General features: G+C 70.7%; 86 protein-coding genes, 1 tRNA gene and 3 pseudogenes. 49 read left to right on the forward strand and 41 right to left on the reverse strand.

Annotated elements, in window-relative coordinates; genetic code table 11:
- Together ABZ208_RS27060 and ABZ208_RS27065 are read right to left on the reverse strand one after the other, a co-directional pair.
- A pseudogene (locus ABZ208_RS27060) lies at positions 1-761 on the reverse strand (Fe-S oxidoreductase); the annotation flags it as partial.
- A gap of 128 nt (positions 762-889) precedes the next feature.
- Positions 890-1,426 (reverse strand): sugar transferase, encoded by a 537-nt coding sequence (locus tag ABZ208_RS27065; protein ID WP_356912065.1) that lies wholly within the window; start codon positions 1,424-1,426, stop codon positions 890-892.
- Positions 1,427-1,647: 221 nt separating this feature from the next.
- Between ABZ208_RS27065 and dnaK the strand changes: the two genes are divergently transcribed.
- The 5 genes from dnaK (at position 1,648) to ABZ208_RS27090 (ending at position 7,334) form a co-directional block, all read left to right on the forward strand.
- Positions 1,648-3,501, forward strand: a complete 1,854-nt coding sequence (gene dnaK, locus ABZ208_RS27070) for a molecular chaperone DnaK (protein WP_356912067.1) — start codon at positions 1,648-1,650, stop codon at positions 3,499-3,501.
- Positions 3,498-4,139 carry a nucleotide exchange factor GrpE gene (gene grpE / locus ABZ208_RS27075; RefSeq protein WP_328398482.1) on the forward strand — a complete coding sequence of 214 codons (642 nt, stop codon included), beginning with the start codon at positions 3,498-3,500 and terminating at the stop codon, positions 4,137-4,139. The genes dnaK and grpE overlap by 4 nt, the downstream gene beginning before the upstream one ends.
- 45 nt (positions 4,140-4,184) lie before the next feature.
- Positions 4,185-5,366, forward strand: a complete 1,182-nt coding sequence (gene dnaJ / locus ABZ208_RS27080) for a molecular chaperone DnaJ (protein ID WP_328398481.1) — start codon at positions 4,185-4,187, stop codon at positions 5,364-5,366.
- Position 5,367: 1 nt separating this feature from the next.
- Positions 5,368-5,820 carry a helix-turn-helix domain-containing protein gene (locus tag ABZ208_RS27085; RefSeq protein ID WP_328398479.1) on the forward strand — a complete coding sequence of 151 codons (453 nt, stop codon included), beginning with the start codon at positions 5,368-5,370 and terminating at the stop codon, positions 5,818-5,820.
- 509 nt (positions 5,821-6,329) lie between these two features.
- Positions 6,330-7,334: a LuxR C-terminal-related transcriptional regulator gene (locus tag ABZ208_RS27090; RefSeq protein WP_356912068.1), complete on the forward strand. Its 1,005-nt coding sequence runs from the start codon at positions 6,330-6,332 to the stop codon at positions 7,332-7,334.
- On the opposite strand, the gene ABZ208_RS27095 is transcribed toward ABZ208_RS27090, so the two are convergent.
- Positions 7,335-8,345, reverse strand: coding sequence for a helix-turn-helix transcriptional regulator (locus tag ABZ208_RS27095; RefSeq protein ID WP_328398475.1), 1,011 nt, complete (start codon positions 8,343-8,345; stop codon positions 7,335-7,337). It lies immediately after the preceding gene.
- Between the two features lie 314 nt (positions 8,346-8,659).
- Between ABZ208_RS27095 and ABZ208_RS27100 the strand changes: the two genes are divergently transcribed.
- Positions 8,660-8,977: a (2Fe-2S)-binding protein gene (locus tag ABZ208_RS27100; protein WP_053557087.1), complete on the forward strand. Its 318-nt coding sequence runs from the start codon at positions 8,660-8,662 to the stop codon at positions 8,975-8,977.
- 100 nt (positions 8,978-9,077) lie between these two features.
- Here ABZ208_RS27100 and ABZ208_RS27105 read toward each other — a convergent pair whose 3' ends face one another.
- Entirely contained in the window at positions 9,078-9,491 is a 414-nt protein-coding gene (locus ABZ208_RS27105; RefSeq protein ID WP_356912069.1) for a pyridoxamine 5'-phosphate oxidase family protein, read from the reverse strand.
- Between the two features lie 122 nt (positions 9,492-9,613).
- On the opposite strand from ABZ208_RS27105, the gene clpB reads away from it, so the two are divergent.
- Together clpB and ABZ208_RS27115 are read left to right on the forward strand one after the other, a co-directional pair.
- The gene (gene clpB, locus ABZ208_RS27110) at positions 9,614-12,235 is read left to right on the forward strand and encodes an ATP-dependent chaperone ClpB (RefSeq protein WP_356912070.1); all 2,622 of its coding nucleotides are present in this window, start codon (positions 9,614-9,616) and stop codon (positions 12,233-12,235) included.
- A 108-nt stretch (positions 12,236-12,343) separates the two neighbouring features.
- Positions 12,344-12,889 (forward strand): YbjN domain-containing protein, encoded by a 546-nt coding sequence (locus ABZ208_RS27115; RefSeq protein ID WP_356912071.1) that lies wholly within the window; start codon positions 12,344-12,346, stop codon positions 12,887-12,889.
- Positions 12,890-12,955: 66 nt separating this feature from the next.
- Here ABZ208_RS27115 and ABZ208_RS27120 read toward each other — a convergent pair whose 3' ends face one another.
- Positions 12,956-14,167 (reverse strand): pyridoxal phosphate-dependent aminotransferase, encoded by a 1,212-nt coding sequence (locus ABZ208_RS27120; RefSeq protein WP_356912072.1) that lies wholly within the window; start codon positions 14,165-14,167, stop codon positions 12,956-12,958.
- A 181-nt stretch (positions 14,168-14,348) separates the two neighbouring features.
- On the opposite strand from ABZ208_RS27120, the gene ABZ208_RS27125 reads away from it, so the two are divergent.
- The 9 genes from ABZ208_RS27125 to ABZ208_RS27165 all read left to right on the forward strand — a co-directional run bounded on the left by ABZ208_RS27125 (position 14,349) and on the right by ABZ208_RS27165 (position 23,675).
- Complete coding sequence (locus tag ABZ208_RS27125) at positions 14,349-14,612, forward strand: hypothetical protein (protein WP_356912073.1); 264 nt, start codon at positions 14,349-14,351, stop codon at positions 14,610-14,612.
- A 346-nt stretch (positions 14,613-14,958) separates the two neighbouring features.
- Complete coding sequence (locus tag ABZ208_RS27130) at positions 14,959-15,507, forward strand: DUF2617 family protein (protein ID WP_356912075.1); 549 nt, start codon at positions 14,959-14,961, stop codon at positions 15,505-15,507.
- Between the two features lie 53 nt (positions 15,508-15,560).
- On the forward strand, positions 15,561-17,207 hold the full coding sequence (locus tag ABZ208_RS27135; protein ID WP_356912076.1) for a polyamine aminopropyltransferase: 1,647 nt from the start codon (positions 15,561-15,563) through the stop codon (positions 17,205-17,207).
- Positions 17,208-17,259: 52 nt separating this feature from the next.
- Complete coding sequence (locus ABZ208_RS27140) at positions 17,260-18,234, forward strand: SRPBCC domain-containing protein (RefSeq protein WP_356912077.1); 975 nt, start codon at positions 17,260-17,262, stop codon at positions 18,232-18,234.
- Positions 18,235-18,257: 23 nt separating this feature from the next.
- Complete coding sequence (locus ABZ208_RS27145; RefSeq protein WP_356912078.1) at positions 18,258-19,061, forward strand: aldose 1-epimerase; 804 nt, start codon at positions 18,258-18,260, stop codon at positions 19,059-19,061.
- 10 nt (positions 19,062-19,071) lie between these two features.
- On the forward strand, positions 19,072-19,611 hold the full coding sequence (gene pyrE / locus ABZ208_RS27150; protein WP_328398452.1) for an orotate phosphoribosyltransferase: 540 nt from the start codon (positions 19,072-19,074) through the stop codon (positions 19,609-19,611).
- Positions 19,612-19,832: 221 nt separating this feature from the next.
- Positions 19,833-20,855: a class II fructose-bisphosphate aldolase gene (gene fbaA / locus ABZ208_RS27155; protein WP_356912079.1), complete on the forward strand. Its 1,023-nt coding sequence runs from the start codon at positions 19,833-19,835 to the stop codon at positions 20,853-20,855.
- A gap of 162 nt (positions 20,856-21,017) precedes the next feature.
- A complete protein-coding gene (locus ABZ208_RS27160) occupies positions 21,018-22,172 on the forward strand; it encodes a MalY/PatB family protein (protein ID WP_356912141.1) in 1,155 nt (384 codons plus the stop codon).
- Positions 22,173-22,199: 27 nt separating this feature from the next.
- On the forward strand, positions 22,200-23,675 hold the full coding sequence (locus tag ABZ208_RS27165) for an MFS transporter (RefSeq protein ID WP_356912081.1): 1,476 nt from the start codon (positions 22,200-22,202) through the stop codon (positions 23,673-23,675).
- A gap of 167 nt (positions 23,676-23,842) precedes the next feature.
- On the opposite strand, the gene ABZ208_RS27170 is transcribed toward ABZ208_RS27165, so the two are convergent.
- The gene (locus ABZ208_RS27170) at positions 23,843-24,262 is read right to left on the reverse strand and encodes a DUF3151 domain-containing protein (RefSeq protein WP_356912082.1); all 420 of its coding nucleotides are present in this window, start codon (positions 24,260-24,262) and stop codon (positions 23,843-23,845) included.
- A gap of 97 nt (positions 24,263-24,359) precedes the next feature.
- Here ABZ208_RS27170 and ABZ208_RS27175 point away from each other — a divergent pair, with 97 nt between their 5' ends.
- The 9 genes from ABZ208_RS27175 (at position 24,360) to ABZ208_RS27215 (ending at position 33,978) form a co-directional block, all read left to right on the forward strand.
- Positions 24,360-25,301, forward strand: a complete 942-nt coding sequence (locus ABZ208_RS27175; RefSeq protein ID WP_356912083.1) for a DUF3152 domain-containing protein — start codon at positions 24,360-24,362, stop codon at positions 25,299-25,301.
- A gap of 85 nt (positions 25,302-25,386) precedes the next feature.
- Positions 25,387-26,208 carry a tryptophan 2,3-dioxygenase family protein gene (locus ABZ208_RS27180; RefSeq protein WP_328398442.1) on the forward strand — a complete coding sequence of 274 codons (822 nt, stop codon included), beginning with the start codon at positions 25,387-25,389 and terminating at the stop codon, positions 26,206-26,208.
- Positions 26,201-27,397: a kynureninase gene (kynU, locus tag ABZ208_RS27185; protein ID WP_356912084.1), complete on the forward strand. Its 1,197-nt coding sequence runs from the start codon at positions 26,201-26,203 to the stop codon at positions 27,395-27,397. Before ABZ208_RS27180 ends, kynU begins: the two co-directional genes overlap by 8 nt.
- A 505-nt stretch (positions 27,398-27,902) precedes the next feature.
- The gene (locus tag ABZ208_RS27190; RefSeq protein ID WP_356912085.1) at positions 27,903-28,772 is read left to right on the forward strand and encodes an alpha/beta hydrolase; all 870 of its coding nucleotides are present in this window, start codon (positions 27,903-27,905) and stop codon (positions 28,770-28,772) included.
- 61 nt (positions 28,773-28,833) lie between these two features.
- Positions 28,834-29,655, forward strand: a complete 822-nt coding sequence (locus ABZ208_RS27195) for an NAD(P)H-binding protein (protein ID WP_356912086.1) — start codon at positions 28,834-28,836, stop codon at positions 29,653-29,655.
- Positions 29,656-29,805: 150 nt separating this feature from the next.
- Positions 29,806-31,104 (forward strand): histidine kinase, encoded by a 1,299-nt coding sequence (locus ABZ208_RS27200; protein WP_356912087.1) that lies wholly within the window; start codon positions 29,806-29,808, stop codon positions 31,102-31,104.
- Positions 31,101-31,760 (forward strand): response regulator transcription factor, encoded by a 660-nt coding sequence (locus ABZ208_RS27205; protein ID WP_356912088.1) that lies wholly within the window; start codon positions 31,101-31,103, stop codon positions 31,758-31,760. Before ABZ208_RS27200 ends, ABZ208_RS27205 begins: the two co-directional genes overlap by 4 nt.
- A gap of 33 nt (positions 31,761-31,793) precedes the next feature.
- The gene (locus ABZ208_RS27210) at positions 31,794-32,999 is read left to right on the forward strand and encodes a cytochrome P450 (protein WP_356912089.1); all 1,206 of its coding nucleotides are present in this window, start codon (positions 31,794-31,796) and stop codon (positions 32,997-32,999) included.
- 202 nt (positions 33,000-33,201) lie between these two features.
- Positions 33,202-33,978 (forward strand): hypothetical protein, encoded by a 777-nt coding sequence (locus ABZ208_RS27215; RefSeq protein WP_356912090.1) that lies wholly within the window; start codon positions 33,202-33,204, stop codon positions 33,976-33,978.
- Between the two features lie 74 nt (positions 33,979-34,052).
- On the opposite strand, the gene ABZ208_RS27220 is transcribed toward ABZ208_RS27215, so the two are convergent.
- Positions 34,053-35,690, reverse strand: a complete 1,638-nt coding sequence (locus ABZ208_RS27220; protein ID WP_356912091.1) for an ABC transporter permease — start codon at positions 35,688-35,690, stop codon at positions 34,053-34,055.
- Positions 35,687-36,586, reverse strand: coding sequence for an ABC transporter ATP-binding protein (locus tag ABZ208_RS27225; RefSeq protein ID WP_356912092.1), 900 nt, complete (start codon positions 36,584-36,586; stop codon positions 35,687-35,689). The genes ABZ208_RS27220 and ABZ208_RS27225 overlap by 4 nt, the downstream gene beginning before the upstream one ends.
- A gap of 112 nt (positions 36,587-36,698) precedes the next feature.
- Here ABZ208_RS27225 and ABZ208_RS27230 point away from each other — a divergent pair, with 112 nt between their 5' ends.
- Positions 36,699-37,175, forward strand: coding sequence for a helix-turn-helix domain-containing protein (locus tag ABZ208_RS27230; protein WP_356912142.1), 477 nt, complete (start codon positions 36,699-36,701; stop codon positions 37,173-37,175).
- Positions 37,176-37,464: 289 nt separating this feature from the next.
- Here the strand turns inward: ABZ208_RS27230 and ABZ208_RS27235 are convergent, their stop codons facing one another.
- A complete protein-coding gene (locus ABZ208_RS27235) occupies positions 37,465-38,274 on the reverse strand; it encodes a diacylglycerol kinase (protein WP_356912093.1) in 810 nt (269 codons plus the stop codon).
- A 153-nt stretch (positions 38,275-38,427) separates the two neighbouring features.
- Between ABZ208_RS27235 and ABZ208_RS27240 the strand changes: the two genes are divergently transcribed.
- On the forward strand, positions 38,428-39,711 hold the full coding sequence (locus ABZ208_RS27240; protein ID WP_328398425.1) for an adenylosuccinate synthase: 1,284 nt from the start codon (positions 38,428-38,430) through the stop codon (positions 39,709-39,711).
- A 121-nt stretch (positions 39,712-39,832) separates the two neighbouring features.
- On the opposite strand, the gene ABZ208_RS27245 is transcribed toward ABZ208_RS27240, so the two are convergent.
- Positions 39,833-40,669: a hypothetical protein gene (locus ABZ208_RS27245; RefSeq protein ID WP_356912094.1), complete on the reverse strand. Its 837-nt coding sequence runs from the start codon at positions 40,667-40,669 to the stop codon at positions 39,833-39,835.
- A gap of 85 nt (positions 40,670-40,754) precedes the next feature.
- On the opposite strand from ABZ208_RS27245, the gene ABZ208_RS27250 reads away from it, so the two are divergent.
- Positions 40,755-42,491, forward strand: a complete 1,737-nt coding sequence (locus tag ABZ208_RS27250; protein WP_356912095.1) for a protein kinase — start codon at positions 40,755-40,757, stop codon at positions 42,489-42,491.
- 12 nt (positions 42,492-42,503) lie between these two features.
- On the opposite strand, the gene ABZ208_RS27255 is transcribed toward ABZ208_RS27250, so the two are convergent.
- Both ABZ208_RS27255 and ABZ208_RS27260 read right to left on the reverse strand, forming a co-directional pair.
- Entirely contained in the window at positions 42,504-42,746 is a 243-nt protein-coding gene (locus ABZ208_RS27255; protein WP_356912096.1) for a DUF397 domain-containing protein, read from the reverse strand.
- Positions 42,743-43,579: a helix-turn-helix transcriptional regulator gene (locus ABZ208_RS27260; protein ID WP_356912097.1), complete on the reverse strand. Its 837-nt coding sequence runs from the start codon at positions 43,577-43,579 to the stop codon at positions 42,743-42,745. Before ABZ208_RS27260 ends, ABZ208_RS27255 begins: the two co-directional genes overlap by 4 nt.
- A 156-nt stretch (positions 43,580-43,735) precedes the next feature.
- Here ABZ208_RS27260 and ABZ208_RS27265 point away from each other — a divergent pair, with 156 nt between their 5' ends.
- Positions 43,736-44,143, forward strand: coding sequence for a hypothetical protein (locus ABZ208_RS27265; protein ID WP_356912098.1), 408 nt, complete (start codon positions 43,736-43,738; stop codon positions 44,141-44,143).
- A gap of 18 nt (positions 44,144-44,161) precedes the next feature.
- Here ABZ208_RS27265 and ABZ208_RS27270 read toward each other — a convergent pair whose 3' ends face one another.
- Positions 44,162-46,042 (reverse strand): serine/threonine-protein kinase, encoded by a 1,881-nt coding sequence (locus ABZ208_RS27270; protein ID WP_356912099.1) that lies wholly within the window; start codon positions 46,040-46,042, stop codon positions 44,162-44,164.
- 194 nt (positions 46,043-46,236) lie between these two features.
- On the opposite strand from ABZ208_RS27270, the gene ABZ208_RS27275 reads away from it, so the two are divergent.
- Entirely contained in the window at positions 46,237-47,604 is a 1,368-nt protein-coding gene (locus tag ABZ208_RS27275) for a S1 family peptidase (protein ID WP_356912100.1), read from the forward strand.
- A gap of 7 nt (positions 47,605-47,611) precedes the next feature.
- Here the strand turns inward: ABZ208_RS27275 and ABZ208_RS27280 are convergent, their stop codons facing one another.
- From ABZ208_RS27280 to ABZ208_RS27290, 3 genes are all read right to left on the reverse strand, one after another.
- Complete coding sequence (locus ABZ208_RS27280; RefSeq protein ID WP_356912101.1) at positions 47,612-49,288, reverse strand: serine/threonine-protein kinase; 1,677 nt, start codon at positions 49,286-49,288, stop codon at positions 47,612-47,614.
- Between the two features lie 261 nt (positions 49,289-49,549).
- Positions 49,550-50,041, reverse strand: a complete 492-nt coding sequence (locus ABZ208_RS27285; RefSeq protein ID WP_356912102.1) for a MarR family transcriptional regulator — start codon at positions 50,039-50,041, stop codon at positions 49,550-49,552.
- Positions 50,038-50,631 (reverse strand): type 1 glutamine amidotransferase family protein, encoded by a 594-nt coding sequence (locus ABZ208_RS27290; protein WP_356912103.1) that lies wholly within the window; start codon positions 50,629-50,631, stop codon positions 50,038-50,040. The genes ABZ208_RS27285 and ABZ208_RS27290 overlap by 4 nt, the downstream gene beginning before the upstream one ends.
- Before the next feature lie 175 nt (positions 50,632-50,806).
- Between ABZ208_RS27290 and ABZ208_RS27295 the strand changes: the two genes are divergently transcribed.
- Positions 50,807-52,174: an aspartate aminotransferase family protein gene (locus ABZ208_RS27295; RefSeq protein WP_356912104.1), complete on the forward strand. Its 1,368-nt coding sequence runs from the start codon at positions 50,807-50,809 to the stop codon at positions 52,172-52,174.
- 246 nt (positions 52,175-52,420) lie between these two features.
- Here the strand turns inward: ABZ208_RS27295 and ABZ208_RS27300 are convergent, their stop codons facing one another.
- Both ABZ208_RS27300 and ABZ208_RS27305 read right to left on the reverse strand, forming a co-directional pair.
- Positions 52,421-53,335 (reverse strand): hypothetical protein, encoded by a 915-nt coding sequence (locus ABZ208_RS27300; RefSeq protein ID WP_356912105.1) that lies wholly within the window; start codon positions 53,333-53,335, stop codon positions 52,421-52,423.
- Positions 53,336-53,729: 394 nt separating this feature from the next.
- Entirely contained in the window at positions 53,730-54,194 is a 465-nt protein-coding gene (locus ABZ208_RS27305; protein ID WP_356912106.1) for a hypothetical protein, read from the reverse strand.
- A gap of 105 nt (positions 54,195-54,299) precedes the next feature.
- On the opposite strand from ABZ208_RS27305, the gene ABZ208_RS27310 reads away from it, so the two are divergent.
- The 4 genes from ABZ208_RS27310 (at position 54,300) to ABZ208_RS27325 (ending at position 59,316) form a co-directional block, all read left to right on the forward strand.
- Positions 54,300-54,977 (forward strand): GntR family transcriptional regulator, encoded by a 678-nt coding sequence (locus ABZ208_RS27310; RefSeq protein ID WP_356912107.1) that lies wholly within the window; start codon positions 54,300-54,302, stop codon positions 54,975-54,977.
- 9 nt (positions 54,978-54,986) lie between these two features.
- A complete protein-coding gene (locus ABZ208_RS27315; protein WP_356912108.1) occupies positions 54,987-57,476 on the forward strand; it encodes a dolichyl-phosphate beta-glucosyltransferase in 2,490 nt (829 codons plus the stop codon).
- A gap of 98 nt (positions 57,477-57,574) precedes the next feature.
- On the forward strand, positions 57,575-58,225 hold the full coding sequence (locus ABZ208_RS27320) for a hypothetical protein (protein WP_328398393.1): 651 nt from the start codon (positions 57,575-57,577) through the stop codon (positions 58,223-58,225).
- Between the two features lie 140 nt (positions 58,226-58,365).
- A complete protein-coding gene (locus tag ABZ208_RS27325) occupies positions 58,366-59,316 on the forward strand; it encodes a class I SAM-dependent methyltransferase (protein ID WP_356912109.1) in 951 nt (316 codons plus the stop codon).
- Between the two features lie 343 nt (positions 59,317-59,659).
- On the opposite strand, the gene ABZ208_RS27330 is transcribed toward ABZ208_RS27325, so the two are convergent.
- Positions 59,660-60,406, reverse strand: a complete 747-nt coding sequence (locus ABZ208_RS27330) for an SLATT domain-containing protein (RefSeq protein ID WP_356912110.1) — start codon at positions 60,404-60,406, stop codon at positions 59,660-59,662.
- Positions 60,407-60,699: 293 nt separating this feature from the next.
- Here ABZ208_RS27330 and ABZ208_RS27335 point away from each other — a divergent pair, with 293 nt between their 5' ends.
- The 3 genes from ABZ208_RS27335 (at position 60,700) to ABZ208_RS27345 (ending at position 62,369) form a co-directional block, all read left to right on the forward strand.
- Positions 60,700-61,035 carry a YbaB/EbfC family nucleoid-associated protein gene (locus ABZ208_RS27335; RefSeq protein ID WP_356912143.1) on the forward strand — a complete coding sequence of 112 codons (336 nt, stop codon included), beginning with the start codon at positions 60,700-60,702 and terminating at the stop codon, positions 61,033-61,035.
- A gap of 82 nt (positions 61,036-61,117) precedes the next feature.
- On the forward strand, positions 61,118-61,717 hold the full coding sequence (recR, locus tag ABZ208_RS27340) for a recombination mediator RecR (RefSeq protein WP_328398385.1): 600 nt from the start codon (positions 61,118-61,120) through the stop codon (positions 61,715-61,717).
- The gene (locus ABZ208_RS27345; protein ID WP_356912111.1) at positions 61,710-62,369 is read left to right on the forward strand and encodes a DUF5063 domain-containing protein; all 660 of its coding nucleotides are present in this window, start codon (positions 61,710-61,712) and stop codon (positions 62,367-62,369) included. Before recR ends, ABZ208_RS27345 begins: the two co-directional genes overlap by 8 nt.
- 98 nt (positions 62,370-62,467) lie before the next feature.
- On the opposite strand, the gene ABZ208_RS27350 is transcribed toward ABZ208_RS27345, so the two are convergent.
- Positions 62,468-62,662 carry a hypothetical protein gene (locus ABZ208_RS27350; RefSeq protein ID WP_356912112.1) on the reverse strand — a complete coding sequence of 65 codons (195 nt, stop codon included), beginning with the start codon at positions 62,660-62,662 and terminating at the stop codon, positions 62,468-62,470.
- Between the two features lie 432 nt (positions 62,663-63,094).
- On the opposite strand from ABZ208_RS27350, the gene ABZ208_RS27355 reads away from it, so the two are divergent.
- From ABZ208_RS27355 to ABZ208_RS27375, 5 genes are all read left to right on the forward strand, one after another.
- Positions 63,095-63,550, forward strand: coding sequence for a hypothetical protein (locus ABZ208_RS27355; RefSeq protein WP_356912113.1), 456 nt, complete (start codon positions 63,095-63,097; stop codon positions 63,548-63,550).
- 214 nt (positions 63,551-63,764) lie between these two features.
- On the forward strand, positions 63,765-65,036 hold the full coding sequence (locus tag ABZ208_RS27360) for an aspartate kinase (RefSeq protein ID WP_356912114.1): 1,272 nt from the start codon (positions 63,765-63,767) through the stop codon (positions 65,034-65,036).
- The gene (locus ABZ208_RS27365) at positions 65,033-66,097 is read left to right on the forward strand and encodes an aspartate-semialdehyde dehydrogenase (protein WP_356912115.1); all 1,065 of its coding nucleotides are present in this window, start codon (positions 65,033-65,035) and stop codon (positions 66,095-66,097) included. The genes ABZ208_RS27360 and ABZ208_RS27365 overlap by 4 nt, the downstream gene beginning before the upstream one ends.
- A 300-nt stretch (positions 66,098-66,397) precedes the next feature.
- Positions 66,398-67,060 carry a SigE family RNA polymerase sigma factor gene (locus ABZ208_RS27370; protein WP_356912116.1) on the forward strand — a complete coding sequence of 221 codons (663 nt, stop codon included), beginning with the start codon at positions 66,398-66,400 and terminating at the stop codon, positions 67,058-67,060.
- A complete protein-coding gene (locus ABZ208_RS27375; protein WP_356912117.1) occupies positions 67,057-68,244 on the forward strand; it encodes a hypothetical protein in 1,188 nt (395 codons plus the stop codon). Before ABZ208_RS27370 ends, ABZ208_RS27375 begins: the two co-directional genes overlap by 4 nt.
- Positions 68,245-68,368: 124 nt before the next feature.
- Here the strand turns inward: ABZ208_RS27375 and ABZ208_RS27380 are convergent, their stop codons facing one another.
- Together ABZ208_RS27380 and ABZ208_RS27385 are read right to left on the reverse strand one after the other, a co-directional pair.
- Positions 68,369-69,127: an SURF1 family protein gene (locus tag ABZ208_RS27380; RefSeq protein ID WP_356912118.1), complete on the reverse strand. Its 759-nt coding sequence runs from the start codon at positions 69,125-69,127 to the stop codon at positions 68,369-68,371.
- A 164-nt stretch (positions 69,128-69,291) separates the two neighbouring features.
- Positions 69,292-71,118, reverse strand: coding sequence for a prolyl oligopeptidase family serine peptidase (locus tag ABZ208_RS27385; protein WP_356912119.1), 1,827 nt, complete (start codon positions 71,116-71,118; stop codon positions 69,292-69,294).
- Between the two features lie 105 nt (positions 71,119-71,223).
- On the opposite strand from ABZ208_RS27385, the gene ABZ208_RS27390 reads away from it, so the two are divergent.
- Positions 71,224-71,598 carry a nuclear transport factor 2 family protein gene (locus tag ABZ208_RS27390; protein ID WP_356912120.1) on the forward strand — a complete coding sequence of 125 codons (375 nt, stop codon included), beginning with the start codon at positions 71,224-71,226 and terminating at the stop codon, positions 71,596-71,598.
- Between the two features lie 698 nt (positions 71,599-72,296).
- Here the strand turns inward: ABZ208_RS27390 and ABZ208_RS27395 are convergent.
- From ABZ208_RS27395 to ABZ208_RS27410, 4 genes are all read right to left on the reverse strand, one after another.
- A complete protein-coding gene (locus ABZ208_RS27395; protein ID WP_356912121.1) occupies positions 72,297-73,019 on the reverse strand; it encodes a 4'-phosphopantetheinyl transferase superfamily protein in 723 nt (240 codons plus the stop codon).
- A 72-nt stretch (positions 73,020-73,091) separates the two neighbouring features.
- A complete protein-coding gene (locus ABZ208_RS27400; protein ID WP_356912122.1) occupies positions 73,092-73,667 on the reverse strand; it encodes a TerD family protein in 576 nt (191 codons plus the stop codon).
- Between the two features lie 99 nt (positions 73,668-73,766).
- On the reverse strand, positions 73,767-74,276 hold the full coding sequence (locus ABZ208_RS27405; protein WP_356912123.1) for a potassium channel family protein: 510 nt from the start codon (positions 74,274-74,276) through the stop codon (positions 73,767-73,769).
- Between the two features lie 157 nt (positions 74,277-74,433).
- Positions 74,434-75,783 carry a chloride channel protein gene (locus tag ABZ208_RS27410; protein ID WP_356912124.1) on the reverse strand — a complete coding sequence of 450 codons (1,350 nt, stop codon included), beginning with the start codon at positions 75,781-75,783 and terminating at the stop codon, positions 74,434-74,436.
- A 193-nt stretch (positions 75,784-75,976) separates the two neighbouring features.
- On the opposite strand from ABZ208_RS27410, the gene ABZ208_RS27415 reads away from it, so the two are divergent.
- The gene (locus tag ABZ208_RS27415; protein ID WP_356912125.1) at positions 75,977-76,450 is read left to right on the forward strand and encodes a hypothetical protein; all 474 of its coding nucleotides are present in this window, start codon (positions 75,977-75,979) and stop codon (positions 76,448-76,450) included.
- A gap of 17 nt (positions 76,451-76,467) precedes the next feature.
- On the opposite strand, the gene ABZ208_RS27420 is transcribed toward ABZ208_RS27415, so the two are convergent.
- The 4 genes from ABZ208_RS27420 to argG form a co-directional block, all read right to left on the reverse strand.
- Positions 76,468-76,914 (reverse strand): SRPBCC family protein, encoded by a 447-nt coding sequence (locus ABZ208_RS27420; protein WP_356912126.1) that lies wholly within the window; start codon positions 76,912-76,914, stop codon positions 76,468-76,470.
- A gap of 119 nt (positions 76,915-77,033) precedes the next feature.
- The gene (locus tag ABZ208_RS27425) at positions 77,034-78,344 is read right to left on the reverse strand and encodes a SpoIIE family protein phosphatase (protein WP_356912127.1); all 1,311 of its coding nucleotides are present in this window, start codon (positions 78,342-78,344) and stop codon (positions 77,034-77,036) included.
- 352 nt (positions 78,345-78,696) lie between these two features.
- On the reverse strand, positions 78,697-79,038 hold the full coding sequence (locus ABZ208_RS27430; RefSeq protein WP_356912128.1) for a hypothetical protein: 342 nt from the start codon (positions 79,036-79,038) through the stop codon (positions 78,697-78,699).
- Between the two features lie 334 nt (positions 79,039-79,372).
- A complete protein-coding gene (gene argG, locus ABZ208_RS27435) occupies positions 79,373-80,821 on the reverse strand; it encodes an argininosuccinate synthase (protein WP_356912129.1) in 1,449 nt (482 codons plus the stop codon).
- A gap of 503 nt (positions 80,822-81,324) precedes the next feature.
- Between argG and ABZ208_RS27440 the strand changes: the two genes are divergently transcribed.
- Together ABZ208_RS27440 and ABZ208_RS27445 are read left to right on the forward strand one after the other, a co-directional pair.
- Positions 81,325-82,593, forward strand: coding sequence for a SpoIIE family protein phosphatase (locus ABZ208_RS27440; RefSeq protein WP_356912130.1), 1,269 nt, complete (start codon positions 81,325-81,327; stop codon positions 82,591-82,593).
- 597 nt (positions 82,594-83,190) lie between these two features.
- Positions 83,191-83,388: pseudogene (locus ABZ208_RS27445) on the forward strand (site-specific integrase); the annotation flags it as partial.
- On the opposite strand, the gene ABZ208_RS27450 reads toward ABZ208_RS27445, so the two are convergent.
- From ABZ208_RS27450 to ABZ208_RS27500, 11 genes and pseudogenes are all read right to left on the reverse strand, one after another.
- Entirely contained in the window at positions 83,349-83,741 is a 393-nt protein-coding gene (locus ABZ208_RS27450) for an Imm7 family immunity protein (RefSeq protein ID WP_356912131.1), read from the reverse strand. The pseudogene ABZ208_RS27445 and the gene ABZ208_RS27450 sit on opposite strands and share 40 nt — an antisense overlap.
- 290 nt (positions 83,742-84,031) lie before the next feature.
- Positions 84,032-84,421: pseudogene (locus ABZ208_RS27455) on the reverse strand (transposase); the annotation flags it as partial.
- Between the two features lie 105 nt (positions 84,422-84,526).
- Positions 84,527-84,600, reverse strand: a tRNA-Pro gene (locus tag ABZ208_RS27460).
- A gap of 96 nt (positions 84,601-84,696) precedes the next feature.
- Positions 84,697-85,635: a metallophosphoesterase gene (locus tag ABZ208_RS27465; RefSeq protein WP_356912132.1), complete on the reverse strand. Its 939-nt coding sequence runs from the start codon at positions 85,633-85,635 to the stop codon at positions 84,697-84,699.
- Between the two features lie 21 nt (positions 85,636-85,656).
- Entirely contained in the window at positions 85,657-86,925 is a 1,269-nt protein-coding gene (locus tag ABZ208_RS27470) for a glycosyltransferase 87 family protein (protein ID WP_356912133.1), read from the reverse strand.
- Positions 86,922-88,580, reverse strand: coding sequence for a polyprenol phosphomannose-dependent alpha 1,6 mannosyltransferase MptB (mptB, locus tag ABZ208_RS27475; RefSeq protein WP_356912134.1), 1,659 nt, complete (start codon positions 88,578-88,580; stop codon positions 86,922-86,924). The genes ABZ208_RS27470 and mptB overlap by 4 nt, the downstream gene beginning before the upstream one ends.
- Positions 88,581-89,090: 510 nt before the next feature.
- Positions 89,091-90,197 (reverse strand): ABC transporter ATP-binding protein, encoded by a 1,107-nt coding sequence (locus tag ABZ208_RS27480; RefSeq protein WP_356912135.1) that lies wholly within the window; start codon positions 90,195-90,197, stop codon positions 89,091-89,093.
- Between the two features lies 1 nt (position 90,198).
- On the reverse strand, positions 90,199-91,725 hold the full coding sequence (locus ABZ208_RS27485) for an iron ABC transporter permease (protein ID WP_356912136.1): 1,527 nt from the start codon (positions 91,723-91,725) through the stop codon (positions 90,199-90,201).
- Positions 91,726-91,766: 41 nt separating this feature from the next.
- Complete coding sequence (locus ABZ208_RS27490) at positions 91,767-92,837, reverse strand: iron ABC transporter substrate-binding protein (RefSeq protein ID WP_356912137.1); 1,071 nt, start codon at positions 92,835-92,837, stop codon at positions 91,767-91,769.
- A 279-nt stretch (positions 92,838-93,116) separates the two neighbouring features.
- Complete coding sequence (gene bfr / locus ABZ208_RS27495; RefSeq protein WP_356912138.1) at positions 93,117-93,596, reverse strand: bacterioferritin; 480 nt, start codon at positions 93,594-93,596, stop codon at positions 93,117-93,119.
- Positions 93,597-93,712: 116 nt separating this feature from the next.
- Complete coding sequence (locus ABZ208_RS27500) at positions 93,713-95,248, reverse strand: recombinase family protein (RefSeq protein WP_356912139.1); 1,536 nt, start codon at positions 95,246-95,248, stop codon at positions 93,713-93,715.
- A 22-nt stretch (positions 95,249-95,270) separates the two neighbouring features.
- Between ABZ208_RS27500 and ABZ208_RS27505 the strand changes: the two genes are divergently transcribed.
- A complete protein-coding gene (locus tag ABZ208_RS27505) occupies positions 95,271-95,735 on the forward strand; it encodes a GatB/YqeY domain-containing protein (RefSeq protein WP_356912140.1) in 465 nt (154 codons plus the stop codon).
- The last annotated feature ends 168 nt before the right edge of the window (positions 95,736-95,903 follow it).

Raw genomic sequence — 95,903 nt, forward strand, 5'->3', positions numbered from 1 at the left:
TCCGCGTTGCGCTTGAACCAGATGTTCGGGAAGCCGAGGAAGCGGTGCCAGGCCACACCCATGTTCGTGTTCAGCGAGACCGTGATCATCCAGATCAGCGACGTACCGATCTTGATCATCGCGGTGAAGTAGATGAGGTTCTGGAGCGTGGAGACGCTCAGTCCCTTGAAGGCCAGCACCAGCGGGTACGAGACGAAGTACGCCGGCTCGTAGTGGTCCACGTGGTGGATCGCGCCCTCGAGGCCCCGCAGCGCCAGGATCGCGAGACCGATGGTGAGGATGACGTACTCGACGAAGTACGCCTGCCAGGCCTTGGAGCCCGCGAAGCGCGACTTGCGGCCCGCACGGGACGGCAGGTTCAGCAGCCGGATCGCGATCAGGATGACGATGCCGACCACGGTCATCAGACCGATGAACTCGATGTACATCTCGAACGGCAGGAAGCCGCCCAGGACGGGCAGGGTCCAGTCCGCCTGGAAGAGCTGGCCGTATGCCTGGGCCAGCGTCGGGGGCAGCGTCAGGAAGCCGATCGCGACGAACCAGTGGGCGAAGCCGACGATGCCCCAGCGGTTCATACGGGTATGGCCGAGGAACTCCTTGACCAGAGTGACCGTGCGGGCCTTGGGGTCGTCGGTGCGGCTGCCCGCAGGCACGGGCTGACCGAGCTTGACGAACCGGTAGATCTGCGCGACGGCTCGGGCGATGAGCGCAACGCCGACCACGGTCAGGACCAGCGACACGATGATCGCGGCGAGCTGCATTTGGGGGCTCCTCGGGCCTGCGAGGGTGGGAAAACCGCGTCTACTAAGCGGTAACTTATTCAGTCCGTTGCTGAGACTACCCACTTGTCGTGCCGCACTGCAGATGGGCGGGCGGTGATCTGTGTCGCTCAGGCAACCCTCACCGCGGGGCGTCCGGCGACCGCGGCGGGAACCGTCCGCGCCAGGATCCACAAGTCGAGTCCCAGCCAATGTTGCTCAACATAATGCAGGTCGAGCACGCTCATTTCCTCCCAGGGCAGCTCGGAGCGCCCGCTGATCTGCCACAGGCCGGTGATCCCGGGGCGCAGTGCCTGCCGGGCCCGGTCGGCCCCGAAAGCGGGTGCCGTGCTGCCGGGGGCGGCCGGCGGCAGTGGCGGCGGGCCGACGAGGGACATCTCGCCGCGCACCACATTGATCAGCTGGGGGAGCGTGTCCAGGAGGCGGCGGCGCAGCAGCCGTCCGACCGGGGTGAGGGACTCGGCGCGGGTCGTGCGGAAGGTGAGCATCGTGAACGTCCGACCGCCGAGGCCGGTGCGCTCCCGGCGGGTCAGGACCGGGCCCGGCGAGGTCAGTGCGACGGCCGCGGCGACAGCCAGCAGGACGGGGGACAGGAGCAGCAGGAGGAACAGGCTGCCCGTCAGATCGACGGCTCGCTTTGCCGACATGGGGCGCGCCCTTCGTTACGAATGACACTTCTTGACCGAATTATCCCCCTATGACTCTCGCAGATGTATGCCACACGCACCGCAGCGCCACGCGTGCGGAGCGCAACATGCCTGTAAGGGCCGGATAAAAGTTGAGTGGCCCCGACTCAGGTCTGTTGACGGGGTCGGCGCTGTCGTGCATCCTTGAGCCAGTTCCACTCAAGTCAGCTGGAGGAATTGAAATGGCACGTGCGGTCGGCATCGACCTGGGCACGACTAACTCCGTCGTCAGCGTTCTGGAGGGCGGCGAGCCCACCGTCATCACCAACGCCGAGGGTGCCAGGACCACGCCGTCCGTCGTCGCCTTCGCGAAGAACGGTGAGGTGCTGGTCGGCGAGGTCGCGAAGCGCCAGGCGGTCACCAACGTCGACAGGACCATCCGGTCGGTCAAGCGTCACATGGGCACCGACTGGAAGATCGAGCTCGACGGGAAGCACTTCAACCCGCAGCAGATGAGCGCGTTCATCCTGCAGAAGCTCAAGCGCGACGCCGAGTCGTACCTGGGTGAGAAGGTCACCGACGCGGTGATCACCGTCCCCGCGTACTTCAACGACTCCGAGCGTCAGGCGACCAAGGAAGCCGGTGAGATCGCGGGCCTCAACGTCCTGCGTATCGTCAACGAGCCCACCGCCGCTGCCCTGGCCTACGGCCTGGACAAGGACGACCAGACCATCCTCGTCTTCGACCTCGGTGGCGGCACCTTCGACGTGTCGCTGCTGGAGATCGGTGACGGCGTCGTCGAGGTCAAGGCCACCAACGGTGACAACCACCTCGGTGGTGACGACTGGGACCAGCGCGTCGTCGACTACCTGGTGAAGCAGTTCGCGGGCGGGCACGGCGTCGACCTGTCCAAGGACAAGATGGCTCTCCAGCGTCTTCGCGAGGCCGCGGAGAAGGCGAAGATCGAGCTGTCGTCCTCGACCGAGACGACGATCAACCTGCCGTACATCACGGCCTCCGCCGAGGGCCCGCTGCACCTGGACGAGAAGCTCACTCGCGCCCAGTTCCAGCAGCTGACCGCGGACCTGCTCGAGCGCTGCAAGCACCCGTTCCACAACGTCATCAAGGACGCCGGCATCGCGCTGTCCGAGATCGACCACGTGGTGCTGGTCGGTGGCTCCACCCGTATGCCCGCCGTCGCCGAGCTCGTCAGGGAGCTGACCGGCGGCAAGGACGCCAACAAGGGTGTGAACCCGGACGAGGTCGTCGCCATCGGCGCCGCGCTGCAGGCAGGTGTGCTCAAGGGTGAGGTCAAGGACGTCCTGCTCCTCGACGTGACCCCGCTGTCCCTCGGTATCGAGACCAAGGGCGGCATCATGACCAAGCTCATCGAGCGCAACACCACGATCCCGACCAAGCGGTCCGAGATCTTCACGACGGCCGAGGACAACCAGCCGTCCGTGCAGATCCAGGTCTACCAGGGCGAGCGAGAGATCGCGGCGTACAACAAGAAGCTCGGGATGTTCGAGCTGACCGGTCTGCCGCCGGCCCCGCGCGGGGTCCCGCAGATCGAGGTCGCCTTCGACATCGACGCCAACGGCATCATGCACGTGACCGCGAAGGACCTGGGCACGGGCAAGGAGCAGAAGATGACCGTCACCGGCGGCTCCTCGCTGCCGAAGGACGAGGTCGACCGGATGCGCCAGGAGGCCGAGCAGTACGCGGACGAGGACCACCGCCGCCGCGAGGCCGCCGAGACCCGCAACCAGGGCGAGCAGCTCGTCTACCAGACCGAGAAGTTCCTCAAGGACAACGAGGACAAGGTCCCGGGCGATGTGAAGACCGAGGTCGAGACCGCCGTCGGCGAGCTGAAGGAGAAGCTCAAGGGCGAGGACACGGCCGAGATCCGCACCGCCACCGAGAAGGTCGCCGCGGTCAGCCAGAAGCTCGGCCAGGCGCTGTACGCGAACGCCGCGCCCGAGGGCGCCGCCGCGGGCGCGGGCGCCGGTGCCGGCGAGCAGGCCAAGGCGGACGACGACGTCGTCGACGCCGAGATCGTGGACGACGAGAAGGACGCAAAGGGTGGTGCCGCGTGACGGAGGAGACCCCGGGCTTCGACGAGAATCCCGACGTCCCCTCCGGCGCCACCTCTGACGACGCCGCCGAGTCCGCCGAGTCCTCCCAGAAGGAGGGCCCGGCGGCCCCGGCAGGGGACGCAGCAAAGATCGCCGGTCTGACGGCTCAGCTGGACCAGGTCCGCACCGCGCTCAACGAGCGCACTGCCGACCTCCAGCGGCTCCAGGCCGAGTACCAGAACTACCGCCGGCGCGTGGAGCGCGACAGGATCACGGTCAAGGAGATCGCCACGGCGACGCTCCTGACCGAGCTGCTGCCCGTGCTCGACGACATCGGCCGTGCCCGGGACCACGGGGAGCTGGTGGGCGGCTTCAAGTCGGTGGCAGAGTCTCTCGAGACGGCCGCCGCCAAGATGGGCCTGCAGCAGTTCGGCAAGGAGGGCGAGCCCTTCGACCCGACCATCCACGAGGCCCTGATGCACTCGTATGCGCCGGACGTCGCCGAGACGACGTGCGTCGCGGTGCTTCAGCCGGGGTACCGCATCGGCGAGCGCACGATCCGCCCCGCGCGGGTCGCGGTGGCCGAGCCCCAGCCGGGCGCGGCCCCCAAGGAGGAGAAGGCGAACGACGAGGAGAGCGGTGGCCCGGACGAGGGCTGAGCTTGAGTTCTCCGAGGCAGTGACCGTCGGGAAGGAGGGACGTCGATGAGCACGAAGGACTTCGTCGAGAAGGACTACTACAAGGTTCTCGGCGTCCCCAAGGACGCCACCGAGGCCGAGATCAAGAAGGCGTACCGGAAACTCGCCCGCGAGAACCATCCGGACGCCAACAAGGGCGACGTCAAGGCGGAGGAGCGCTTCAAGGAGATCTCCGAGGCCAACGACATCCTCGGCGACCCCAAGCGGCGCAAGGAGTACGACGACGCCCGTGCCCTGTTCGGCAACGGAGGCTTCCGGCCCGGTCCCGGCGCCGCCGGCGGCACCTTCAACTTCGACCTGGGCGACCTCTTCGGAGGCGCCCAGGGCGGGGCGCAGGGTGGCGCGGGCGGCTTCGGCGGCGGTCTCGGGGACGTGTTCGGCGGCCTGTTCAACCGGGGCGCCGGTCCGGGTACGCGGACGCAGCCGCGCCGCGGGCAGGACATCGAGTCCGAGGTGACGCTCAGCTTCACCGAGGCGGTCGACGGGGCCACGGTCCCGCTGCGGATGTCCAGCCAGGCCCCCTGCAAAGCCTGTTCGGGCACCGGCGACAAGAACGGCACGCCCCGGGTGTGCCCGACCTGCGTCGGCACCGGTCAGGTCTCGCGCGGTGGCAGCGGGTCCTTCTCGCTGACCGATCCGTGCGTGGACTGCAAGGGCCGCGGGCTGATCGCCCAGGACCCCTGCGAGGTCTGCAAGGGCAGCGGGCGCGCCCGCTCCTCGCGCACCATGCAGGTGCGGATCCCTGCGGGGGTCTCCGACGGGCAGCGCATCCGGCTGCGCGGCAAGGGGACTCCGGGCGAGCGCGGCGGACCGGCCGGCGACCTGTATGTCGTCGTCCATGTCGACGCCCACCCGGTCTTCGGCCGCAAGGGCGACAATCTCACCGTCACCGTGCCCGTCACCTATGTGGAGGCGACACTCGGCGGCGAGGTGAAGGTCCCCACCCTCGGCGGGCCGCCGGTCACGCTGAAGCTGCCGGCCGGCACGCCCAACGGGCGCACGATGCGCGCCCGTGGCAAGGGTGCGGTGCGCAAGGACGGCACCCGCGGCGACCTGCTGGTCACGGTCGAGGTGACGGTGCCGACCGAGCTCAGCGACAAGGCGAAGGAAGCGCTGCAGGCCTTCCGCGACGCCACCGCGGACGAGGACCCGCGTGCCGAGCTGTTCCAGGCAGCGAAGGGAGCTTGAGATGGATGGCCGATCCGGACGCGGTCGCAACCCCTACGAGCTGACGGACGAGTCGCCGGTGTACGTCATCTCGGTGGCGGCACAGCTGTCGGGACTCCATCCGCAGACCCTGCGCCAGTACGACCGGCTGGGTCTGGTCTCCCCGGACCGCACGGCCGGCCGGGGCCGGCGCTACTCGGCCCGCGACATCGAACTGCTGCGCACGGTGCAGCAGTTGTCGCAGGACGAGGGCATCAACCTCGCCGGGATCAAGCGCATCATCGAACTGGAGAACCAGGTCGCGGCGCTCCAGCAGCGCGTCGCCGAACTGTCGGCGGCCGTGGACGGCGCGGCGGTGGCGATGCAGCAGCGCGAGGCGCAGGTGCACGCCTCGTACCGGCGCGATCTGGTGCCGTACCAGGACGTGCAGCAGACCAGCGCGCTGGTGGTGTGGCGGCCGAAGCGCCCCGAATGAGCGGTGAGTTGTAAGGCGACGGGCCGGGAGAGCGGATGCTCTCCCGGCCCGTCGCCGTAGTGTCCTCCCCGCACTCGGGGGGAGAGCTCGTCGTCGGTGTACGCCCGAATCGTTCCCCGCGGCACTGCCAGGACCGCGGGGAACGACCCGCGGGTGTATGAGCGCCGTTCGCGATCTTGGGGAAGACGCCGTCGGCCGCGTCCTGGCCACGCGGCCGGCGTACCCGCGAGCGGCAGCCGGATCAGGGCGCCGCGGGCCCCGGCGCCGTCAGTGCGCCGTGGTCCGCCGTGTGCGTCCCTGAGGAAGACTCTTGCGCACTCATCGCGGCTTGGGCACCGTCAGCTTGTGGAACCGCAACTTGCTGAGGGGACCGGCCGCGGCGCCGTCTCCCTCTGCGGGATGTGTCATGTCCTCTATGATCGCGGCAGCCTTCGCCCCCGTTCAGGACCCCGTCGGCCCAACGTCCTTTCCGATGGGGATGTTTGAGGGCACATCGAGGAGTGGGAGCGATGACCTACGCGCCCGAGGCGCATCCGCACGGGGCCGAGCGGCTCTGCGACGACGGGGACCGGGTGTACGCCCACGCCCTGCAGAAGGGCCGCATCACGCGCCAGGAGGCCGAAGAGGCATGGTGCCTGGTCGAGTTGGCGCTGCTCCATCCCGACCCGGTGGACATGCAGTGGCTGCTGCCGACCCCTCCGCGCGTGGCCATGTCCCGGTTGCTGCACGGCATCCAGGAGGACTTCGCCGCGACGCACGACCGCGTGACGGCACTGGCCGCGACGTTCGAGCGCTTCGCGGGGCTCGACGTGCGGACCGGGGTGAGCGACGAGGGGCTGCGGGTGCTGGACGGGCACACCCGTATCGAGGCGGCCATCGACGAGGCGACCGCCGCGTGCGGAACGCGGATGTGGGCTGTGCAGCCCGACGGGATCCGGCGCGAGAAGATCCTGCTCAAGGCCTTGCCCCTGGCACAGGAAATGGCGCGGAAGCAGGTGCAGATGCGCACGCTGTACACCCATGTCGCCCGGCACGGCCCGGCCCTGGCCGCCTACCTGGACAAGCTGGGAGGTGCCGTGGAGGTGCGCACGCTCGACGAATGCATCGAGCGGCTGCTCCTGTTCGACGACGCCGTCGCGTTCATCCCGGTCACCGCGGACCGCTCCGTCGCGCTGGAGGTGCGGCATCCGGCCCTGATCAACTATCTCGCCATCGTCTTCGACCGCCTGTGGCGGCTGGCCGTTCCCTTCGCCGAGCCCGTCCCGGCGCTCGGCGGCGGCGAGGGCATCACCCACCGGGAACGCGTCATCGCCGCCCTGCTGGCCGAAGGGCACACGGACGCGGTCATTGCGCAGCGGCTCGGTCTGAATGTGCGTACGTGCCGCTATCACATCGCCAAGCTCGCCGCGGCCCTCGGCAGCAGCAGCCGCGCCCAGCTGGGCGTGCGCATAGCCCAGGCCGGGATGCTCGACTTCCCGGAACCGCTGCGGGCCGACGGCGAGAGTCGGCCATGATCAGTTGCCGTCGGTGTCCGTCACCAGCCCCGGGTCCTGCCGCAGGATCCCGGACTGGGCGATGAGATAGCCGAGTTGGGCGCGACTGCCGCTGCCGAGCGCCGCCGCCAGCTTGGCGATGTGGGCACGGCAGGTCCGTACGTTCATGCCGAGCCTGCGCGCTATGGCCTCGTCCACGTACCCCTCGATCAGGAGCTTGGCGATCGAGCGCTGGACGCCCGAAATGCCGTCGGGAGTCGGGTCGTAGGGGACTTCCTCGGTCAGCGGGACGGCGCGCCGCCACAGCTGCTCGAAGACCTTGATGAGGTATTCCACCAGGCCCGGGTGGCGGAGCTCCAGAGCCACGCGCCGGTCGTCGCGGGCGGGGATGAACGCCACCGTGCGGTCGAAGACGATCAGGCGCTCGATCAGCTCCTCGAGGGTGCGTATCTCCACCTTGCCGGCGGATATCCGCTCGACGTACGCGAGGGTTCCCTGGCTGTGCCTGACCGTGTGCTGGTAGAGCGTGCGGATGCTCACGCCCCGGTCGATCAGCGGGCGGTCCCGCTCCAGGGCCTGCGTGAGCACATGGGCGCTGCGGCCACCGCCGGGCTGGATCGTCAGCATCTCCGTCTGGCACTCCGCCGTGGCGAGGTTGAGCGCCGCGTTGATCCGGTCGAAGCCCTCCAGCACCGTGATCGCGTGGGTGCTCGCCGGGTTCTGGGCACTGATGGCCATGAACGGCTCGAAAGCATCGGTCAGTTCGATGGACACACGCCGACGGTCCAGGATCTCGCGCTCAATGGGGTGCAGTCTTTGCGCCAGGGCGACGGACGGCGGAACCGGGCGAAGCCAGTTGGCATCGTCCGGATCCGGGTGCAACAGCGCGAACTCGAGGAGACAGGGCGCGGCTTCCGCATCAATCCGGGCGATCCGGCCGGTGCTCAGTGCGCTGACATAGAGTCGCGATCCTTCGGGACACAGCTCGGTGACCGCATGGGGATGTGTCAGTTTTGTGTCGACATGCGGCAATTCTCCACCCCCCAGGGTCTTGTACGTGCAGGAACATGATGCATCGTCCCTGTGGCATTGACATGCCTGAATGAGCCATCGTCTGTGGTGCGGGGGAGAAGAAACCATCAAGTGAGGACGAAGCCGACTATGCGCGTGAGAATGCTTCGCTCGGTGCTTGCCACTGTCTTCTCTGCGACCGTGGCGTTCGGCGCCCTGAGCGGTATGGGCCTCGGCCTGGCCGACTTCCCACCGGACAGTGGCTGGGACAGCGTGCAGGCGATGGCTCCGCCGGCAGACAGTGGGTGGGACACCGCTCCTGCGAGGGCGACGTCGTGACCGTTCCCCCGGACGACCGGGTCTTCCGGCGTGAGATGGCGACGGCCTACCGATCGGGGTGGCATTTCATCGACCTCGTCACGGCAATCCCCCACCGTGGCGACTCGTTGATGGTCACCTTGTTCGGAGAGCCCATCGTCGTGGCGCGCGAGGAGGACGAGGATGTCCGCGCCTATCGATGCCTTCGTCGCCCGCGGGGTGCTCCGCAGCCCGTCCGCTGCGCCATCCGGTACGGAATGATTTTTGTCAATCTCGACCAGCGCGACCACCAGCTGGCCGAGCCCGACACCACCGCCACCCCCCGCAGTGCCTGAGCGGTTCCCCCGTCGTTTCAAATCGCTCAGGTGCTTCCCCCACACAACGGCGCCATCGTGGACCTGAAACACGATGGCGCCGTTGTGCTGCCCGCGTCCGTCAGGCGCGGCCCATCGCCCGGGTCAGGGCGATCTCGATGACCACCCGGTCAGGGTTGGGCGCCGGCGTGCGCCCGTAGCGCTCCGCGTAGCGGCTCACCGCGTCCGCGACGACCTCCGCCTCGGTGCGGATCCGCGCCACGCCCTCCAGCGTCGCCCAGCGGCCCTTGTCCACCTGGCAGAGGGCGACGCGTGCCCCCTCGGGTCCGGCGGCCAGGATGTTGGCGACCTTGCGGCTGTGCTTGTTGGTGATCACCCGGGCCATCCCGTTCGTACCCCCTTCCGGGTCGTACGTCACGCCCACCGCGACCACATGGGGACTGCCGTCCGCGCGCGGGGTCGTCAGAGTGGACATGTGGTACTCGCGCCAGAAGGCGAGATAGGACGCGTCGGGGTTGCGCGGATCGATGGCCATGGGCGGAACCTACCTTCGGGTTCTGTCCGTCAACACCATGAGTGGAATAGACTCAACTTTATGCACGCTGAATGAGTCAGTGTTGAGGGAAGAGTCCCACCCGCAAGGAGGAGAGAGCACACGTGGACGCCGAGCTGACCAACAAGAGCCGTGATGCGATCAACGCCGCCACCAGCCGGGCCGTGTCGGACGGGCACGCCGATCTGACCCCGGCGCATCTGCTGCTCGCGCTGCTCGAGGGCCGGGACAACGAGAACATCACCGACCTGCTGGCCGCCGTCGACGCCGACCAGGCCGCCGTACGGTCGGGGGCCGAGCGGCTGCTCGGCGCGCTGCCCAGCGTCACGGGGTCCACCGTCGCCCCGCCCCAGCCGAACCGTGACATGCTCGCCGTCATCGCCGATGCCGACCGGCGCGCCAAGGAGCTGGGTGACGACTACCTCTCCACCGAGCACCTGCTGATCTCCGTCGCGGCCAAGGGCGGACCGGCCGGTGAGGTGCTGGGCGGGCAGGGTGCCACGGCGAAGAAGCTGCTGGACGCGTTCGAGAAGGCAAGGGGAGGACGCCGGGTGACCACACCCGACCCCGAGGGTCAGTACAAGGCGCTGGAGAAGTTCGGCACGGATTTCACGGCAGCGGCCCGCGAGGGCAGGCTCGACCCGGTCATCGGCCGGGACCACGAGATCCGCCGGGTCGTCCAGGTGCTGTCGAGGCGTACGAAGAACAACCCGGTGCTCATCGGCGAGCCCGGCGTCGGCAAGACCGCCGTCGTCGAGGGGCTCGCCCAGCGGATCGTGAAGGGCGACGTGCCCGAGTCGCTGCGCAACAAGCGCCTCGTCTCGCTCGACCTCGGCGCCATGGTGGCCGGGGCCAAGTACCGCGGTGAGTTCGAGGAGCGCCTCAAGACCGTCCTGTCCGAGATCAAGGACAGCGACGGCCAGATCATCACCTTCATCGACGAGCTGCACACCGTCGTCGGTGCGGGCGCGGGCGGCGACTCGGCGATGGACGCCGGCAACATGCTCAAGCCGATGCTCGCCCGCGGCGAGCTGAGGATGGTCGGCGCGACCACCCTCGACGAGTACCGCGAGCGGATCGAGAAGGACGCCGCCCTGGAGCGGCGCTTCCAGCAGGTGCTGGTCGCCGAGCCGACGGTCGAGGACACCATCGCGATCCTGCGCGGGCTCAAGGGCCGCTACGAGGCCCACCACAAGGTGCAGATCAACGACTCGGCGCTGGTCGCCGCCGCTACCCTGTCCGACCGGTACATCACCTCGCGCTTCCTGCCCGACAAGGCCATCGACCTGGTCGACGAGGCCGCGTCCCGGCTCCGGATGGAGATCGACTCGTCCCCCGTGGAGATCGACGAGCTCCAGCGTGCCGTCGACCGTCTGCGGATGGAGGAGCTGGCGCTCAACAACGAGTCCGATCCCGCATCCCGGCAGCGCCTGGAGAAGCTGCGCCGCGACCTCGCCGACCGGGAGGAGGAGCTGCGGGGGCTCACCGCCCGCTGGGAGAAGGAGAAGCAGTCCCTCAACCGCGTCGGTGAGCTCAAGGAGCAGCTCGACGAGCTGCGCGGCCGGGCCGAGCGCGCCCAGCGCGACGGAGACTTCGACACCGCCTCCAAGCTGCTGTACGGGGAGATCCCGGGCCTGGAGCGTGAGCTGGAGGCGGCCGCCGAGGCCGAGGCCGAGCACGAGGCCGCGAAGGACACCATGGTCAAGGAGGAGGTCGGCCCCGACGACATCGCGGACGTGGTCGGCTCCTGGACCGGCATCCCGGCCGGGCGCCTGCTGGAGGGCGAGACACAGAAGCTGCTGCGCATGGAGCAGGAGCTGGGCAAGCGCCTGATCGGCCAGAGCGAGGCCGTGCAGGCGGTGTCGGACGCGGTCCGCCGGACGCGGGCCGGGATCTCCGACCCGGACCGGCCGACCGGCTCGTTCCTCTTCCTCGGCCCGACCGGCGTCGGCAAGACCGAGCTGGCGAAGGCGCTCGCCGACTTCCTCTTCGACGACGAGCGGGCGATGGTCCGCATCGACATGAGCGAGTACAGCGAGAAGCACTCCGTCGCCCGGCTGGTCGGCGCGCCGCCCGGCTACGTCGGTTACGAGGAGGGCGGCCAGCTCACCGAGGCCGTGCGCCGGCGCCCGTACAGCGTCGTCCTTCTCGACGAGGTGGAGAAGGCGCACCCCGAGGTTTTCGACATCCTGCTGCAGGTGCTGGACGACGGAAGGCTCACCGACGGACAGGGCCGGACGGTGGATTTCCGCAACACCATCCTGATCCTGACCTCGAACCTGGGCAGCCAGTTCCTGAGTGGCCCGGCCGCGCCCGCGACCAGCGACGAGGAGAAGAAGCGGCAGGTCCTGGAGGTGGTCCGGGCGTCCTTCAAGCCCGAGTTCCTCAACCGCCTCGACGATCTGGTGGTCTTCTCGGCCCTCACGCGCGAGGAGCTGGCGCACATCGCCCGGCTCCAGATCGACCGGCTCGCGAAGCGCCTGGCCGAACGCAGGCTCACCCTGGACGTCACCCCGGCGGCGCTGGAGTGGCTGGCCGACGAGGGCAACGACCCCGCCTACGGCGCGCGGCCGCTGCGCCGTCTGATCCAGACGGCGATCGGCGACCGGCTCGCGAAGGAGATCCTGGCCGGCGAGATCACCGACGGTGACACGGTGCGGGTGGACCGTTTCGAGGACGGCCTGATCGTCGGCCCCTCGACGGCGCCGGCCGGCAAGACCCTGTGAACCGTGGGTGACCCGGAGTAAGCCGAGAGCGGACCTGCCGAGTGGGGGTTGCCAGCCCCCGCCCGGCATGGGGGAGGATGTTGGAAACCGCTCGAAGGGAAATACACGGTGAGCATCGACCCGTCCTCGATTCCGAATTTCGGGGGCAAGCCCCAGCCTCAGGCCGCAGGACCGGCGGGCCCCGTCGTTCCCGACCAGGATCTTGTCAAGCAGCTTCTCGAGCAGATGGAGCTGAAGTACGTCGTCGACGACGAGGGTGACCTCGCGGCGCCGTGGGAGGACTTCCGCACGTACTTCATGTTCCGCGGTGAGGACGAGCAGCAGGTCTTCTCGGTGCGCACGTTCTACGACCGTCCGCACGCGATCGAGGAGCGGCCGAAGGTTCTCGACGCGATCGACGACTGGAACCGCCGCACTCTGTGGCCCAAGGTCTACACCCACACCCACGAGGAGGAGGGCACCCCGCCCAGCCTGCGCCTCATCGGCGAGGCCCAGATGCTGATCGGCACCGGCGTCAGCCTGGAGCACTTCGTGTCGTCGACGGTCAGCTGGGTGCGTGCGGCGATCGAGTTCGACCGCTGGCTCGTGGAGCAGCTCGGCCTGGAGCCTGCCGAGGCCACGTCCGACGACGAGAAGCCGGCCGACGACGCCTGACGCGTCTGCCGCACAGCGCCCGGCGGGGGCGGTGGTCCATGGTGGCCACCGCCCCCGCCGGTGTCGTCAGGGGGCCAGGGACTTCAGGCGGGTGACCGCGTCCTGCAGCACCTCGACGCGCTTGCAGAACGCGAACCGTACGAAGGGCGAGCCCTGCTCCCGGTGGTCGTAGAAGACCGCGTTCGGGATCGCGACGACGCCGCACCGTTCGGGCAGCGCCCGGCAGAAGGCGAAGCCGTCGTCCTCGCCCAGCGGGCGGATGTCGGTGGTGACGAAGTACGTGCCCGCCGGGCGGTGCACGCCGAAGCCCGCCGCCGCCAGCCCCTCGCTGAGCAGATCCCGCTTGGTCCGCAGATCGTCCCGGAGCGCGTCGAAGTACTCCGTGGGCAGTGCCAGCGCCTCCGCGACCGCGTACTGGAAGGGCCCCGCCGAGACATACGTCAGGAACTGCTTGGCCGAGCGGACCGCCGAGGCGAGCTCCGGCGCCGCGGTCACCCAGCCGACCTTCCAGCCGGTGAACGAGAACGTCTTGCCGGCCGACGAGATGGTGACCGTGCGCTCGCGCATCCCGGGGAACGAGGCGAGCGGCACATGCTCGCCGTCGAAGACGAGGTGCTCGTACACCTCGTCCGTGACCACCAGCAGATCGCGCTCGACGGCGAGCTCGGCGATCGCGGCGAGCTCCGCCGGGGTCAGGACGGTGCCGGTCGGGTTGTGGGGCGTGTTGAGCAGGATCAGCCGCGTCCGGTCGCCGACCGCGTCCCGCAGCTCGTCGAGGTCCAGGCGGAAGTGCCGGTCTGCGGCTGTGCCGTGGGACTCTTCCCCGGGCCGCAGCGTCACCGGCACGCGTACGCCGCCCGCCATCGCGATGCACGCCGCGTACGAGTCGTAGTACGGCTCCAGAGCGATCACCTCGTCACCCGGCTCGACCAGGGCGAGCAGCGCGGCCGCGATCGCCTCGGTCGCACCGGCGGTGACCAGGACCTCGGTGTCGGGGTCGTACGCCAGGCCGTAGCGGCTGTGCTGGTGGGCGGCGACAGCGGTGCGCAGCTCGGGGACGCCGGGGCCGGGCGGGTACTGGTTGCCCCGGCCGTCGCGCAGGGCCCGCACCGCCGCCTCCCTGACTGCTTCGGGGCCGTCCGTGTCGGGGAACCCCTGGCCCAGATTGATCGACCCGGTCCGTACGGCGAGCGCCGACATCTCGGCGAAGATCGTCGTGCCGAATTCCGCGAGCCTGCGGTTGAGCAGCGGTCGAGATGCCGAAGCGCGTCCTGTCATGGGCGTCATCCTGGGCCGAACCTCTGGAGTTCCTCAAGTCTGCTTTGGGCCGACGGGGCCGAGGGCATCCCCCTCTCACGCAAGAAGCGCACACGCAGGAAGCCCGCAGGAACAGGCAAGAAGCGGTCACGCGACGTCGCGGGGGGCTCGCTTCGGGGGAACGAGAAGGACGGTGTGAGTGATGTCGGTCTTCATCAGCATTGTGGTCGTCGGTCTGGTGCTCGTCGTGGCCGTCTCGGTGGCCGCTGCGCGGAGCGGCGGCCGCAAGAAGGTCAGCACGAGCAAGCGCCGCCGCAGCGCCGCCGCGGGCGGCGGCGGCAGCTGGTGGGTGGGGGACGGGGGGTCCGGCGCCGGGTCGTCCTGCAGCAGCTCCTCCTCGTCCTGCGGGGGCGGTTCGTCCTCCTCCTGCGGCGGCGGCGGAGGAGGCTGTGGCGGAGGCAGCTGACACGGGGCAGCTGGTCCGCGGCAAGTGAAGGTGCCCGGTGGGTTAACTCCCGCCGGGCACCTTTCTGTTGGCGTCTTCCTGATTGTCGCGTCGCTGCGTAACCCGTTCTCCGTTGAACAGTTGAACCTTTGGGTCCCTGAGGGGATGGAAACCATGCCAGATTGGGTAAAAACGCTGTGGGCGCCGCGCACTTCATGATTCCCTCGCTCTCGGAACCTGTTGGATCCATCCAGCCCTCGGACCTCATGTGGACCCGAGCAGGCCACCCCCCACCTTCTGCGCTCTGTTTCTGGAGTGCCCTGGTCCACGTGCCCACCTGCCGAAGTGTGTTTTGCGGAGCCGACCCATGCTCACGACCCTGAAAACCGCCTATACGGACACCCGAGCCGAAGACCTCGCCTGGGCACTGGGGCGGGAGCCGTTGCCCGCCCTGGCCGTTCTCGATCTTGAACTGGCCGGAGCCAAAGTGCAGTTGAGACTTCTCGGCGCCTCCCACCAGGTGCTGCTCGAGGAGGATCGGGGGACCTGTTCGGAGACCGTCGCCTGTATCCCCGGCAGCAGCACCCCGCTGCCTCTCGGTGTCGCCAAGCGACTCGGCGACTGGGAGTACGAGTTCGCCGCGCGCGTCGAGACCCTCTCGCGAGGGTCGTTCGCCGGGCGCGCGCAGGAGCTGCTGGCCCTGGTCACCGACCATCCGAACGGCCTCGCGGGCACGTTTCCCGGCTCGCCGCACGCGTTCACCGCGATGCTCGCCCAGCGCTGTGAGGGCCAGGTGCGGTGGCGCACCTGGCACGCGTATCCGCAGGAGGGCCGGCTGGTGGTGACCCGTACCTGCGTAGGCGCGCCGGCGCACGGTGCGCGCCCGGAGCACCGCCCACGGCCTGCCGCGCTGTAGTTACCTCGTGTGGGTGACGATCGGCGTGCGGAGCGTGACGTAGCGTTACGCGGATGATCGAACGGCAGCGGACGTCCTCGCGGGTGGTGTCGCGAACGCCGACGCGAACACCGACGCGGGCGCCGTCGCGGGCAGTTCCGCCCCAGGGCGGGGCGGAACTGCCCGTGCGCCCCGACGCCGGCCGCTGTCTGGTGCTGGCGGCCGTGTTCGTCTGTGCCGCCTGCGGTCTGGTGTACGAACTCGAACTGGTAGCACTCGCCTCGTACTTGATCGGCGACTCGGTCACCCAGGCGTCCGTCGTGCTCTCCGTGATGGTCTTCGCGATGGGCATCGGCTCACTCCTCGCCAAACGGCTGCGCTGCCGGGCTGCCGTCGGCTTCGGTGTGCTCGAGGCGGCGCTCGCGCTGATCGGCGGCTGTTCGGCGATGGTGCTGTACGCGGCCTTCGCCTGGCTGGGCGAGTCCCGCTCGGTGCTGGTGGCGTTCTCGCTGGCCATCGGGGTGCTGATCGGTGCGGAGATACCGCTGCTGATGTCGCTGATCCAGCGCATCTCGCGCAGGGACGCGGAGGGCACGGTCGCCGATCTGTTCGCCGCCGACTATGTGGGCGCGCTCGTCGGCGGGCTCGCGTTCCCGTTCCTGCTGCTGCCCTGGCTCGGCCAGCTCACCGGCGCGCTGCTGACCGGGGCCGTCAACGCGGTGGCGGGCGGCGCGGTCGTGCTGTGGCTGTTCCGCCGCGATCTGACCGTGCGCGCCAGGGCGTTGCTGCTGGCCGCCAATGTCGCGGTGCTCGCGGTGCTGGCGCTGGCGACCGTGCTGTGCGGCGACTTCGAGCAGGCGGCGCGCCGGGCGATGTACGGCGACCAGGTGCGCGCGGCGGTGCACACCGATGTGCAGGAGATCGTTCTCGCGGGCGGCAGACCGGGGCCGCCGGATCTGTATCTGAACGGGCAGCTCAAGGTCAGTGGCCGCGACGAGCACCGCTACCACGAGGCGCTCGTCCATCCTGCGATGCGAGGGCCGCACACACGGGTGCTGATCCTGGGTGGGGGAGACGGCCTCGCCGCGCGCGAGGCGCTGCGCCATCCGGGCGTCCGGTCGGTGACCGTGGTCGAACTGGATCCGGGCGTCGCCCGCCTCGCCCGTACGGATCCGGGGCTCGCCGGGCTCAACGCCCATGCCCTGGAAGACCCGCGGGTACGGGTGGTCCATGCGGATGCCTTCAGCTGGCTGCGTGGCGCGGGCTTCGGGGCGTACGACGTGATCGTCTCCGATCTGCCCGCCCCGGCCTTCACCGCCAGTTCCAAGCTGTACTCGCTGGAGTTCTACGGGCTCACCCGGGGCGCGCTCGCGGACGGCGGACGGCTGGTGGTGCATGCCGGGCCGGTCCTGACCCGGGCGCATACGTACTGGACGGTCGAGGCGACCCTCCGTGCGGCGGGGCTGCACCCACGCGGCTACCGCGCCGAGGCGGGTGCGGGGCCGGCGCGGTTGCGGCGAGCCGGAGCGGCGCCGCGTGACTGGGGCTTTCTGATCGCTGCCGAGGGCCGTGCTCCACGGCTCGGTCTCGACGCCGGCGGGCCCCGGCTGCGGGCGCTCACCACCGGTGCGCTGGCCGAGGGCGCGCGGGAGACGGAGGCCACGCGGCCGCCGGGTGCGCTGCCGCCGTCGACGCTGGTCCACCCGCGATACGGACACTGAGCCGCACCCGAAAGGCAGACGTGGCGCGCCGGGCTGAGTAGGCTCGGCTTCCATGGAGCATGAGGTGTTCGTTCCGGTTCCGGCAGAGACACTCCGACAGCTGCTGCGGGACCCCGCGCGGGTCGCCCGCTGCGTCCCGGGGCTCCAGCAGGACGCGGACGCGTCCGCGGGCCCGCTCTCGGGCCGGCTCAAGGTACGCGCCGGCGGGCACACCATCACCTACCGCGGCGCGCTGCACCTCACGGAGCAGGACGGGGTCTTCGCGGTCGAGGGCAAGGGCACAGAGGTGCGTGGCGGCGGCTCGGTGAAGGTGACGCTGGCGATCCGCCCGGAGCCGACCGACGGCGGGACGACCCTGGGCTTCACGGGAACGTCCCACGCGGAGGGCCGCCTGGCCGACCTTTCCCCGGACACGGCGACATCGGCGGCGCACCGTCTGCTGGACCGTTTCGCCGCGGCCATGGCCGCGGCGGTGGCGACCACGGACACGGGAACGGCCGGGGCCGGGCAGGCCGGACCCGAGGCTGCCGCGCACGACGCCACGGATACGGGGGCCGCCTCCGAGGCGGGCGCTGCGGATACGACGTCCGGTGGCGACTCCGACGCTGACACACCGTCCGGTGCCGCACCGGATGAGGCCGTCGCCGCCGACTCGGCTGTCACCGGGTCAGGCGATGACGCCGACACCTCAGTCTTCGACACGCCTGTCCCGCCGCCCTCGCTCGGGCCGGATGCCGAGGACGAGTTCGACGACGTCGACGACCTCGACGAGGTGGATGACGTGGACGAGTTGACGGCTGCCGCCGCGCCCGAGGAGCCGGCCGCCGAGGCCGCCCATGCCCGGCGGACCATGATCGGGCGCAGTGCGGAAGAGGTCGACCACGCCCCGCCCCGCGGGCGTTACGCGCCGGCCCCCGCGCCCGAGGCCGGTACGGCCGGTGTGACGCTGCGCTGGCTCGCACCCGCCGCCGCGCTGGCGGTCGCGTCCGCCGTCGTCATCGGCCGGGTGCTGCGCCGACGCCAGTAGCCGTCCGCGGCTACTGTCATGGTGTGAGTAGCAGCGATGAAAGCGTCCGGCTGGCCGCCGGAGACGTCGAGTTGACCGTGCGTCCGGAGAACGGCTGCCGTATCGCCGGCCTTGAGATCGGCGGCACCGAGGTGCTGCGCCAGGGGGCGAAGTACGGCTCGTTCCCGATGGTCCCCTGGTGCGGACGGGTACGGGACGGGCTGTTCTACAACGGGGCGGTGCGCCATCACCTGCCGCTCAACTCCCCGCCGCACGCCATCCACGGGACCGGCCGCGACTCCGTCTGGCGTACCGCCGTGGCGGGCAAGAGCGAGGCGGCCTTCGTCTACGACCTCGCCGACCCCTGGCCGTACTCCGGACGGGTCACGCACACCTTCGCGCTCACCGAGGAATCGCTGACGCTCGCCATGGGCATCGAGACGTACGAGACGTCCTTCCCCGCGCAGGCGGGCTGGCACCCGTGGTTCCGGCGCAACCTCGGCGGCGGGCGCGACGAGGATGTGCGGATCGACTTCACGCCCGAGTGGCAGGAGGAGCGCGGTGCGGACCATATGCCCACCGGACAGCGCATCGCGCCGCTCCCCGGCCCCTGGGACGACTGCTTCGGCATGCCCGGCGGTGTCAAGGTCACCCTCACCTGGCCCGGCCGGCTGGAGCTGACCGTCACGAGTGCGGCCGAGTGGGTCGTGGTCTACGACGAGCAGGACGAGGCGGTCTGCGTGGAGCCCCAGTCCGGTCCGCCGGACGGCCTCAACACGCACCCGCGGCTGGTCACTCCCATCGACCCCCTGGAGATGACGACAACCTGGACCTGGCGGCGCATCTAAGCTGGCGACCATGACTGACGTACGCGCTGAGCTGCTCGAGCAGATCAAGGACAAGGCCGTGGTGCACGGCAAGGTGACCCTCTCCTCGGGTCTTGAGGCCGACTGGTACATCGACCTGCGCCGGATCACGCTGGACGGCCAGGCCGCGCCGATGGTCGGCCAGGTGATGCTCGACGCCACCGCGGAATTGGACTACGACTGCGTGGGCGGTCTGACGCTGGGCGCCGACCCGGTCGCGACGTCGATGCTGCACGCGTCGGCGGCCCGCGGGAAGCGGCTCGACGCGTTCGTCGTCCGCAAGGCCGGCAAGGCGCACGGGATGCAGCGCCGTATCGAGGGCACGGATGTGAAGGGCCGCCGCTGCCTGGTCGTCGAGGACGTCTCGACGACGGGAGGCTCCCCGCTGACCGCCGTCGAGGCGGTCCGGGAAGCCGGCGGCGAGGTCGTCGCGGTCGCCGTGATCGTGGAGCGGGGTGCCGCCCCCAGGATCGCGGAGGCGGGCCTGCCGTACGTCAACGCGTACTCGCTGGACGAGCTCGGCCTCGCCTGAGTGACGGGGATCTACTGACCCGGAATCAGTGATTCCAGGTCTGACCTGCGGTGATGTCGAGGGGCGCACTGTTTCACGTGAAACGGGACGCCCCTCGCGCATGATCGCAAGACGGGCATGGTGGACCCTGGCCAGGAGTCTGGAAAGATAGGCCGCGACGATGACGTCGCCCCCAGGTCAGGGCCAGCACCACATACCCGCACATCACAAGGAGCGGACACATGCCCATCGCGACTCCCGAGGTCTACAACGAGATGCTCGACCGGGCGAAGGCAGGCAAGTTCGCCTACCCGGCCATCAACGTGACCTCGTCCCAGACCCTGCACGCTGCACTGCGTGGCTTCGCGGAGGCCGAGAGCGACGGCATCATCCAGATTTCCACCGGCGGCGCCGAATTCCTGGGTGGCCAGTACAGCAAGGACATGGTCACCGGCGCTGTCGCCCTGGCCGAGTTCGCGCACATCGTCGCTGCGAAGTACGACATCACCGTCGCGCTGCACACGGACCACTGCCCGAAGGACAAGCTGGACGGCTATGTGCGTCCGCTGCTCGCCGTCTCCGCAGAGCGCGTGGCCAAGGGCCAGGACCCGCTGTTCCAGTCCCACATGTGGGACGGCTCGGCCGAGACCCTCGCCGACAACCTGGCCATCGGCCAGGAGCTGCTGGCGCAGGCTGTCGCCGCCAAGATCATCCTCGAGGTCGAGATCACCCCGACCGGTGGCGAGGAGGACGGTGTGACGCACGAGATCAACGACGAGCTGTACACCACCGTCGAGGACGCGCTGCGCACCGCCGAGGCGCTCGGCCTGGGCGAGAAGGGCCGCTACCTGCTGGCCGCCTCCTTCGGCAACGTCCACGGCGTCTACAAGCCGGGCAACGTCGTGCTGCGCCCCGAGCTGCTGAAGGACCTGCAGGCCGGTGTCGCCGCCAAGTACGGCAAGGCCGAGCCGTTCGACTTCGTCTTCCACGGCGGCTCCGGCTCGACGGCCGAGGAGATCGCCACCGCGCTGGAGAACGGCGTCGTGAAGATGAACCTCGACACCGACACCCAGTACGCCTTCACCCGCCCCGTCGCGGACCACATGTTCAAGAACTACGACGGTGTCCTGAAGGTCGACGGCGAGGTCGGCTCCAAGAAGACCTACGACCCGCGCAGCTGGGGCAAGCTGGCCGAGGCCGGCATGGCCACGCGCGTGACCGAGGCCTGTGCCGCCCTCCGCTCCACCGGCACCAAGATCAAGTAAGCGGCCGCTGTATCAAGCAGCCGCTGTACCCGGGCCCGGCACCCCTTCGCGGGGGCGCCGGGCCCGCGGTGTGCCCGGACCCTGGGGAGACTCGACGTGAGCAGTGACGACGTGAGCGGTGACGACGTGAGCGGTGGCGGCATGAGCGGTGGCGGCATGAGCATGGGCGACGTGAGCTACGACTTCGATGCCGTCGTCGACCGGCGCGGTACGTGGTGCATCCAGTGGGACGGGGTGGCCGACCGCTTCGGTGTCGACGGGCTCCTGCCGTTCACCATCTCCGACATGGACTTCACCTCCCCGCCCGAGGTGCTCGACGCCCTTCAGCGCCGGGTCGCGCACGGGGTCTTCGGCTATACAGACTGGCAGCACGAGGACTTCCTCTCCGCGATCCGTCACTGGTTCGAGACCCGGTACGGCACCGAGATAGACACCGACCTGGTCGTGTACGGGCCCTCCGTGCTGAACCAGCTCTCCCAGCTGCTGCGGATGTGGTCCGTGCCCGGTGACGGCGTGGTCGTCCACACCCCCACGTACGACGGCTTCATCAAGGCGATAGGCGGCCTGGGCCGGGAGCTGCGCGGGGTGCCGGCCGGTGACATGGCGGAGCTGGAGCGACAACTCGCCCGCCCCGACAGCAAGGTCCTGGTCCTGTGCTCGCCCCACAACCCCACAGGCAGGGTGTGGACACATGCGGAACTGACGTCGATGGCCGAACTGGCCGCGCGCCATGAGGTCGCGGTGGTCAGCGACGAGATCCACGCCGACTTCACCCACGGCGGGCGGCCGCATCTGCCGTGGGCCCGGTACGGCAGCGGGCGCTGGGCGCTGATCACCTCGGCCACCAAGTCCTTCAACTTCCCGGCGCTCAGCGGCTCGTACGGCGTGGTCGGCGACCGCGACGACCACGCCGAGTTCCTGCGGCGGATGCGGACCGGGGAGGGACTCGCCTCGCCGGCCGTGCTGTCGCTGACCGCCCACATCGCCGCGTACCGGCAGGGCGGGGCCTGGCTGGACCAGCTCAACGCCTATGTGGCGGGCAATCTGCAGATGCTCGCCGACCGGCTCGCCGCGGCGTTCCCCCAGCTCGGCTGGCAGCCGCCGCAGGCCGGGTATCTCGCCTGGATCGACCTGCGGCCGCTCGGAATCGACGACACGGCGCTCCAGCGGGAGCTGATCGAACGCCAGAAGGTCGCGATCATGCCGGGCACGACGTACGGCAGCCCGGGATGCGTCCGCCTCAATGTCGGCTGTCCGCGCAGCAAGGCCGAGCGCGGTGCGGACGCCCTGATCCGGGCCCTCGGCCGACTCGTGTGAGCCGCACGCTGCTGGGATGATCCCGGTATGGACACCAGCCCGGACCGCGTGGGAAGCATCCGGCTCCCGACGGCCACCGGTCGCTGGGTGGTCCTGACGACGGTGCTCGGATCGAGCATGGCGATGCTGGACTCCACCGTCGTCAACGTCGCTCTGCCGCGTATCGGCGAGGACCTGGACACCGACATGGCGGGCCTCCAGTGGACCGTCAACGCCTACATGCTCACGCTGGCCTCGCTGATCCTGCTCGGCGGGGCGCTCGGCGACCGCTACGGGCGGCGGAAGATCTTCGTGCTGGGCGTCATCTGGTTCGCGGTCGGATCGCTGCTGTGCGGACTGGCGCCGAACGCCTGGATCCTGGTGGTCGCCCGCGCCGTCCAGGGCGTCGGCGGCGCGCTGCTCACCCCCGGGTCGCTGGCGCTGATCCAGGCGAGCTTCCACCCCGATGACCGGGCCCGTGCGGTCGGTCTGTGGTCGGGGTTCGGCGGCGTCGGCGCGGCGGTCGGCCCCTTCGTGGGCGGCTGGCTGGTCGACGGACCCGGCTGGCGCTGGGTGTTCCTGCTCAATGTGCCGCTGGCCGCGCTGTGCGTGCCGGTCGCGATGCGGCATGTTCCGGAGTCGCGTGACCCCAAGGCCACCGGCCGCTTCGACGTGCTGGGGGCGGTGCTCGGTGCGGCCGCGCTGGGCCTGGTGACATACGCGCTGATCGCGGCGGCGTGGTGGGCGGGGGCCGTGGGCGTCCTCGTGGGGGCCGCGTTCGTCGCGGTCGAGCGGCGGCGGCCGGAAGCGATGCTGCCGCTGTCGATGTTCGCGTCACGCACGTTCACCGCGGTGAACGTGGTGACGCTGTGCGTGTACGCCGCCTTCGCCGGGTTCTTCTTCCTGGCCGCCCTGCAGCTCCAGGTGGTCTCGGGCTACTCCGCGCTCGGCGCGGGCGTCGCGCTGCTGCCGGTCACCGTGCTGATGCTGCTGCTGTCGGCGAAGTCCGGGGAACTGGGGGAGCGGATCGGCCCGCGTATCCCGCTCACGGTCGGTCCGCTGCTGTGCGCGGCCGGGATGCTGCTGATGCTGCGGGTCGGCGAGAACGCGTCGTTCCTGACGGAGGTCCTGCCCGCACTGCTGGTCCTGGGTCTGGGCATGGTGACCCTGGTCGCCCCGCTGACCGCGACCGTGCTGGCGTCGGTGGACGTCGGGCGGGCGGGGATCGCGAGCGGTATCAACAACGCGGCGGCCCGTGCGGCCGGTCTGCTCGCCGTTGCGGCGCTGCCCCTGCTGGCGGGGATGGGCCCGGAGGCGTACCGCTCGGCGGAGGAGTTCGGGGCGACGTTCCGGCGGGCCATGCCGATGTGCGCGGGGATCCTGGTGCTGGGGGCGCTGATCGCTGTGCTGACGGTGCGCACCCCGAAGGACAAGGCGGCGCACTGCCACCCGCAGTGCAAGGTCAACTGCGGCGTGGTGTCCCCGCCCCTGGAGGCCTCGGGCGGCGACCAGGCCCGTGCCTGAGCGGCGACCAGGCCCGTGCCTGACGAGGGTGCGCCCGTCCGCTGCCGCGCCTCGGTGTGGGGGCGGTCGCCGACCTCTGCCACGGGCGTGCGGCGTCGTACGCCGGGACGCGACCGCGCCGGTGGCCGCGGACACCACTGCCGCCACCGGCGCCGGGTCGCGGCCCGCTAACGCATCAGTTCGTTGTACGCCTCTTCGCTGCTGTCCTTCAGGAACTGGCTGCAGCGCTCCGCCTCGTCCGTTTCCTTGATCGACTCCGCTGCGCGGGCCAGGGCCGCCAGGCATCGCAGGAAGCCGCGGTTGGGCTGGTGGCTCCAGGGGATGGGGCCGTGGCCCTTCCAGCCGGCGCGCCGGAGCTGGTCGAGGCCCCGGTGGTAACCGGTCCGCGCGTACGCGTACGACTCGACCACGCGGCCCGCCTCGAAGGCATCGTCGGCGAGCATCGCCCAGGCGAGCGAGAAGGTGGGGAAGTCGGCGACGACCTGCGCCGGGTCCGCCGACTGCTCTCCCAGCCGCCGGTACGGCTCCTCCTGGTCCGGCAGATAGGTCGGATCGGGGCCGCCCAGCAGGTTCTTTTGAGTGCTCATACGTGCAGTCTGCCACTCCTCGGCGATCACCCTCCGGCGCACGAACAGGCCCGGTACGATCGCACGTACTGACGAATTCACGGGGGAGAGACCTGTCTTGGGCAAGCGAGCCGCACCCCGCCGCGGCGGCAGCCGGAGCCGTGCACGCCGCGGTTCGTCCCGCCGCCGCCGTTCCGTCGCCCCGCTACTGACCCTCGGCGCGTGCCTGGCCGCCCTGTCCGTCGGCGGCGGCGCCGCCCTCGCGCACTGGCACGGCGAACGGTCCGCCGCCGTGGAGGCGAAGCCGGCCGAACCCGTCGAGGAGCCCACAGCCTCGCAGCCGAGGACGCCCGATGCCTCGCCCGAGGCCCCTGCCGAGCCGGCCCCGCCCCGTCCCTCCGCTCCCTCCCGTGTGACGCCGCCCGCCGCCTCCCCGTCCGCCGAGCCGTCCGCGTCCCCGTCGTCGTCCCCGTCGCCGAGTGCGTCGTCCGCGAGCGTGCCTGTCTCCGGCGCCGGGACCTTCGCCGTCGCGCGGTCCTCCGGTGCGCCGGCCGGCTCGGGCCTGCCGCGCCGCTACCAGGTGGAGGTCGAGGACGGCACGGGCGTCCAGGCGGAGCAGGCGGCCGCGGAGATCGAGAAGATACTCGCCCACCCGCGCGGCTGGGCGGCCCACGGCCACGGCCGATTCCAGCTGGTGTCGGAGAACGCCGACTTCGTGATCAGAATCGCCACGCCCACCACCGCGGACAAGCTCTGTCTCGAGCAGGGATTCGACACGGGCGGTGAGCTGAACTGCGAGACCGCCGACGGCGTCGTGGTCAATCTGCGGCGCTGGATGCTGGGCTCGCCGACGTTCGACGGGGCGCCCGCCGAGTACCGGCACCTGATCATCAACCATGAGGTCGGGCACGAGATCGGCAACCGGCAGCACATGGGCTGCCCCGGTGACGGGAAGCCCGCGCCGGTGATGATGCAGCAGATCAAGGGCCTGGACGGCTGTGTTTCCAATGCCTGGCCGTACGACGAGAAGGGGACCTATCTCACCGGACCACCGGTGTGAGTCTCTGCTTATGATGCCGGTGGGGACCGGGGCCCACACCGGACAGGAAGGGGCGGACCGCTACCCGGATGTCGAGGAGACAGCAATGTCACATGACTCCGCCCCGAATCTGGATTTCGCGGGCACCACGCCGTACGAGGACTACGTCCAGGCGGACGTGCTCACCCATCTCCAGCATCCGCGCTCGGACGACCCGGGCGAGATGGTCTTCCTGGTCACCACCCAGGTCATGGAGCTGTGGTTCACCGTCATCGTCCACGAGTGGGAGACCGCTGCCGCGGCGCTGCGTGAGGACCGGCTGCCGGTCGCCATGGAGGCGCTGAAGCGGTCGGGATGGGAGCTCGAGGCGCTGAACGCCTCCTGGAAGCCCCTCGCCCAGCTGACCCCCGCGCAGTTCAACGCCTACCGCGCCGCACTCGGCGAGGGATCGGGCTTCCAGTCGGCGATGTACCGCCGTATGGAGTTCCTGCTCGGTGAGAAGTCGGCGTCGATGCTGGTGCCGCACCGCGGCGCGCCGCGGGTGTACGCGGAGCTGGAGAAGGCGCTGCACGAGCCGAGCCTGTACGACGAGGTGCTGCGGCTGCTGGCACGCCGCGGTCTGGCCGTGCCGGACGAGGTGCTGCGGCGCGACCTGTCGCAGAAGTACGAGCCGTCGGAAGAGATCGAGAAGGTCTGGGCCGAGGTGTACGGCGGCGCGGACCAGGACACCGACCTGGTGCGGCTCGGTGAGGCACTGACGGACGTCGGCGAGCTGGTGTGGCGCTGGCGCAACGATCACCTGGTGGCGACCCGGCGGGCGATGGGCTCGAAGGTCGGCACGGGTGGCTCCGCCGGGGTTTCCTGGCTGGAGAAGCGTGCCGCCAAGAACGTGTTCCCCGAGCTGTGGACGGCGCGCAGCCATGTCTGAGTACCTGGCCCAGCGGGCCGCGGCGCTGGACGCCGCAGACGAACTGGCCGGTGCGCGCAAGCTGTTCGCGCTCGATGACGCTGTCTACCTTGACGGCAACTCCCTCGGCGCGCTGCCCGCGCACGTCCCGGACCGGGTCGCCGACGTGGTGCGGCGCCAGTGGGGCGAGCTGCGGATCCGCTCGTGGGACGAGAGCGGCTGGTGGACGGCGCCCGAGCGGATCGGCGACCGGATCGCCTCTCTCGTGGGGGCGGCGCCGGGGCAGATCGTGGTCGGCGACTCCACGAGCGTCAACGTCTTCAAGGCGGTTGTGGGCGCGGTGCGGCTGCAGGACGACCCGGCGTGTACGGATGTCCTGGTGGACGCCACCACCTTCCCGACCGACGGATACATAGCCGGGTCGGCGGCCCGGATGACCGGCAGGCGGATCGTCCCGGTGGACCCGGCGGACCTTGTGTCGGTGATCGGACCGAGCACCGCGGCGGTGCTGCTCAACCATGTGGACTACCGCTCCGGCCGGCTGCACGACCTGCCGGCCCTGACGGCGGCGATCCACGACGCGGGCGCGCTCGCGGTCTGGGACCTGTGCCACAGCGCGGGCGCGCTGCCGGTGGGCCTGGACGAGCACGGCGTGGACCTGGCGGTCGGCTGTACGTACAAGTACCTGAACGGCGGTCCGGGTTCGCCGGCGTACATCTATGTGGCCGAGCGCCATCAGGCCGCGTTCGACTCGCCGCTGCCGGGGTGGAACTCGCACACGGACCCGTTCGCGATGACCCCCGGCTTCGAGCCGGCGGACGGCGCGGTCCGGGGCCGGGTCGGCACCCCCGACATCCTCTCGATGCTGGCGCTCGAAGCGTCGCTGGACGTCTGGGACGGGGTCTCGGTCGACGCCGTGCGGGCCAAGAGCCTGGCGCTGACGGACTTCTTCCTGGAGTGCGTCGAGGCGTATGTCCCCCAGGGCCGGGTGACCTGCCTGACGCCGGGCAAGCACGCGGAGCGCGGCAGTCAGATCGCGCTGCGCTGCGAGGACGCGCCGCGGGTGATGCGGGAGTTGATCACCCGCGGCGTGATCGGCGACCTGCGCCGCCCTGATGTCCTGCGCTTCGGCTTCACGCCGCTGTACGTGGGCTTCGCGGACGTGGAGCGCGCGGCGCGCGTCCTGTCGGAGGTCTTGGCCGAGGCGTAGCGCCCATGGGGCGGGGGGCCCGCTGTCTGCGCGCGGCATGCATGTGCTCGCGGCAGTCAGCGGGTCCACCCGTCGGACGGTGGGTGCGTCGGCGCGGTGCGTCGCCAGGGGCGCAAGTCCATGGCCCCGCCGGCAGCGGGGAGTCGCCGCCTGCGCCCGGCGACGGGTGCCTGGGCGCCGGGCCGCAGTGGGCGGACGCCGTGCCGCCGACGGCGGCCCGTCGGGCCCGGCCACCGGTCGGTGCGTGAGGCCGTCACCGGCGAGCGGCAGTGTGCCGTCGGCCGGCGTGGTTCCGCGTCCGCGCGTCCTGCCGGAGGTCCCGGCCGAGGCGTGGCGCCCATGGGACGGGCAGCTCGCCGCCTGCGCGCTGCGCATGTTCAGCGGTCCACCGGTCGGACGGCGGTGCGCCGCACGCGCCGGTGGGCAGTACGCCCCCGGTGCCGGGCGCTGGTAGCTTCCCGCTGATCACGTCGTACATCCACACCGCGGGAAGTTGGAGCAGCCCATGCCGGACCCCGTCGCCCGTGACGCCGCCGAGGAAGAGTCGGCCTTCTCGCATCCCGCCGTCGCGCCGGACGTGTCCGTCGCGTACGGGGAGCACCCGGACCACGTCGTCGACTTCTACGCGCCCCGGGGCGGGGAGGACGGTGCCCCGCTGGTCGTCGTGATGCACGGCGGGGCGTGGCGGGCGCCGTACGACCGGCAGCATGTCACTCCGTTCGCGGACTACCTGGCCCGGCGCGGGCTCGCCGTCGCCAGTGTCGAGTACCGGCGAGGGCGGGAGATCCCGCAGCAGGGCGGCGCCGGGCCGGTCGCCGGGCGGTGGCCCGACACGTTCGACGATGTCGCCGTCGCCATGGACGCGCTGCCGGACCTGGTGCGCGAGGCGCTGCCGCAGGCCGATCCGCGGCGGATCGTCGTCACCGGGCACTCGGCCGGCGGGCACCTCGCGCTGTGGGCCGCCGCCCGCCATGTGCTGCCGGCGGGCTCCCGGTGGCGGCTGCCCGCGCCGCCCGCCCTGCGCGGCGTGGTCGCGCTGGCGCCGATCGCCGACTTCGCGCGGGCCGTCGAACTCGATGTGTGCGGCGGCGCCGTATCCCAACTCCTCGGTGGTGAGGACGAGTTCGAGGCTCGCAGCGCGCACGCAGACCCGGCCGTCCTGCTGCCCACCGGAATCGCGACTGTCATCGTCCAGGGCCGGGAGGACATCGTGGTGCCGGCCGGCGTGGCCGAGGCATTCGTCGACGCGGCGGCGAAGGCCGGCGAGACCGTCGGGCTGACCCTTCTCGAGGAGGTCGGGCACTTCCCGCTGATCGACCCGGCGGCCGACGCATGTGCCGTCGTGGCGGAGGAGATCGCCCAACTCGCTTGGTGAGCAAGGAAAAAGCTGGGGCTTGCGGACAGAAGCTGACCGCAAGCCCTTCTACCTTCTTCCCATGACGAATCTCGTGACCGGAGCAACCGGAACCGTTGGCCGCCAGGTAGTCGCGGAGCTGCTCCGCCGTGGACACGCTGTCCGTGCCCTGACCCGTGACCCCGCGAAGGCGGACTTCCCCGCCGGGGTCGAGGTCGTCCAGGGCGACCTCACCGAACCCGGGACGCTCGCCGCCGCGCTCGAGGGCGTCACGGGTCTGCATCTGATCACCTTCGGCGGGCCGTACTTCGCCCCGCTGGAGACCGGCCCGCGCATCCTGGAGCTGGCCCGTGAGGCCGGCGTACGCCGGATCACCGTGCTGCACGGCGGCGGCCCGAGCCTGCTGGAGGACGCGGTCCGGGCGAGCACTGTGGCCTGGACCGTGCTCATGCCCGTCGAGTTCATGGCCAACGCCCTCGAGTGGGCCGAGGACATCCGCGACACGGGCGAGGTGCGCGAACCGTTCGTCGACCGGCTCAGCGCCATGGTCCACGAGGCGGACATCGGCGCGGTCGCGGCGGTGGCCCTCACCGAGGACGGGCACGCGGGCCAGGAGTACGTGATCACCGGTCCGCAGGTGCTGACCCTGAAGGACAAGACCGAGGCGCTCGCGGCCGCCCGGGGCGGTGAGATCCGGCTCGTCGAGCTCAGCGAGGAGCAGGCGGTCGGGAAGTGGCGGGCCGGGGGCCTGCAGGAGGACGTGATCGGCTTCCTGCTGGAGGCGTACGGCAACACCCCGCTCGTCGGCCGCACCGTCGCCGGCACCGTCGAGAAGGTCACCGGACGGCCGGCGCGGACCTTCGCCGAGTGGGCCCAGGAGCACGCGGGCGCCTTCCGCGCCTGAGGCCGGGTCCGCGGGGAGTGTCCGGGTGTGAGACACCCCGGCAATCCCCGTACGACCTGCAGGTACGCGCGGTAGTACTCAGGACGGATGCCGCAGGATCCGTATCGCTGATGACGACCGGACCCGCGGTCGCCGCTTACCTTTCTCTACGTGACCGAGAAGACCCGCAGCCCTGAGTACCGCCTGGCCCAGGGAGCGCTCAGCGGCCTCCGCCAGGACCTCTTCCACAACGCCTTCGCCTACCGGCCGCTGCCGCCCCTGCGGCCGGACGGGCCGCTGGTCCGCCGGCTGCCCGGCAAACGGATACGCCGGGCCGCGGTGTGGCTGCCACACGCCGTGGTCCTCTTCCTGGCCTTCATCACGCTGATGCTCGCCTCCGCCTCCACGGGCACCGGGCTGGACTTCCTGGTCGTAGGTTTCGCCCCGGCGGTGGCCGTCGGCATGACGCTGGTCAGGCCCGTCGGAGCCTGGTGGGTGTCGATGGCGCCCACGCCGTTCGTGGCGGTACTGGGCAGCTGGGGCGACTGGCCGTGGGCGCCCTCGGGCTTCCTGGGGCACCTCACCGTGATGACCGTGGTCGCGCTGCGGACCCGGCCGCGCACGGCGGCCTGGATGTGGGTGATCACCGCTGCGTACTCGGTGTTCGCCGATACGGCGATCTCCCGCGGATACGGCTCCAACGCCCCGGGGATGCTCTTCACCTCCGCCTTCGTCCTGCTGATCGTGAGCATGTTCCTCACCCGCCGCGAGGCGCGGCAGGAGGTCGCGGCCGAGAAGACCGTCACGGCCGTCGAGCGCGACCGCCGCACGCTGCTGGAGGAGCGCACCACCATCGCCCGTGAGCTGCACGACGTGGTCGCGCACCACATGTCGGTCGTCGCGATCCAGGCCGAGGCCGCCCCGTACCGGGTGGAGAACCCCCCGGAGGAGCTGGAGAAGGCGTTCGCCACGATTCGCGAGAACGCGGTGGCTGCGCTGACCGAGCTGCGCCGCATCCTCGGTGTCGTACGGGCGGAGGACTACGAGGCGCCGGACGCCCCGCAGCCGGTCCTCGCCGATCTCGACAACCTGCTGGGCAATGTCCGGGAGGCGGGCCTGGAGACGGAGAAGACGATCACGGGCGCCGTGCGCGCGCTGCCGCAGGGCGTCGAGCTGTCGGCGTACCGGATCATCCAGGAGGCGCTGAGCAACGCGCTGCGGCACGCACCCGGCGCGACGGCGAAGGTCGAGATCTCGTACGTGCTCGGCGGTCTGGGCCTGCGGATCGTGAACACCGAGCCGCAGGGCCTGGTCAAGCCCTCCCCGGGGGCCGGCCACGGCATCACGGGCATGCGGGAGCGGGTGTCCATGCTGAGCGGCGAGATGACCGCCGAGCCCACCGAGGAGGGCGGTTACGAGGTCACCGCCTTCATCCCCGTCGCCCAGACCGTCGCCGAGGAGGCGTCATGACCATCCGTGTCCTTATCGTCGACGACCAGATGATGGTCCGCGAGGGCTTCTCCGTCCTGCTGAACGCGATGCCCGACATCGAGGTCATCGGAGAGGCGGTGAACGGACGCGAGGCTGTCACCAAGACCGCGGAGCTCGCGCCGGACGTGGTGCTGATGGACATCCGGATGCCGGAGCTGAACGGCATCGAGGCCACCCGGGAGATCCTCGCCGCGCCCGGCGAATCGAAGGTGCTGGTGCTCACCACCTTCGACCTCGACGAGTACGTGTACCAGGCGCTGCGCGCCGGGGCGTCCGGCTTCCTGCTGAAGGACGCGTCCGCCCGGCAGCTCGCGGACGGGGTGCGGGTGGTGGCGGCGGGCGAGGCACTGCTCGCCCCGACGGTCACGCGCCGGCTGATCACCGAGTTCTCGAAGCTCTCCGAGACCCCGCGCCCGGCGGCCCTGACCCAGGTCGGCGATCTGACCGAGCGTGAGACGGAGGTCCTGGTCCTGATCGCCCAGGGTCTGTCGAACGCGGAGATCGCCTCGCATCTGGTGGTCGCCGAGTCGACGATCAAGACGCATGTGAGCCGGGTCCTGGTGAAACTGGGCCTGCGGGACAGGACGCAGGCGGCTGTGTTCGCGTACGAGGCGAGGCTGGTCACGCCGGGCTGACGTGCGGGGGCCCCGAGGCGCTAGCGTCGGGGCATGGCAGAGACGTTCGATCCCTGGTCGCCCTCCTTCGTCGCCGACCCCTACCCCGCCTACGCCGAACTGCGCGCCCGCGGCCGGGTGCACTGGTTCGAACCGACGCGGCAGTGGCTGGTTCCGCGCCACGCGGACGTCTCCGCGCTGCTGCGGGACCGGCGGCTCGGCCGCACGTATCTGCACCGCTTCACGCACGAGGAGTTCGGGCGTACGCCGCCGCCCGCGGCGCACGAGCCGTTCCACACGCTCAACGATCACGGGATGCTGGACCTGGAGCCCCCGGACCACACCCGTATCCGGCGCCTGGTCTCGAAGGCGTTCACGCCGCGCACGGTCGAGCGGCTGCGCCCGTATGTCCACTCGCTCGCCTCCGAGCTGGTGAGCGCGCTGGTCGCGGAGGGCGGCGGCGACCTGCTGACCGCGGTCGCCGAGCCACTGCCGGTCGCCGTCATCGCGGAGATGCTCGGAATCCCGGAGTCCGACCGCGGGCAGCTGCGGCCCTGGTCGGCGGACATCTGCGGAATGTACGAGCTGAACCCCTCGCAGGAGACGGCGTCAGCGGCCGTCCGGGCGTCCGTCGAATTCTCCTCCTACCTGCGGGAGTTGATAGCGGCCCGCCGCAAGGATCCGGGTGAGGACCTGATCTCGGGTCTGATCGCCGCGTATGACGCGGGTGACCGGCTCAGCGAGCAGGAGATGATCTCGACCTGTGTCCTCCTCCTGAACGCGGGCCACGAGGCGACGGTGAACACCACGGTCAACGGCTGGTGGGCGCTGTTCCGCCACCCGGACCAGCTTGCGGCCCTGCGCGCCGACCGCTCGCTGTTGTCCACAGCTGTGGAGGAGCTGATGCGCTACGACACCCCGCTCCAGCTCTTCGAGCGCTGGGTCCTCGACGACGTGGAGATCGACGGCACCACGATCCCGCGCGGCTCCGAGGTCGCCCTCCTCTTCGGTTCGGCCAATCGTGACGCGGACGTCTTCGCCCACCCCGACACCCTCGACCTGTCCCGCGAGGACAACCCTCATATCTCCTTCAGCGCGGGCATCCACTACTGCATCGGCGCTCCCCTCGCCCGCATCGAACTCGCGTCGTCCCTGGCGGCGCTGCTGGACCAGGCCCCGGCCCTGCGCCTCGCGGCGGAGCCCGAGCGCAGTGCGAACTTCGTGATCCGCGGTCTGAAGCAGCTGCTCGTCGAGGTCTGAGCCCGGCGGGATCCGGCCTGATCCCGCGACAGGGCCGTAGTCCACCCCGGTCATGGTCTCCGGCCGTTCGTGGGACTCGAGGGCTGCCCCGGTTGCGCTGTCGACCACCTTGGGCACCCATGCTCGCGCCGGGCCCGACCCGGAGGAGCAACAGCGACGGCGGAGCCGTACCGCTCCGCCCCGCGCGGACAGGAGACACAGCATGCTCAAGATGGCAGCGACTCGGACGGTGTGGCGCCGGTGGGTGCCGGCCGTGACCGTGGCGGTCGCAGTGGGATCGGCCGGAGTGGTCGCGGCCACGCCGGCCGCGGCCCAGACCCTCGTGAACTGCACCAGCCAGAACCTGCAGACCGCCATCGACAACGCCGCTCCCGGGGCGACACTCATGATCCGTGGAACCTGCTACGGCAACTTCAGGGTCGGCAAGAGCCTCAGCCTGGTCGGGGTCGGCGGGGCGGTACTCGACGGCAACCACGAGGGCACTGTCCTGACCGTCCGCGGCAGCCGGAACGTCCAGGTGGACGTCGCCCGCCTGGGCATCGCCCACGGCTTCGACGTCGACGGAGGAGGCCTGCTGAACGTCGGCGCCACGGTGACGCTGAGCAACTCCACGGTGCGCGACAACACCGCCACCCGGTTCGGCGGCGGCATCGCCAGCAGCGGCAAGCTGATGCTGATCAACTCCAAGGTGCAGGCCAACACCGCACGGGCGGGCGGCGGCATCGCCAACGCCGGCTCATTGGAGCTGAGCCTGTCCAAGCTGCGCGGCAACACCGGCCTGCGGGCCGGCGGCGGGCTGCTGAACCTCGCCGGCGGCACGGCGCGGCTGAGCGCCTCGACGGTGATGCTGAACAGCGCGCAGGCCGGCATGAGCGGCGGGATCCACAACGTCGGCGGGCCCGTGGTCATGGTCCACTCCGTGGTCACCGGCAACTCGCCGAACAACTGCAGCTCGGTCATCCCGGGCTGCCGGGGCTGACGCGACGAAGCCCGGCGCCGGGCGGACGGCCCGTCAGGTCGTCCGCCCGGCGTCGCGCGTCCGGGGGGACACGGTCAGGTGGTCATGTCCCGGCGCCGCAGGCCCACCAGGCCCGCCACCACCAGCACCACCGCGAGCGCCGTCAGCGTCAGTACGGGGGTCCACGCCATCTCCGGGCCCGGAAGCTTCGGCAGATGGGCGAAGGGGGACAGGTTCAGCACGGACTGCGGCAGGTTCAGCGCCGGTCCGATCCAGCCCAGTGCCAGCGACAGGCCCGCCCCGCCCCACGCCGCCACCGCCGCCTTCGGGAACGCCCCGTACAGCAGGACCGCGAGTCCGCCCAGCGTCCACACCGCAGGCAGCTGCACCAGGCAGGCGCCCAGGATCGGGCCGAGGTCCTGGCCGTACGCGAGCGACAGGCCGAGCCCGGCGACCGTCATGATCAGCACGGCGCCGCCGAAGGCGATGAGCAGATGCCCCGACGCCCAGCGCAGCCGCCCGACCGCGCCCGCGAGGACGGGCTCCGCGCGCTGCGAGGTCTCCTCGCTGTGCAGTCGCAGTACGGAGGCGACGACATACAGCGCGGCGATCATGCCGAACATCCCGGCCATCGTGGCGAGGAAGGCGTCGGTCAGTGCCGACTGTCCGCCCATGCGCTCGAAGATCTCCCTGGCCCGCTCGTTGTCGCCGACCAGGTCCGCCGCGCCCTCGACCATGCCGCCGAAGACGACTCCCGCGAGCAGGAAGCCCAGCGTCCAGCCGAGCACGCTGCCGCGCTGCAGCCGCCGGGCCAGCGCGCCCGCGCCGGCGAGCTTCCCCTCGGCCGGGCCGGGCCTGGCGGGCAGGAAGCTCATGCCCATGTCGCGCCGCCCCGTGAGCTCGTACGCGATCACCGCCTGGACCGTCACGGCGGCGGCGACCAGCAGCAGCACCCACCAGCGTTCGGCGGCGAACGCGCGGACGTTCTCGGCCCAGCCGACGGGCGAGAGCCATGTCAGCACCGACGAGCCTCCTCCCAGGCCTCCGGCCCGGGAGGTGCCCCCCGCGTCACCCGCCGCCCGCAGGACGAACGCGAACCCGAGGACCGCCGCCGTCACGCCCTTCGCGAGCCGCGCGCTCTCGGTGATCTGTGCGACGCTCGCGGCCATGGTCGCGAAGACCATGCCCGTACCGCCGACGGCGAGCCCGAGCGCGAGCGCACCGCCCGCGCCCTGGCCGGCCAGACCGGCCGTGATCACGAGTGCGACCGCGGCGTTGGCGACGAGCGCGGTGAGCAGTGCGGCGGTCAGTGGCGCGCGCCGTCCCACCACGGCCGAGGACAACAGCTCCTGACGGCCCGTCTCCTCTTCCTCCCGGGTGTGCCGGACGACGACGACCAGGCTCATCACGGCCGCGAGGACCGCGGCGAAGGCGCCGAACCGCCAGGCGACCAGTCCGCCGACCGAGTCGCCGAACACCGGCCCGTACAGGGAGCGCATCGAGCTGTTGGCGGACATCGAGCGGGCGACATCGGCCCGCTCGGCCTGCGTCGCGTACAGGGTCTCCAGCGAGCCGACGCCGCTGACGACCATGCCGCCGATGACCAGGACCCAGACGGGCATCATGATGCGGTCACGGCGCAGGGCGAGCCTCAGCAGCGTGCCCGTTCCCGCCAGTTGGCGGCTGCGGCGGGCGACCGCGGTGATCCGGGGCGCGTCGGCGACGGCGGTCATCGCGACATCGCCTCTTCAGGTGCGTAGTGGCGGAGGAAGAGCTCCTCCAGGGTGGGCGGCGTGCTGGTGAGGGACCGGACGCCCGACCCGGTGAGCGAGCGCAGGACGGCGTCGAGCTTGTCGGTGTCGACCTGGAGCCTTACGCGGTGGCCCTGCACGTCGACGTCGTGCACACCGGGCAGCTGGGCAAGTCCATCGGGCGGGGAGGCCAGTTCGGCACTCACGCTCGTACGCGTCAGATGACGCAGCTCGGCGAGCGAGCCGGACTCGACGGTCCGTCCCTTGCGGATGATGCTGACCCGGTCGCAGAGCGCCTCGACCTCGCTCAGCACATGGCTGGACAGCAGGACGGTCCGGCCGCGGCTGCGCTCCTCGGTCACGCAGTCCTGGAAGACCTCCTCCATCAGCGGGTCGAGGCCGGAAGTCGGCTCGTCCAGGATCAGCAGGTCCACGTCCGAGGAGAAGGCGGCGACGAGGGCGACCTTCTGGCGGTTGCCCTTGGAGTACGTACGCCCCTTCTTGGTGGGGTCGAGCTCGAACCGCTCGATCAGCTCCGCGCGCCGGGCCTTGTCGAGGCCCCCGCGCAGGCGCCCGTACAGGTCGATGACCTCGCCGCCCGAGAGGTTGCGCCACAGGGTGACATCGCCCGGGACGTATGCGATCCGGCGGTGCAGGTCGACGGCGTCGTGCCAGGGGTCCTTGCCGAGCACCTGCGCCGCTCCCGAGTCGGCACGCAGCAGGCCGAGCAGGACCCGGATGGTGGTGGACTTCCCGGCGCCGTTGGGGCCGAGGAAGCCGTGGACCTCGCCGGCCTCGACGGCGAGGTCCAGACCGTCCAGCGCGTGCGTGCGCCCGAACGACTTGTGCAGCCCGGAGACGCTGATTGCCTTCGTCATGTTTCAGAACGTACGCTGTTTTCACAAAATTGTGAAGTTAAGGAATCATATAAACTCGACCCCGGTCGTGAACAGGGGAGATGATCCGACAGTGACTGAACAGACCGCAGCGATGCCGGACGAAAGCGTGGTCTCCGCCTTCGTCGAGCGCTTCGCCGCTCAGCTGGTCGAGGCAGGCATGACCAGGATGCCGTCCCGGGTCTTCGCGGCCATCCTGGCGTCCGACGCCGGGGTCATGACCTCGGCCGAACTCGGCGCACAGCTGAAGGTCAGCCCGGCCGCGGTCTCCGGGGCGATCCGCTATCTCTCCCAGGTCGGCATGGTCACGCGGGAACGTGAGCCGGGCTCACGGCGCGACCGCTACCGCGTCCACAGCAACCAGTGGTACGAGGCCCTCACCAATCGCGACCAGGTCCTCAAGCGCTGGGAGGCGACCTTCCGGGAGGGGATGGCCCGGCTCGGCCCCCGGACGGCGGCGGGCCGCAGGCTCGGCGAGACGCTGGAGTTCTTCGAGTTCATCGAGAAGGAGCTCGCCCAGATGATGGAGCGCTGGCGGGAGCACCGCGAGCGCATCTACGGCGCGGGCTGACGCGTCCAGGCGGCTGCGGCGCAGGCCGCGGGTCCGCAGGTCCGCAACGGCCCCATGCAGCGCGTCGGGGGCCTCGTCGCGGGGGCTGCGGGTGGCGTGACCGCCGGTGCGGCCTGACCCGGGGTCGGCGACGGCCCCTGGGTCCGCAGGACAGCAACGGCCCCAAGGGCGTGCACGACGACGGCCGCGGGTCGGTGGGAAGCGCGGCCCCGTGACCGGGCTCGGCAACGGCCGCAGGGAGTACGGCCCCACGGCCGGGGACGCCACCGGCCCCGGGCGCCCCGCGCCCTCACGCCGCCGGCAGCGTCAGCCCCCACGCCCCCTGCCGCATCGTCCAGGTCCGGGTCCGGACCGGACCCGTGATCAGGGCGTCCGCGCGGTAGCGGAAGTCCGCGCCGGAGACCGTGACCGTCAGGGCCCGGGCGCGCAGCGGTACGGACCCGGCGTCGTGCTGGACGGTCACCTCGGCCCGGCCGCCGGCCGTCCGGACCGTCACGCCCTCCACCGGCTGGTCCAGATCGGTCAGCAGCACCCCGTCGGCCTCCACGCGCAGCCGGTGCCGACGGGGAGGGGGCGCGGGCGGGGCGGGCCGGACCAGGGTGCGGACCAGCGAGCGGCAGGTGGTCCACACCGACGCGCCGTGCCCGTCGGCGGCGTCCCGCGCCGGATCCCGCACCGCGGGAATGGTGAGATCGCCCAGCACCACGCCGTCGCTCTCGTCGACCAGCAGATCCAGCCGCCGTACGGCCCCGTCCAGCACCGCCCTCGCCGCCGCGACAGCGCCTGCGGGCACGCCCAGCGAGTGCGCGAGCTGCACGGACGCGCCCACCGGGATCAGTGCCAGCGCGTCGTCGCCGAGGCGGCGGTCCCGGTGAAGCAGGGTCACGGCCCGCAGCAGCGCCCGGTCGTCACCCACCACGACAGGCCGGCGCGGCCCCCTGCGGGCGAGTGCCCGGGCGAACTCTTCGTGGCTCTGGGGGAGACAAATTTTCGCCTCCGACCCGCCGCACAGCACATCCTTCGCAATTCGCACGGACTCGCCGTCAGTTCGGCGGGCGACCGGGTCGATGACCACCAGCAGCTGGTCGTGATCCGACACCTCGGTCCTTCCTCGGGTAGCATCTTTGTGCAAGAGCCCCTTGCGCTATTGCGCCAGGGGCTTCGTCTATTCCGGGGCAACCGGTCCGAAGACTCAGGCACGGCTCAGGCCCCCTGACCTTGGTCTTGCCCCGCCCGGAAGGGGTGTACGCCTGTGCCCGCACTTGTGCTGCTCGGTGCTCAGTGGGGTGACGAAGGCAAGGGAAAGGCCACCGACCTCCTCGGTGGATCCGTTGATTATGTGGTGCGCTATCAGGGTGGCAACAACGCCGGCCACACGGTTGTCGTCGGTGACCAGAAGTATGCGCTGCATCTCCTCCCTTCCGGAATCCTCTCGCCGGGGTGCACCCCGGTCATCGGCAACGGTGTCGTCGTGGATCCGGCGGTTCTGCTCTCCGAGCTGAGCGGGCTGAACGACCGCGGTGTCGACACGTCCAAGCTCCTGATCAGCGGAAACGCCCATCTGATCACCCCGTACAACGTCACTCTCGACAAGGTGACGGAACGGTTCCTTGGTAAGCGCAAGATCGGCACGACCGGCCGTGGCATCGGACCGACCTACGCGGACAAGATCAACCGCGTCGGCATCCGCGTCCAGGACCTGTACGACGAGTCGATCCTGACCCAGAAGGTCGAGGCGGCGCTGGAGGCGAAGAACCAGCTCCTCGCCAAGGTCTTCAACCGCCGGGCGATCGAGGCGGACAAGATCGTCGAGGAGATGCTCCAGTACGCGGAGCAGATCAAGCCGTACGTCGCCGACACCACGCTGATCCTGAACAACGCCATCGACGAGGGCAAGGTCGTCCTCTTCGAGGGTGGCCAGGGCACGCTGCTCGACGTCGACCACGGCACCTATCCCTTCGTCACCTCCTCCAACCCGACCGCGGGCGGCGCCTGCACGGGCGCGGGCGTGGGACCGACGAAGATCAGCCGGGTCATCGGCATCCTCAAGGCGTACACGACCCGCGTCGGCGCGGGCCCGTTCCCGACCGAGCTGTTCGACGAGGACGGCGAGGCGCTGCGCCGCATCGGCCACGAGCGCGGTGTCACCACCGGCCGCGACCGCCGCTGCGGCTGGTTCGACGCGGTCATCGCGCGCTACGCGACCCGGGTCAACGGCCTGACCGACTTCTTCCTCACCAAGCTGGACGTGCTGACCGGCTGGGAGCAGATCCCGGTCTGCGTCGCGTACGAGATCGACGGCAAGCGGGTCGAGGAACTTCCGTACTCCCAGACCGACTTCCACCACGCGAAGCCGATCTACGAGTACCTGCCGGGCTGGTCCGAGGACATCACCAAGGCGAAGACCTTCGACGACCTGCCGAAGAACGCGCAGGACTACGTGAAGGCGCTGGAGGAGATGTCGGGCGCCCCGATCTCGGCGATCGGCGTCGGCCCCGGCCGGACCGAGACGATCGAGATCAACTCGTTCCTGTAGTACGGCTGGTACGGCTCACCGGCAGGGGCGCCCCGGATGGTGCGGGGCGCCCCTGCCGTCTGCCCTCAAGCGAGGCGGGTGCCGCGGCCGGTCTGTTCGGGTCCTGCCCGGAGGAATCCGGTCAGGGGTGCTCGAAGGCCTGGAGTACGCCGCCGACGGCGAAGCACAGGGCTCCGGTGAGCGTTCCCCAGTCGGCCACCGCCGCACTCACCAGGTTGCCGGTGCCCGGCACGGTGAAGTCCGCCAGCGCCGCCACCATGAAGAGCGCGGATCCCAGCTGGTTGACCGCGACGATCCACCAGCCGAGGTCGTGCACGCGCAGGCTCGCCAGCCCATGGCTCACCTCGGCCAGGGCCAGCTGCCCGGAGATCAGGAACAGCACGCAGCCGATGACGTCGGGTGCCCAGACCAGCCGGTTGGTCTGCCGGGAGGTCAGCCCTTCCAGGAACGAGTCGAGCAGGTTGATGCCGAACACGAGCGTCCCGGCGAACAGCAGGAACGTGCCGAGCCAGTCGATCCGCATCGGTTCGTAGCTCCACCACCGCCACGGGACGGGCTCCAGTGTGTCGGAACCGCTGCGCCGGCGAGGAGCGTTGACGGACTGGAGCAGGGAGGCGTAGCCGCCGGTGTTGAAGAACAGTCCTCCCGCGAAGTAGATCGACACGCCTGCCGTCGGGCTGCTCGACGTGAGTGCGTACGCGGCGCCGAGCGCGAACAGCGAGCCGCCGAGCGTGAACGCCACGGCGGCTATGGTGTTGAGCCTGCCCAGTCGTTTCAGGGACTGAGTGTCCGCCGGATGCCGTACGGCTTTCGCGTCCTCGCCGGCCCGTACGGTGAGCGCACCGAGTTTGCGCACCGCGCGCGACTCCCAGATCGCGATGTCACCCTCGGCGTTGCGCCAGGTCAGCTTGGTGGTGAACGGCCCTGCGCCTTCGGCGAGCTCCTCGGTGCGACCCACGCGCGCCAGCGTAGAGCGCTCCGGGCGGCAGATGAGGGAGGACCTGCTCGGGGCCGTGTCACCGGCGCCTCGTAGGCTCCCGCCCATGAGCGACGGGGAATCCGGCAGACGGGTCATCGACGGGCGCTTCGAGCTGGAGGCGCGGCTCGGCGGCGGCGGTATGGGCATGGTGTGGCGAGCACGCGATCTGGTGCTGGACCGGGCCGTGGCCCTCAAGGAGGTGCGGCCGCCCGATCCCGGGCTCGCCGAGTACGACCCGGAGGCCGCGGCGATGCTGCGGGCCCGCGTGCTGCGGGAGGCGCGGGCGCTCGCCCGGGTCGACCACCCCAACGTCGTGACCATCCACCACGTGGTGGACGGCGGCGAGTACACCTACCCGTGGCTCGTCATGGAGCTGGTGACCGGCGGATCGCTCCAGGACCGGCTGGACAAGGGGCCGATGGCGCCCGCCGAGGCCGCCAGGGTCGGGCGGGACGTGCTGGCCGCGCTGCGGGCCGCGCACGACGTCGGCATCCAGCACCGTGACGTGAAGCCCGCCAACGTCCTGATGCGCCCCGACGGGCGCCCCGTCCTCACCGACTTCGGTATCGCCGCGATCCGGGAGTCGACCGCACTGACCGCGACCGGGTCGATCATCGGTACGCCCGACTACATGGCCCCCGAGCGCATCTCCGGCCACGACGGCGGGCCTGACGCGGACGTGTGGTCGCTGGCGATGATGCTGTACGTCGCGGTCGAAGGGCACCATCCGCTGCGCAGGGGGACGACCCTGGCGACCCTGGCCGCCGTCCTCAGCGAGGAGCTTCCCCCGCCCCGCCAGGCGGGGCCCCTCGCCGGGGTCCTGGCCGCCGTGCTCACCAAGGACCCGGCCGCGCGGCCGGACCCGGAGACGGTCGACCGGATGCTCGCGGATGCGGCACAGGGCAGGGACAGCGCCCCGGGCCCCGCCGGCGCCACCACGTCGTACCGGCTGACGCCCCCTCCCGGACCGGCGACCGCGCCGTCCGCACCGGCCGGGTTCGGCCCGCCGACGGGCTTCGGGCCGCCGATGGGCTTCGGTCCGGCGACTCCGCACGATGCCGTGCCGGGCCCTATAGGGTCGCCGACCCCCTACCCGGCAGGCCCCACCCGGCAGACGCCGCCGTCCGGACCTGCGCGGCGCCGCATCGCGATCGCGTCGTCGGTGGTCGGGACCGTGCTCGCCGGCGTCCTGGTGTGGACCCTGCTGCCGGACGGCGGTGAGAAGGACCGCGACACCGCGTCGAACGCGCCGAGCTCGTCGTCGTCGACCGGGACGAAGGATCCGACGCAGAAGGCGCCCACGGCCACCCGGTCGGCGTCGGCACCGGCGTCGCAGGCCGACGCGAAGACCGATCTGCAGACCCCGGACGGCATCCGGACGGCGGTGAAGGAGATCAAGGCGGCGACGGGCACGAACCGCGCGTGTGCGTTCACCGTCTACGAGGACTACGTGTCCGCGGAGATCATGGTCAAGGGCAGCGACAAGAAGTACGACAGCTACACCTACCGCCCGGGCCAGGGTGTGGAGAAGGGCATCATCAGCAGCTCGATCATCGGCGGCGATCGCCCGTTCAGCCTGGACGACTTCGACTGGGACGTCGTCCCCGCCCTGCTGAAGCGGGCCGACAAGGACCTGAACGTGAAGAAGCCGACCATGCGCTACATCCTGGTCAATCCCGCCGACGACACCTTCGGTGATCCGCTGAACCTGGCCGTCTATCTCACCGACGACTACGTCACCGGCTACCTGCAGGCAGACCTCAAGGGCAAGGTGACCCAGGTCATGCCGGCCGAGAACTGACCGGCCCGTCGGCTACGCCTGGGCGGCGTGACCGACGAAGACGGCCCAGGCCTCGGGGGCCACGGTGAAGACCGGGCCGTCGGGGACCTTGGAGTCCCGGATGTGGATGGTGTGGGGGCAGGCGGCGACCTCGATGCACTCGCCGCCGCTGGCGTCGCTGTACGAGGACGCGCGCCAGTCGAAGGCAACCTCGATGCAGTCGCCGCCACTGGGGTTGCTGTAGCTCGACTTGAACCACCGGAGGGTGCTGGTCATTGCTGGTCTCCTGCCAACCGCTCGATGAGGCCCAGCGATTCACGAGGACCCAGGGCCTGTGCCCGGATCTTCGCATACCGCTGTGCATAGGTGCTCACCTTTCCCGGGTCGTTGATCAGCAGGCACTCCTCCTGCGGTTCCAGGTAGACCAGGTGGTCGTGCTCCGGCGTCTCGATCAAATTCATCTCGCCATATGCGCCCGCGTACTCACCGCTCAAGCCCGCATCCAACGGCAGCACCTGCAACGTCACGTTACGCCGCCTCCCGCACTCCGCCAGATACCGCATCTGGCCACGCATGATCTCCTCGCTCCCGATCGTCCGGCGCAGCACCGACTCCTCCAGCACCACCTCGATCAGCGCCACCGGCTCCCGCTCGAACAGCGCCCGGCGCGCCATCCGCGCCTCCACCAGCTCCTCCACCCGGTGCTCGGGCAACGGAGGGTAGCCACCGCCGATCAGCGCCCGCGCGTACTCCTCCGTCTGGAAGAGGCCGTGCACGACCAGCGTGGCGTACAAGTGCAGCCCCAGCGCCTTCTGTTCCAGCAGCGCGTAGTTCTTGAACTGGGCCGGGTACTTGTCCAGCCGTACGTACTCCCGCGCCTGCTCGAACAGGCCAAGCCCGTCCCCGAGGGCCGCCTCCAGCTGCACCAGCATCGCGTCGCTCGCCGGCTGCGCACACGTCTCCATCGCGCTCACCGCCGACGCCGTGAAGCCGATCCGGTCGCCTAACTGCTCTTGTGTCCAGCCCTTCCTGGCCCGCATCCGGCGTGCCATGTCGGCCACCAGCCGCGTCGTCGGACCCGCCGACTCCTTGTTCTCGGAACGCGCCATTTCCGATCACCTCCCGACTCGACCGGACTCAACCGATCACAACCCGTCCCTGCCGAACTCGACCCGGAACTAATGGCGTTGCCGCAGGTCAACCCCTGTGTGACGGCACGCCGTGCGCCATGGAAAACGCTAAGGGGGGATCGCCAGACTGGACGGGTGGATACACAAAGTCGCGAGGCGAACCTCGACTGGATTCCTGATTCCGGATTCCGACTCCGAAAGGCCGGAGTGCAATTCGACGCCGTGAGGGTCACGGGTGACGACGGCCATCGACTCGTCGACCTGATGGACCACATGACCGGCGGCGAGCCCGGCCCGGTCGTCGTCGATGTGAGCGGCCGCCGCTGTGCGTACTTCCTGCTCCCGCCGGGCAGCACCACCCGCCGTTCCTGGCCGCGCGGTGCGCTCTGCTACAACTTGGCCAACGGGTGCGAGAGTTACGTGCCGGTCCCGGCGCTTGCCGGGCGCACCTGGCCGCTGCTGTGGCGCTTCCCACCCGTCATGGCCGACCGCTTCGTCCATCCGGTCCTGCTGCGCAGCGCCGTGATCACGCTGCTCGGCTGAGTCCCCTGGACGCGGTGGTCACTGGCGGTAGTACTCCCCGGGTTCGCCGTCCGCGCTCATCCCGTACACGAGCAGCCGCTCCTTGCCCTCGAAGCGGTCGACGCGCAGATACTGCGATGTCGGACTGTCCACGCACTCGGAGTCCGAGGCCGCCTCGTCCGGGGTGGAGGGCCCCGCGACGAGGTAGGTGCCGACGCCCGCCAGCACGGCCGTGCCCGCACAGTGGAACGAGCCGCCGGTCGGTTCTCCGGTCTCCTCGTCCGTCCGCGGGTTCGTGTTGTCGAACCGTACGAGCGGCGCGCCGACAGGGCCCTGCGTGATCGTCACGCGGCGGTCGAACAGCTCGGCCTGCCCGGGTCCCCATTCGGGACCCGACTCGTCCTCCTGCCACACGCCGACGAACCTCGCCGGCACGACATCGGGACCGCTCTTCGACTTGCGGAAGGTCGACGTCACCGTTCCGGACCGCCACTCCAGCACGTCGGGGGAGCGGACCGTGAGCGTCTGGTGCGCGGCCGGGGTGCACTGCTTCTCGGGCACGCTCACCGTGACGTCGCTCTCGCCGAAGACGATCCGGTCGCTGTCCGCGGAGACGAGCACGGACCGGCCCATGCACAGGCGTTCGCCGGTGACCATCACGTACACCGCGGCCTTCTCACCGGCCTTGCCCTGCGTGATCTCGATGCGTCCGGTCGCGTACGGCGCCTGGGCGGTGCCCTCGAGCACCCCTTCCCACGCGCCGAGGAACGACCCGGGCACGATCCCGGCCGCTGCGGTGGACGCCTTGGCCGAACCGCTGCCACCGGAGGAGGACGGGGTACGCGCCGCGTTGTTGCTGCCGTCGTCGCGCTTGGCGCCGTCCGGCCAGAGTGCGGCCGCGGCAACGCCTCCCGCGGCGAGTACGGCCATCGCCACGGCCGAGGCCACCACTGCCGTACGCCGTCGGCGGCGCGGAGCCGGTGCGCCGGGTTCATCGGCCGGCGTGGGGTCGTCCCGGCCCGGTACGGGCGTGTCCGCGTCCAGCAGCTGTGCCGCGCTGCGACCGAGCCCGGCCAGCACCCCCGCGGGCAGCCAGGTGTCCCCGGTCCCCGGGTCCGTCGCGGCGAGCACGGAGGCGGACGGGCGGCGCTGCGGGTCCTTGTCGAGGCAGGCCCGGACGAGCGGGCCGAGCTCGGGCGGCAGGCCGGTGAGGTCCGGCTCGTCGTGCGCGATACGGAACATCATGGCGTGCGCGCCGCTGTCCACGGACCCGAACGGAGCCGTCCCGGTCGCCGCGTACGCCAGCACCGCGCCCAGGCAGAAGATGTCCGACGCGGGCGTCACCCTCTCGCCCCGCACCTGCTCGGGCGACATGAAACCGGGCGATCCGACGACCGCGCCCGTGCCGGTCAGCCCACCGTCGGTGACGGTGTCCACGGCGCGTGCGATGCCGAAGTCGATGATCCGCGGCCCGTCCACGGTGAGCAGGATGTTGGACGGTTTGAGGTCCCGGTGGACCAGGCCCGCGGAGTGGATGTGCGTGAGTGCGTCGGCGAGCCGGTGCGCGAGCGCCTGCACGGTGACGGGCGGCAGCGGCCCGAACTCCTCGCCGACCACGGTCCGCAGCGACGGCCCCGGCACATAGGTGATGGCCACCCAGGGGGCATCGGCCGAGGTGTCGGACGCGATCACGGGAGCGGTCCCGGCCCCGCCGACCCGCTCCAAGGAGGCCACCTCGCGCGCGAACCGGCGCCGGAACTCGTCCTGTTCGGCGAGCTGTGCGTGTACGAGTTTCACCGCGACGGTACGCCCGCCCTCGGACCGTGCGAGATACACCCGGCCCATGCCGCCTGAGCCGAGCCGGCCGATGAGGCGGAACGGGCCGATGCGGGAAGGGTCTTCGGGAGTAAGCGCATCCACTCGGTGATCCTCGCACGATCCCCTTGTCGTGTGCGCGACGTTGAGGGCCGGGGCCGTGATCGTGTCCGGGCCGTCCGGTGAGTCCGGTAGGAGCGGACTCCGGACCCTCGCGCGGGATCCTCGCTTCCGGGTGAACACGGCGGCCCGGCGGCACGTATAGACGTAGGACCAGTCGGACGACCTTGGGGCCGCAGATGAGGCACGCACGGCGCAACCTCCAGCGGCTCGCGCGGCTGGCGGCCATCGGCGGACTCGTCTCGGGCGGGCTGATGGTCTCCAGTGCCGTGGCGAGCGAACCGTCCCCGGGGGCGGGCGCCACGGCCGAGGCGGCGAAGGTCGTCTCGCGGCTCGGGACGTCGCGTACCGCGGGCAACTGGATCGGGGCCGACGGCCGGCCGGTCGTCGCGGTGATCGACGAGGACGCGGCGGCGGAGGTGCGGGAGGCCGGTGCGAAGCCCAAGGTCGTGCGCTACAGCATGGACCGGCTCCGCTCGGCGACCGAGGCCCTCGGCGAGGCGCCGAAGGTCACCGGGACCGCCTGGCATGTCGACTACGCGACCAACCGGGTCGTGGTGCAGGCCGACAGCACCGTCTCCGCCGCGGACTGGTCGAGCCTGACCGGCCTTGCCGAACGGATCGGCGGCTCCGTCCAGATGGAGCGCACCGCGGGCACCTTCACCACCAGGGTGAACGGGGCCTCCCCGATCTTCGCGGGCAACAGCCGCTGCTCGGCGGGGTTCAATGTGACCGACGGACAGCAGTCGTTCATCCTGACGGCCGGACACTGCGGCCCCGTCGGCACCACCTGGTTCGTCGACCGCCAGGGCGACGCCGGACCGCTCGGCACGACCACCGTCTCCAGCTTCCCGGGCAACGACTTCTCCCTCGTACGGTACGAGGGCGGCGAGCCCTTCGGCGGAGCCCAGCCGGACGTCGTGGAGATCGGCGAGGGCCGTGGCGTACGGATCACCGCCGCCGCCGATCCCGTGGTCGGGCAGCGGGTCTTCCGCAGCGGCAGCACGTCGGGCTTCCGCTCGGGGGAGGTGACCGCGCTGAATGCGACGGTCAACTACCCCGAGGGCACGGTCACGGGCCTGATCCAGACCACGGTCTGTGCCGAGCCCGGGGACAGCGGGGGCCCGCTCTTCGCCCAGGGCCTGGCGCTGGGCGTGACCTCCGGAGGCAACGGGGACTGCACGAGCGGGGGCGTCACGTACTTCGAGCCGGCGACCAAGGCGCTGGCCGACCTCGGGGTGAGCCTGGCGGGCAGTGCCTCGGCCGCTCAGGACGGCGCCGGGGCGGGTGCGCAGGCGCCGGTGCCGCCGCCGGCCGCCGCCGAAGCCGGTGCGCCGGGAGCGGCCGGTACGCCCGCGTCGCCGGGCGGTGAGAGCGGATCGGTCACCGTGGAGTCGATCGCCGCCGGCCTCGGGCCCTTGGGCGCCCTCGGTCCAGGGATCGGGGTCATGGTCGCGAGCCTGATCCTCCTGGTGGCCAGCCGCTGGATCCAGTCGGCGCAGGGGCGCAGGAACTACCGCGACCACTACTCCCAGTTGTGGGCCTGAGGCAGGGTCAGCCGGTCTTCCTGTAGGTGAGCGGTTCGCCGCCCGAGCCGACCAGTTCGCGGACGATCGTCGTGCCGTCGGGCATGGCCAGACGGCTCCACTGGCCCGGCGAACAGCTCACCGGGTCGCCGAACGTGACCTGGGTCGGGCCCAGTTCGAGGGGCGGGCCCGAGGCGCGGAGGGTGGCGGACCAGCGGCACTCGTAATTGGGGCCGGAGCCGCTCAAGGTCATCACCTGTTCGCCCGTCGAGCCCTGCGTGATCGTCATGCTGCGGGTGTTGGTGCCGTCGGCCGTGTCGAACGTGGCCTCCCAGCTGCCGAGGTACGCGGCCGGCACCGTGCCCGAGGCTGCGGAGGGGGACGACGAGGGCGAGGGCGAGGGGCCGTCCGTGGCCGGGGTTCCGGACGGGGTGGCGCTCTTGGCGGTGGCGGTCGGCTCGGGGCCGGCCTTGGTGCCGTGGTCGTCCTTGGACATGAACGCGTACACCGCGGTGCCCGCGCCGACCGCGACCACCAGGGCGACGGCTGTCAGCGCGAGCGTGCCGCCGCGCGAACTGCTGGGCAGCGGCGGGGGAGCGGGGGCCGGGAGAGGGGTGAGGGCGGGTGTCGCGTACTGCGGGTACGGCTGTTGCGGGTAGCCGTACGCGGGCTGCGGCGCCGGGGCGGGGGCAGGCAGGGGCGGCGGCGGAGGTGACGGCATCGGCGTCGGGGGTGTCGAGGGCGCCGTGATCGTCGGCTGGTGCGGAGGCGCGGGTGTCGGTGCGGGCGCGGGGAGCGGTGTCCGTGGCTGCTCGTACTCCAGCAACTGCACAGCATGGCGGCCCAGTTGGGCTGTCAGTGCCCCTGGCAGCCACGGCTCGGTGTCCGCATCGTCCGTCGTACGCTCCAGGATCTGCGGCAGTGACGGCCGGGCCCCGGGATCCTTGTGGAGGCAGTCCCGCACCAGCTCGCGCAGGCCCTCGGGCAGCCCGTCCAGGTCCGGTTCCTCCTGCGCGATACGGAACAGCTGCGCATGCACACCGCTCTCCGCCGCGCCGAACGGCAGCCGCCCGGTCGCCGCGTACGCGAGGACCGACCCGAGGCAGAAGATGTCGCAGGCGGGGGTGACCCGGTCGCCGCGCACCTGCTCCGGGGACATGAAGCCGGGGGAGCCGACGAGTGCGCCGGTGCGGGTGAGGCCGCCGTCGGTGACCGTCTCCAGGGCGCGGGCTATGCCGAAGTCGATGACGCGGGGACCGTCGATGGTGACCAGGACGTTGGACGGCTTGAGGTCGCGGTGGATGAGTCCGGCCGCATGGATGTCGGTGAGCGCGTATGCGAGGCCGGAGGCCAGGAAGCGGACCGAGCGCTCGGGCAGCGGGCCGTGCGGTCCGGAGACGACGGTGTGCAGCGCGGGCCCCGCGACATATCCCGTGGCGACCCAGGGGACGGGCGCCTCGGTGTCCGCGTCCAGCACGGGTGCGGTCCACTCCCCGCCGACGCGCAGGGCGGAGCGCACCTCGAGGCGGAAGCGGCTGCGGAACTCCTCCTGCTGGGCCAGTTCCTGCCGTACGAGCTTCACGGCGACGGTCCGGCCGCGGTCCGAGCGGGCGAGATACACCTGTCCCATGCCGCCCGCGCCGAGCCGGGCCAGGAGCCGGTAGTCGCCGATGTGCTGCGGATCCCCAGCTGACAGCTGCTCCATCGCCGTGCGGTCCTCCCCCGTACCCGATGTTCGACGGACCGAGGATAGTGCCACCCGCAGGGGTCATATAGGTCAGGATCCGACCTGTTCGCCGCCTGCGGTCGGTCTCATCGACGTGACCCCGTGAGCGAGGAGACTGTCATGACGGTCAAGCCGGTTCCCGAGGGCTGTACGAGTGTCACGCCGTGGATCATCGGTCGAGGACACGGCAGGCGTCATCGACTGTCTGAAGGCCGCGTTCGGGGCAGTGGGCCGGCCTGGTCAGGCGGTGTCGGTCTCCGTGGGCCCGCCGAGCCCTTCCGCCTCGATCGCCGCCATCGCCTGCGAGAGCTGCTCCAGCGCATGTGCCGTCTCGGCGAACTCCTCGGGGCCCAGGGCCTCCAGCAGCCGGTGCGCCAGCCGCGCATGCCCCGGATCGATCTTCTGGATCGCTTCCCGGCCGAGTTCGGTGGCGTGCAGCAGCTTGGCGCGGCGGTGGGCCGGGTTGGGGCCGTACTCGGCCAGTCCCTGCTCGGCCAGCACATCGGCGACGCGCTGCACGCTCTGGCGGGTGATGCCCATCGCGCGGGCGATCCCGGCGACGGACTGCGGCTCGCGCACCACCGCTCCGAGCACCTGCCAGCGCGCCGCCGTCAGTCCGGCTTCACGGGCCAGGCCGTCCGACACGGTGAGGAACTGGCCGTTCAGGCGGAAGACGCCGAGCGCCGTGCGCGTCAGCAGCTCCTGGGGATGATGCGGGTCTCGCGTGTTCATGCCGAGAGGATCTCGTACGCCGACGCGTCCGAGTCGTGGAACAGCCGGTACCAGGCGTCCAGCTTCTCGCCGTCGTACACGCCGAGCCTGGCGAAGACCTCGCGGGCGAACGCGACGGGTTCGGTCGGGCCGGCGGTGATCAGATCGCCGTCGGTGACGGCGTCCGCGTCGCGGTAGTGCTCGCCGCCCTTGTAGCCGGTGGCGTCGAGGTAGAACGAAACGGCGCTGGTGTGGGCGCGGTCGTCGAGCAGGCCCTCACGGGCGATCCCGGCCGTCGCACCGCAGATCGCGGCGACCGGCACGTCCGCATCGAGGAAGGCGCGTGCCTTGGCCGCGAAGGGCGCGAGGTCGTCCCCGGTGTCCCACAGGTGCGCGCCGGTGAGGATCAGCATCCGGCTGTCGGCCGGGTCGAGCTCGTCGAGTGCCAGATCGGGCTGGATGCGCAGGCCCCCCATGGTGGTCACCGGCTCGGTGGTGGGGCCGACGGTCCGCACGGTGAAGCCGTTCTGGGTGAGGTGGGCGGTGATGTGGCCCGTCTCCCAGTCGGCGAAGGTGTCGTACACGGCGAGATGAACGGTGGTGCTGGTCATGGAGCCCTCCGGACGTGTGCGGTGTTCCGATGACAGAAGACTGTCATAACGACAGTATGTTGTCAAATGACCGGGTGGGTGTCTCCACCCGCACGACACATCGCCGATGAAAGAGGCAGAGGCCATACAAAGTGGCCATGTCGGTCTCCATCCGCGCGTCCTTACCCTGGCGCGCATGACCCCTCAGCCCCTCACCTCCCCCGATCCGCAGGCCGGCGCCGCCGTCAAGGCCGCCGACCGCGCGCATGTCTTCCACTCGTGGTCCGCCCAGGGCCTGATCGACCCGCTCGCCGTCGCCGGTGCCGAGGGGGCGTACTTCTGGGACTACGACGGGAACCGCTACCTCGACTTCACCAGCGGACTCGTCTACACGAACATCGGCTATCAGCACCCGAAGGTCGTCGCCGCGATCCAGGAGCAGGCCGGAAAGCTCGCCACCTTCGCGCCCGCTTTCGCCGTCGAGTCCCGCTCCGAGGCCGCACGCCTCATCGCCGAGCGCACCCCCGGCGACCTGGACAAGATCTTCTTCACCAACGGCGGCGCCGAGGCGATCGAGAACGCCGTCCGGATGGCCCGGCTGCACACGGGCCGCCCCAAGGTGCTCTCGGCCTACCGCTCGTACCACGGCGGCACCGCCACCGCGATCAACGTCACCGGCGACCCGCGCCGCTGGGCCAACGACAACGGCACCGCGGGTGTCGTGCACTTCTGGGCGCCGTTCCTGTACCGCTCGCCGTTCTACTCCGAGACCGAGGAGCAGGAGTGCGCCCGCGCGCTGACGCACCTCGAGGACACCATCGCCTTCGAGGGGCCGCAGACCATCGCGGCGATCGTCCTGGAGACGATCCCGGGCACGGCCGGCATCATGACGCCGCCGCCGGGCTATCTCGCGGGCGTCCGCGAGATCTGTGACCGGTACGGCATCGTCTTCGTGCTCGACGAGGTCATGTCGGGCTTCGGCCGTACGGGCAAGTGGTTCGCCGCCGAGCACTTCGACGTCACCCCGGACCTCATGACCTTCGCCAAGGGCGTCAACTCCGGTTATGTGCCGCTCGGTGGTGTCGCGATCTCCGCCGAGATCGCCGCGACCTTCGACAAGCGCCCCTACCCGGGCGGACTGACCTACTCCGGCCACCCGCTGGCCTGCGCGGCCGCGGTCGCCACCATCCAGGTGATGGAGGAGGAGAAGGTCGTCGAGAACGCGGCCCACCTGGGCGAGACGGTGCTCGGCCCGGGCCTGCGTGAACTCGCGGAGCGCCACCCGTCGGTGGGCGAGGTGCGCGGCACGGGCGTGTTCTGGGCGCTGGACCTGGTCCGCGACCGCGAGACGCGTGAGCCGCTGGTGCCGTACAACGCGTCGGGTGAGGCGGCGGCGCCGATGGCGGCCTTCGCGGCGGCCTGCAAGAAGAACGGCCTGTGGCCGTTCGTGAACATGAACCGCACGCATGCGGTCCCGGCGTGCAACGTGACGGAGGCGGAGGCCAAGGAGGGCCTGGCGGTCCTCGACGCGGCGCTCTCGGTCGCGGACGAGTACGTGGCGTAATCGGGAGCACTGCCCTGTCTGATCGGGGGGCACTGCGCTCAGGGGCTCGCGCCTCGGTCGCAGGGAGCGGGCGTGCCCGTCGGGGATCTCCCCGTACCTCGCGCCACGTCCTGCGGGCGCGAAGGTGCCGGGCCTTCGGGGTCGTCCGGGGTGCGGGGCGGACCGGACGCACGTGTGCCGTGCCCGGAGACCGGGCACGGCACACGGCCGCGCATCGGACGCTTCAGCGACCGCTCATCGGATGCCTCAGCGACCGCTCATCGGCGGCAGGAACGGCATCCCACTGAGGGTGCTGTTCTTCGGGGCGCCGCGGAGGGCCTTCTCGCTCTTGAACCGGTCCACCGCGAGCGCCGCCGGTTCGGTGAGCTCGACCCAGTCCTCGTCCCAGACGAACTGCTGCCCCTCGACGTCGCCGTGCGTCTCCCACACCTCACCGTCGGTGGTGAGCACCTTGGCGAAGGCCGAGTTGCCCTGGGCGGTGATGGACGCGGCACACGGGTTGGCCGGGAAGTTGTCGTTGGGCGGTCCGTCGCTGATGTTCTGCCAGACGTACGGTCCTTCCGCCTCGAAGTCGAGGCCGTCGCCGTCCTCATCGAGGTCCGGGACCCCGTTGCCGTTCGTGTCCGTGTTGCCCTCGTGGAGCCGTTGGCCGACGAAGTACTGCCCGCCGGTGAGCACCACGCTGAACTCTTCGGAGTTGCTGGGGGCGTAGCTGTCGATGTCGGAGCACGGTCCGGTGTCACCGGTGGGTCCGGTCGGTCCGGTGGGTCCGGTGGGTCCGGTGTCGCCGGTGTCGCCGCCCGGTCCGGTGGGTCCGGTGGGTCCGGTGTCGCCGGTGTCGCCGGTGTCACCCTTGGGTCCGGTGGGTCCGGTCGGTCCGGTGGGGCCCTTCTTGGCGGGCTTGGCGGGCTTGCACTTGTCTCCACCGCTCTCCACCACCAGGTGGCCTTGGCGGTCGTACCACCTGTCACACCTGTCGTCCTTCGGCGTGGGTGCCACAGTCACCGCGGCCGCCGTCCGCTGGGTCGGCGCTGCCGCCGTCGCAGGGTTGCTGAGGCCCACCATCACGAAGGCCAGCGACGCGAGCGCACCGCCGGTGAGCACTTTGCCCCGCTGGGGGAGCGGACCGAGGCCGGACCCGTTCCTTCTGTCAGGACTCATGGTGTGTCCTACTTTCTCTGTGTGTGCTGTGCGAACTGGTCACTCGAGGTAGATCCCGGGCCGAAGCCGTTCCGGGCCTACCTCCGGCATGATCCGTTCGCGTTCGCAAGCAGTACGGGAGGCGCGCACGGTGATCAACACATCGGCGGAGCGCGATCGGTCCGATGGGGCTAAGCAGCGGCGCGCCGCCCCGGCACAATGCCGTGTCTGTCGGCGCGCTCGGTCGCGGTTCGACCTACCGTGAACAGCATTCGGCGTTCAGGCCTGTTCGGAGCAGCCGGCCGTCAGGCTGCGTGACCGCGCGTGAGCCATTCCCGGCCGTGCGGGCAACAGAGGGTGTGCACGCTCCCCGACTCAGCGGAGCCGATGTGACGCGACCGTCGGCCGGCCAGGCTCACACCCCCCGTTCCACCTCCAGGAACCGCTTCTTGCGCGGCCCCCGGTACAGCAGTGCCTCCCACCCCAGCCGCCCCAACGCCTCGGCGCACGCCGTCAGTTCTGCGTCCTCCGAGTGGGCTGCCCCGCTGCCCGCCGGTCCCAGCCAGTCCACGTGCACCGTGTGGGGGCGCTCGCCTGCCCGGACCCGGTAGCCCGTCGCCGTACGGCGCTCGTCCGCATCCACGCCCGAGGGCGCAAAGCCCGACGCCTCCAGCGCCAGGGCCACCGCGCGGACCATCCGGTGCAGTTCCCACGCGGCCGGGACGGCGGCCGGGTCCGCCGCGTCCGTGTTGGTCAGGCGGCGGATCTGCAGCATGCCCTCGAACGCCGTGCGCACCTCCGCCGCCCGCACCTCCGCGGCCCGCCCCGTCCCGGCGGGCGCCGGTCCGTCGCCGGTGGCCGGCTCGAACCCGTCCGTCACTCCGGCCTCAGCTCCTCGTGCCGCCGCTGGTGAACGTATGCCCCGCACCCCGTGGCGCGGCCCTGGCCTATCGTGTCCGGGACCCGGAAAAAGGAGAAGGCCACCATGCCCGGCAACGGCGGCAGTACCTCTGTCACCCGCAGCACACTGCGACAGCAGATCGCGGACGCGCTGCGGGACGAGGTGCTGGCGGGGCGGCTGAAGCCCGGGCAGGCCTTCACCGTCAAGCAGATCGCCGACCAGTACGGCGTCTCGGCGACCCCGGTCCGTGAGGCGCTCGTCGACCTCTCCGCTCAGGGACTGCTCGATTCCGACCAGCACCGCGGCTTCAAGGTGCACCGGTTCTCGGTCGCCGACTACCGCAGCATGGTCGAGGCCCGCGCGCTGGTCGTCGACGGCGCCTTCCGCAGAGCCTCCGGGCGGGGCACCCTCATGGACGCGCAGGCCATGCTGTCGGTACGCCGCCGGGCCGAGGAGGCCGCCAGGGCGGCTCGCGCCGGGGATCTGGACATCCTCATCGGCTACGACATCCGCTTCTGGCGCGAACTCAGTCAGATCGCGGAAAATCCTTACATCATCGACTTTCTGCACAAACTGCGCGTCCAGGCCTGGGTGTTCGCCGTGCCGTATCTGCGCGCCGACCCGCGGCTGATGGACTGGCTGTGGGCCGGACACGAGGACGTCGTGAACGCGGTCGCCCGGGGTGACGAGAAATCCGTTCGCGCGGAGATCCGCGCGTACAACGACCATGCGCTCGCGTGGGCGGACCGGCTGGAGCGGTGAGCTGAGGGCATGAGTATCGACGGGGGCACGAGCGCGGCGGTGAGCGCGGACGTACGTACGGACCTGGGCGCAAGCGTGGATCTGAGCGTCGTCGTACCGGCGTACAACGAAGAGGGACGGCTACGGCCGACCCTGGAGGCGATCTGTGCCTATCTGCGCGCCGATCCGGAGCGCTGGGGCAGCTGGGAGCTGATCGTCGTCGACGACGGCTCGACCGACTCCACCGCGAAGATCGCCCAGGAGGCGGCCGCCGACGAACCGCGTATCCAGCTGATCACCGGCGGGACCAACCGCGGCAAGGGCCATGCGCTGCGCCGCGGCGTGCTCGCCTCCTACGGCCGCCGTGTGCTGTTCACCGACGCCGATCTCGCGACGCCCATCGACGAGCTCGCCCGCCTCGACGAACGGCTCGCGGCGAGTGCCGGAGACGCGGCGATCGGCTCGCGCGCCCACCCGGAGTCGCGGATCGAGGTGCACCAGCGCCGTACCCGCGAATGGCTCGGCCGGATGGGCAACCGCCTGATACGGGCCGTCGCGGTGTCCGGCATCCAGGACACCCAGTGCGGTTTCAAGCTCTTCGACGGCGACAAGGCGCGGGCCGCGTTCGCCGACTCACGGCTCGACGGGTGGGGAATCGACGTCGAGATCCTCCGCTTCTTCCGGCGAGCGGGCTGGCAGGTCACCGAGGTCCCGGTCCGCTGGTCGCACGTGTCCGGTTCCAAGGTCCGGCCCGCCGACTACGGCAAGGTGCTGCTGGAGCTGCTGCGGCTGCGCGCCCGGGCCGTGCGCCGCGTGGACGTCGCCGTCGCCGCGCTCTTCCTGCTCGCGTCCGTCGTGCTCTACAAGGACCTGTGGGCGGACCTCGGCGACGCCTACCTGCGTGACGCCGGCCAGGACCAGAACCAGTGGGAGTGGTTCTTCGCGGTCACCGCCGACAACGTCGTCCACCTGCGCAACCCGCTGTTCACCACGCTGCAGAACAACCCCGACGGCGTGAACCTGATGGCGAACACCGTCATGCTCGGCCTGTCCGTGCCGCTCACACCCGTCACAATGCTGCTCGGGCCGGCGGTCACCTGGGCGCTCGTGCTCACCCTCGGCCTGACCGCGACCGCCGTCTCCTGGTACCGGCTGATCGCCCGGCGACTGGTGGCGAACCGGTGGGCGGCCGCCCTCGGCGGGGCGTTCGCGGCCTTCGCGCCGCCGATGATCTCGCACGGCAACGCGCACCCCAACTTCCTCGTCCTGTTCATGATCCCGTTGATCGTCGACCGGACGCTGCGGCTGTGCGAGGGCCGCAACGTCGTACGCGACGGCGTGCTGCTCGGCCTGTTCGCGACGTACCAGATCTTCCTCGGCGAGGAGCCGCTGCTGCTCGCCGCCGTGGGCATGCTGCTGTTCGCGCTGTCGTACGCGCTGGTGCGGCGCGATGTGGCCCGGGCCTCCTGGCGGCCGCTGCTGCGCGGCATCGGCGTCGCGCTGCTGGTGTGTGTGCCGCTGGTGGCGTTCCCGCTGGGCTGGCAGTTCTTCGGACCGCAGAGCTACAAGAGCGTGCTGCACGGCGACAACGCCGGCAACAGCCCGCTCGCCTTCCTGCAGCTCTCGGGGCGCGCGCTGATGGGCTCGGACGCCGGGGCCGACCCGCTCGCCATGAACCGCACCGAGCAGAACGCCTTCTACGGCTGGCCGCTGATCGCGCTCGCGACGGCGATCGTGATCCGCCTGTGGCGGCTCGCGCTCGTCAAGGCGCTGGCGTTCACGGCGGTCGCGGCCGCGCTGCTGTCGCTCGGGCCGAAGTTCCGCATCCCGTACACGGACATCGTCCTGACCGGGCCCTGGCGGGGACTCGCCCATCAGCCGCTGTTCGAGTCGGTCATCGAGTCACGGGTGGCGATGATCTGTGCGCCGGTCCTCGGTGTCCTGCTGGCGCTGGCGGCCGACCGCCTCGCGGCGCCGCGGGAACAGCTGATGCGGGCGGCCGGGTTCGCGGTGCTGGCGGCGGCGCTGATACCGGTGGTGCCGACGCCGTACCCGGTACGGGAGCGGATCGAAATACCGGCCTTCATCGAGCACGGCGCCTACCGCCGGTACCTCGCCGCCGGCGAGTCCCTGGTCGCCGTGCCGCTGCCGAGCCCCGGCAGCGCGGAGGCATTGCACTGGCAGTCGTCCACGGGTCTGGACTTCAAGGTCGCGGGCGGGTACTTCAACGGACCGTGGGGCCCGGACCGTATCGGCATCTACGGGGCGACCCCGCGCCACACCTCCAACCTTCTGGGCGAGGTACGCAACACCGGCCGGGTGCCGGAGATCGGTCCCAACTGGCAGGCGCAGGCCCGGGCGGACCTGGCGGCGTGGAAGGCGGGCGTGGTGGTGCTGGCGCCGCAGTACAACGACGGGCCGCTCTACGACGCCGTGTCGAAACTGATCGGGCGGCCCGGTGAGCGAGTGGCAGGCGTGTGGATATGGGACGTGGGTGCACCGAACCCGCCACGCGGCTGAGCTGGGCCGACCGGCGCTCTTCGCGGAATGTACCTGGCGCACTACGCTGTCCCGACCATCGCACGCTGTACCCGTACCTGTTGGAGAGCGAGCCTGTCTTGGCCTGTGACCTTTGGTTGGTCCCCCTCGTCGATGTGCTGTGCCACAGCCCCGACAACCCCTTCGCCGAAGAGATCGCGTCCTACGACCAGGCACTGACCGCTGCGGGTCTGCCGACGGTCCCCGTCTTTGCCTATATGCCGGGTCTGTCGGGTGATGTCGCCCCGGTGGCCGGGTTCGACTACGACGCGCTGCACTTCCTGCGGCGGGCGTATCTGCTCCAGCTGTGCGGTCTTGCGGTCACTCCGGTCGACGAACTGGGCGGCGACTACGAGCAGTTGCTGGAAATGTTCGAGACGACCGCCCAGCAGTCGCACCTGGTGTGGCACTACGACCATGCGGGCGCGTACGTCCCCGTGGACTTCGCGAACCCCCTGTTCAACGACGAACTGCTCGCGGGCGGCGGCCCGCTCGGCTCCACCCAGGGCCTGCTGCGCGAGCTGGAGTTCGTCGCCCCCTCGATCGGCATCGACCCGGTCAACCCTCCGGCCGCCCCCGAACCGCCGACCCGGCCGACCTCGCTCGAGGAGCCGGCCGGCCCGATCCCGTACGACGAGAGCCCGTTCGCGCGGGAACGGCATGTGTGGCTCGGGCTGCACGCGGCGGCGACGCGGAGTCTGGGACAGGGCTCCATGATCATTTTCAGCTGATCGCGCCCGCGTCAACGGGCCGGCCGCATGCGGCGGGGGATGCTCCACCGGCCGGAAAGGGCGCCGGGAAAGGCGTCGCGGCTCCGGTTCCTTGCCTCGTTGTCGCCGTCTCTTCACCTCCGTCTGGTAGCACATGACGTATGTCACAGACGAACACCCCCACCGCGGGGGAGACCGCGGACGAACTTCCCAGGCCGGAGCGTTTCGCGGACGTCAAGGGCTGGTTCTGGTCCGTCGACCAGCTGCTCTTCGACTGGTTCCTGACCCGTCAGCGTGAGACGGACCAGAAGGGCGATCTGCTCGAACTCGGTGCGTACCTGGGCAAGAGCGCGATCTTTGTCGGCAGTTATCTGAGGGAGGGAGAGGAGTTCACGGTCTGCGACCTGTGGGACTCGCCGGCACCGGACGACTCCAACAGCGCGGAGATGGACCGCTCGTACGCGACGCTGACACGGCGCGCCTTCGAGGCGAACTACCTGTCCTTCCACGACGAGCTGCCGCTCCTGGTGCAGGCCCCGACCTCGGTGATCACCTCCAGGGTCCGCGCGGGCAGCTGCCGCTTCGTGCACGTCGACGCATCGCATCTGTACGAGCACGTCCACGGCGACATCGCGGCGGCGCGCGAACTGCTGGTGCCCGACGGCATCGTGGCCTTCGACGACTTCCGGGCCGAGCACTGCCCGGGTGTCGCTGCGGCGGTGTGGGGCGCGGTCGCCACCGACGGACTCAAGCCGATCGTGATCTCGGGCACCAAGCTGTACGGGACATGGGGCGACCCGACCGCGGCCCGTGAGGAACTGCTCGCGTGGCTCGAGACGCGGACGGACATGTGGCACGGGGTGGAGGAGGTGGCCGGTCTGCCGCTGATCCGTATCAAGGGACCGAAGGCGCAGCCTCCGACCCCGCCCGTCTCGCGCCACGAACAGCTCGCGAAGCGTGCGTCGAAGAAGCCTGGACCGAAGGCGGAACCGGCGACCGCCGCGACCGCGCGGCCGGCCCCGCGCCCCCGCCCCTCGGCGGCCCGCCGCCTGGCGAAGGACCTGCTCCCCCCGATCCTGACCCGCGCGCTGACGTCGGCACGCCGTAGCTGAACGCCGCGCAGGCACCAGGACCTGCCCGGTCCGGGTGGGGCGGGCGGAGAGGCTCCCACCCGCCCCACCCGGACCACGGACCGTACGACGGCTACAGCGAGTACTTCACGCTGGGCACCAACGGGAAGTCGGTCGTCGACCTGGGCGCGGCGGAAGAGTCCGGCATCCGTGCCCGGATCCGCGCGTCCTACGTCAACGACAGCTCCGGCGACACGGTGAACTCCACCACCCATGGCGCCTGGAAGTACATCTACTTCTCCAACTGACCCGCCTCGACCGGACCGGCCCCCCGGAGTTGCGCCCAGCGCGGCTCCGGGGCCGCCCGTTGGGAGACGGACCGTGCTCAGCGCGGCGGCTCCGGGGGCCGCTGCCTCGGCATGTTCGGGCGCGTGCCCGGCGGCAGCGGGAAGCGGCCCTGGATGACGCCGGGCGCCGGCGCCGTCGCGTCCGGGCGGGACGGCCCGCCCAGGGAATGCATCACCCGCGGCGCCGGGCCCGCGCGGAAGTCGACCATCCAGTCCGCCGTCTCCGAGCGCACCAGCTCCGAGACGTCCTCCGAGAAGCGCCGCAGCACGCCCAGGCAGCGCTCCGCCGCCTCGCTCGCCGTGCCCTCCGTGGGGCCCAGCACCTCGCGCACGCTCTCCGACGCCCAGTCGAACTGCAGCTGCTGCAGCCGCCGCTGCACCGCCTGCGCCGTCGCGACGTTGCGCATCCAGCCCGAGGTGAGCCCGAAGTACCGGTCGCAGCCCAGGCACGCGGCGCCGACCAGCAGCGACAGATAGCCCCAGCCCACGGCCCCGTCGACGGCCCCGGCCAGATCCAGCAGCGGCAGTGCCGCACCCGCGATCGCGCCCAGCGCCGTGCCGAGACGCAGCAGCCGCGCATAGCGCCGCTTGCGGGTCCGGTCCGCGAGATACCAGTCCGCCGTGCGCAGCGCGTCCGCCTCGACCCACCGGTACAGCTCGTCCAGCCGCTCCGCCGGCTCGCCCCAGTCGCCGAGGGGGAACGCGCGCCCGGTCAGATCACCCAGCGGCGCTTCGCCGCCCTCCTCCCGGGCAGACCCCCCGGGCTGCATCTCCGGCTGGCTCACCGGTGCACTCCTCTGCGCTCTGGTACGGACAACGCCCTCAAAAGATGTTGACGTTACACCCTGTGACGTACGGTGCGCTCGTGCGTTCTGGTGCGCATGCCCTTCCTACCGCCGAATGGTGGGCTGTGGGCCGGAAAACCGGGTATTTCCGCCCGCATGAGGGTCTTGATCAGGTAGAGGAGCCCGGCGCCACTCACTCGAAAGAGTTGGTCGCCGTCGGGTGGGGCAGGTGCCCCGGCGACCACGTAGGCTCGGCTTACCGAACATTCGTCGTCGACATGCCAGGAGTGACCGTGATTCCCGGTGGTGGCCAGCCCAATATGCAGCAGTTGCTCCAGCAGGCCCAGAAGATGCAGCAGGACCTCGCCCGCGCCCAGGAGGAGCTCGCGCAGACCGAGGTCGAGGGCCAGGCGGGCGGCGGCCTGGTGAAGGCCACCGTCACCGGCTCCGGTGAGCTACGCGCCCTCGTGATCGACCCCAAGGCCGTCGACCCGGAGGACACCGAGACGCTGGCGGACCTCGTCGTCGCCGCCGTACAGGCCGCGAACGAGAACGCGCAGCAGCTTCAGCAGACCAAGCTCGGCCCGCTCGCACAGGGACTCGGCGGCATGCCGGGACTCGGTTTCTAGCAGCAGCTCCCGCGGCTGCTCTTCTAAGCCTCACATCCACCAACTACCGTTAGCACCAAGCACTCTCGGGAGAGGCGTTCCGTTGTACGAAGGCGTGGTTCAGGACCTCATCGACGAACTGGGCAGGCTGCCCGGCGTCGGTCCCAAGAGCGCGCAGCGGATCGCCTTCCATGTCCTGCAGGCCGAGCCCACCGATGTGCGCCGTCTCGCGCACGCGCTGCTCGAGGTCAAGGACAAGGTGCGCTTCTGCGCGGTGTGCGGCAACGTCGCCCAGCAGGAGCAGTGCACCATCTGCCGTGACCCGCGCCGCGACCTGTCGGTCATCTGTGTCGTGGAGGAGCCGAAGGACGTCGTCGCGATCGAGCGGACCCGCGAGTTCCGGGGCCGCTACCACATCCTCGGCGGCGCGATCAGCCCGATCGAGGGCGTCGGACCCGATGACCTGCGCATCCGTGAACTGCTGGCCCGCCTCGCGGACGGTGCGGTCACGGAGCTGATCCTGGCCACGGACCCGAATCTGGAGGGCGAGGCGACCGCCACGTACCTCGCACGCATGGTGAAGCCGATGGGACTCAAGGTCACGCGGCTGGCCAGCGGTCTGCCCGTGGGGGGAGACTTGGAATACGCCGACGAGGTCACGCTCGGGCGTGCCTTCGAGGGGAGACGACTGCTCGATGTCTGACGCCATGCTGCACGCCGTAGGCCAGGACCCGGACGACTTCGCGGTCCAGATCGCCGATTCGATCGAGTCGTTCATCGTGGCGACCACCGAAGTGGCGAAGGGCGACGAGCCCGACAGTGCCGTGCCGTTCCTGCTGCTGGAAGTCTCCCAGCTCCTGTTGACCGGCGGTCGACTTGGCGCGCACGAGGACATCGTTCCGGACGAGCGGTACGAGCCGGACGCCGGGCCTGACGTGGACGTCGACGACCTGCGCGAGCGGTTCGCCGTCCTGCTCGATCCGGTGGACGTCTTCTCCGAGGTCTTCGACCCGTACGAGCCGCGCAAGGCGCCGGTCCCCAGCCGGATCTCCGACAGCCTCGCGGACATCGTCACCGACCTGCGGCACGGCCTGGCCCACTACCGGGCGGGCCGCACCACCGAGGCGCTGTGGTGGTGGCAGTTCTCGTACTTCTCCAACTGGGGACCGACCGCGTCCGCAACCTTGCGCGCTCTGCTGTCCCTGGTCGCCCATGTCCGCCTCGACCAGCCGCTTCAGGAGCTGGACGGCCTGGACACGGACGAGGACCTCCCCGAGGACGCGCTGGCGGAGGAGGCCGGCAGGGTCATGGTGGAGGAGATCGCGGCTCCGCTGGGCCTGCGTACGGCGCCGTAGCCGTCAACGCCCCGTGACGGTTCGCGCACGGTGAAGCACATACGGTGATCCCGGATGCCCGGCGCGGTGCGTGAAGCGCCGGGCACCGGCGATCCAGGTCAGTACTCGATCTGACCCATGAAGTTGTCGTCGCCGTCCACCTCGAAGGTTCCTTCGTACTGGCGCGTGTTCCAGTAGAAGCAGCCCTTGGAGAAGCCCATCGCCTTCTTGGCCTTGTCCTTGCCGGGCACGTACTTCTCGCCCGGCGAGCAGATCCATGCGGCTTGAGTTGTTGATCGGTCGGCGGTGGTCATAGCCCGAAGCGGTCTACAGGACTCCGGATAAAGGGAGTTACCAAGATCACTTGGCGTTCTTGGCACCGTTCGCCCGGCGAGTGCCGCCGGGGACGTTCCCCCGATGCCTGGCGTGCTGCTAGCTTCCGGCCACGGGCGGAACAGGGTCGACGGGCAGAGGCGGACGCGGTGGCACGGGTGCGTACTGGTGTGGTGGCGGGGCTTGTCGCGATGGGGGCAGGGCTGTTGATGGCCGGATGCTCGACGCGCGGGGCGAGCCCGGCCGCCGCCGCTTCGCCCTCCTCCGCCATATCCAGGTCCGCGTCCCCCACGCCCACGCCGACCGCTTCGCCGTCCCCGTCCGCCCCCGTCTCCGCGACCCCTACGACGCCCGTGCGGACGTCCGCCGCGCCCACCCGGCCGGCGCGTCCCGTCCCGGCGACGTTCCCGTCGATGTACGCCACGACCGCCGGCGGCCGGCTCCAAGTGCCCCGCGGAGGGGCCGCCCAGGAGTTCACGATCACCGTCCGCAACGGCAACGCGCGGGCTTACGGAGCACTGGTCGTCGCGTTCCAGATGGAGATCGCCATCAATTCCGAGGGCCCCGCGGCGCCGCAGAACGGCATGGTCCTCGAGCATCGAGATCCGGCCACCGGCGCCTGGCGCGCGGTCGAGCTGCGGGTGGCCAACGACACGCTGCCGCCCTCGCTGCACAAGGGCGGCGCCCCGCTCGCCAAGGACGCCGTCCGTACCGAGCGCTACCGCATCAGGGCCACGAAGGGCGGCCCGGCCGTGTCCATGCCCCTGATGATCACGGCGGTCGACACGGCGGCCGGGCAGGGGACGTCCTCTGACCGTGCGTTTGCGGCCCGCACCTCGCTGACGGTCTCCACGCTGCGTCAGGCCTGACACCCGGCCTCCTGTCGTGTGAGCCGGGCCACACCTTCGCGTACGCCGTGCCGGTGGGGGCAGGAGTGGCTCCGAGCGGCCGTGAGCGACGTTTCTGGATCACAAAGTGAGCGGGACATCTCAGGATGTGACATCACAGAGGCGAAGCGCGGCCGCTCGTTAGACTGAGCCGACCGCAGTGAAGACTGCACAAGAAACCGAGCGAGGAGCGCACGTGGGCCTTGTCGTGCAGAAGTACGGAGGCTCCTCCGTTGCCGATGCCGAGGGCATCAAGCGTGTCGCCAAGCGAATCGTCGATGCCAAGAAGAACGGCCATCAAGTGGTCGTCGTGGTTTCGGCGATGGGCGACACGACGGACGAGCTGATCGATCTCGCCGAGCAGGTATCTCCCATGCCTGCCGGTCGCGAATTCGACATGCTGCTGACCGCCGGAGAGCGGATCTCCATGGCGCTGCTGGCCATGGCGATCAAGAACCTGGGCCACGAGGCCCAGTCGTTCACCGGCAGCCAGGCAGGCGTCATCACCGACTCGGTCCACAACAAAGCGCGCATCATCGATGTCACGCCGGGCCGGATCCGTACCGCGCTGGACGAGGGCAACATCGCCATCGTCGCCGGTTTCCAGGGGGTGTCCGCGGACAGCAAGGACATCACCACCCTCGGCCGCGGCGGCTCGGACACCACCGCCGTCGCCCTCGCCGCGGCGCTGGATGCCGAGGTCTGTGAGATCTACACCGACGTCGACGGCGTCTTCACGGCCGACCCGCGCGTCGTGAAGAAGGCGAAGAAGATCGACTGGATCTCCTTCGAGGACATGCTGGAGCTCGCCGCCTCCGGCTCCAAGGTGCTGCTGCACCGCTGCGTCGAGTACGCACGCCGATACAACATCCCGATCCACGTGCGCTCGTCCTTCTCCGGGCTGCGCGGCACCTGGGTCAGCAACGAGCCGCAGGGAGACCAGCAGGTGGAGCACGCCATCATCTCCGGAGTCGCCCACGACGTCTCCGAGGCCAAGATCACGGTCGTCGGGGTGCCGGACAAGCCGGGCGAGGCCGCGGCCATCTTCCGGACGATCGCCGACGCCGAGATCAACATCGACATGGTCGTCCAGAACGTCTCGGCGGCCACCACGGCGCTGACGGACATCTCCTTCACCCTGCCCAAGACGGACGGGGCCAAGGCCATCGACGCCCTGGAGAAGGCGAAGAGTGCGATCGGCTTCGACTCGCTGCGCTACGACGACCAGATCGGCAAGATCTCGCTGGTCGGCGCGGGCATGAAGACCAACCCCGGCGTCACCGCCTCGTTCTTCGAGGCGCTGTCGGACGCGGGCGTGAACATCGAGCTGATCTCCACCTCGGAGATCCGTATCTCGGTGGTCACCCGCGGCGACGACGTCAACGAGGCGGTGCGCGCCGTGCACACCGCCTTCGGTCTCGACAGCGACTCCGACGAGGCTGTCGTCTACGGCGGCACCGGGCGATGATCCACAAGCCGACGCTCGCGGTCGTCGGAGCGACCGGAGCAGTCGGTGCGGTGATGCTCCAGATCCTGTCGCAGCACGCCGACATCTGGGGCGAGATACGACTGGTCGCCTCGCCGCGCTCGGCCGGCCGCAAGCTGGCCGTGCGCGGCGAGGAGTGCGAGGTCGTGGCGCTGGGCGAGGACGCCTTCGACGGCGTCGACGTGGCACTGTTCCTGGTGCCCGGCGAGGTGTCCGGGCCGTGGGCGCCGGTCGCCGTGGCCAAGGGCGCAGTCGTCGTCGACAGTTCGCCCGCCTTCCGGCTGGACCCGGACGTTCCGCTGGTCGTGCCGGAGGTCAATCCGCATGCCGTACGGGTCAGGCCGCGCGGCATCGTCGCGAGCCCGCACGACACCACGCTCACCCTGCTCCCTGCGCTGGGGGCGCTGCACGCGGAGTTCGGGCTGCGTGAGCTCGTCGTCTCCTCCTACCAGGCCGCCAGCGGCGCGGGACGCGACGCCGTGGCCGCGCTGCGCACGCAGATGTCCATGGTCGCCGGGACCGAGCTGGGCGTGGGCCCCGGGGACGTACGCCGCGCTCTGAGCGACGAGGACCTCGGGCCGCTGCCCGCGCCGCTCGCGCTCAATGTGGTGCCGTGGTCCGGCACGCCCGAGGAGGGCGGCTGGTCCTCCGAGGAGCTGGGACTGCGGGCCGAGACCCGCAAGATCCTCGGCCTGTCCGGGCTGCGGGTGACGGCGACGTGTGTCCGCGTCCCCGTGATCACGACGCACTCGCTGTCGGTGCATGCCCGCTTCGAGCACGAGGTCACCGTGGAACGGGCGCACGAGATCCTGGCGACCTCGCCCGGCGTGGTGCTCTACGACGACCCCGGCGCGGGCGACTTCCCGACACCGGCCGATGTGGTGGGGACCGATCCCACCTGGGTGGGGCGGGTACGGCGATCGCCGGACGACCCCTGTGCCCTCGAGCTGTTCGTGTGCGGTGACAACCTGCGCAAGGGGGCCGCGCTGAACTCGGTGCAGATCGCGGAAGCGGTGGCTGCCGAGCGCGCCGCCACCGGCTGACAGACGCGCGGCGGGACCTGACGGCCGGGCTTTGTAGGATCTGGGGGCACCCTGTGATCCAAGGCCCAAGGTCTGTACCACTTGAACTGGAGCGTCAGGATGTTCGATTATCGCATTCCCCCTTGCTGCAACCGGTAGTCGGGCGGGAAGCGTCTATGCGGTTGCCTCGATGCGGTGCCGCGACATATGGGGCATTTGGGGCATCGGGGAAGAACGAGTGCGCATGAGGGCAAATGGTGCACCGCCAAAAGCGGTGGCGTACGCGTACAACCCTGGCGGGGGGAAGCGTGTCCAACAGGCGTGGCAGAGGTACTCGACATTGCAAGGGTGGTCCCGGTCCGCGGCGCTTCGATGCGTCCGGCCCGCAGGACCCGCCCGCCCGGCGGCCTGCCGGTGATCGCACCCATGCCCGCTCCGCGGACCACCCGCGTCCCGACACCGCGGCAGGGCGCTGACGACGCCATGACTGCCGGTACCACGGTCGATCACCTCACCGAGACCTACCGCGCCCACTACCGGTCGCTGCTGGGTCTCGCCGCCCTGCTCCTGGACGACACGGCCTCCTGCGAGGACGTGGTGCAGGAAGCCTTCATCCGCGTGCATTCCGCGCGCAGGCGCGTGCGCGACCCGGAGAAGACCCTTGCCTATCTGCGGCAGACCGTGGTCAATCTCTCCCGCTCCGCGCTGCGCCGCCGCATCCTCGGGCTGAAGCTGCTCTCCAAGCCGATGCCGGACATGGCGAGCGCGGAGGAGGGTGCGTACGACCAGCTGGAGCGGGACGCACTGATCAAGGCGATGCGCGGGCTGCAGCGGCGACAGCGTGAGGTGCTGGTGCTGCGGTACTTCGCCGACATGACCGAGGCGCAGGTCGCCGAGACCCTGGGCATCTCGCTGGGTTCGGTGAAGGCGTACGGCTCACGAGGCATCGCGGCGCTGCGCGTCGCCATGGAGGCCACGGCATGAGCGGGCACAGGCACAGCTTTGAGCGGTACGGGCCGGACGGGCCGTTTGACGACCGGACTGGGAACGAGATTGTGAACAACGGGCCGGATGCAGAGCCGGGCAACAGCCTCGGCGGAGATCGAAGCGGCGGTTCGGGCGCGGGGCCGGGCGGCCCCGGAGCGGGCTTCGGCGGCCCGGGCGACCTGGGAGACCCGGGCGATGGCCTGGGCGGCGAGGAAGCAGCTCTGCGGCGTCTGCTGCACGGCGTCGTCGAGGACATCCAGCCGTCCGACCAAGCCCTCGACCATCTGCGCAGGGCGGTCCCCGCACGGCGCGCCCGCAAGCGGCAGGCGCTCGTCGGCATGGCGGCCGCGGCGCTGCTGGTCGGCACCGCGGTACCCGCCTTCGTCCATGTGGCGAGCTCCGGTGCCGGTGACAGCGCCAACCCCGTCAACGCCGGGCACGGCCAGCAGGCCCACGGCGGCACCGGCGACGATCCGGACGCGGGCGACGCCGGCAAGGGGACCGAGGGTCCCTCCGCCGGCGGCGAGGGCAACGAACAGGGCGAGGGCAACGGCACGACCGAGCCGGGCGAGCAGCCCACCGGTGCCGGAGACGGTGCATCGGGCGCGGCCCAGTCGCCGGGCGCCGGCGCCGGGAGCGCCCCGGTCTGCGACTCCACCCACCTCGTGGTCATCTCGGCGCAGACGAACGCACCGGACGGCGAGGGCAAGGTGTACGGCACCTTCCGCGTCGCGAACAACTCGCAGAGCGAGTGCGCGGTCAGCACCAGCGATGTCACCTTCTCGGTGTCCGGTGCCGCCGACCCGACCAAGATCACGATGGCTCGCCATGTCACAGGTGATGCGGCAGGCGCACTGCCCGACCCCTCCCAGGAACTGCAGACGGTGGTGCTGAAGCCGTCCGCGGCCTACGAGGTGAAGTTCGGGTGGGTGCCGTCCGACACCTGCCCCACCACCGACCCCTCGCCCGACCCCTCGCCCTCGGACGGCACACCGGGTGACAGCAGCGGCACGGGCACGTCGGACCAGACCACGACGCAGCTGTTCGCGGACGGCGGCGTGCAGGACGGAAGTGTCACGGTGTCGCACCCCGCCCAGGGCGGTGCGACGACTGCCACGACCACGGTCACGAACGCCTGCGCAGGCACGATCTACCACACCGGACTGCTGCCGGGGCAGTGACGAGGCACCACGGGTGAGGGGGCGGGACCGCGACTGCGGTCCCGCCCCCTCACGGCTGTCCGAGTGTGCACGCGGTCGGGCCGGACGGCCGGTGGACAGAGCCGCCGGTGTGCAGGCGCCGGTGTCAGGCGGTCTCCGGCTCCAGGCCGAGCTCCCGGTCCCTGGCCGCTTCCGCCTCGCGCCGCGCCAGCCGGAACCACATGAAGAGCACGAAGCCGGCGAACGCGAACCACTCCCCGGTGTACCCGAGGTTCTGGAACGCCTTCAGATCCAGCCCGCTGTTCTGCGGCGCGGCCGCCGGGACGGCCGTCAGGCCCCGGTCCGCCTCGGTGAGCGTGATCCATGCGTCGTACACGTCGTCCGGCACCATGTTCACCAGCGAGGCCGCGCTGATCATGCCCAGCTGACCGCTCGGCAGCCCGCCCGCCGCGCGCACCCCGTCGGTCCCCACGGTCTCGGACGCCTGCAGCGCGCCGGTCACCGTGACCCGGCCCGTGGGTGCGGCCGGGGCCTTGCCGCCCTCGGCGAGCCAGCCGCGCACCACGGGCAGTGTCCGGCCGCTGTCGGTCCTGAGCAGCGTCAGCACGTACGAGCCGCGCCGGCCGTCCAACTCCCGCTCAGGCACGAGGAACTGCTTCCCGTACGTCCCACCGGCCGTCGCCGGCCGGCCCGACGTCTCCTTGTCGACGGGCAAGAGCTCCTCGAGTGGCGCGGCCCGCTCCTCGTGCACCGCACCGGTCTGCTGCTCGGTCGCGCGGTGGCTGTCGACGCGGTCCTCGAACCTGCCGAGCTGCCACGACCCCATGAAGATGCAGAAGGGGATCGCCAGCACGACGAAGACATTGATCCCCCACCAGCGAGGGGTCAGCAGGAAGCGGTACACCCCTCCACGGTACGGAACCCGCCCGTCCCGGCCGGGTGCGGGGTCCGTGAGGAGCCTGTCGGCCGTCCGCCTGCCGCCTGCCCGGCCTGTCCGGAACGCGGTTGATGTCCTGTCTGCTGCCGACCAGGGCCGGGGCACGGTCGAGCGGCACCCGGGCCCTTACCTCAGCCCAGATGCCGCGTGGCGAACTCGATCTCCAGCCGCACCTGCTTGATGCGCTCCTCCACCACCAGCGAGCCGTGTCCCGCGTCGTACCGGTACACCTCGTGGACCGCGCCGCGCGCAGCCAGGCGGTCCACATAGTTCTCGACCTGACGGATCGGACAGCGCGGGTCGTTCACCCCCGCCGAGATGTAGACCGGTGCGCGGACCGCGTCGACATACGTCAGCGGGGACGAGGCGGTCCACCGCTCGGGAACCTCCTCCGGAGTGCCGCCGAGGAGCGTACGGTCCATGGACTTCAGCGCCTCCATCTCGTCGTGGTACGCCGTGACATAGTCCGCGACCGGGACCGCGGCCAGACCCAGCGCCCAGGCATCGGGCTGGGTGCCGAGCCCGAGCAGCGTCAGGTACCCGCCCCAGGAGCCGCCCGCCAGGATCAGCCGGGCCGGATCCGCGAGACCGGACGCCACCGCCCACTCGCGGACCGCCGCGATGTCCTCCAGTTCGATCAGCCCGACCCGGTGCTTGAGCGCGTCCGTCCACTCCCTGCCGTAACCGGTCGAGCCGCGGTAGTTGACCCGTACCACCGCGTACCCGTGGTCGATCCAGGCCGCCGGGCCGGCGGCGAAGGTGTCGCTGTCGTGCCAGGTCGGGCCGCCGTGGATCTCGAAGACGGTCGGCAGCGGGCCGGTCGCCCCCGCCGGTTTCTGCACCAGTGCGTGGATACGGCCCCCGGGCCCCTCCACCCAGGCGTCCTCGACGGGGACCGACTCGGGAGCCGTCATGCCCGGAGGGTCGAGGACGACACCGCCCGCGGTCGAGCGCACCTGCGGCGGCAGGGCCGCCGACGACCACAGGTACTCCACCGAACCGTCCGGGCGGGCGGTCGCGCCCGAGACCGAACCGGTCGGCGTCCCGATACGTGTCAGCTCGTGCGCCGCCAGGTCGTAACGCCACAGCTCGCCGCGCGCCTCGAAGCTGTGCGCCACCAGCAGCCCGGAGCCGTCCGGATACCACTCGGCGTTCACGTCACCGGGCAGATCGATCGCCAGGGCGGTCTCCTCGCCCGAGGCGATGTCCCAGATCATCGGCTCCCAGCGGCCCCTGCGCTGATGCCCGACGAGCAGCCGGGTGTCCCCGTCGACCGGTGCGAAGCCGAGGACCTCGAGCCCGAGCTCCACCGTGCCGGTCTTGGTGTCGTCGAGCTCGGCGACCGTCGTTCCGTCCAGCCGCAGCACACGCAGGGCGGAGTGCATCGCGTCTCCGTGTTCGGTGTGCTCGATCGCGAGGAGCGTGCCGTCGTGCGACAGATCTCCGACCCCGGCCGACTCCCGGTGCCGGTAGATTTCAGCCGGTGCCTCGCCCGCCCGTACGACATGGATGGTGCTGCCGTCCTCGTCGGTGGAGCGGCCGATCACCGAGGTGATGCCGTCCCGGCCGATGGCCAGACCCCCGGGATAGGAAGGTTCCAGGCCGGGGGCCGCCGGTTCGTCGTCCCCGCCGCCGAAGGGCTGGCGCATCCAGATGCCGAATTCGTCTCCGTCGGTGTCCGCGAACCACCAGATCGCCCTGCCGTCGGGGGTGAGCACGCCGTCCGTCGTGCCGTTCGGCCGGTCGGTCACCTGGCGCCGGCCGCCACTGGCCCGGTCCCATGCGTACAGCTCGTACGTCCCGGTGGCGTTGGAGACGAATAGGGAGCGGTCGGGTGCGTCCTCGGCCCAGTCGGGCAGTGAGACGCGCGGTGCCCGGAAGCGCCTCTCCCAGTCGGGTACCGCGGCCCCGGCGGTCAGGTCGGACGGGTGGGGCGTAGTGGTGGCTGCGTCACTCATGCCCTCAATGAAACCGGAAAATGTCCAGGCCAGCCGCAGCCTGTGGACAACTTCGTCGGCACCCGCTCCGGGCCGATTGTCGGTGGCCGGGTGCACACTCGCCGTATGACCGTACTGCGCAAGACAGTTGAGACGTATTGGTCGGCCGCGGAGTCCCGGGACTGGACGGCCTTCGCGGCGACCCTCGCCGACGATGTGGTGTACGAGCTGCCGCAGACGCGTGAGCGGATCCGCGGCCGGGAGCGGTATGTCCGGTTCAACCAGGAGTATCCGGGTGACTGGCACATCAGGACCGAGCGCGTGGTCGCCGACGGGGACCAGGTCGTCACCTGGGTCCATGTGACGGTGGGCCTGGAGGAGATGTATGCGATCGTGTTCTTCACCGGCGACGACGAGGGCCGGATCACCTCGGTCACCGACTTCTGGCCCGAGCCGTACGAGCCGCCGGCGGGCCGCGAGCATCTGGCCGAGCGATACTGACCGGCCACCCCTTGGCCGCCGAAGGTAAGGGCGGCGGCGATACGGCAGGATCACCGACCCGGGGAGGCTCATGAACACCGCACAGTCCCAGCCGCCGGCGTCCACGCCCGGCTGGACATCCGTCACCGCGTACGAGAACGTGCCGGGCTGTCTCCACCCCCTGGCCGCCCTGCGCGCTTGACTGCGTGACCGCGGCATCGACTGGATGCCCTTCGCGGCCGACGACATCCGGTGGGGCCTCGCCTGCGGGCCGGGTCCCGACGGTCGCTGGCGCGGCTGGTTCACCGTGAGTGTCCGCGACGACGCCCTGCGAGCCCTCGGGCTCCACCCGGATCAGCCGACCGCGCAGGTCAGCGGAGTCTCGCCGCCGGGCTGGTGGCATGCGATCGCCGAACGGGCCGCGTCCGGGCGGTGGTTCACGCGACCGGACGGGCGGCGGTTCAGGAGTCCTAGCGCCGGCCCAGGTCGTGTCTGACACGTCCCGCTTGGTGCGTTGCGTGACGCCCGGCACGCCCTCCCTCGGAGCTTCGCCCGGGGGTACCCCCGGCTGCGTTGTCGGTGTCATCCGAGTACGTCCGGTACGAGGATGATCTACCCCGGCCTTCGGCCGGGCTTTACCCCCACCGCCTTGCGACTGCACGCACCGGACGCCGCGCACCCCGCCCTTCGGGCGGACGGCGCCATGTGTCCGACACGGCCTAACGGGGTGCGTCCTGCTCGGCGCGGCGTACGGCGACCGCCGCCGAGTATCCGGCGTCGGCCGGCAGATCGGCGATCAACCAGCCCTGATGCGAGGCGGGTTGCGGTCCCGCGCCCACATAGGCCAGCGACAGATCCTCGTTCAGGCCGACGCCCATGGCCTTCAGCAGGGCCTCCTTGCGGGTCCAGCACCGGTTGAAGGCCTCGGCGTGCCCGGCGGCGGGCACCGCGGCCAGCTCGGCGCGCTCCTGGGGGTGCAACTGCTGAGCCACATCTGCGGCCGTGGCCGCTTCCGGAACCGCCTCGACATCTATTCCCACGGGCACCGATGCGAGAGCGATCATCACCATGCCCGTGGTGTGCGACAGCGAGAAGTGCACAGCCCTGTCCGGCACATGGGGCCGCCCGTGCGGTCCGCCGCAGTGCGCGCACGGTTCACGGAGCAGGGTGACCGCCTCCGGGGCCAGCCCGAGCCGCTGTCCGAGCAGCCGGCGCAGGGTCACATGGGCGACCGCGTACGCATCCCGGTCGCCGGGCCGGCGGAACCCGGCCAGCCGTGCGGACTCCTCGGCATCCAGGAGCCGGCGGTGCGCGGTGGCGTCACGGGCGTGGTCGGGCACCCGGCCGGACCACAGCAGCTCCAGCCCCGGGAGCAACCGTGAAGCGTCACCGATGGGCATGTCGAGCGGCATCTCGTCCTCCGGCGGCGTCGGCCTGGGCAATATGCATCGACCGTACTGCACCGTAGCGGGGCCCGGCCCGGAGCGGACCGGGCCCCAACCAGCCGATACGGCTCAGATGTTGACCCCGAAGTCCTGCGCGATGCCGCGCAGGCCGGAGGCGTAGCCCTGGCCGACTGCGCGGAACTTCCACTCCGCGCCGCTGCGGTACAGCTCGCCGAAGACCATCGCGGTCTCGGTCGAGGCGTCCTCGCTCAGGTCGTAGCGGGCGAGCTCGGCGCCGCCCGACTGGTTCACCACACGGATGAACGCGTTGCGCACCTGGCCGAAGGACTGCTGACGGGTCTCACCGTCATAGATGGAGACCGGGAAGACGATCTTGTCGACGTCGGCCGGGACGGCGGACAGGTTGACCTTGATCTGCTCGTCGTCGCCCTCGCCCTCACCCGTCAGGTTGTCGCCGGTGTGCTCGACGGAGCCGTCCGCGCTCTTGAGGTTGTTGAAGAAGACGAAGTTGCCGTCGCCGGCGACCTTGCCCTCGGCGTTGGTCAGCAGGGCGCTGGCGTCGAGGTCGAAGTCGGTGCCGGTGGTGGTCCGGACGTCCCAACCCAGGCCCACGGTGACCGCGGTCAGGCCCGGGGCCTCCTTGCTGAGCGATACATTGCCGCCCTTGGACAGGCTGACACCCATGGAAATCCCCTGCGCAATCCGGCGCGGGCCGCGCCATTTGACGATTCCTTTGCCCAACGGGGCAACGATCGACCCGTGACCGTGGTTCCCCGTCCGGCGTCAGGAACGCCCGTTCCGCCCAGCCCGCTCACCGAGCCGGGTGCGCATCTGCTGCGCAAGGGCGGTGCCGGCGGCCGTGAGGAAGACGAAGGAGTAGAGGATCTGCATCATCGTCACCACGCGTGAGACCTGGCCCGACGGCGTGATGTCGCCGTAGCCGACCGTCGCCAGCGTGACGATGGTGAAGTACAGCGCGTCGGTGCGCGTGTACAGCCCATCGAACTGCCCTGGATGCGTGGCCAGGGCGTAGTAGGTGCTCGCGAACACCATCACGGTGAGACCCATCAGCAGCGGAATGACCAGGCCAGGACGGGTGTCGGGGCGTTCGAGCAGTACGTCCCTGATCTCCTTGAGCAGCAGGGCCGCGATGCTCACGAGCGCCAGGACGAAGATCGTCCAGCTGGCAGCGGGCCGGTCCGGTCCGAGCTTGTTGATGGGGAGCAGGTAGAACGCCGTGGTCATGGCGGCCAGGAGGCCGAGCCCGAGGATCCAGCGGCCTACCGTCCCCATCCGCTGCACCCAGCGTCCTACCGTCCCCTGGCCGGAACTGCGGTCCGCCACCTGTGCCTCCCGCCGGAGTGCCGCGCTCTGCCGCCGCTGCCGTGGCCCTCCTACGATCGGTCCACCCGGCCGCCGGCCGCCACCGGGCGGGGTCCGAACGGCGCACTCACCGGCCGATGGGCGGCTGCGGTGCGGCCGCCGGGCGTGCCGCCAGCTCTCTGACGATCACCGCGACCACGACACCGACGACGATCAGCGGCATCTGGCTGTGGGCGTCGGAGCCCATCAGCAGAACCGCCAGGACGGCGCTGCTCACCGGCAGCCCGGTGACCGCGGCCGTCGCCGTCGCCGTGCCGATGGTGAAGCCGGCGGTGGCACCGAATCCGGGGAGCCCCGAACAGGCGATGCCGACCGCGCTGCCGAGCATGAGGGCCGGGAAGATCGGACCGCCGCGCAGGGCCCCCAGACTGATCCCCCAGGCCAGCCCCTTGCATGCGACCAGGGCGACGAGCGCCCCGACGGGCCAGGCGTGCGGATGCGCCGCGAGGTCGGCGATGGTGGCCTGCCCGGACAGCGCCGCTTCCTCGGGGGAACGGCCGGTGATCAGGGCGTACGCGGAGATGCACACGCCGACCGCGAGCGCGCACAGGACGGTGCGTACGGCGGTCTGCCGACCGGTCCATCCGGCGGTCAGACGCCCGAGCCGCCGGCCCACCGTGACGATCAACGCGACCAGCACCGCCATGGGGATCCCCCACAGGAAGTCCGCCGCGTCCGGAGCGGTGTCCGGCGGTACCTCGGGCAGCCTGAGGGCGCCGGTCGACAGTCCCGTCCAGCTGCCGAATCCGGTGAACACCAGCCCACCGACCCCGGAGGCGATCAGGCACGGCAGCACGAGGGCGACCAGTTGCGGCCCGCCCAGGCCGGCGGCCTCGATCACCAGCAGGACGGCGACGACCGGGCCGCCCAGGATCGTCGAAATGGCCGTGGTCGACCCGGCGGTCGCGAGGATCAGCGCTCTCTGAGGCTCGGCCGCCCGTTTCGCTGACCGTATGGCGAGCAGCGCGAGCCCGCTGCCCAACGCCATCAGCGGCGCCTCGGGGCCGAGGACCACCCCCAGCGGAAGCGTCGCGAGCGCCGCCAGGGCGACGCCCGGCAGCGCGCTCGGACCGAGGGGCGCGCCGCCGATCCCCAGCACCGGCAGATGCCCGCCCTTGCCCGGCAGCCGGGTGACGACGGGCGCGAGGATCAGCCCCGCCAGCAGCAGCGCGGGCAGCGGCCACCACCAGGGCGCCCGGCCGTACCCGAGATCCTCAGGGAGGGTGTGCCAGACCCAGTGCTGCAGCACGTGCTGCAGGCTCACGAAGAAGAAGGCCGCCAGCGCGACGGGTACGCCGACCAGGAGGCACAGCACGAGCAGCCGTACGTAGCTGGAGGTGAGCAGCAGCGCCCGCAGGGTCGGTGGTCCGGCCTTGTCCGATGCGGCCCCTGGCGCCTGGGTGGACGTGCCGGGCATCGGGTCTCCTCTCTGCTGACCGCCGTCAGTCAACGGCCCGCCGGGCTCCTCGCCGGCCGGACGCCGCCGATGTCCGGCCTCCCGTCACCCGAACGGCCTACGTCACCTGGTGAGGGGCGGACCGCGGCCGGAGTCTCGGAACCAGGCAGTGCCGAGCGCCGGCAGTACGCCGGCGGAGGAGAGGTGGCCGGACATGAGCAGCCAGGAATCGCAGCAGGTCAGGGGCAACCCGTCGGCGGGCGGCCCCACCGGACAGACCACACGCCGAGCACCCGACGGCAACAGCGGCTGGGTGAGCGGGGGCGTGGTGTTCGCCGGAGTCCTGATGCTCTGCAGCGGTGTGCTGGCCGCGATCCAGGGCATCGCGGCGATCGCCGAGGACGACGTGTACGCCCGCATCGGCGACTACGTGTTCAAGATGAACCTCACCGGGTGGGGCTGGCTCCATCTGATTCTCGGGATCATCGTCGCCGTCGTCGGCGGGGGGCTGCTGAGCAACCAGCCCTGGGCCCGGGTGGTCGGCATCGTCGTGGCGTCGCTGAGCCTCATCGCCCAGTTCCTGTTCCTGCCGTACCTGCCGATCTGGTCGGTGGTCGTGATGGCGATCGACGTGTTCATCATCTGGGCACTCGCGTCGTACCACGTCAACCGCGCGGCCACGGCCTGAGCCCCGCGGGGCCTTGCTCAAGAGGCCTCGACGGCCGCCTTGATGCGCCGCCCGAAGGCATCAGCGTCCTTGCGGGCGGCGCTCAGGGCGAGCCCGACGATGAGCTTGCCGATCCCGTGGCCCTCGAGAACGTTGTGGATACGGACCCGGGTCCTGCCGTCGGGCAGGGCCTCGAGGTCGTAGCCGCCTTCTCGCGCGGTCACGCTGTTCTTCGAGATCTCCTTCCAGCGGATCAGCCGCGGCGGCTCGAACGCGCTGATGCGGAACTCGCGCTTGGTCGTCATCCCGGCGTCCTTGACCGTGCTCCGAAAGACGGTCCCCTCCGTGGTCGGGCCGTCCGGTGCCCGGGTGATCTCCAGGACCCGGGGGCTGAACTTCGGGTCGTTGCGGCCGTCGGCGAGAAAGGCGAACACCTCCTCGACGGGCCTGTCGATGTCGACCGTTGCCTCGAACTGTCCGGCCATGTCTGTGTCCGCTTCTCCGTCGGGGCGCCGCAGTGGCTGGGGTGCGTGCATCGTGTCAGAAAGGCGGACGGGGATCGGGCAAACCCGCCGCTGTCCGTCCTGGCCGGACGATGCTGCCGTCAGACGACCGGCCCTGACCCATGCGGCCCTGACTCATGTGGGTCGGGCCGCTTGCGGATACGTGCCGCGAGCACGGCGACGTCGTCCTCGGCGTGACGGACGTCGAGGTGCCTGAGCACCTCCCCGAGTATCTGCTCCGCCCCGGCCCCGGGAGGCACCCGGAGCCCGGCGAGCCGGGCCAGGGAGACATCGATGTCCTCATCACGCCGCTCGACCAGGCCGTCGGTGAACAGCAGCAGCGTCTCGTCGGGCGTGACGGTGCGGGTGGACAGCTCGTATCCGCCGAGTCCCGTGCCCAGCGGGGGCCCCACCGGCACATCCAGGATCTCGGCGGTGCCGTCCGCCGAGAAGATCGCGGGGGGCAGATGGCCGGCGCTCGCGAAGGCCGCGACCTCGCGAGCCGGGTCGACCCGTACGAGCAGACAGGTCGCGGGTCGCCGCTCGGCCTCCTCGGACACGGTGGAATCCAGCTGGCGCAGGACCCGGTGGGGCTGCAGATCGGTGGAGGCGACATAGCGCAGCGCGGTGCGGTAGGCGTTCATGTCGACCGCGGCGTCCAGACCGTGGCCCATGACATCACCCATGACGAGCAGGGTGCGCCCGAAGTGCAGCCGGACCGTCTCGAACCAGTCGCCGCCGACCACGATGCTGCTGCTGCCGGAGGGCAGGTAGCGCGTGGCGATCTCCAGATTCGGGTGGGGCCGCCCGGGCTCGGCGAGCAGCGCACGCTGCAGCCGCAGCGCGGTGCGCCGGACCGTGGCATGGCGCCGGGCGTGTCCGATGTGCACGGCGGCCAGCTGCGCGGCGTGACGGACGACGGCCGCCTCGTGATCGCTGAAGCCGCTGCCGGCCCGGACCACGACGAGCACCCCGTACACACGGTCGCCGGTCAGCAGCGGTACCGATACGGCACCCAGCAGATGCTGTCCCGCCACCACCGAGGTGCTGGTGAGCGGCCCTCCCCGGTCCGGGACCCGTACGGAACCGGATCCGGGGCTGCCCGAGCTCCGCGGCCGGGCATCCTCGGCGAACAGTGCCTCCAGGAGCTCTCGCCTGCCCGCCGTCGCAGCGCGGGTGAGGGCCGCCGGGGAGAAGGCGTCCACGGCGACCGCTTCCTCGCCGAGCAGATCCACGGCTGCGGCGTCACACAGGTCCGGGTGGAGAAAACCGACCAGCTGCTCGCAGGTGGTGCGCTCGTCGAGTGTGGTGCCGATCAGCTGTGATGCCCGCTCCATCGCCCGCAGCCGGGTGGCCAGGGCCTGCCCGACAGCGCTGTCCAGGTCTTCCTGCTCGCGCTGCACACCATCCATCACACGTCGCACCCCCACTCGCAGGCAACCCAGGTGAGACGGCTCCGCCGTGCGGGACCGCGGTCCGGTCGGGACGCGGTGGCAGGGGCAGTGATCAGGCCCGGTTCTCGGGCGGGAAGCCGGCTCGAGGTGGATGGCGCCCGTCGAGGCCTTGATCCGGCAGTCGCCGAGCCGCCCATCGGGTGCGAAGTCCGCCCGGTCGGCCGTGGACTCGACCCGGGAGGGGCATGAACCGTGGGGATGCCGCATGGCCCGGAAGGCCCCAGGGGCCCGCGGCGGTCTCCGCGGGCCACCCGGGCACCCTCGGGGCCGGGACCTTCCGGTCCTCGGCGCCGGCGTTCCGACCCAGGGGTCAGGCCTTGATGTTGACGACCTTCATGTTGTACGGGTAGCCGGAGGAGCCGCAGTTGAGCGTCGCCGCCTTCTCCATGCCACGCGTGCGGTAGCCGGGGGTGCCCTTGTAGGGGCCCCTGGCGCCGCCCGGCCCGCCGCACCAGGCCTCGATGTTCCAGGTGCCGTTGCCCGAGCGGCACCAGCCGACGGCCTGGTGGTCGTCGGTGTGCGACACGTATGCGGTGCAGCCGGTCGGGCCGACGGCGGCCTGCGCCGACGGCGCGATACCGAACGTCATGCCCGCGGCCAGCAGGCCTATCGCCGACGCGCTCGTTCCGAACTTCTTCAGTGTGCTGGTCATGCACGCTCCCCGTATCGAACGGATCTTTCAATACGCGAAGGTAGTCGGGAGTGATCATGGGGCGCGTCCTACCGAAAGACGAGCAGGATCGGGCGTCAAGGAGTATTGACTTTTCCCAACTCCCCGTCTAGTCCGGGTAGTTGTGAGCTGGTGCACGATTCTTGCCGTTGCGGTGACGCCTGGCAGGAAGCTGTGGGCGCGCGGCTGGGCGAGGTCGGAGGCTCGAGATCGGTCCGGCCGGCGCCGCGGACGAGCCGCCTCTGCTTGATGCGGCTCCCGAGCCGGCGGTCACTCGCCTGAGCCTGCCCACTCCCGGTCGGATCAGGTGATGTGTTCAGTCGGTGCCGAATTCCATCGCGGCGCGGTCGAGCATCTCCTCGTCGCCGGAGACCTCGCCGCGCGAGGCGATGGCCTCGGCGCCGCCCTGCGGCATCGCGCCGATCAGTCCGGTCGAGGCCGCCTGGGCGGCGCCGACGAGCGCGGCCTGGCCGGTGCCGACCATGCCGAGGCCCGCGTACTGCTCGAGCCTTGCGCGCGAGTCGGCGATGTCGAGGTTGCGCATGGTGAGCTGGCCGATCCGGTCCACGGGGCCGAACGCCGAGTCCTCGGTGCGCTCCATCGACAGCTTGTCCGGGTGGTAGCTGAAGGCCGGGCCGGTGGTGTCGAGGATCGAGTAGTCCTCACCGCGCCGCAGCCGCAGGGTGACGTCGCCGGTGACCGCCGAGCCGACCCAGCGCTGCAGCGACTCGCGCACCATCAGCGCCTGCGGGTCGAGCCAGCGGCCCTCGTACATCAGCCGGCCGAGGCGCCGTCCCTCGTTGTGGTACTGGGCGAGGGTGTCCTCGTTGTGGATCGCGTTGACGAGGCGTTCGTACGCCGCGTGAAGCAGTGCCATGCCGGGCGCCTCGTAGATGCCGCGGCTCTTCGCCTCGATGATCCGGTTCTCGATCTGGTCCGACATGCCCATGCCGTGGCGGCCGCCGATCGCGTTCGCCCCCATCACCAGGTCGACCGGCGAGGCGAACTCCTCGCCGTTGATCGTCACCGGGCGGCCCTGGTCGAAGCCGATCGTCACGTCCTCGGCGGGGATCTCCACCTCCGGGTCCCAGAACCGCACACCCATGATCGGGTCCACGGTCTCGACACCCGTGTCCAGGTGCTCCAGGGTCTTGGCCTCGTGGGTGGCGCCCCAGATGTTGGCGTCGGTCGAGTACGCCTTCTCGGTGCTGTCGCGGTAGGGCAGCCCGTGGGCGAGCAGCCACTCCGACATCTCCTTGCGGCCGCCGAGCTCGGAGACGAAGTCCGCGTCCAGCCAAGGCTTGTAGATGCGCAGGTGGGGGTTGGCGAGCAGGCCGTAGCGGTAGAACCGCTCGATGTCATTGCCCTTGAACGTCGAGCCGTCGCCCCAGATCTGTACGTCGTCCTCGAGCATCGCCCGAACCAGCAGGGTGCCGGTGACGGCGCGGCCGAGCGGCGTGGTGTTGAAGTAGGCGCGCCCGCCCGAGCGGACGTGGAAGGCGCCGCAGGCGAGTGCGGCGAGGCCCTCCTCGACCAGGGCCGCACGGCAGTCGACCAGGCGCGCGATCTCGGCGCCGTACGTCTTTGCGCGGCCGGGCACCGAAGCGATGTCGGGCTCGTCGTACTGGCCGATGTCGGCGGTGTAGGTGCACGGGACGGCACCCTTGTCGCGCATCCATGCGACGGCGACCGAGGTGTCGAGGCCGCCGGAGAAGGCGATGCCGACGCGCTCGCCGGTGGGCAGTGAAGTGAGAACCTTGGACATGGAAAGAGTATGCATAACAATGCATGGTCATGCAACGCCTGAGGCTCTTCCGCCCGCCGGCCCGCTCGGGAGCCGGCGCAGCCGCCTCCCGCTCCAGCCGGTCGCGCTGAACTGGCCGGTGCCCACGAAGCAGGGCCGGTTTCCTCGAAGGAGACACTCACCGCTCAACGGTCGATCACCGGCAGATCTGCTGTCAGTGGTCGGCTGCGCCGCGTCCCGAGGGCGTTCACCTGCGTTCACCTTCACCTCGCCGTCTCTGTGAGCGCAGCCTGGATCTCGCCTGAACGGCCGCGAACGGGGCTGAATGAGACGGAAACTGAGACGTGCGCAGGAGAGCCGGGCCTGGCGTCGCACCTGTGGTCAGTAGCGGAAGCGCTCGAGGCCACGAGAGCCGCAGCATCTGCTCAGGGTCCGTTACCCACGCCGCGGCAATCAATCGTTTCGTTGCTGCCTTGGGAGTGTCGCACCTGGAGTGTCAGCCGATCCGGGGTAGAGGTCTGAGGATGAGCGATCCGGACACCTCTGGCGAGGCCGCGCCATTCCATGTCGACTACGAGGCGGTCTTCCGCGCGTTCCCAGGGCCTGCGCTGCTTCTCACCCCTGACCTGGTCATGGTGGACGCCAACGACGCATTCCTGGACCGGTCCGGTCGCGGGCGTAGGGACCTGGCGGGCCGTGCTGTATTTGAAGTGTTCCCCGTGGCCCCCTCGGATCCGGAGGCACCGGGCAGCCAGCTGCGCGCCTCGGTGGACCGGGTGCTGACCACAGCGCGGCAGGACGCCATGCCGCTGCGGCGGTACGAATTGGAGACGCCCGGCCGGCCGGGGGAGTTGGAGAAGCGGTACTGGAGTCCGGTCAACGCGCCGGTCCTCGGCCCGGACGGGCAGGTGGCACTGATCATTTCCCGGGTGGAAGAGGTCACCGAGCTGGTCCGCATCCGCGCCGCCTTGCAGGAAGCCGGTGATGCGCTCAGTGATGAGGTGACCATGACGGCCGGGTTGCTCGCGCGGTCCCAGGATCTGCAGGAACTCAATGAGCGGCTGCGCCTCGCCCATTCGCGCGAACGCGAGATCGCCATCAGCCTGCAGCGCGCCATGCTGCCGGCCGTCCCGGCGGGATTCAGCGAGGTGGCGGTGCGGTACCGCCCTGCCACCAGTTCACTCAACGTCTGTGGCGACTGGTACGACGTTCTCGACCTCGGCCAGGACCGCCTTGCCGTCGCTGTCGGCGACGTGGTCGGCCACGGCCTGGAGGCCGCCGGAGTCATGGGCCAGCTCCGCAGCGCCCTCAGCGCCGCCGTCCGCGCAACAGGTGAGCCGGCCGCCGCCCTCAAGACACTCGCCCTGCAAGCCCTCACGATCGAGGGCGCCCTCGCCGCCACCGCCCTCCAAACAATCGTCGACCGGACCGCCCACACCATCACCTACAGCCGCGCGGGACACCTGCCACCCCTGCTGCTCCACCCCGACGGCTGCGCCGCCGAAGTCCTGGACGAGGTCGTGGACCCGCCCCTCGGCGTCTGGGACATCGACACGGTCAGAAACCAGGCCTCGCATTCCTACGAGCCGGGAGCGACCCTCGTGCTGTACACCGATGGACTCATCGAACGCCGCGGCGAAGACATCGACACCGGTCTGGAGCGCCTCACCGACAGCCTCACCCGCCACTGCGACCTCAATCCCGAAGACCTCGCCAGCGCCCTGCTCACTGACGTACATCCCATTGGTGACGGCCCCGACGACGACACCGCCCTGGTCGTCGTACGGCTATGAGCAATCCATGCCTCACACAGCAGCAGTTCCGGCATCGCACTGCCCGGCCGCCCCAGCCACGGCCTGGTTCTCACCTGTGGTGTCGCTCCGCTCCCCGGCCCCGGCCGGCGCCGCTACGGGATACGCGTCCGGTCCCGGGAGATGCCTGACACCTCGGTCCCAGCTGATGGTTGACGGTGGCCGCCACCGAGTGGTTCAAGTCTGTGGTGATCCTCAAAGGGCAGGGGGAGGCGTCATGATGCCCAGTCGCGCAGCACGTCGATCGCGGGAGGCGGCGCTTCGCGCCGTGACGCACCGAGGATCACGCAGCCAAGTTCCCGGCGGGAATGCAAGAGAGGCCGACTCTGGATCGGCCGGGGTACTTACGGATGGCCACCCGAGCTGTGGCGACGCCACTTCGGTCCGACCTTCGCGGTAGTCCAACTGGTCGACTGCTCCAGGGCAGAGGCGACTTCATCGGGCGGCAGCCGGCTCTGGAGGTTCGCAGATGTGCGCCCTCTGAGTAGGACCGTGCCCGCTCGTGGGCACTCGGGCCTGTGGAAGCCGCACCTCGGCGACATCCGCGTCATTGAAACAGCCGATTCGTTCTGGTGAGTCCGATTCTGGGACCGGCTCGCGGCTGGCGACAAGTGGGAGGAGTACGGGGCTCTTCTTCTCGTCGGCCGTGGGCAAGCTGCTCGACGCGACCAAGCTCCGGTAGGCGTTCCGCCAGGCGCTCAGGATGCCGAGGGCGTCAACGCCGACGAGTGGACACCTCAGGAGCTCCGGCACAGCTTCGTGTCCTTGCTCTCCAACGGCTCCGCATGTTCGGTCACCTTGCCGCGCACCAGCCTGAGAACGAGGACCTCGTTTTCGCGACCAGTGTGCTCGTCATCCCGAACGTGCAGCAGGCCGTATGACCCCGGCGCCCGCCGACCCACCTCTTCGAAGAATCGAAGGATCTGCCGGTCACGGTGGTTGGAGGAGCCCCCTAGGTGAAGCAAGGGCTCGCCGTTCATCCACCTCAGATCGAGGAGATACGGGCTGTTGATCTCCCGGATACGGCCCTGGATACCCTCGACGATCTCCCGTAGACGATCGGTCTCGCAGTCATCATGGCCGGCGCCGGCGCTCTCCCGAACGGTGATCCAACCGTGGTACTCGAACATGGCCGCAGCGCAGTGACCACCCAGGTAACGCGGGTGGATCAGTACTTCTGAAAGTGGCCGGAGTCTCTCACGCACTGCACCTCAGCCGCCCCACGTTCTGACCTGCTGCAATCACTCGGCCAGTCGTCGGCGGCCTGCGTCCAGAGGGCCAGGATGGCCGCGGCGCCCGTGCCGACGCCGTGCCACCGCACCAGGGTCGCTGCTTTCGCGTGACGCCGGTTACCCGGCGCGAAGAGTGGCCACAGCGCTCCACGAGGGCGGTCGGACCGAGCGAGTTGCAGGCGAGTGTGCCGGCGGGTCATGAGGTTGATGGCTGCCCAGGTGGCTCATGGCGGCTGATCGGTGCGGGAGGGTTTCGTGACCGCGGGCCAGGCGGCGGTGGTGCATGAGCCGGCCGAGGGTGCGTTCGACGACCCGTCTTCGGGGTTGGACGTGGAATCCGCGGCGTGCGGGGTCGCGTTGGACGATCTCGAGGTCGATGCCGCATGTGGCGGCGTGCTCCACGGCTTTGGTCTTGTAGCCGTTGTCGGCCCAGGCTTTGGTGACCGTGGGTGGCGCTCGGCGATGTGGGCGATCAGCTGGGTTCCGGCGTGGGAGTCGTGGACGCCGGCGGCGGTGACGAGGACGGCCGGCATCAGGCCGAGGGTGTCGGTGAGGATGTGCCGCTTGCGGCCGATGAGCTACGTCGCCGGGACACTCCCCGCTCACTCCCCAGGGGCCCCGAGGAACGAGTCAAGGCCGGTCTCCCGTGAAGGAAAACCGGCCCTGACCTGGTGTTTCAGCTGTCGGGGTGGCGGGATTTGAACCCACGACCTCTTCGTCCCGAACGAAGCGCGCTGCCAAGCTGCGCTACACCCCGATGCCCCCGCTGTCGCGGCGACATCGATTACTTTAGCCCACCCGCGGCCGGAGACGAAATCCGGTTTTTCGAGGCCCAGCGGCCGGTCACGACCGGTCAGTCGCGGGGGGTCAGCGTCAGCAGGGTCGCCTCCGGTGGGCAGGCGAAACGCACCGGCGTGTAGCGGTTCGTGCCGCAGCCCGCCGAGACGTGGAGGTACGACACGTTGCCGGCGGCCCAGTGGGTGGAGAGGCCCTTCACGCGCTCCGTGTCCAGGTCGCAGTTGGTGACCAGGGCGCCGTAGAAGGGGATGCACAGCTGGCCGCCGTGGGTGTGGCCCGCCAGGATCAGGGGGTAGCCGTCCGCGGTGAAGGCGTCGAGCGTGCGCAGATACGGGGCGTGGACCACGGCCAGCGACAGGTCGGCGTCCGGTTCGGGGCCGCCCGCGACCTGCTCGTAGCGGTCGCGCCTGATGTGCGGGTCGTCGAGGCCGGTGAAGGCGATCTCGTAGCCGTCCAGCTTCAGCCGGCCGCGGGTGTTCGTCAGGTCGGTCCAGCCCGCCGCGTCGAACGCGTCGCGCAACCCCTCCCACGGGTTGTGCACCACACCGACCGCCGGTGCGTTGCCGTTGAGGCCGTGGCGGCCCTGGGCCTTCTCGAGGAGATAGCGGGCCGGGTTGCGCAGCTTGGGGCCGTAGTAGTCGTTCGACCCGAAGACGTAGACGCCGGGGTACTCCATCAGCGGACCGAGCGCGTCCAGCACCTCCGGCACGCCCTCCGGGTCGGAGAGGTTGTCGCCGGTGTTGACGACGAAGTCCGGGCGCAGACCGGCCAGCGACTGGAGCCATGCGCGCTTCTTGCGCTGGCCGCAGACCATGTGGATGTCGGAGATCTGCAGTACGCGCAGCGGTCGCATGCCCTGCGGCAGAACGGGGACGGTGATGCGCCGCAGGCGGAACGACCGGGCCTCGATCCCGGCGGCGTAGGCGATGCCGGCCGCGCCGACTGCCGTGATTCCTGCGGTGATTTTCAGGGGGAGCCCGTAGCGTGCGCGCATACGCCCATCGTTGCAGACCTGTCAGGGGCTGTGGACCGGCGGGACGTCGTCGGCTGCGGATGCGGGCGAGGGCAGCACCGGCAGAGTGAGCAGCAGGCCGAGCGAGATCCATACGTATGTGTTGCCGCCCACAAAACCGTCGATGCCGGACGAGTCCTTGCCCCACAGCCACACCACACTGCTGCACAGCACCACATAAAGGGTGACGCTCCACCGCAGCAGCCGGCGGCGGGCCGGGGAACCGGCTGCCGAGCGCAGGCCCGCGTCGACGAGGATGGCGAGGGCCGGGACCAGCCAGACCAGGTGATGCACCCAGGTGACCGGGCTGATCAGACATGCGGTGATGCCCGTCAGCGCGAACCCGGCGGCGTCGTTGCCTGCCGCCGCCGCCCCGCGGGCCCGCCACGCCCAGACGCACAGCAGCACGATCACGCCGATCGCCCACACCGCACGGCTCGGGGCGGCGGGCTCGGTGATGCGGGCCAGGACGCCCTGCCAGGACTGGTTGGAGACATAGGCGAGCGACCCGATGCGGTCGGTGTTCCACATCGCCTCGGTCCAGTAGATACGGGAGGCGTCCGGCGCCGCCCACAGGGCGAACAGTGTGGCGGCGACCGCGGTGACCGTGGCGGTGACGGCGGCGCGGGTGCGGCGGGTGAGAAGCAGATAGCCGATGAAGATCGCCGGGGTGAGTTTGATCGCGGCAGCAAGGCCGATCCCGATGCCCGCACACCGGGCGTACCGGGCGAATCGCGTACGGCTGGTCGAGAGCAGTCTGGCGTCCGCGAGTACGAGCACCAGCAGCAGCAGATTCACCTGGCCGAAGCTGATGGTGTCGCGGACCGGTTCGAGCAGGGCGAGCAGACAGCCCGCGACGGCGAACGCGAACCACCAGTGCCTGCTGTGCCTGCGCAGCGTCGCCCCCGCCGACCAGTGCAGAATCGCCGCCGCCGCACCCGCGTTGAGCAGCACGCTGATCGCGACCGCGCTGGGCCAGTCGACCAGCGTCATCGGAAGCATGGCCACAGCGGCGAACGGCGGATACGTGAAGCCGTAGTGCGTGCCGGGCACGAGGTAGTCGTAGATACGGCCGGTCCGGCTCCAGTGGTCGACCGTCCCGTAGTAGACGCCCAGGTCGAACCAGTCCCGGTGCAGCGGCACCGTGGCGAGGAACACGCCGACCACCGTCGCCAGCCCCGCCACCGTGAGCACGCGCCCGCGCGTGGTCGTCGGTCCTCGCCGGGCGCGCTGGGCGAGGGGCCGCAGCGTCGTCGGGGGTGGCTGGGTCATGCGGTACTCCCAAGGGGGCGGTGTGCGGAGCGTCGGGCGATCCGGTGGGCGCACCACAGCGCTGCCACGGCGAGCAGCCCGCCCGATACGGCCTGCGTCAACTGCGCCCCGTCCGGGGCGAATCCGCTGGGCAGCACTGCGAGGGCGAGTACGCCGCTGGCCGCGGCGGCAGAGCGGCGTACGGAACGGACCGGCCCTGTTGCGGCTATCAGGAACAGCCCCCACAGCACGTACCAAGGACGGATCGCGGGTCCGAGGAGCGCCACCGCCGTCAGGCTCAGGCCGAGCGCGTACACGGGGCGCAGCGCGTGGTGCCTGCGCCACGCGAGCAGGGTCGCGAGCGCGGTGGCGGCGAGACCGAGCAGATGCCAGGTGGGCGCGGCCAGGGGAGCGAGTGCGCTGCCCGCGTCCTTCAGGAGGGTGGTGGTCATCCGGCCGAGGGTGCTGGTGAGGGACCAGTTCCCGGGCGACACGGGAGTGTCGAGGGCGGCCAGCCAGCCGTATCCCGTGCCGGTGAAGGCGGTCGTGGCCGTGGTGGTGGCGGCGCACACGCCGAGGACGACGAGGCCGGCCGTCAGCCGAGGGAAGCGGGCCCGCAGCGTCAGCAGGGGCCGGGGCGTTCGCAGAGGCGTCGGCACCGGCGACATCCGCGAGGTCCGAACGGGCCGCAGCGGTGCAAGCCGTAGAAGCCGTAGAACTAGCAGAAGCCGCAGCAGGCGCCGGGTCAGCAGCGTGCGCAGCGGCGGGCCGCTCAGCGCCCTGCCCCGGTCTCGCGCAGATCCCGGCGTTGTGCGCAGCCAGGAAGTGGGTACGCCCGCGGTGCCGCCGCTCCGGGCCCAGATCAGCGCCACCGCCACCAGCCCCAGCGCCGCCGGCGCCTTCACCAGCGCCGCGAGGGTGACCAGTACGGTGGCGGGCACCGGCCGCCCGCCCAGTGCGGCGACCAGGCCGGTGCCCAGCAGCCCGAGCATGACCGCGTCGTTGTGCGCGCCGGCCACCAGATGCAGCAGTACGAGCGGATTCAGCGCCCCGAGCCACAGTGCCGCCGCCGGGTCGGCCCCGCAGTGCCGGGCCAGCCGGGGCAGTGCGGCGGCCATCAGCGCCAGTCCGAGCAGCGCGACAAGCCGCATGCCGAACACGCCCGTGGACATCTGCGCCCTGGTGACACCCGCCACGGCGGACGCGCAGGCGAGAAAGACCGGGCCGTACGGCGTCGGGGTGTCCCGCCACAGCGGCGCGACCTCGGCGGTGAGCGGGCCACCGAGGCGGGAGGGCCCGTACGCGTACACATCGAGCTGGGCGTCGACCATGGCGCCCTGCGCGAGATAGCTGTACACGTCCCGGCTGAACAGCGGCGGGGCCACCACGAGCGGGGCGGCCCACAGGGCGAGGGTCAGCAGCAGGGTGCGGGGGGACGGGGGGCGCGTGCCGCGCACCGCCCGGCCCAGCATCCACCAGGCCGCTATCAGGAGCACGAGTCCGAAGTACACGCCGACCAGGCCCAGCGCCGCACGCCCCGAGCCCGGGTCGAGCACCTCCCGCACTGGCAGCGCTCCGGCGCTCGCGCCGCCCGCGGCGAGTGCCGCGGAGCCCACCAGTCCCACCAGTTGGCAGTGGCGGGGCTCGACGGGCAGACGGAGGCGGACGGACGGCATCTGCGCAGGCTGTCAACGGGCGATGACCAGGAGGCGACGCGGCCGTCGCCGTACGGCGGCCGATGTATGTCCGCCGCCTTACCAAATGCGGATCCGGCAGGGCCGTACGTGATCAGGGCGTTGTCCGTACGCCGTTCATCACACCCCCGCGCACCCGGAAACGCGCGGGCGCGCTGCGCGCCGCACCTGACACGCCGACCGCATGACCGTCCTTGTCGCCGCCGTGCTTCTCGCGACGATCACCCGCAGGAGGCGCTGGTCTTCACGAAAGTGACGTCGTGTCATCTACCTGCGCGGGGCAGCCGTCCCCCCGGGGCCCTGTCACGGGCGGCAGCCCCCTACGGGAGGTCGCGGGCATCCGGGATCTGCCCGGCGGCCGCCGCGGGAGCAGTGCGGGGCACCAGGCGGCCGCGCTGTCCGCGCCATGGACGCGCGAGTTGGGGCAGGAGTTCCGCCATGACCGCCCTGGCGGCTCGGGTATCTGTTCCGCACATCGTCGAGTTCGGTGACTCACTCCGCGGAAGGCCGCCCGGATTGCCCGGACCGGTCATGGCAGTTGTGGGACGGGAAGGTGCGGGCGGTGCCGCGCACGCGCACGCCGACCTCGTCCCCGACGGCGGGCGGGACCGTGGCCGGGTCGAAGATCCGGGCGGCCACCGGGGTGCCGTCGCCGAGCCGCATGCTGAGCATCGCGTCGTGGCCGTAGAAGTCGCGTTGTACGACCGTCGCGGTGACCGTGCCGGGAACCCCGGGTGGGGCGAGAGTGATCTGCTCGGGGCGCAGCAGTACGCGCATCGGGCCGACGGCCGGACCCCCGACGGCCGGATCGCCGGCGACCGGAGTCACCGGTACCGTGCCGAGCGGGGTGCGGGCCCGGGACCCGTCCACCGTGGCGGGCAGCCACACAGCCTCACCGACAAAGCCGGCCACCCACGGGTCCACCGGTGAGCCGTAGACGAGCTCCGGTGGTCCGCTCTGGACGATCCGGCCGTCCCGCATGACAGCGACCTCGTCGGCCATCGACAGGGCTTCCGCCTGGTCGTGCGTGACCAGGACCGCTGTGGCGCCGTCGGCGCGCAGCGCCTGCCACACGTCCTGACGCAGCTCGGCCCGGAGCCCGGCGTCGAGCGCGTTGAACGGCTCGTCGAGCAGCACCACCCGTGGTCGTGGCGCGAGTGCGCGGGCGACGGCGACGCGCTGCTGCTGACCGCCGGAGAGGCGGTGCGGCATCCGGTCCTGGAGACCGGCCAGGCCCACCAGGTTCAGCACGGCGTCGGCCCGGCCGGCGCGCCGGGCGGCCCGGTCGAGCCCGTAGGCCACGTTGTCGCGGACGGACAGATGCGGGAAGAGGGCACCCTCCTGGGGGACCACCGCGATCCGCCGCCGCTCGGGCGGAGTCGCAGCGTCCGGGGCGGCGACACGGTGGCCTCCGACGTGGATCTCGCCCACGTCCAATGTCTCGAAGCCGGCGATGCAGCGCAGCAGGGTCGTCTTGCCCGAGCCGGAGGGGCCGAGCACGGCGATCAGCATTCCGGAGCGCACGGTGAGGTTCACACCGGTCAGCGCGTGGACGCGTCCATAGGCTTTGCGGACGTCGACGATACGCAGCTCCGCCATGTCAGCTGCCTCCTCCCCGGGTGAGGACGCCGGTGCGCGCCGACAACCACCAGGCGGGTACGGCGGAGACGAGCACCAGCAGGGCCGCGTAGGGCGCGGCGGCGGCGTACGCGGCGACCGACGTCCGGGTCCACAGCTCGGTGGCGAGGGTGTCCATTCCGGTCGGGCGCAGCAGCAGCGTGGCGGGCAGCTCCTTCATGCAGGTGAGGAAGACCAGGACCAGCCCGGCGCCGATGCCCGGTGCGGCCAGCGGCATGGTCACCGTGCGCAGTACGTACAACCGGCGGCGGCCGAGCGAGCGGGCCACCTCCTCCAGGGCGGGCGGTGCCTGCACTGCGGCACTGCTGACCGCGGCGACCGCGAGCGGCAGGAAGAGTGCCGCGTACGCCAGCGCGAGGAGCCACACGCTCTGGTAGAGCGGGTATGCCACGTTGATCCCGAAGAAGACGAGCGAAAGCCCGATGACGACGCCCGGCAGCGCGTGCGACACATAGGCCAGACGGTCCAGGGCGACGGCGACCAGCCCGGGAGCGCGGGCGGTCAGCAGTCCCAGTGGCAGCGCCAGCAGCATGGTCAGGCCCGCGCCGGCCAGGGCGAACCACAGCGAGTTGCCCGCCGCCGCGGCGATCCCGGCCGCCGACCCGGGCCTCGAGACGCCCTCACCGGACCACCGCAGCAGGCTTGCCGCCGGGACCCCCAGCGCCAGTGCCGCCACACCGGTGAGCCCCAGCACGGCAGCCCGACGCAGCCGCCCCAGCCGCAGCTGCACGGGGGGCCGTCCCCCTCCGCCGCCGAGCCGCGCATAGCGGGCCCCGTGGCGCCGGGTCAGCTGCTCGCCCATCAGGACGAGCGCGGTGAGCGCGCACAGAGCGGTGGCGAGGACCAGCGCGCCGGTGCGGTCGAATCCCAGGGTGATCGAGGCGAAGACGGCCCGCGTGAGGACATCCACCCGCACCAGGGATACGGCACCGAAGTCGGAGAGCACGTAGAGAGCGACGAGCAGCGCACCTGCGGTGATCGCCGGTCGCACCTGACGCATGGTCACACCGGTGAACGTGCGCCACGGCCCGCGCCCGAGCGACCGTGCGACTTCTTCCTGCGCCGGGTCCGCGCCCGCCAACGCGGCCGCGACGGGCAGGTAGACGTACGGGTACGAGCACAGCGTCAGTACCAGCGCGGCCGGCCAGAAACCCTCGAATCCATTGACCGTGGAGACCCAGGCAAACCCGGCGACATAGGTGGGCACGGCGAGTGGCAGCGTGGCGAGCACCCCGAAGAGCCGTCGCCCCGGCAGGTCGGTCCGGGTGACGAGGAACGCCGAGGCCACGCCGACCACCGTGCATCCTGCGGTGACCACGGCCGCCAGCGCCATGCTCCGGGCGGCGAGTTCCGCCGTGCGTGCCGTGAACAGTTCGTCGGCGATCCGGTCCCAGCCCGCTTGGCCGACTCGAACACCCAGGTAGGCCAGGGGGATGAGGGCGACGCCTGCCGCGAGGGACGCAGCGATGGCCAGCGCGGGGCGCGGCACGAGCCGCCGCACCCCACGGAGGGCGAGGGCCGGCGTGGTGCTCAGGCCAGCCCCGAATCCTTGATCATTTTGATCGTGGTCTCCAGATCGGCGAGATCGTCGAGGTCGATGTCCGGCGCCGCGAGGGAGGACAGTTCGGGCAGGCCGGGCGCGGTGTCGACGCCGGCCACCAGCGGATACTCGTACGTCTCCTCCGCGAAGTAGGTCTGCGCCTCGGTGCCCAGCAGGTAGTCGACGAATTCCCGCGCGTCGGGGTCGTCGCCGGCCTTCTTCAGTACGCCGACCCCGGAGACGTTGACCAGGGAGCCGATGTCTCCGTCGGGGAAGAAGTGGTTCTGCGCCTTGAGGTCGTCGACGCCGGTGCCCTTTTCCTTGGCCAGCTCGTACACGTAGTAGTGGTTGACCAGCCCGGCGGCGAGCGTGCCCTTGTCGACGTCGGCGACGATCGGCGCGTTTCCTTCCCTGATCTGCGCGTCGTTGGCCTTCAGTCCGTTGAGGAAGTCCTGTGTCCTCTCGTCGCCGTACTTCACTCGCATCGCGGTGATGAAGGCCTGGAACGAGCCGTTGGTCGGCGCGATGCCGACCTTGCCCTTCCATTCGGGCTCGGTCACCTCGAACACCGACGTGGGCAGGTCGGCCCGGGGAACCTCGTCCACGTTGTAGACCATCACGCGCGCGCGGCCGGTCACTCCGACCCACTGCCCGCCCTCGGCCCGGTAGGCCGATGGCACCTTGTCCAGAATCTGGTCGGGCAGCGTCGCGAACAGGCCGTGCTCGGTCACGGCTCCCAGTGCCCCGGCGTCCTGCGCCAGAAAGACGTCCGCCGGGCTCCGGCCGCCCTCTTCCTGCAGTTGGGCAGCCATTTGCGCGGTCTCGCCGTACCGCACGTCGACGGTGATACCGCTGGCCTTCTCGAAGTCCTCGAGCACCGGCTTGACGAGTTCCTCGCTCCGCCCGCTGTACACGGTGATCTTCTTGTCGGCGCGCGGGGTGGCAGTCCGCTGCTCGCTCCCGCCGGCTTCCTCGCCGCATCCCCCGGTGCCCAGGGCCAGCAGACCGACGCTCGCCGACGCCAGCACGAGCCTCACCCTCATACCGGGCGTACGTACCATCCCCACTCCTCCGTTGCCGGCCGGTCTGCAGGCGGGCGACCCGACCATGTTAGGTCAGGCTAACCTCGCTTAAGTCAGGCTAAGCTCAGACAAAGGGGATGTGCGAGATTTGCCGGTTGAACGAGTGGGTGTCACCGCTGGTCCGATCCGAGCGGCAAGACGCGCAGAGCTGCAGGGTCTCCGAGGGCACACCTGCGACAGGGAACGGTGACGTGCCGGCCGGCAACCCGCGACTGGACGTACCCGGGCTGCCCGGCGCCGGTCAGGGGCGCGGCGGAGTCAGCCCTCCGGCTGTTCGATCAACTGGGCGAGGTAGAGCGGCTCGCCCAGTTTCTCGATCAGGTCCAGCTGGGTGTCGAGGTAGTCGATGTGGTCTTCCTCGTCGGCGAGAATCGACTCGAAGAGGTTCGCCGAGGTGATGTCGCCCTTGGTCCGCATGACCTCGACGCCGCGCTTGAGGCGGTCGATCGCTTCGACCTCGACCTCGCGGTCCGCCTGGAGCATCTCGGTCACTGCCTGGCCCACCCGCACATGGAAGAGCCGCTGGTAGTTCGGCAGACCGTCCAGCAGGAGAATCCGGTCGGTGAGGATCTCGGCGTGCTTCATCTCGTCGAACGACTCGTGCCGGGTATGCGCTGCAAGCCTGGTCCAGCCGAAGCTCTCCTGCATCTTGGCGTGCAGGAAGTACTGATTGATCGCGGTCAGCTCGGCGGTCAGCTGCTCGTTGAGGAACTCCAAGATTTCGGGGTCGCCCTGCATGGTTCGCCTCCCATGTTCCTGGCCGGGTGGCACAGAGAGGCGCCGCACCGGCGGCTGCATGCCTATGAGTCATGGTTTCACCAGACGCGTCCCACATCCAGGAAGGGCATGCTTACCTATCTTTCATCCGATATGTCCAGCAGTCCTCTGTTGAGGCAGCGTGCCTCGATGCCCACCCGTCCGAAGTCGAAGTACCTGCCCTTCGTGCTCGGTTCGTCGATGATCACGGCGTTGAACAGGAACCGCAGGACGGCGTTCATGCGGTCGTACTCCTTGGCCTCCAACAGCTTCGCCCAGTTCTCCCGGGCGTCCCGGCCGACCAGCCCCCGGAGAACCTCGACGGCCGGGCGGACGAGCAGCTGGCGCTCGATCTTCGCGATGCGCTCCTCGACCGTCTTCTTCATGGTGCGGTACTCGTGGGTTCTCAGCTCGCGGCTGTCCCACGTGTCCTTGAGCCCCGCCAGCTCTTCCCGGTCGGTGTCGATCGCCGCCTGATCCTCCGGTGAAAGTACGGCGGCTTCCTCCTGTCCGGTCATGTCCAGGCGTTCCAGCAGCGTGATCGCGGCATCGGTCACGAACTGCTCCAGTGGTGCACCGCTCACGGTCCGGTAGCAGCGCAGGGTGTCGGATCGTGCGGCGCGATTGCACATGTACTTGCCGCCGCTGCCGCCCATGCGGTTCCCGCACTCCTTGCAGACGACCAGCCCGCGAAGGATGTAGGGATGCTTGGGCGCCGTTCGGCCCCAGCCTGCCGCGGTGCGGAAGCTGCGGCGTTCCTGTGCCTCGTCCCATGTGCCACGGGGGATGATCGCCGGCCATTCACCCTGGCCGAGCTCCTCCCCTCGGAACACCCGGATGCCCGCCACATGGCGGCTGTCCAGGATCGCCCGCACGTTGAAGCTGTTCCATCCCCTGCCGAGTGCGGTCCGTTCCTCGCGCCGATCGAGATCCACGGCTATGGCTGTGGTCGACTCGCCGTCGAGGTACCGGGAGAAAATCTCGCGCACGATCTCGGCCTCTGCGGCAATGATGGCCGTGCCGCTCCTGTCGTAGCCGTACCGCCGCTTGCCGGTGTGCGGCTTGCCGGCCCGAGCGCGGTCGGTCAGTGCGTCTTTGAGTCGTCGGGAGGTGTCGTCGCTGGACCTGCAAGCGTGCGCCACCTCGATGCGCAGAAGGAACCGGTCGTCGGGGTCGGCAAGATCCCGTTGGTTCGCCTGACCGTGCAGGGTGATGCTGTGGTCGTCCGCGATCCGGAGAAGCTCCTCAAGGTCGCGCGGCTGCCTCATCAGCCGGTCCGGGTGGTGGGTGAGGATGTGGCGGATGTCTCCGGACCGTGCGGCATCGAGCAGGGCATCCCACCCCTTCCGCTTCCGGTTGCGCCGCCACGCCGATCGGTTGTTGTCCACGAAGACCAGGTTCTGATCGACCGTCACACCGAGCCGCTGCGCGATGTCACGGCAGATACGCTCTTGTCGGCCGACACCGGTTTGATCGTCGTCGTTCACGTGCGATATCCGGCAGTAGATCGCCGCCGGTTCCCCTGTCCAGTCGGTACGACTGCGCTTGTCTCGCCGAGACCCGGCAATCCGGGCCGGTCTGCGGAGCCGTTCCGAGTCATTGTTGACCTGCGAATCCTCGTTGACCGGGTCCATGAGAAAAGGCTATGAAGAAGTCATGACAACCCTCAAGTCCAAGCTGCAGGAAGACCTCACCGAGGCGATCAGGGCGCGCGACGAACTGCGCTCCTCCACGCTCCGGCTGACCCTCGCCGCGATCACGAAGGAGGAGGTCTCGGGCAAGACCGCCCGTGAGCTCTCCGACGACGAGGTGCAGAAGGTGATCGCCAAGGAGGCGAAGAAGCGCCGCGAGGCCGCCGATGCGTTCGCCCAGGGTGGTCGGGCCGAGCAGGCCGAGCGGGAGAAGGCGGAGGGCGTCATCCTCGACACCTACCTGCCGCAGCAGCTGACGGACGACGAGCTCCACCAGATCGTGGCCCAGGCCGTCGAGGAGGCCAAGGCGACCGGCGCCGAGGGGCCGCGGGCCATGGGCGCCGTCATGAAGATCGTGAACCCGAAGGTGGCGGGCCGCGCCGAGGGCGGCCGGGTCGCCGCCGCGGTGAAGCAGCTGCTCGCGGGCTGAGGCCCGAAGACGGCTCACGCAGAGACGGCTCACGCAAAGACTGATACGGAGCGGGCCCGGTCCGAGATCTCGGACCGGGCGCGCGGCGAGGGTTCCCCCGAGCGGGGGGGGGGCGGGGCAAGCCACCCGGCACGGCAGGCGGGGGGCGGCGCGGCCGCGCGGGGCCGC

This window comes from Streptomyces sp. NPDC006208, from assembly GCF_040613775.1.
Classification (GTDB): domain Bacteria; phylum Actinomycetota; class Actinomycetes; order Streptomycetales; family Streptomycetaceae; genus Streptomyces.

What these genes read in the sequence shown, in the direction of transcription:
- ABZ208_RS27310 (WP_356912107.1), top strand. Translation starts at nt 54,300, where the DNA reads ATGCCCGGCAACGGCGGCAGTACCTCTGTCACCCGCAGCACACTGCGA.
- ABZ208_RS27505 (WP_356912140.1), top strand. Translation starts at nt 95,271, where the DNA reads ATGACAACCCTCAAGTCCAAGCTGCAGGAAGACCTCACCGAGGCGATC.
- ABZ208_RS27440 (WP_356912130.1), top strand. Translation starts at nt 81,325, where the DNA reads ATGAGCGATCCGGACACCTCTGGCGAGGCCGCGCCATTCCATGTCGAC.
- ABZ208_RS27450 (WP_356912131.1), bottom strand. Translation starts at nt 83,741, where the DNA reads ATGTTCGAGTACCACGGTTGGATCACCGTTCGGGAGAGCGCCGGCGCC.
- ABZ208_RS27400 (WP_356912122.1), bottom strand. Translation starts at nt 73,667, where the DNA reads ATGGGTGTCAGCCTGTCCAAGGGCGGCAATGTATCGCTCAGCAAGGAG.
- ABZ208_RS27215 (WP_356912090.1), top strand. Translation starts at nt 33,202, where the DNA reads ATGCTCAAGATGGCAGCGACTCGGACGGTGTGGCGCCGGTGGGTGCCG.
- ABZ208_RS27255 (WP_356912096.1), bottom strand. Translation starts at nt 42,746, where the DNA reads ATGACCAGCACCCTCCGGTGGTTCAAGTCGAGCTACAGCAACCCCAGT.
- ABZ208_RS27465 (WP_356912132.1), bottom strand. Translation starts at nt 85,635, where the DNA reads ATGCGCGCACGCTACGGGCTCCCCCTGAAAATCACCGCAGGAATCACG.
- ABZ208_RS27280 (WP_356912101.1), bottom strand. Translation starts at nt 49,288, where the DNA reads ATGGAGCAGCTGTCAGCTGGGGATCCGCAGCACATCGGCGACTACCGG.
- ABZ208_RS27135 (WP_356912076.1), top strand. Translation starts at nt 15,561, where the DNA reads ATGATCGAACGGCAGCGGACGTCCTCGCGGGTGGTGTCGCGAACGCCG.
- ABZ208_RS27260 (WP_356912097.1), bottom strand. Translation starts at nt 43,579, where the DNA reads ATGGCGCGTTCCGAGAACAAGGAGTCGGCGGGTCCGACGACGCGGCTG.
- ABZ208_RS27390 (WP_356912120.1), top strand. Translation starts at nt 71,224, where the DNA reads ATGACCGTACTGCGCAAGACAGTTGAGACGTATTGGTCGGCCGCGGAG.
- ABZ208_RS27420 (WP_356912126.1), bottom strand. Translation starts at nt 76,914, where the DNA reads ATGGCCGGACAGTTCGAGGCAACGGTCGACATCGACAGGCCCGTCGAG.
- fbaA (WP_356912079.1), top strand. Translation starts at nt 19,833, where the DNA reads ATGCCCATCGCGACTCCCGAGGTCTACAACGAGATGCTCGACCGGGCG.
- ABZ208_RS27230 (WP_356912142.1), top strand. Translation starts at nt 36,699, where the DNA reads ATGCCGGACGAAAGCGTGGTCTCCGCCTTCGTCGAGCGCTTCGCCGCT.
- pyrE (WP_328398452.1), top strand. Translation starts at nt 19,072, where the DNA reads ATGACTGACGTACGCGCTGAGCTGCTCGAGCAGATCAAGGACAAGGCC.
- ABZ208_RS27500 (WP_356912139.1), bottom strand. Translation starts at nt 95,248, where the DNA reads ATGGACCCGGTCAACGAGGATTCGCAGGTCAACAATGACTCGGAACGG.
- ABZ208_RS27090 (WP_356912068.1), top strand. Translation starts at nt 6,330, where the DNA reads ATGACCTACGCGCCCGAGGCGCATCCGCACGGGGCCGAGCGGCTCTGC.
- ABZ208_RS27425 (WP_356912127.1), bottom strand. Translation starts at nt 78,344, where the DNA reads ATGGATGGTGTGCAGCGCGAGCAGGAAGACCTGGACAGCGCTGTCGGG.
- ABZ208_RS27180 (WP_328398442.1), top strand. Translation starts at nt 25,387, where the DNA reads ATGTCACATGACTCCGCCCCGAATCTGGATTTCGCGGGCACCACGCCG.
- ABZ208_RS27105 (WP_356912069.1), bottom strand. Translation starts at nt 9,491, where the DNA reads ATGGCCATCGATCCGCGCAACCCCGACGCGTCCTATCTCGCCTTCTGG.
- ABZ208_RS27210 (WP_356912089.1), top strand. Translation starts at nt 31,794, where the DNA reads ATGGCAGAGACGTTCGATCCCTGGTCGCCCTCCTTCGTCGCCGACCCC.
- ABZ208_RS27160 (WP_356912141.1), top strand. Translation starts at nt 21,018, where the DNA reads ATGGGCGACGTGAGCTACGACTTCGATGCCGTCGTCGACCGGCGCGGT.
- ABZ208_RS27480 (WP_356912135.1), bottom strand. Translation starts at nt 90,197, where the DNA reads ATGGCGGAGCTGCGTATCGTCGACGTCCGCAAAGCCTATGGACGCGTC.
- ABZ208_RS27140 (WP_356912077.1), top strand. Translation starts at nt 17,260, where the DNA reads ATGGAGCATGAGGTGTTCGTTCCGGTTCCGGCAGAGACACTCCGACAG.
- ABZ208_RS27410 (WP_356912124.1), bottom strand. Translation starts at nt 75,783, where the DNA reads ATGCCCGGCACGTCCACCCAGGCGCCAGGGGCCGCATCGGACAAGGCC.
- ABZ208_RS27365 (WP_356912115.1), top strand. Translation starts at nt 65,033, where the DNA reads ATGATCCACAAGCCGACGCTCGCGGTCGTCGGAGCGACCGGAGCAGTC.
- ABZ208_RS27375 (WP_356912117.1), top strand. Translation starts at nt 67,057, where the DNA reads ATGAGCGGGCACAGGCACAGCTTTGAGCGGTACGGGCCGGACGGGCCG.
- ABZ208_RS27205 (WP_356912088.1), top strand. Translation starts at nt 31,101, where the DNA reads ATGACCATCCGTGTCCTTATCGTCGACGACCAGATGATGGTCCGCGAG.
- ABZ208_RS27190 (WP_356912085.1), top strand. Translation starts at nt 27,903, where the DNA reads ATGCCGGACCCCGTCGCCCGTGACGCCGCCGAGGAAGAGTCGGCCTTC.
- ABZ208_RS27220 (WP_356912091.1), bottom strand. Translation starts at nt 35,690, where the DNA reads ATGACCGCCGTCGCCGACGCGCCCCGGATCACCGCGGTCGCCCGCCGC.
- ABZ208_RS27470 (WP_356912133.1), bottom strand. Translation starts at nt 86,925, where the DNA reads ATGACCCAGCCACCCCCGACGACGCTGCGGCCCCTCGCCCAGCGCGCC.
- mptB (WP_356912134.1), bottom strand. Translation starts at nt 88,580, where the DNA reads ATGCCGTCCGTCCGCCTCCGTCTGCCCGTCGAGCCCCGCCACTGCCAA.
- ABZ208_RS27250 (WP_356912095.1), top strand. Translation starts at nt 40,755, where the DNA reads ATGAGCGACGGGGAATCCGGCAGACGGGTCATCGACGGGCGCTTCGAG.
- dnaJ (WP_328398481.1), top strand. Translation starts at nt 4,185, where the DNA reads ATGAGCACGAAGGACTTCGTCGAGAAGGACTACTACAAGGTTCTCGGC.
- ABZ208_RS27290 (WP_356912103.1), bottom strand. Translation starts at nt 50,631, where the DNA reads ATGACCAGCACCACCGTTCATCTCGCCGTGTACGACACCTTCGCCGAC.
- ABZ208_RS27355 (WP_356912113.1), top strand. Translation starts at nt 63,095, where the DNA reads ATGTACGCCACGACCGCCGGCGGCCGGCTCCAAGTGCCCCGCGGAGGG.
- ABZ208_RS27405 (WP_356912123.1), bottom strand. Translation starts at nt 74,276, where the DNA reads ATGGGGACGGTAGGCCGCTGGATCCTCGGGCTCGGCCTCCTGGCCGCC.
- ABZ208_RS27350 (WP_356912112.1), bottom strand. Translation starts at nt 62,662, where the DNA reads ATGACCACCGCCGACCGATCAACAACTCAAGCCGCATGGATCTGCTCG.
- ABZ208_RS27285 (WP_356912102.1), bottom strand. Translation starts at nt 50,041, where the DNA reads ATGAACACGCGAGACCCGCATCATCCCCAGGAGCTGCTGACGCGCACG.
- kynU (WP_356912084.1), top strand. Translation starts at nt 26,201, where the DNA reads ATGTCTGAGTACCTGGCCCAGCGGGCCGCGGCGCTGGACGCCGCAGAC.
- ABZ208_RS27315 (WP_356912108.1), top strand. Translation starts at nt 54,987, where the DNA reads ATGAGTATCGACGGGGGCACGAGCGCGGCGGTGAGCGCGGACGTACGT.
- ABZ208_RS27345 (WP_356912111.1), top strand. Translation starts at nt 61,710, where the DNA reads ATGTCTGACGCCATGCTGCACGCCGTAGGCCAGGACCCGGACGACTTC.
- bfr (WP_356912138.1), bottom strand. Translation starts at nt 93,596, where the DNA reads ATGCAGGGCGACCCCGAAATCTTGGAGTTCCTCAACGAGCAGCTGACC.
- ABZ208_RS27295 (WP_356912104.1), top strand. Translation starts at nt 50,807, where the DNA reads ATGACCCCTCAGCCCCTCACCTCCCCCGATCCGCAGGCCGGCGCCGCC.
- ABZ208_RS27490 (WP_356912137.1), bottom strand. Translation starts at nt 92,837, where the DNA reads ATGGTACGTACGCCCGGTATGAGGGTGAGGCTCGTGCTGGCGTCGGCG.
- ABZ208_RS27385 (WP_356912119.1), bottom strand. Translation starts at nt 71,118, where the DNA reads ATGAGTGACGCAGCCACCACTACGCCCCACCCGTCCGACCTGACCGCC.
- ABZ208_RS27225 (WP_356912092.1), bottom strand. Translation starts at nt 36,586, where the DNA reads ATGACGAAGGCAATCAGCGTCTCCGGGCTGCACAAGTCGTTCGGGCGC.
- ABZ208_RS27170 (WP_356912082.1), bottom strand. Translation starts at nt 24,262, where the DNA reads ATGAGCACTCAAAAGAACCTGCTGGGCGGCCCCGATCCGACCTATCTG.
- ABZ208_RS27325 (WP_356912109.1), top strand. Translation starts at nt 58,366, where the DNA reads ATGTCACAGACGAACACCCCCACCGCGGGGGAGACCGCGGACGAACTT.
- ABZ208_RS27275 (WP_356912100.1), top strand. Translation starts at nt 46,237, where the DNA reads ATGAGGCACGCACGGCGCAACCTCCAGCGGCTCGCGCGGCTGGCGGCC.
- ABZ208_RS27195 (WP_356912086.1), top strand. Translation starts at nt 28,834, where the DNA reads ATGACGAATCTCGTGACCGGAGCAACCGGAACCGTTGGCCGCCAGGTA.
- ABZ208_RS27065 (WP_356912065.1), bottom strand. Translation starts at nt 1,426, where the DNA reads ATGTCGGCAAAGCGAGCCGTCGATCTGACGGGCAGCCTGTTCCTCCTG.
- ABZ208_RS27085 (WP_328398479.1), top strand. Translation starts at nt 5,368, where the DNA reads ATGGATGGCCGATCCGGACGCGGTCGCAACCCCTACGAGCTGACGGAC.
- ABZ208_RS27415 (WP_356912125.1), top strand. Translation starts at nt 75,977, where the DNA reads ATGAGCAGCCAGGAATCGCAGCAGGTCAGGGGCAACCCGTCGGCGGGC.
- ABZ208_RS27300 (WP_356912105.1), bottom strand. Translation starts at nt 53,335, where the DNA reads ATGAGTCCTGACAGAAGGAACGGGTCCGGCCTCGGTCCGCTCCCCCAG.
- dnaK (WP_356912067.1), top strand. Translation starts at nt 1,648, where the DNA reads ATGGCACGTGCGGTCGGCATCGACCTGGGCACGACTAACTCCGTCGTC.
- ABZ208_RS27120 (WP_356912072.1), bottom strand. Translation starts at nt 14,167, where the DNA reads ATGACAGGACGCGCTTCGGCATCTCGACCGCTGCTCAACCGCAGGCTC.
- ABZ208_RS27130 (WP_356912075.1), top strand. Translation starts at nt 14,959, where the DNA reads ATGCTCACGACCCTGAAAACCGCCTATACGGACACCCGAGCCGAAGAC.
- ABZ208_RS27165 (WP_356912081.1), top strand. Translation starts at nt 22,200, where the DNA reads ATGGACACCAGCCCGGACCGCGTGGGAAGCATCCGGCTCCCGACGGCC.
- ABZ208_RS27125 (WP_356912073.1), top strand. Translation starts at nt 14,349, where the DNA reads ATGTCGGTCTTCATCAGCATTGTGGTCGTCGGTCTGGTGCTCGTCGTG.
- argG (WP_356912129.1), bottom strand. Translation starts at nt 80,821, where the DNA reads ATGTCCAAGGTTCTCACTTCACTGCCCACCGGCGAGCGCGTCGGCATC.
- ABZ208_RS27430 (WP_356912128.1), bottom strand. Translation starts at nt 79,038, where the DNA reads ATGACCAGCACACTGAAGAAGTTCGGAACGAGCGCGTCGGCGATAGGC.